The organism is Halomonas sp. AOP13-D3-9, from assembly GCF_052379125.1.
Lineage (GTDB): Bacteria > Pseudomonadota > Gammaproteobacteria > Pseudomonadales > Halomonadaceae > Vreelandella.
This window is the reverse complement of record NZ_JBQSYH010000018.1, coordinates 1-114,491: the sequence shown is the minus strand read 5'-3', so window position 1 is coordinate 114,491 and position 114,491 is coordinate 1. Positions and strand designations below refer to the sequence as shown.

107 protein-coding genes, 1 pseudogene and 2 riboswitches (1 of these 110 running past the window's edge) are annotated in these 114,491 nt (G+C 56.3%); of the genes and pseudogenes, 48 read left to right on the top strand and 60 right to left on the bottom strand.

Going from position 1 to position 114,491, the window contains the following annotated elements:
* The 3 genes in view from ACT3UM_RS19145 to ACT3UM_RS19135 are tightly spaced (at most 20 nt apart) and all read right to left on the bottom strand, a layout consistent with a single transcriptional unit that may run on beyond the window.
* A protein-coding gene (locus ACT3UM_RS19145; protein WP_498901478.1) for a cobyrinic acid a,c-diamide synthase CobB crosses the window boundary here: on the bottom strand, positions 1–235 show its start. The gene continues 1,154 nt to the left of window position 1, outside the view; the window shows 235 of its 1,389 coding nt (coding positions 1–235); its start codon is at positions 233–235; its stop codon lies beyond the left edge, outside the window.
* Positions 235–828, bottom strand: coding sequence for a cob(I)yrinic acid a,c-diamide adenosyltransferase (cobO, locus tag ACT3UM_RS19140; RefSeq protein ID WP_498901476.1), 594 nt, complete (start codon positions 826–828; stop codon positions 235–237). The genes ACT3UM_RS19145 and cobO overlap by 1 nt, the downstream gene beginning before the upstream one ends.
* A 20-nt stretch (positions 829–848) precedes the next feature.
* Positions 849–2,591, bottom strand: a complete 1,743-nt coding sequence (locus tag ACT3UM_RS19135) for an AAA family ATPase (RefSeq protein WP_498901474.1) — start codon at positions 2,589–2,591, stop codon at positions 849–851.
* Positions 2,592–2,926: 335 nt separating this feature from the next.
* A riboswitch (cobalamin riboswitch) is annotated at positions 2,927–3,118 on the top strand.
* 64 nt (positions 3,119–3,182) lie between these two features.
* Between ACT3UM_RS19135 and ACT3UM_RS19130 the strand changes: the two genes are divergently transcribed.
* From ACT3UM_RS19130 to ACT3UM_RS19120, 3 genes are read left to right on the top strand one after another with little or no spacing between them, the layout of a single operon-like run.
* Positions 3,183–4,199 carry an ABC transporter substrate-binding protein gene (locus ACT3UM_RS19130; protein ID WP_498901472.1) on the top strand — a complete coding sequence of 339 codons (1,017 nt, stop codon included), beginning with the start codon at positions 3,183–3,185 and terminating at the stop codon, positions 4,197–4,199.
* Positions 4,196–5,260, top strand: coding sequence for a FecCD family ABC transporter permease (locus ACT3UM_RS19125; RefSeq protein ID WP_498901470.1), 1,065 nt, complete (start codon positions 4,196–4,198; stop codon positions 5,258–5,260). Before ACT3UM_RS19130 ends, ACT3UM_RS19125 begins: the two co-directional genes overlap by 4 nt.
* Positions 5,260–6,024, top strand: coding sequence for an ABC transporter ATP-binding protein (locus ACT3UM_RS19120; protein ID WP_498901467.1), 765 nt, complete (start codon positions 5,260–5,262; stop codon positions 6,022–6,024). The genes ACT3UM_RS19125 and ACT3UM_RS19120 overlap by 1 nt, the downstream gene beginning before the upstream one ends.
* A 34-nt stretch (positions 6,025–6,058) precedes the next feature.
* Here ACT3UM_RS19120 and ACT3UM_RS19115 read toward each other — a convergent pair whose 3' ends face one another.
* A complete protein-coding gene (locus ACT3UM_RS19115) occupies positions 6,059–6,670 on the bottom strand; it encodes a Yip1 family protein (protein ID WP_498901465.1) in 612 nt (203 codons plus the stop codon).
* A gap of 505 nt (positions 6,671–7,175) precedes the next feature.
* Positions 7,176–7,466: a HigA family addiction module antitoxin gene (locus ACT3UM_RS19110; RefSeq protein ID WP_498901463.1), complete on the bottom strand. Its 291-nt coding sequence runs from the start codon at positions 7,464–7,466 to the stop codon at positions 7,176–7,178.
* Between the two features lie 83 nt (positions 7,467–7,549).
* Here ACT3UM_RS19110 and ACT3UM_RS19105 point away from each other — a divergent pair, with 83 nt between their 5' ends.
* Positions 7,550–8,440: an NAD-dependent epimerase/dehydratase family protein gene (locus tag ACT3UM_RS19105; protein WP_498901461.1), complete on the top strand. Its 891-nt coding sequence runs from the start codon at positions 7,550–7,552 to the stop codon at positions 8,438–8,440.
* Between the two features lie 3 nt (positions 8,441–8,443).
* On the opposite strand, the gene ACT3UM_RS19100 is transcribed toward ACT3UM_RS19105, so the two are convergent.
* Genes ACT3UM_RS19100 through ACT3UM_RS19085 form a run of 4 tightly spaced genes read right to left on the bottom strand, consistent with a single transcriptional unit; the run spans position 8,444 to position 12,924 of the window.
* Entirely contained in the window at positions 8,444–9,214 is a 771-nt protein-coding gene (locus ACT3UM_RS19100) for an ABC transporter ATP-binding protein (protein WP_498901459.1), read from the bottom strand.
* Positions 9,214–10,200, bottom strand: coding sequence for a FecCD family ABC transporter permease (locus ACT3UM_RS19095; RefSeq protein ID WP_498901457.1), 987 nt, complete (start codon positions 10,198–10,200; stop codon positions 9,214–9,216). Before ACT3UM_RS19095 ends, ACT3UM_RS19100 begins: the two co-directional genes overlap by 1 nt.
* Positions 10,200–11,123: a cobalamin-binding protein gene (locus ACT3UM_RS19090; protein ID WP_498901455.1), complete on the bottom strand. Its 924-nt coding sequence runs from the start codon at positions 11,121–11,123 to the stop codon at positions 10,200–10,202. The genes ACT3UM_RS19095 and ACT3UM_RS19090 overlap by 1 nt, the downstream gene beginning before the upstream one ends.
* Positions 11,104–12,924, bottom strand: coding sequence for a TonB-dependent receptor domain-containing protein (locus ACT3UM_RS19085; protein ID WP_498901453.1), 1,821 nt, complete (start codon positions 12,922–12,924; stop codon positions 11,104–11,106). The genes ACT3UM_RS19090 and ACT3UM_RS19085 overlap by 20 nt, the downstream gene beginning before the upstream one ends.
* Before the next feature lie 158 nt (positions 12,925–13,082).
* Positions 13,083–13,311: riboswitch (cobalamin riboswitch) on the bottom strand.
* Positions 13,312–13,379: 68 nt separating this feature from the next.
* Here ACT3UM_RS19085 and ACT3UM_RS19080 point away from each other — a divergent pair.
* Together ACT3UM_RS19080 and ACT3UM_RS19075 are read left to right on the top strand one after the other, a co-directional pair.
* Entirely contained in the window at positions 13,380–13,673 is a 294-nt protein-coding gene (locus ACT3UM_RS19080; RefSeq protein ID WP_498901451.1) for a type II toxin-antitoxin system RelE/ParE family toxin, read from the top strand.
* A 2-nt stretch (positions 13,674–13,675) separates the two neighbouring features.
* Positions 13,676–13,972 carry a helix-turn-helix domain-containing protein gene (locus ACT3UM_RS19075; RefSeq protein ID WP_498901449.1) on the top strand — a complete coding sequence of 99 codons (297 nt, stop codon included), beginning with the start codon at positions 13,676–13,678 and terminating at the stop codon, positions 13,970–13,972.
* Positions 13,973–14,015: 43 nt separating this feature from the next.
* Here ACT3UM_RS19075 and ACT3UM_RS19070 read toward each other — a convergent pair whose 3' ends face one another.
* From ACT3UM_RS19070 to cobT, 7 genes are read right to left on the bottom strand one after another with little or no spacing between them, the layout of a single operon-like run.
* A complete protein-coding gene (locus ACT3UM_RS19070; protein WP_498901447.1) occupies positions 14,016–14,441 on the bottom strand; it encodes a bifunctional adenosylcobinamide kinase/adenosylcobinamide-phosphate guanylyltransferase in 426 nt (141 codons plus the stop codon).
* The gene (locus tag ACT3UM_RS19065; protein ID WP_498901445.1) at positions 14,393–15,046 is read right to left on the bottom strand and encodes a histidine phosphatase family protein; all 654 of its coding nucleotides are present in this window, start codon (positions 15,044–15,046) and stop codon (positions 14,393–14,395) included. Before ACT3UM_RS19065 ends, ACT3UM_RS19070 begins: the two co-directional genes overlap by 49 nt.
* Positions 14,983–15,753 carry an adenosylcobinamide-GDP ribazoletransferase gene (cobS, locus tag ACT3UM_RS19060; protein WP_498901444.1) on the bottom strand — a complete coding sequence of 257 codons (771 nt, stop codon included), beginning with the start codon at positions 15,751–15,753 and terminating at the stop codon, positions 14,983–14,985. The genes ACT3UM_RS19065 and cobS overlap by 64 nt, the downstream gene beginning before the upstream one ends.
* Before the next feature lie 11 nt (positions 15,754–15,764).
* A complete protein-coding gene (locus ACT3UM_RS19055; protein WP_498901442.1) occupies positions 15,765–16,316 on the bottom strand; it encodes a bifunctional adenosylcobinamide kinase/adenosylcobinamide-phosphate guanylyltransferase in 552 nt (183 codons plus the stop codon).
* Complete coding sequence (gene cobD / locus ACT3UM_RS19050) at positions 16,300–17,421, bottom strand: threonine-phosphate decarboxylase CobD (RefSeq protein ID WP_498901440.1); 1,122 nt, start codon at positions 17,419–17,421, stop codon at positions 16,300–16,302. The genes ACT3UM_RS19055 and cobD overlap by 17 nt, the downstream gene beginning before the upstream one ends.
* Entirely contained in the window at positions 17,418–18,422 is a 1,005-nt protein-coding gene (gene cbiB / locus ACT3UM_RS19045; RefSeq protein WP_498901438.1) for an adenosylcobinamide-phosphate synthase CbiB, read from the bottom strand. Before cbiB ends, cobD begins: the two co-directional genes overlap by 4 nt.
* Positions 18,419–19,468 (bottom strand): nicotinate-nucleotide--dimethylbenzimidazole phosphoribosyltransferase, encoded by a 1,050-nt coding sequence (gene cobT / locus ACT3UM_RS19040; protein WP_498901436.1) that lies wholly within the window; start codon positions 19,466–19,468, stop codon positions 18,419–18,421. The genes cbiB and cobT overlap by 4 nt, the downstream gene beginning before the upstream one ends.
* Positions 19,469–19,748: 280 nt before the next feature.
* Between cobT and edd the strand changes: the two genes are divergently transcribed.
* The 9 genes from edd to ACT3UM_RS18995 all read left to right on the top strand — a co-directional run bounded on the left by edd (position 19,749) and on the right by ACT3UM_RS18995 (position 29,097).
* Complete coding sequence (gene edd / locus ACT3UM_RS19035; protein ID WP_498901434.1) at positions 19,749–21,638, top strand: phosphogluconate dehydratase; 1,890 nt, start codon at positions 19,749–19,751, stop codon at positions 21,636–21,638.
* Positions 21,638–22,603, top strand: coding sequence for a glucokinase (gene glk, locus ACT3UM_RS19030; RefSeq protein ID WP_498901432.1), 966 nt, complete (start codon positions 21,638–21,640; stop codon positions 22,601–22,603). The genes edd and glk overlap by 1 nt, the downstream gene beginning before the upstream one ends.
* 19 nt (positions 22,604–22,622) lie before the next feature.
* Positions 22,623–23,492, top strand: coding sequence for an aldo/keto reductase (locus ACT3UM_RS19025; RefSeq protein ID WP_498901430.1), 870 nt, complete (start codon positions 22,623–22,625; stop codon positions 23,490–23,492).
* A gap of 63 nt (positions 23,493–23,555) precedes the next feature.
* Positions 23,556–24,503: a carbohydrate kinase family protein gene (locus ACT3UM_RS19020; RefSeq protein WP_498901428.1), complete on the top strand. Its 948-nt coding sequence runs from the start codon at positions 23,556–23,558 to the stop codon at positions 24,501–24,503.
* Positions 24,504–24,686: 183 nt separating this feature from the next.
* A complete protein-coding gene (locus tag ACT3UM_RS19015) occupies positions 24,687–25,406 on the top strand; it encodes a FadR/GntR family transcriptional regulator (RefSeq protein ID WP_386078370.1) in 720 nt (239 codons plus the stop codon).
* A gap of 15 nt (positions 25,407–25,421) precedes the next feature.
* Positions 25,422–26,570: a galactonate dehydratase gene (gene dgoD, locus ACT3UM_RS19010; RefSeq protein ID WP_498901426.1), complete on the top strand. Its 1,149-nt coding sequence runs from the start codon at positions 25,422–25,424 to the stop codon at positions 26,568–26,570.
* A gap of 18 nt (positions 26,571–26,588) precedes the next feature.
* Positions 26,589–27,557: a 2-dehydro-3-deoxygalactonokinase gene (locus ACT3UM_RS19005; protein ID WP_498901424.1), complete on the top strand. Its 969-nt coding sequence runs from the start codon at positions 26,589–26,591 to the stop codon at positions 27,555–27,557.
* Positions 27,558–27,564: 7 nt separating this feature from the next.
* On the top strand, positions 27,565–28,185 hold the full coding sequence (locus ACT3UM_RS19000) for a 2-dehydro-3-deoxy-6-phosphogalactonate aldolase (protein WP_498901422.1): 621 nt from the start codon (positions 27,565–27,567) through the stop codon (positions 28,183–28,185).
* A 15-nt stretch (positions 28,186–28,200) separates the two neighbouring features.
* On the top strand, positions 28,201–29,097 hold the full coding sequence (locus ACT3UM_RS18995) for an SMP-30/gluconolactonase/LRE family protein (protein ID WP_498901420.1): 897 nt from the start codon (positions 28,201–28,203) through the stop codon (positions 29,095–29,097).
* Between the two features lie 99 nt (positions 29,098–29,196).
* On the opposite strand, the gene ACT3UM_RS18990 is transcribed toward ACT3UM_RS18995, so the two are convergent.
* The 5 genes from ACT3UM_RS18990 to ACT3UM_RS18970 form a co-directional block, all read right to left on the bottom strand.
* Positions 29,197–30,792, bottom strand: coding sequence for a solute:sodium symporter family transporter (locus ACT3UM_RS18990; protein ID WP_386078380.1), 1,596 nt, complete (start codon positions 30,790–30,792; stop codon positions 29,197–29,199).
* Positions 30,793–31,042: 250 nt separating this feature from the next.
* Positions 31,043–31,705 (bottom strand): bifunctional 4-hydroxy-2-oxoglutarate aldolase/2-dehydro-3-deoxy-phosphogluconate aldolase, encoded by a 663-nt coding sequence (locus ACT3UM_RS18985; protein WP_498901418.1) that lies wholly within the window; start codon positions 31,703–31,705, stop codon positions 31,043–31,045.
* Between the two features lie 45 nt (positions 31,706–31,750).
* A complete protein-coding gene (gene pgl / locus ACT3UM_RS18980) occupies positions 31,751–32,416 on the bottom strand; it encodes a 6-phosphogluconolactonase (RefSeq protein ID WP_498901416.1) in 666 nt (221 codons plus the stop codon).
* Between the two features lies 1 nt (position 32,417).
* Positions 32,418–33,923 (bottom strand): glucose-6-phosphate dehydrogenase, encoded by a 1,506-nt coding sequence (gene zwf, locus ACT3UM_RS18975; RefSeq protein ID WP_498901414.1) that lies wholly within the window; start codon positions 33,921–33,923, stop codon positions 32,418–32,420.
* 304 nt (positions 33,924–34,227) lie between these two features.
* Positions 34,228–34,575 (bottom strand): hypothetical protein, encoded by a 348-nt coding sequence (locus ACT3UM_RS18970; protein ID WP_498901412.1) that lies wholly within the window; start codon positions 34,573–34,575, stop codon positions 34,228–34,230.
* Between the two features lie 180 nt (positions 34,576–34,755).
* On the opposite strand from ACT3UM_RS18970, the gene ACT3UM_RS18965 reads away from it, so the two are divergent.
* The 6 genes from ACT3UM_RS18965 (at position 34,756) to ACT3UM_RS18940 (ending at position 42,409) form a co-directional block, all read left to right on the top strand.
* A complete protein-coding gene (locus ACT3UM_RS18965) occupies positions 34,756–35,409 on the top strand; it encodes a potassium channel family protein (protein ID WP_498901410.1) in 654 nt (217 codons plus the stop codon).
* Positions 35,406–36,776 (top strand): TrkH family potassium uptake protein, encoded by a 1,371-nt coding sequence (locus ACT3UM_RS18960; protein WP_498901408.1) that lies wholly within the window; start codon positions 35,406–35,408, stop codon positions 36,774–36,776. The genes ACT3UM_RS18965 and ACT3UM_RS18960 overlap by 4 nt, the downstream gene beginning before the upstream one ends.
* 246 nt (positions 36,777–37,022) lie before the next feature.
* Positions 37,023–38,210, top strand: a complete 1,188-nt coding sequence (gene malE / locus ACT3UM_RS18955) for a maltose/maltodextrin ABC transporter substrate-binding protein MalE (RefSeq protein ID WP_498901517.1) — start codon at positions 37,023–37,025, stop codon at positions 38,208–38,210.
* Positions 38,211–38,284: 74 nt separating this feature from the next.
* Positions 38,285–39,856: a maltose ABC transporter permease MalF gene (gene malF / locus ACT3UM_RS18950; protein ID WP_498901406.1), complete on the top strand. Its 1,572-nt coding sequence runs from the start codon at positions 38,285–38,287 to the stop codon at positions 39,854–39,856.
* A gap of 10 nt (positions 39,857–39,866) precedes the next feature.
* The gene (gene malG / locus ACT3UM_RS18945) at positions 39,867–40,757 is read left to right on the top strand and encodes a maltose ABC transporter permease MalG (RefSeq protein ID WP_498901404.1); all 891 of its coding nucleotides are present in this window, start codon (positions 39,867–39,869) and stop codon (positions 40,755–40,757) included.
* A gap of 164 nt (positions 40,758–40,921) precedes the next feature.
* Positions 40,922–42,409 (top strand): TrkH family potassium uptake protein, encoded by a 1,488-nt coding sequence (locus ACT3UM_RS18940; RefSeq protein WP_498901402.1) that lies wholly within the window; start codon positions 40,922–40,924, stop codon positions 42,407–42,409.
* A gap of 46 nt (positions 42,410–42,455) precedes the next feature.
* Here ACT3UM_RS18940 and ACT3UM_RS18935 read toward each other — a convergent pair whose 3' ends face one another.
* From ACT3UM_RS18935 to kdpF, 6 genes are read right to left on the bottom strand one after another with little or no spacing between them, the layout of a single operon-like run.
* Positions 42,456–43,181 (bottom strand): response regulator, encoded by a 726-nt coding sequence (locus tag ACT3UM_RS18935; protein WP_498901400.1) that lies wholly within the window; start codon positions 43,179–43,181, stop codon positions 42,456–42,458.
* Positions 43,171–45,855 carry an ATP-binding protein gene (locus ACT3UM_RS18930; protein WP_498901398.1) on the bottom strand — a complete coding sequence of 895 codons (2,685 nt, stop codon included), beginning with the start codon at positions 45,853–45,855 and terminating at the stop codon, positions 43,171–43,173. Before ACT3UM_RS18930 ends, ACT3UM_RS18935 begins: the two co-directional genes overlap by 11 nt.
* Positions 45,856–45,859: 4 nt before the next feature.
* Positions 45,860–46,525: a potassium-transporting ATPase subunit KdpC gene (gene kdpC, locus ACT3UM_RS18925; protein WP_498901396.1), complete on the bottom strand. Its 666-nt coding sequence runs from the start codon at positions 46,523–46,525 to the stop codon at positions 45,860–45,862.
* Positions 46,526–46,535: 10 nt separating this feature from the next.
* Positions 46,536–48,572, bottom strand: coding sequence for a potassium-transporting ATPase subunit KdpB (kdpB, locus tag ACT3UM_RS18920; RefSeq protein ID WP_498901394.1), 2,037 nt, complete (start codon positions 48,570–48,572; stop codon positions 46,536–46,538).
* A gap of 10 nt (positions 48,573–48,582) precedes the next feature.
* Entirely contained in the window at positions 48,583–50,274 is a 1,692-nt protein-coding gene (kdpA, locus tag ACT3UM_RS18915; RefSeq protein ID WP_498901392.1) for a potassium-transporting ATPase subunit KdpA, read from the bottom strand.
* A 9-nt stretch (positions 50,275–50,283) separates the two neighbouring features.
* Positions 50,284–50,364, bottom strand: a complete 81-nt coding sequence (gene kdpF / locus ACT3UM_RS18910) for a K(+)-transporting ATPase subunit F (protein ID WP_081742537.1) — start codon at positions 50,362–50,364, stop codon at positions 50,284–50,286.
* 205 nt (positions 50,365–50,569) lie between these two features.
* Here kdpF and trkA point away from each other — a divergent pair, with 205 nt between their 5' ends.
* On the top strand, positions 50,570–51,943 hold the full coding sequence (trkA, locus tag ACT3UM_RS18905; RefSeq protein WP_039859189.1) for a Trk system potassium transporter TrkA: 1,374 nt from the start codon (positions 50,570–50,572) through the stop codon (positions 51,941–51,943).
* Between the two features lie 29 nt (positions 51,944–51,972).
* Here trkA and ACT3UM_RS18900 read toward each other — a convergent pair whose 3' ends face one another.
* From ACT3UM_RS18900 to ACT3UM_RS18870, 7 genes are all read right to left on the bottom strand, one after another.
* Positions 51,973–52,725: an anti-sigma factor gene (locus ACT3UM_RS18900; protein WP_498901390.1), complete on the bottom strand. Its 753-nt coding sequence runs from the start codon at positions 52,723–52,725 to the stop codon at positions 51,973–51,975.
* Complete coding sequence (locus ACT3UM_RS18895) at positions 52,722–53,285, bottom strand: sigma-70 family RNA polymerase sigma factor (protein ID WP_386078410.1); 564 nt, start codon at positions 53,283–53,285, stop codon at positions 52,722–52,724. Before ACT3UM_RS18895 ends, ACT3UM_RS18900 begins: the two co-directional genes overlap by 4 nt.
* Positions 53,286–53,394: 109 nt before the next feature.
* A complete protein-coding gene (locus ACT3UM_RS18890) occupies positions 53,395–53,919 on the bottom strand; it encodes a DUF3455 domain-containing protein (protein ID WP_498901387.1) in 525 nt (174 codons plus the stop codon).
* 115 nt (positions 53,920–54,034) lie between these two features.
* The gene (gene ugpC / locus ACT3UM_RS18885; protein ID WP_498901386.1) at positions 54,035–55,150 is read right to left on the bottom strand and encodes a sn-glycerol-3-phosphate ABC transporter ATP-binding protein UgpC; all 1,116 of its coding nucleotides are present in this window, start codon (positions 55,148–55,150) and stop codon (positions 54,035–54,037) included.
* Positions 55,138–56,829 carry an alpha-glucosidase gene (locus ACT3UM_RS18880; RefSeq protein WP_498901384.1) on the bottom strand — a complete coding sequence of 564 codons (1,692 nt, stop codon included), beginning with the start codon at positions 56,827–56,829 and terminating at the stop codon, positions 55,138–55,140. The genes ugpC and ACT3UM_RS18880 overlap by 13 nt, the downstream gene beginning before the upstream one ends.
* Positions 56,830–56,967: 138 nt before the next feature.
* Positions 56,968–59,673, bottom strand: a complete 2,706-nt coding sequence (gene malT / locus ACT3UM_RS18875) for an HTH-type transcriptional regulator MalT (RefSeq protein WP_498901382.1) — start codon at positions 59,671–59,673, stop codon at positions 56,968–56,970.
* A 142-nt stretch (positions 59,674–59,815) separates the two neighbouring features.
* Positions 59,816–61,324, bottom strand: coding sequence for a carbohydrate porin (locus ACT3UM_RS18870; protein WP_498901380.1), 1,509 nt, complete (start codon positions 61,322–61,324; stop codon positions 59,816–59,818).
* Between the two features lie 430 nt (positions 61,325–61,754).
* Here ACT3UM_RS18870 and ACT3UM_RS18865 point away from each other — a divergent pair, with 430 nt between their 5' ends.
* The 6 genes from ACT3UM_RS18865 (at position 61,755) to ACT3UM_RS18840 (ending at position 68,916) form a co-directional block, all read left to right on the top strand.
* Complete coding sequence (locus ACT3UM_RS18865; RefSeq protein ID WP_498901378.1) at positions 61,755–63,026, top strand: ABC transporter substrate-binding protein; 1,272 nt, start codon at positions 61,755–61,757, stop codon at positions 63,024–63,026.
* A 15-nt stretch (positions 63,027–63,041) separates the two neighbouring features.
* A complete protein-coding gene (locus ACT3UM_RS18860) occupies positions 63,042–64,025 on the top strand; it encodes a carbohydrate ABC transporter permease (RefSeq protein WP_498901376.1) in 984 nt (327 codons plus the stop codon).
* Positions 64,025–64,867 carry a carbohydrate ABC transporter permease gene (locus ACT3UM_RS18855; protein WP_498901374.1) on the top strand — a complete coding sequence of 281 codons (843 nt, stop codon included), beginning with the start codon at positions 64,025–64,027 and terminating at the stop codon, positions 64,865–64,867. The genes ACT3UM_RS18860 and ACT3UM_RS18855 overlap by 1 nt, the downstream gene beginning before the upstream one ends.
* A 30-nt stretch (positions 64,868–64,897) precedes the next feature.
* Positions 64,898–66,523 carry an alpha-glucosidase gene (locus ACT3UM_RS18850; protein WP_498901516.1) on the top strand — a complete coding sequence of 542 codons (1,626 nt, stop codon included), beginning with the start codon at positions 64,898–64,900 and terminating at the stop codon, positions 66,521–66,523.
* A gap of 70 nt (positions 66,524–66,593) precedes the next feature.
* Complete coding sequence (locus ACT3UM_RS18845) at positions 66,594–67,700, top strand: ABC transporter ATP-binding protein (protein ID WP_498901372.1); 1,107 nt, start codon at positions 66,594–66,596, stop codon at positions 67,698–67,700.
* A 166-nt stretch (positions 67,701–67,866) separates the two neighbouring features.
* A complete protein-coding gene (locus tag ACT3UM_RS18840) occupies positions 67,867–68,916 on the top strand; it encodes a LacI family DNA-binding transcriptional regulator (RefSeq protein ID WP_498901370.1) in 1,050 nt (349 codons plus the stop codon).
* Between the two features lie 18 nt (positions 68,917–68,934).
* Here ACT3UM_RS18840 and gap read toward each other — a convergent pair whose 3' ends face one another.
* Entirely contained in the window at positions 68,935–69,939 is a 1,005-nt protein-coding gene (gene gap, locus ACT3UM_RS18835; protein WP_498901368.1) for a type I glyceraldehyde-3-phosphate dehydrogenase, read from the bottom strand.
* A 261-nt stretch (positions 69,940–70,200) separates the two neighbouring features.
* Between gap and pyk the strand changes: the two genes are divergently transcribed.
* Together pyk and ACT3UM_RS18825 are read left to right on the top strand one after the other, a co-directional pair.
* Positions 70,201–71,673 carry a pyruvate kinase gene (pyk, locus tag ACT3UM_RS18830; protein ID WP_498901514.1) on the top strand — a complete coding sequence of 491 codons (1,473 nt, stop codon included), beginning with the start codon at positions 70,201–70,203 and terminating at the stop codon, positions 71,671–71,673.
* An 87-nt stretch (positions 71,674–71,760) separates the two neighbouring features.
* A complete protein-coding gene (locus tag ACT3UM_RS18825) occupies positions 71,761–72,237 on the top strand; it encodes a methylglyoxal synthase (RefSeq protein ID WP_498901366.1) in 477 nt (158 codons plus the stop codon).
* A 51-nt stretch (positions 72,238–72,288) separates the two neighbouring features.
* Here ACT3UM_RS18825 and cra read toward each other — a convergent pair whose 3' ends face one another.
* A complete protein-coding gene (gene cra, locus ACT3UM_RS18820) occupies positions 72,289–73,266 on the bottom strand; it encodes a catabolite repressor/activator (RefSeq protein WP_498901364.1) in 978 nt (325 codons plus the stop codon).
* Positions 73,267–73,450: 184 nt separating this feature from the next.
* Here cra and ptsP point away from each other — a divergent pair, with 184 nt between their 5' ends.
* The 4 genes from ptsP (at position 73,451) to pgi (ending at position 80,885) form a co-directional block, all read left to right on the top strand.
* Positions 73,451–76,321 (top strand): phosphoenolpyruvate--protein phosphotransferase, encoded by a 2,871-nt coding sequence (gene ptsP, locus ACT3UM_RS18815; protein WP_498901362.1) that lies wholly within the window; start codon positions 73,451–73,453, stop codon positions 76,319–76,321.
* The gene (gene pfkB / locus ACT3UM_RS18810) at positions 76,321–77,292 is read left to right on the top strand and encodes a 1-phosphofructokinase (protein WP_498901360.1); all 972 of its coding nucleotides are present in this window, start codon (positions 76,321–76,323) and stop codon (positions 77,290–77,292) included. Before ptsP ends, pfkB begins: the two co-directional genes overlap by 1 nt.
* Positions 77,289–79,019 carry a PTS fructose-like transporter subunit IIB gene (locus tag ACT3UM_RS18805; RefSeq protein WP_498901358.1) on the top strand — a complete coding sequence of 577 codons (1,731 nt, stop codon included), beginning with the start codon at positions 77,289–77,291 and terminating at the stop codon, positions 79,017–79,019. Before pfkB ends, ACT3UM_RS18805 begins: the two co-directional genes overlap by 4 nt.
* 198 nt (positions 79,020–79,217) lie before the next feature.
* Entirely contained in the window at positions 79,218–80,885 is a 1,668-nt protein-coding gene (pgi, locus tag ACT3UM_RS18800; protein ID WP_498901356.1) for a glucose-6-phosphate isomerase, read from the top strand.
* Positions 80,886–81,010: 125 nt separating this feature from the next.
* Here the strand turns inward: pgi and ACT3UM_RS18795 are convergent, their stop codons facing one another.
* The 8 genes from ACT3UM_RS18795 to ACT3UM_RS18760 all read right to left on the bottom strand — a co-directional run bounded on the left by ACT3UM_RS18795 (position 81,011) and on the right by ACT3UM_RS18760 (position 86,166).
* Positions 81,011–81,478 (bottom strand): OsmC family protein, encoded by a 468-nt coding sequence (locus tag ACT3UM_RS18795; protein WP_498901354.1) that lies wholly within the window; start codon positions 81,476–81,478, stop codon positions 81,011–81,013.
* Between the two features lie 87 nt (positions 81,479–81,565).
* Complete coding sequence (locus ACT3UM_RS18790; RefSeq protein ID WP_498901352.1) at positions 81,566–82,066, bottom strand: DinB family protein; 501 nt, start codon at positions 82,064–82,066, stop codon at positions 81,566–81,568.
* A 162-nt stretch (positions 82,067–82,228) separates the two neighbouring features.
* Entirely contained in the window at positions 82,229–82,942 is a 714-nt protein-coding gene (locus ACT3UM_RS18785) for a Fic family protein (protein ID WP_498901350.1), read from the bottom strand.
* Positions 82,943–83,177: 235 nt separating this feature from the next.
* Positions 83,178–83,648, bottom strand: a complete 471-nt coding sequence (locus tag ACT3UM_RS18780) for a GNAT family N-acetyltransferase (protein WP_498901348.1) — start codon at positions 83,646–83,648, stop codon at positions 83,178–83,180.
* A 119-nt stretch (positions 83,649–83,767) separates the two neighbouring features.
* Positions 83,768–84,223, bottom strand: coding sequence for a hypothetical protein (locus ACT3UM_RS18775; RefSeq protein WP_498901346.1), 456 nt, complete (start codon positions 84,221–84,223; stop codon positions 83,768–83,770).
* 14 nt (positions 84,224–84,237) lie between these two features.
* Entirely contained in the window at positions 84,238–84,759 is a 522-nt protein-coding gene (gene dhiA / locus ACT3UM_RS18770) for a type II toxin-antitoxin system antitoxin DhiA (RefSeq protein ID WP_498901344.1), read from the bottom strand.
* Positions 84,760–84,825: 66 nt separating this feature from the next.
* Positions 84,826–85,365, bottom strand: coding sequence for a DinB family protein (locus ACT3UM_RS18765; protein WP_498901342.1), 540 nt, complete (start codon positions 85,363–85,365; stop codon positions 84,826–84,828).
* A 69-nt stretch (positions 85,366–85,434) separates the two neighbouring features.
* Complete coding sequence (locus ACT3UM_RS18760; RefSeq protein WP_498901340.1) at positions 85,435–86,166, bottom strand: SDR family oxidoreductase; 732 nt, start codon at positions 86,164–86,166, stop codon at positions 85,435–85,437.
* Positions 86,167–86,335: 169 nt separating this feature from the next.
* On the opposite strand from ACT3UM_RS18760, the gene ACT3UM_RS18755 reads away from it, so the two are divergent.
* The 3 genes from ACT3UM_RS18755 (at position 86,336) to ACT3UM_RS18745 (ending at position 89,586) form a co-directional block, all read left to right on the top strand.
* Complete coding sequence (locus ACT3UM_RS18755) at positions 86,336–87,406, top strand: PA0069 family radical SAM protein (RefSeq protein WP_498901338.1); 1,071 nt, start codon at positions 86,336–86,338, stop codon at positions 87,404–87,406.
* Positions 87,407–87,949: 543 nt separating this feature from the next.
* A complete protein-coding gene (locus ACT3UM_RS18750; RefSeq protein WP_498901336.1) occupies positions 87,950–88,858 on the top strand; it encodes a DUF4351 domain-containing protein in 909 nt (302 codons plus the stop codon).
* A gap of 428 nt (positions 88,859–89,286) precedes the next feature.
* Positions 89,287–89,586: a winged helix-turn-helix domain-containing protein gene (locus tag ACT3UM_RS18745; protein ID WP_498901334.1), complete on the top strand. Its 300-nt coding sequence runs from the start codon at positions 89,287–89,289 to the stop codon at positions 89,584–89,586.
* On the opposite strand, the gene ACT3UM_RS18740 is transcribed toward ACT3UM_RS18745, so the two are convergent.
* Genes ACT3UM_RS18740 through coxB form a run of 4 tightly spaced genes read right to left on the bottom strand, consistent with a single transcriptional unit; the run spans position 89,583 to position 95,731 of the window.
* Positions 89,583–91,769 (bottom strand): heavy metal translocating P-type ATPase, encoded by a 2,187-nt coding sequence (locus ACT3UM_RS18740; protein WP_498901332.1) that lies wholly within the window; start codon positions 91,767–91,769, stop codon positions 89,583–89,585. The two genes, ACT3UM_RS18745 and ACT3UM_RS18740, sit on opposite strands and share 4 nt — an antisense overlap.
* Positions 91,770–91,774: 5 nt before the next feature.
* Positions 91,775–92,137 (bottom strand): hypothetical protein, encoded by a 363-nt coding sequence (locus ACT3UM_RS18735; protein WP_498901330.1) that lies wholly within the window; start codon positions 92,135–92,137, stop codon positions 91,775–91,777.
* 4 nt (positions 92,138–92,141) lie between these two features.
* A complete protein-coding gene (gene ctaD / locus ACT3UM_RS18730) occupies positions 92,142–94,682 on the bottom strand; it encodes a cytochrome c oxidase subunit I (protein ID WP_498901328.1) in 2,541 nt (846 codons plus the stop codon).
* On the bottom strand, positions 94,679–95,731 hold the full coding sequence (gene coxB / locus ACT3UM_RS18725) for a cytochrome c oxidase subunit II (protein ID WP_498901509.1): 1,053 nt from the start codon (positions 95,729–95,731) through the stop codon (positions 94,679–94,681). The genes ctaD and coxB overlap by 4 nt, the downstream gene beginning before the upstream one ends.
* A 27-nt stretch (positions 95,732–95,758) precedes the next feature.
* Here coxB and ACT3UM_RS18720 point away from each other — a divergent pair, with 27 nt between their 5' ends.
* Positions 95,759–96,220, top strand: coding sequence for a DUF2231 domain-containing protein (locus ACT3UM_RS18720; RefSeq protein WP_498901326.1), 462 nt, complete (start codon positions 95,759–95,761; stop codon positions 96,218–96,220).
* A 25-nt stretch (positions 96,221–96,245) separates the two neighbouring features.
* On the opposite strand, the gene ACT3UM_RS18715 is transcribed toward ACT3UM_RS18720, so the two are convergent.
* The 8 genes from ACT3UM_RS18715 to ACT3UM_RS18680 form a co-directional block, all read right to left on the bottom strand.
* On the bottom strand, positions 96,246–96,671 hold the full coding sequence (locus ACT3UM_RS18715) for a CopD family protein (RefSeq protein ID WP_498901324.1): 426 nt from the start codon (positions 96,669–96,671) through the stop codon (positions 96,246–96,248).
* Between the two features lie 79 nt (positions 96,672–96,750).
* Positions 96,751–97,611 carry a DUF2797 domain-containing protein gene (locus ACT3UM_RS18710; RefSeq protein ID WP_498901322.1) on the bottom strand — a complete coding sequence of 287 codons (861 nt, stop codon included), beginning with the start codon at positions 97,609–97,611 and terminating at the stop codon, positions 96,751–96,753.
* Positions 97,595–97,879 carry a YeaC family protein gene (locus ACT3UM_RS18705; protein WP_064233250.1) on the bottom strand — a complete coding sequence of 95 codons (285 nt, stop codon included), beginning with the start codon at positions 97,877–97,879 and terminating at the stop codon, positions 97,595–97,597. Before ACT3UM_RS18705 ends, ACT3UM_RS18710 begins: the two co-directional genes overlap by 17 nt.
* Positions 97,880–97,889: 10 nt before the next feature.
* Entirely contained in the window at positions 97,890–98,741 is an 852-nt protein-coding gene (locus ACT3UM_RS18700; protein WP_498901320.1) for a rhomboid family intramembrane serine protease, read from the bottom strand.
* Positions 98,742–98,995: 254 nt separating this feature from the next.
* Positions 98,996–99,982: a metallophosphoesterase gene (locus tag ACT3UM_RS18695; RefSeq protein ID WP_035580228.1), complete on the bottom strand. Its 987-nt coding sequence runs from the start codon at positions 99,980–99,982 to the stop codon at positions 98,996–98,998.
* A 2-nt stretch (positions 99,983–99,984) separates the two neighbouring features.
* On the bottom strand, positions 99,985–100,929 hold the full coding sequence (locus tag ACT3UM_RS18690) for an NAD(+) kinase (protein ID WP_498901317.1): 945 nt from the start codon (positions 100,927–100,929) through the stop codon (positions 99,985–99,987).
* Positions 100,930–100,992: 63 nt separating this feature from the next.
* Positions 100,993–101,862 carry a carboxylate/amino acid/amine transporter gene (locus ACT3UM_RS18685; RefSeq protein ID WP_498901315.1) on the bottom strand — a complete coding sequence of 290 codons (870 nt, stop codon included), beginning with the start codon at positions 101,860–101,862 and terminating at the stop codon, positions 100,993–100,995.
* Positions 101,863–101,950: 88 nt separating this feature from the next.
* Positions 101,951–102,493: a YqaE/Pmp3 family membrane protein gene (locus ACT3UM_RS18680; RefSeq protein ID WP_498901313.1), complete on the bottom strand. Its 543-nt coding sequence runs from the start codon at positions 102,491–102,493 to the stop codon at positions 101,951–101,953.
* Between the two features lie 232 nt (positions 102,494–102,725).
* Between ACT3UM_RS18680 and ACT3UM_RS18675 the strand changes: the two genes are divergently transcribed.
* The 8 genes and pseudogenes from ACT3UM_RS18675 to ACT3UM_RS18640 all read left to right on the top strand — a co-directional run bounded on the left by ACT3UM_RS18675 (position 102,726) and on the right by ACT3UM_RS18640 (position 111,151).
* The gene (locus tag ACT3UM_RS18675; protein ID WP_035583471.1) at positions 102,726–103,133 is read left to right on the top strand and encodes a CBS domain-containing protein; all 408 of its coding nucleotides are present in this window, start codon (positions 102,726–102,728) and stop codon (positions 103,131–103,133) included.
* A gap of 266 nt (positions 103,134–103,399) precedes the next feature.
* Complete coding sequence (locus tag ACT3UM_RS18670) at positions 103,400–103,759, top strand: hypothetical protein (protein ID WP_498901311.1); 360 nt, start codon at positions 103,400–103,402, stop codon at positions 103,757–103,759.
* Between the two features lie 24 nt (positions 103,760–103,783).
* Entirely contained in the window at positions 103,784–104,617 is an 834-nt protein-coding gene (locus ACT3UM_RS18665) for a helix-turn-helix domain-containing protein (RefSeq protein ID WP_498901309.1), read from the top strand.
* A 129-nt stretch (positions 104,618–104,746) separates the two neighbouring features.
* Positions 104,747–104,839 (top strand): annotated as a pseudogene (locus ACT3UM_RS18660) (1-pyrroline-5-carboxylate dehydrogenase); the annotation flags it as partial.
* Between the two features lie 248 nt (positions 104,840–105,087).
* A complete protein-coding gene (putP, locus tag ACT3UM_RS18655; protein ID WP_498901307.1) occupies positions 105,088–106,581 on the top strand; it encodes a sodium/proline symporter PutP in 1,494 nt (497 codons plus the stop codon).
* A gap of 144 nt (positions 106,582–106,725) precedes the next feature.
* Entirely contained in the window at positions 106,726–110,382 is a 3,657-nt protein-coding gene (gene putA / locus ACT3UM_RS18650) for a bifunctional proline dehydrogenase/L-glutamate gamma-semialdehyde dehydrogenase PutA (RefSeq protein WP_498901305.1), read from the top strand.
* Positions 110,383–110,609: 227 nt separating this feature from the next.
* Complete coding sequence (locus ACT3UM_RS18645; protein WP_240719352.1) at positions 110,610–110,852, top strand: type II toxin-antitoxin system ParD family antitoxin; 243 nt, start codon at positions 110,610–110,612, stop codon at positions 110,850–110,852.
* Complete coding sequence (locus tag ACT3UM_RS18640; RefSeq protein WP_498901303.1) at positions 110,852–111,151, top strand: type II toxin-antitoxin system RelE/ParE family toxin; 300 nt, start codon at positions 110,852–110,854, stop codon at positions 111,149–111,151. Before ACT3UM_RS18645 ends, ACT3UM_RS18640 begins: the two co-directional genes overlap by 1 nt.
* Before the next feature lie 917 nt (positions 111,152–112,068).
* Here the strand turns inward: ACT3UM_RS18640 and ACT3UM_RS18635 are convergent.
* The 4 genes from ACT3UM_RS18635 to ACT3UM_RS18620 form a co-directional block, all read right to left on the bottom strand.
* Entirely contained in the window at positions 112,069–112,590 is a 522-nt protein-coding gene (locus ACT3UM_RS18635; RefSeq protein WP_498901301.1) for a PDDEXK-like family protein, read from the bottom strand.
* A 51-nt stretch (positions 112,591–112,641) separates the two neighbouring features.
* Positions 112,642–112,968, bottom strand: coding sequence for a DUF7709 family protein (locus ACT3UM_RS18630; protein WP_498901299.1), 327 nt, complete (start codon positions 112,966–112,968; stop codon positions 112,642–112,644).
* A 61-nt stretch (positions 112,969–113,029) separates the two neighbouring features.
* Positions 113,030–113,539, bottom strand: a complete 510-nt coding sequence (locus ACT3UM_RS18625; RefSeq protein WP_498901297.1) for a GNAT family N-acetyltransferase — start codon at positions 113,537–113,539, stop codon at positions 113,030–113,032.
* A gap of 14 nt (positions 113,540–113,553) precedes the next feature.
* The gene (locus ACT3UM_RS18620; RefSeq protein WP_498901295.1) at positions 113,554–113,940 is read right to left on the bottom strand and encodes a hypothetical protein; all 387 of its coding nucleotides are present in this window, start codon (positions 113,938–113,940) and stop codon (positions 113,554–113,556) included.
* A gap of 107 nt (positions 113,941–114,047) precedes the next feature.
* Here ACT3UM_RS18620 and ACT3UM_RS18615 point away from each other — a divergent pair, with 107 nt between their 5' ends.
* Together ACT3UM_RS18615 and ACT3UM_RS18610 are read left to right on the top strand one after the other, a co-directional pair.
* Positions 114,048–114,293 carry a type II toxin-antitoxin system CcdA family antitoxin gene (locus ACT3UM_RS18615; protein ID WP_498901293.1) on the top strand — a complete coding sequence of 82 codons (246 nt, stop codon included), beginning with the start codon at positions 114,048–114,050 and terminating at the stop codon, positions 114,291–114,293.
* A partial coding sequence (locus ACT3UM_RS18610; protein WP_498901291.1) for a CcdB family protein occupies positions 114,293–114,491 on the top strand: 199 nt, incomplete at its 3' end. The genes ACT3UM_RS18615 and ACT3UM_RS18610, both read left to right, overlap by 1 nt.

Genomic DNA, 114,491 nt, shown 5'->3' with positions numbered 1-114,491 from the left:
GCTGGCGGCAGTAGGCCTCACCTGCCATCCATAGATCCAACTGGTCTACCGGCTGGCCAGAGGCCTGGGCGAGTATTTGCGGGTCTAGATAATCCGGGCCGGTTTTAAATACCCGCACCACTTTGCCCTGATTGCGCAGCAGCCGCGCCAGCCCCGCCGTCACGGTGGTTTTGCCCTGGCCTGAGGCTGGGGCGGCGATAAACAGTGCGGGGCAAGTCGTCGTTGGGGTGCTCATTAGTATTCGATCCCCAGCTGTGCTTTGACACCGCCGCGAAAGGCGTGGCGTTCGTCCTGAACAGTGCTGATAGTATCAGCGATTTCCTGGAGCGGCGTTGCCATGGTGCGCCCGGTAATAATCACGTTTTGATGGGCGGGGCGGCGCTTAAGCGCTTCTACCACTGGTTCGGGGTCGAGATAGCCGTACTTGAACATATAGCTCATCTCATCCAACACGATCAGGTGGTAATCAGGGTTTTCCAGCAACCCTTTGGCGACTAGCCAGGCGGCCTGGGCGGCTTCGATATCCCGCTCCCGGTCTTGGGTTTCCCAGGTAAAGCCGTGGCCCATAATGTGCCAATCGAGTTTGGGATGATCACGGAAGAACAGGTACTCGCCGGTTTCGCGACGGCCCTTAATAAACTGAATCACCGCGCACTGCTGTCCGTGTCCCAGCGAGCGCGCCATGGTGCCAAAGGCGGAGCTACTTTTGCCCTTGCCGTTGCCTTTGAGCAGAATCAATACGCCGCGCTCTTCGGTGGCGCGGCTAATGCGCTCATCGATCACCTCTTTTTTGCGCTGCATACGGTTTAGATGGCTAGCGTCGCTCATGGGGTTTCCCCGTTAGTCGTTCAAAGAGGGTTTACAAAAGATGGCTTTATAAAAGAAGGCTTTGCAAAACCAGCGGGGCAATAGCGTGCGCCCAGCTGTTGAGCAATGCGTGCCCCCTGACCGCGTTTGACCTTGGAGTGTTCGGTATCGATTAACAAACACTCGCCCAGCGGGGCGAGATCGTCAACGGATTCTCGGGTGCGGCCATCGGTAATCAGGTAGGTGCGCACCTGCAGTCCGGGCTCCCGCTGCTGCCACTGGCGAATCAGGCGTTTGGCTTCAATAATCGCTTCCCGCAGCGGGGTTCCTCCGCCGCCCTTGGCGTTATCAAGAGTGCCCCGAGCTTTTTTGGGCGCACGGCGGCGGGAGAGTATCGACACCACCCCGCCATTACCAAACCCCAGCACTGCCACCTGCTCCCGCGCGGCGTAGGCCTGGGTCACCAGCGATTCAACCAATCCTTTCGCCTGACCCAACAGGCGCTGGCCCAGGGTCGAGCCGGAGGTATCCAGCAGCACCAAGTGCGCCGTCGCCTGCCCCGCCCGGGCCTTGCGCATTTTTAACTGCTGCCAGGGCCACTGGCCGCGATTGGCGATAATGGTCGCAAAGCCGTTCAGCCGCGAAGTCGTCTCTTGGGAACGCCCACGGCCCAGCACACCGCCTTTGCCCGCGCTGGAAGCGGTATCGGCACGCTTACCCCGCTGAGCAAACTCATCGCTATCGGGCAGTTTCAGTGCTGGCTGGCTAATCGACGCTTGAACCATGGGGGGCATAGCACCCCACTGGCCCTGTTCACCCTGCTGACTGGACGACCCGACGCTGGGCGTATTGGCTGACGACGAACCACCCTCGCCTTGGGAAGGCGTTTGCTTAGGCGGCGATGAAGGCGGGTGCTGCTCAGGGGGCTGGGTACGCCGATGCGCCAGCACCCAGGGCTCAACGGTGTCAATATCCTGCTGCTCCACGCTAGCCCCGCCACGCCAGGCGGCATGAGACTGGGCAGCGCGGTGCCAGGTAACGTCGGCGCGCAGGCCTTCAACCCCGGCGGCTTCACAGCGGTTGGCAATGGTTCGATACACCCAGGGGTCGGTGGTGATCTCCTTGAGCAAACGCTGGGCTTTAGCAATCCGCTCGGTCAGGGCGGCCTGGGCAGACTCAAAGTGTTGCAGCGTTCCAGCAGGATCGCGGTCAAAAGCCTCCCGCTGCTGCACGATGGCAATGCGCTCGTCGATGCTTATGGCACCTTCCTGCTCAAGGCAGAGACCGAAGCGGTCAAGCAGTTGAGGGCGCAGCTCGCCTTCGTCGGGGTTCATGGTGCCGATCAGGCTAAAGCGCGCCGGGTGGGAGTGGCTAATGCCATCGCGCTCAACGATATTGGTGCCGCTGGCGGCCACGTCCAGCAGCAGATCAACCAGGGTATCTGGCAGCAGATTGACCTCATCCACATAGAGCACCCCACCGTCGGCTTTCGCCAGCAGCCCGGCATGAAAGGTGGCTTCGCCATCGGCCAGCACCTTCTGCAGATCCAGACTGCCAACCAGCCTGTCTTCGCTGGCACCCAGCGGCAGAGTGACAAAAGGGGCACGCTGCCCGTCGCTATCGCCAGGCAGAATGGCGGCTAGCGCCCGGGCTAAAGTCGACTTGGCGCTGCCTCTTGGCCCGCTAATCAGCACCCCGCCGATGCGCGGATTAATGGCGTTAAGGAGCAGCGCGGTTTTTAGCGCCTCCTGGCCAACCACCGCCGCAAAGGGAAACTCACTCACCGGCACCTCCCGTGCTGGCCAAGCCCACTAACCGATCACTATTAGCCAACTGATCTGGGGAGCGCGGGACTTGAATATGATTCATAGTAACTAGCTGAGTGATAATAAAACCATTCATAAAGAAGTGGGAATTTAAAAGGTCTTCAGTATAGAGGAAGGCATGGCGGCGAAGCCAATCTGTTGCAAGCGGTTAACTTTGCGAGGGCGTATATCAGCTGACGCTACGAATGCCGCTGGATTTTTACACGCCTTCAAAATACAATGTTATAACATAACTATTATGACGGAGTTTCATAAGATCCTTAGGCTTTGTGTTGTTCGCTCTCCCCCTGCCACCTAGAATGGCCAGTGTCGGTGTTCCCCACGGAACTTAATAGAGAATCCGCCGCGGCTTGCCGCGAAACGGAACTGCCCCCGCAACTGTAGGCGGCGAGCGATGCTCTTTGATGCCACTGGACACAGCGTCTGGGAAGGCGAGCTAGCCATGACCCGTCAGTCAGGAGAACTGCCGATATATTACTTACCTCGAGCGAAGTGGCTCGGTCGGTATTTTCTGGCCGAATGCTAAGCTCATCATGCACGGGAGTGTACATGATGTTGAGATTGACCACGGCCATCGCCGCGAGCGCTGTTGGCCTTGTACAAGCGGCTGACGCCTCCACCGACTACCCGCTTACGCTAACCAACTGCGGCGTAGAGATCAGCGTGGCGTCGCCCCCGGAGCGAACGGTGACGGTAGGCCAGTCAGCCACGGAGATCCTCTATTCGCTGGGGCTCACTGATCGAGTGAATGGCACCTCGGTTTGGTTTAATCCAGTTCTGCCCCAGTTTGCTGAAGCCAATGAAGCGATCGAGCGGATCGCCGATGACGACCCAAGCTTTGAGGCCGTGGTCAATAAGCGACCTGACCTGGTGGCGGTACAGTATGAGTGGCACGTAGGCCCCACCGGCAGTGTCGCCACCCGTGAGCAGTTTCATGAACTGGGTATTAATACCTATATTATGCCCGCCGACTGCGATACCAAGGATAACTCTACCGGCGGCGATGGCACCCGCACGGCCGCTTTCTCTACGGATTCGATCTATAAGGGAATCACCGAACTAGCACAGATTTATGATGTGCAAGACGCTGGCGAGGCCCTTGTAGCCGATCTGATCGACCGCGAAGAGCGTGCTATTGCCCTGGCGAGCAGCCTTGATTTGCCGGAAGATCTGTCAGCCGCATTCTGGTTCTCCTCGACAGACCTGGGGGTTAGTCCCTTCGTTGCGGGTCAGCTCGGAGCACCGGGCTATATGATGGATAAGCTCGGTATTCATAATGTGATCGAGTCTAATGAGGAGTGGCCGACGGTGGGCTGGGAGAGCATCGCCAGGGCTGACCCCGATGTGCTCGTGATCGCCAGCATGGATCGCCGCCGCTTTCCCGCCGACGACATTGAAGCCAAGCGTGAGTTTCTGCGCAGTGACCCGGTCACCCGTGAAATGACGGCGGTTAAAAATAATCGAATCGTCGAAATGGATGCCCATGCCATGAGCGCCACGATGCGCAGTATCTACGGCCTTGAGTCGCTGGCTGAAGCGCTATCCAACATGTCGTTTAACGAATGAGCATAGCGATAGCGCGGCTAACGACGGCGGGCTTTGGACTACGCTGGCTATGGATAACGCCGCTTGTGCTGGTGGCAGCGCTGATTGCAGGCACCGCCATCGGCGAGACACCGATTCCCGTTGATACCATTCTCAAAGTGCTCGCCAATCAGCTACTGGGCGCGGATTATGCGGTTGACCGGATCGATGCAGGCATTATCTGGAACTACCGGCTTAGCCGCGCCGTGGTCGCTGCCTGTTGTGGTACTAGCCTGGCGCTGGCGGGTGTCGTGCTTCAGGCGCTGCTGCGTAACCCCTTGGCCGACCCCTATTTGATGGGCATTTCCGCTGGGGCTTCTACCGGTGCGGTGGCCGTGGCCGTCGCTGGCATTGGCGCAGGGGCGCTTTCGCTCTCCCTGGGTGCCTTTGTGGGCGCCCTCCTTGCCTTTGGTATCGTGGTGATGCTCGCCCATGCGGCTAACAGCGGCGTCGGTGGTGGCCGCGGCGTTCAGGCAGCGGGAGCGATTATTCTGGCAGGCATTGCGGGATCACAGCTATTCAATGCGCTGACCGCTTTTATCATTACCAAGTCGGCGAGCGCCGAGCAGGCCCGGGGCATTATGTTTTGGCTGATGGGTAACCTTTCTGGCGTGCGCTGGGCCGATGTCACCTTGGCGGTGCCTGCCGCGCTGTTTGGGCTACTGGTTTGCCTCTGGCACCGACGCTCCCTGGATGCGTTTACCTTCGGTGCCGACAGCGCCGCCTCAATGGGCATCGCGGTGCGCCCGGTGCGTGGCATGCTGATTATCGCCATGGCGCTGGTCACAGCGGTAATGGTCTCTATCGTGGGAGCGATTGGCTTTGTTGGGCTGGTGATTCCCCATGCCATGCGTTTTATCGTCGGTAGCCGTCATACCCGGCTGGTACCGGCAACCGCCTTGGCGGGTGCGGTATTTTTGATCGGCTCAGATATTCTTTCCCGAGTGCTGGTGCCCGGTCAGGTACTCCCCATCGGGGTGATTACTTCGCTGATTGGCGCACCTGCCTTTGCGCTCATTCTCGTGCGCGGCAAGAGGTCTTAATGCGTTTATCTGCTGAACAGCTCGCTTGGTCAGTGCATGGCACGCCACTGCTTAGCGACGTCAATCTAACTGTCGAACCCGGCCAAACCTTTGGTTTGGTGGGGCCGAACGGCTCGGGAAAAACTTCGCTACTTCGCCTGTTGGCAGGCTTGAACAAACCCAAAGCAGGACAGGTGCTAATGGGTAGCCAGCCTCTACACGCGTTGAAGCAGCGGGCGATTGCACAGTCTATTGCCCTAGTCGAGCAGCAGGCCGACACCACGGATAGAATTAGCGTGCGTGACGTAGTGGCGCTGGGCCGGACGCCCTTTCTTACCGCGTTGCGCCCCTGGTCAGCTGAAGATGATGCCATCGTGGTTCAGGCGCTGGTGGATGTCGATATGGTGCATATGGCGGATCGGCTTTGGCACACGCTCTCAGGCGGCGAGCGCCAGCGGGTGCATATTGCCCGTGCCCTGGCTCAAAAGCCTAAAATCCTGCTCCTCGATGAACCCACCAACCACCTGGATATTCGCCATCAGCTATCGATTCTTGAATTGGTCAGGCAGTTGCCGATCACGGTGATAATCTCGCTGCACGACCTTAACCAGGCCATGGAGTGTGACCGCATCGGCGTGATGGATGGCGGCCGTTTGATCGACAGCGGCCACCCTCACGACGTACTCACCGCCAACAGACTACAGCAGACCTTTGGGGTGCATGCCCACGTAATCGATGACCCCGTCGATGGCAAACAGATCATGCGGTTTCGTAGCGCAATTTAGTTATCGCCTGTACCAAGTGCGCCAGGGCGACCCTTCATCGAAAGAGATGCCAAACCACGCTGTGATCCGTGCCCATACTCCACAGCAGTACAATCACAACAAGCAGTGCCTCCAGTACCAAAACACCAACCCCCAGCGTCGTTGTTGACAGGATAAACCCACGCTCATGGCTGATGCCTAAAAAACTGGGGGTTCCCTTATAAAGTAGATAGGCGCTGTAGAGCAGCCCGATCACCATACCCAGCATACAGAACCAGAAAGCCGGATAGAGGGCAAAAACACCACACAGGAACATTGGTGTCGCAATGTAACCCGCGAAAATAAGGCAATCGCGGCGGCTGGGACGCGTGTCTATACGACGGGCTAACCAATGGATCAAAGTGCCCACAACGGCCACAGCCATTAGGATCAACGCATAAAAAGCCACCCCTAATGCAAGACCATTGGCAAGAGAGACCTTATACGTTTCAGAGCCACCATAGGTCCAGCCGACCTGGGTAGTGCCTATCAGCGCACAGACGACAGGAATAGCAGCGAGTAACAGGACATGATGAGCATAGAGATGGCTGACAGACTCATGCTCGCCGCTAATCTGTTGCCACTCCCGTTCAGGATGGTGGAGAAGCCCCCAAACATGATGGATCATAACGACCTCCCGGTTTTGTAGATGCACTATTGTTAGGGTCAGGCTGTTAATGTCAGACGATAATTGATCGGATCAACAAAGAGCCGAATCAAGTTTAGTGTAGAACACAAACATTATTTTAGGAGAGGCTTTTATCTTTTGTTGGTGAGAAATACGCCCAAAGAACGCCACAGCGACGCTCGATAGTGTCGAAGGCTAAAGCTGTCACCGTAAAATCTGGAGAAGTGACAGCCGCTACTGTTTCTGCCAATCAACCGCTAGCTCGCCCCCTTTTGCCCAGTTCTCATGACTGGTTTCAGCAAAGAAAATTTGCACCGCTTCAGGCGATATCTCATAAGCTTGCAAAACGCTTCGGTAATTTTATGGGCCAGTTCACGCTTCATTTCGACTGAACGCGGCGACTGCTGGATAGTCACGATGGGCATATTGGTATCTCCCTGGGTCTGGTGTGGCACTTTAACTCATTGATCTATTTTGTTTGGGGAAAAACTTTCCAAAGCTAGCGTTACGCCAGGTCTGCGAAACGCTCAATAACCGGCTGGGTGCGATGTTCGGCCTGCCACAGTTCGTAATCGCTCTGCACCGCCAGCCAAGCACGCGCACGACCAATGCCTGCCCGCTCCAGGCGAACGGCCAAGTCAGGGCTAATCGGTGCCCGTCCATGCAGAATCCGTGAAAGTGTTTCCCGCGCCACACCCAAGCGGCGCGCCATTTCCGTCACACTAATGCCCAGCGCCGGCAACACATCTTCGCGCAGCGTCTCACCGGGGTGCGGGGGGTTGTACATGTGAGTCATATGCCACCTCCTAGTAGGGCCCAGCGAGATGAGTCATTCTTTGCTAAGGTTCGGTAATTCATTATAACAATCGGAGAATTCTTATGCGTATTTTGTTCACCGGTGGTAGCGGTAAAGCAGGCCGTCATGCGACCGCTTATCTTCGCGACCAAGGTCACCGAGTCACTAATCTGGATTGGGTAGTCTCTGATGTACCCGGTATTACGACCCTGAAAACCGACCTGACCGACGCAGGCCAAGTGTTTAATGCCTGCCAGGCCTACGCCGATTTTGACGAGCTGGAACCGGGCACCGGCGTGCCGCGTTACGATGCGATTGTCCACTTTGCGGCGATCCCCGCCATTCTGCATCGACCAGACAACGAGACGTACCGCATCAATACGCTCAGTACCTACAATATTCTCGATGCTGCCACCAAACTGGGCATTCCCAAGGTCATCTTCGCCTCCAGCGAGACCACTTATGGCGTTTGCTTCGCTGATGGCGAAAAGAAGCCGGACTACCTCCCCATCGATGAAGATCACCCCACCGTGCCTCAAGACAGCTACGCCATGAGCAAAGTAGTCAACGAGGTAACGGCGCGCTCTTTCCAGGCACGCTCGGGCATCGACATCTACGGCCTGCGCATCAATAACGTTATTGAGCCCCACGAGTACCGCCAGAATTTTCCCGCCTATATGGAAGACCCCGCCCTACGCCGCCGCAATATCTTCGCCTACATCGACGCCCGGGATCTGGGCCAGATGGTAGATTGCTGCTTGAAAACAGACGGCCTGGGCTACCAGGTATTCAACGTCGCCAATGACGATCTTTCGGTGGGCCTGACCAACGCCCAAGTCATTGAGCGCTTCTACGCTGGGGTGCCGATCAAGCGCGAGATGGGCGAATTTGAGACTTTCTACAGTAATGAAAAAGCGCGCCGTCTGGTCGGCTTCGCGCCGCGCCACTCCTGGCGGGATGAGCTGGAGTACTAGGTATCACTCATTTATCGGTACAAACACCGGCGCCCCATCCACCTCTACCACCGCTAGCCGCTGGCGGTAGAGGCTTTCCAACGCACTGGGCACCAGCATGCTATCTCGCGTGCCCCAGCACGCCTCGCCAGTTGGGTAGAGCAGCAAAATATGGTCGCACCAGCGGGCGGCGAGATTAAGGTCGTGCAGGCACATTATCACCGCTCTGCCTTCTGCGGCCTGCTCTGCCATTAGCGTCATGACAGCACTCTGGTGATGAAGATCGAGATGGTTGGTGGGTTCGTCCGCCAGCCACACGTTGGGCGCCTGGGTCAGTACAGTAGCAATCGCCACCCGCTGGCGCTCGCCGCCGGAAAGCGTGCTGACCAAACGATCATGCAGGTGCGCCACATCCAGGCGCTCAAGAGCGGCTTTCGCGCGGGCGTAGTCATCGGCACCTTCCATCTGCCACGGCGAGAGATAGGGATGACGGCCAATTAGCGCGGTTTCCAACACGGTCGCGGGAAAGCCATCCTGGCGATCTTGAAACACCAATCCCAAACACTGGGCGATCTGGCGGCGGCGCAGTTGACCAAGCACTGAGCCGTTGAGTTGAACACTGCCTGAACGTGGGGCATGCAACCCTGCCAAGGTATGCAACAGCGTGGTTTTACCCGCCCCGTTAGGGCCTAAAACGCCCCAAACTTGGCCTGGCTCCACGGTTAAATCAAGCGGCGTACCGTCTTCGCGGCCGGGCACGTCGATGATGAGGTCTCGGGTAGCCAGTACGCCCATCAGCGGCTCCGGTAGAGCAGAAACAGGAAGGTGGGTACGCCCAACAGCGCAGTGATCACGCCAACGGGAAGCTGTTCCGGAGCGATCATGGTGCGCGCTAGGGTATCGGCCAGCACCAACAGCGTGCCACCCGCCAACGCACAGGCGGGTAGTATCAGCCGCTGATCGTTACCTAACAGCAGCCGCAGCATGTGGGGCACCACTAAACCGACAAAGCCAATGCTGCCGGCGGTAGTGACTGCCGCTGCGGTGAGTAGGCTGGCGGCAATGTAAATACACCACTCCAGCGGCCTGACCGCCACGCCCAGCGCTGCAGCTTGTTGCGGGCCACGGGCCAGCACATTCAGGCTACGCCCAAGCGGAATCAGTACCACGCAGGTAGCCAACAACAATAGCAGCGGAGGCCAAGGGGTACGCGCGTAGGAGAGGTCGCCCATTAGCCAATAGAGCATGCCCGGCAAACGCTCGGCGGGGCTCAACGCCAACATCAAGGTAATCACTGCCCCCCACCCGGCTGCTACCACCACGCCCGTTAGCAGCAAGCGCGAAGGCGTCCAACTACCGCTGCCGTGAGCCAAACCGAAGACTAAAAACGTCGACAATAGCGCGCCACCAAACGCCGAACTTGAAATCGCCAGCCCGCCTAACCCACCCAGCATGGCTGCCAGTGCGCCAATCGAGGCGCCACCAGAGAGGCCAAGTACATACGGATCCGCAAGGGGATTGCGTAGTAAGACTTGCATTAACGCCCCGGCTACTGCCAACAAACCACCGACGGCAAACGCCGAGAGCGCCCTGGGTAGGCGTAACTCCATCACCATCGTCCGCGCCAGGGCGTCACCTTCGCCCTGCCCCATATGACTAAGCGCCACGTCCCAAATTTGCGCTGGTGGAATCTGTGCGCTGCCAACGCCAAGGGCAATCAGTAGCGAAGCCATTGCTGCTAGCAATAACACGCCAAGCGGACGCCCTAGCCGCGCTAGCATTAGCGACGCTCGCGTTTTTGGCGGGCGATGTCGAGCTTCTCACAGAGTATTTGCGTGCCCTCCATCAGGCGCGGCGTCGGCCGTTGGATCAGCGATGGCGGTACAAAGAAGAGGTTATCTTCTTTCACCGCCGTCAGGTTGGGGTACTGCTCCCAGTGGGTTAGCCAGTGGCGATTCTCCTCGCCCATGCCCCCTGCCACAATCGCCTCAGGATTCGCCGCCAGCACGGCTTCGTCGTCGATGCGTGGCACCAGCCGCGCCAGCTCGCCAAACACATTCTCTCCACCACACATCTCGACCACTTGGCCGATCAGGTGCTGGTCATTGACGCTCATTAGCGGCTCATCCCAGACCTGATAGAACGTGGCCACCGGCTCGCGATCACCATAGCGCGCGTCAATTTCACCCATGGTCTTCCGGAAATTGTCTGCCACCGACTGCCCGGCCGCTTCTGTACCCGCCAGCCGTGCCAAACGCTCAATGGCACTGGCCACGCCCTCTACATCCCGGGGCTCGATATAGAACACCGGCATACCCAAGGCTTCGAGGGTTTCAAGCTGTTCAGCGGGGTTGCCCGTCACCCAACCAATGACTATATCGGGCGCAAGCCCTACCAGCGCCTCTAGATCGATTCGGGTATGGCTTCCCACCGACGTTATCTGTTTGGCTTCCGGCGGGTAATCGCTGTAAGCAACGACGGCGACCACTTGATCTCCTGCGCCAGCCGCGTAGGTCAGTTCAGTCGCACCGGGCGAGAGCGTGGCTATGCGCTGAGCAGCATTATGCAGGCACACTTCACGGCCACGATCATCGACGACGCAGCGCGAGTGATCGTGGGCATGCGAAATAGCCGCTGTTAATAACAACGCGAGGCCCAAGGCCCCGCGCGCAGCACCATGTTTACTATTGGCCAAAGTGAACACTTAAGAACCCTGCTCGGCCAGCGTTAATATAGTCACGGCTAGTTGAATACTCTTTATCAAAGGCATTTTCTAGCGTAACACGAGCCGTCCAGAGCGGCGCAAACTGCCATCCCGCACGCAGGTTAACCAGCCCATAGCCACCTAAACGCTGAGTATTGGCGACGTTATCGTAGCGGTGATTCTGCGCGATTAACGAGCCCCCCAGCGACCAATCACCAAGCTCCCGGTCGGCATCCAGACGCACACTTTGAGTGGCCCGACGGGCTAATCGATTACCGGTATCGCGGTCCTCCGGATCCAGATAGGTAAAGGCAGCTTGCAGTGTCCAATCATTCACGTCCACACCACTGGCAAACTCCGCCCCACGAATACGCGCGCTGTTGATGTTCTGCGGCGCCCATAAACCACTCGACGTTGGCGCCCAGGCAATCATGTCGTCGTAGTCGTTTTGAAAGGCGGCCAAGTCCCAGAACCACTGGCTGTATTGGCCTCGAACACCCACCTCGACGGTTTCAGACTTTTCTGGATTGAGATCAGGGTTACCGGAATCCGGCCAATAGAGGTCATTAAAGCTTGGCGCTTTAAACGCAGTGCCTACGCTGGCGCGCAGCGTATGGTAATCATCCAGATCGTAGCCCAGCGCCAGGCTGCCAGTGACTTCATCGCCATAGGCTTCGTTGTCGTCGTAACGCAGGCTTGCCTGAATGGCAAACGGCGAGAAGTCGAGCAGCCCTTGGGTAAACACGGCGGTGTTATCCCGGCTGGTGACGTCAAAGTCGTTGGTGCTTGAAACGCGGTCTTCGCTGATTTCAGCGCCAGCAATTAACTCATGGGCCCCAAACTGAAGGTTGTTCTGCCAGCGGGCGGTTTGGGTGCGGGTATCAATGACGGAGGCGCCGAAATTATCAATCGTATCTAGCTCATCGCGAGCTTCGCTAAGGGTTAGGCGGCTCTGCCAGGTATCGGTGACCGGCACCTCGGCGTAAACGCCTGCCACCTGCTGGACGAAGTCATTCTCACCACCGTCGTATTCGTTGTTACCGCGAGCACGCAGTGCCAGTACGCCAACTTCAGCGCCACTCTCAAAAGTATGCGCCACGCGGGCAAGCGCCGATGTATTGTCGTGGCCTTTGTCTTCACCGCCGCGACGAATGGGTTGGCCATCAGTATTGAAATGGCTAGCGGCGAAGCTGTAGCGCGTGCCTCCCTCGCGGCCAGAAATACCTGCGCTTAATCGCTGGGTATTAAAGGAGCCACCACCGACTGAAATGCTAGGGTGCGGGCCCTCTTCGTCGCCATCCGGGGTAAACAGTTGAATGACACCACCGACGGCATCCGCACCGTAAAGGCTACCGCGGGGGCCGCGCACGATTTCTGCACGGTCAAACATGCGTGGGTCTAGATACTGAAAAGCGGCGCCTCCTGCCGTGGCAGATCGCAGCCGAATACCATCGATCATCAGAACGGAAGCATCGCTGGGCGCACCGCGTAGATAAACGCTGCTGTTTTTACCAAAACTGCCGTTGCTGGTGACATCAACGCCCGGCTGGCCGCGCAGCAGATCGCTGAGGCTGGTGGGGTCTTGGCGGCGAAAAGTGGCTGTATCCAGCACGCTAATCGATGAAAGGCTTTCGTTGGCAGTGCGCGGCGCTAACGTCGCGGTAACCACGACAGGATCAAGCGTGGCTAGCTCAGTCGTCGCAGCGGCATATTGGGCCTGGGCTGAAAAGGAGATGGCGAGCGGTAACGCAGCCATACTCAACGCCGCCCGTTGGGCGGTAGTGTGGAAACGGTGATTCATGGTGGGATCCCTTGCGCGTCGTGCTCACCCGCACAACGTGTTTTTGTGACCAAGCGCAGGGCACAACAAGGGAGTCACGGTCGCACCGAATGATCGTATTGCGCCACCGTTCATCGCCCTGGGAACGCCCACCGCGTCTCGGCATGTATCGGTTCAGGTTGAACCGTTACTCTCGGGCCGGTCTCCGGGCTGACGAGCGAAAGGCAGCATCTAACAATGCGCCTTTCCGAACGACCACCTTCCCGTGCATAAGCACAGTGGCGTCTTAGCCGTTCTTATCTCAATCACCGTTGCGGGGGCAGCGTTGGAATCGCGCAAAGCGTTCACCAACTTCCCGTTTCACTAGCGGCGTTATCCACCGCCAGCACCTGAGAGTGGGCGTAAGCTAGCAACTTGTTGGGGGATGGTCAATTTTGTTGTTGCAGAGCTTGTAGTCTATAAACTACATTAACAGGATGGCTGACATAAAGCAGACAGACACTTTCAAGAAATGGGAAAGCAAACTCAAAGACACCCGTGCTAAAGCCACTATTGCTGCGCGCATATTTCGCTTAGCCAATGGCCTTCCTGGCGATGTCCAGCCAGTGGGGCAAGGAGTCTCTGAACTACGTATTCACTTCGGCCCTGGCTATCGGGTCTACTTTTGTCAGCGCGGCGATGAATTTATTTTACTGCTATGTGGCGGTAATAAGAGCACTCAGAAGAAAGATATAAATACGGCTCATCGCCTTGCTAAAGCGTGGAGGTAGATATGAACGAACAACTTTACGAATACGATCCAGCTGCAGCGCTGGATAATGAAGAAGCCATTGCGATATTTCTTGCAGATGCTTTTGAGAGTGGTGATGCCAACTACATTGCAAAAGCTGTTGGCGTAGCCGCCCGTGCGAAAGGCATGTCTCAACTTGCGACTGAAACGGGCTTGTCACGCGAACAGCTTTACCGCTCTTTTGGCGAATCAGGTAACCCAACGCTAAAGACCATGTTAGCGGTCACCCGAGCGTTAGGGGTAGATATTACGGCTCGCCCCCACAAACCAGCCGCTTAGTCTCCTATTCTCTGAGTGCTTTTTTCAGCGACTGACTCGCCAACTACTTAACGGCTATCACCAGCCCATGGCGCACATACCAAACCTGATCAGCCTGGGCGGTGGCATCTTGGCTGAACCAACCATTTAGATCACGCAGGCGACGCTGCTCGGCCTGCATGGGCACAATGCCGCGGCCGACTTCGGTAGCGATGATAATTAACGCCGCGTTTAGCTCGTCAGCCCGCTGGCTGAGCTGTGTCATATCGCCCTGCCACTGCTCGCGCAGGGAGTCGTTTTCCGCGTTTGCTAATGCAGCTTCGAGCCACTCGAATACGCCGGTTATCACCAACGGTGCATCCGCAACCAGCGCTTGCTGACACTCAGCCAGCCGCTGAGGCGGCGTGAGTCGATGCCATACAGCGCCGGGAAAGCGGTCAGCTACAGCGTCGCGTTTGCCAGCGCAGGCACCGCCGATGAACAGCTGCATTGCCATTCCCCTTTGCCGTGTTCGTTTGTTGTATAAATAAGCTGGCAGCGCCTGCCTTGGGCCTGAATGACCGTACCGTCCCAGAAGTGAATGGTTTCAAAGCGGCGGCGTAGCTCACGAATCACGCCGCCGTGGGTGACGGCTAGAATTTTTTTGTGACCACCCTTTTGGGCATTGATTGCCATACTATCCAGCCAAGCGTCTAAGCGTTCCCGCAGTTGGGCGGCCGATTCACCGCCGGGAATTTGCAGCTCGCCCACGCTATCAATCCACGCGCGGTAATGGGGTAAGTGTTTGAGCTCGTCGTAAACCTTGCCTTCATATTCACCAAAATCGAGCTCGCGCAGGCGCGGCTCCAGCATTACCGGCACCCCCTCTTTCGCGGCCTGGGCCCATTCAAGCGTTTGCTGGCAGCGCTGCAGATCGCTTGAGTAGATCGCATCAAAGCGTTCATCGGCCAGCGCTTTGCGTAGCGCTAATAAACCTGCTTCAGCTTCAGGCAACAGCAGCGGTATATCTTGCTGGCCCTGATAACGACGTTCTAAATTCCAAGCGGTGATACCGTGGCGAACTGCCACCAGCTCCACACTAAGATCAGTAACCAAAGCTCTCCTCCTTCGATGGTGGCGCCTACCATATCGCCGTTAATGCCGTTAAACAGTCGCACCATAAACCCGCGTGAAAGCGCCACAAAGACAGCCGCCAAGAGCCCCATCAGCACCAGCGCAGGGGCGAACAGCGCGACAACCGCCAGCGGCACCAGCGCCAGTGCCACATCCTGGCCGCTAAGCGACTGCTGCCAGCTCCAAGCCAGGCCCTTCGGCTGGGCGCAGGGGGTCAGAACCAGCAAGGCAACGCCCGCCCAGCGCCCTAGCGCGGGTACCATCAGCAGCCACCAGAGCGGCGCTTGATAAGTGAGCAATGCCCATAGCAGCACGCCCTTCCAGGCGAGTAGAAACACCAGCGCCAAGATACCAAAGCTGCCGATTTGCGGATCTTTCATAACTTCCCAGCGGCGCGCCAGCGGCTGATTACTGCCCAGCGCATCGGCGATATCCATAACGCCATCCAAATGCAGCCCACCGGAAAGCGCCACCCACACGCTTAATATCGCCAGCGTTTTGATCGGCGTGGGGACGTTGTGCATCGCAAACGCTAGCAGCACCAGCACGCTGCCGATCAACAGGCCCACCAAAGGGTAGGCGCGCACCGCCCAGCGGCGGGTATCGGGCGTCCAGGGGACGGCTATTGGGACTGGGATCCGGGTCAGAAACTGCAGCGCCAGCAGGAGACCGAACAGAGCATTTTTCACAGCACCCTCTTTCACAGCAGCTTCCCGTGGTTTTTCCATTCTATGGCGCAGCCTGCGAGCACCTCTAGCACCGAGTCCGCCTCCGCCGCTAGCCAGCGGTGAGCGCGCTGAAGAAACGCCAGGTAGCGCCAGGTTTGCGTATCAGTGGGCGGCAGCGCTTCGTTAATATCGTTAGAGACAATTACTAGATAAATGCTGCGCGTGCGAGCATCCGATAACATCCTTGCCAGCAGCGCCAGGCCCCCGTCGTCGCTAAGCTCACTGCCATACAGCACTTGGCTGGCCCATAGCGTTAAGCAGTCCAGCAAAACCGCGCTGCCATCGGGCACCTCGGCCAGCGCTTGATCTATATCCACAGTCGCTTCTAGCGTTACCCATCGAGCGGCTTGTCCGTGACTGTTCCTAGCTTGCTGGTGTCGTACCACTCGTTCCGCCATCTCTGCGTCGTATACGGCTGCGGTCGCTAAGTAGTAACAGGGTGAGCTACCCGCTGCGTCCACTACCCGCTGTTCGGCAATATCACTTTTGCCGGAGCGTGCACCGCCGCTAACGAAGACAATCATGCAGTACCTTTTTCAGCACATTAACTAGCCGCCGGTTGGCAGGTTCGTCGCGCAGCGCCACTCTCAGCCATTCGCCATTAAGCCCGGCAAAATTGTGGCTATGACGCACTAAAATGCCCCGGCGCAGCAGCTGCTCAAATAGCACATCCGTGGTGATTTTCTGTGCAGTACTGGGGCGGATAAGAAAAAAACACGCATGGCTGGGCACAACGTCCAACCCCAACTCGGTAAGCGCTTGCACCACCCGCGGCCGCTCGCTGGCCAACCACCGCTGGGTGCGCCTGGCAAAGGCATCATCTTTCAGTAGCGGCGCCACCAGCTCAGTCGCCAAGTGATTAACACTCCAGGCTGGCTGGCAAGTCTCTGCGGCCTTGATCGTTGCCGCCTCCGCCAGCATATAGCCCAGCCGCAGCCCTGGAAGGGTATAAAACTTGGTCATGGAGTGCAGCAGCGTCAGGTGCGAATAGCGCGCCAACAGCGGTGCCAACGTGGCTTGCTGGGGCGCCTCGCCTACCATGTCGATAAAGGCCTCATCGACGACCACATGGCAGCCAATGGCTGCGGTGTGATCCAGCAAGGCTTCCATTGCCGACATATCAATTAGCGTAGCGGTAGGATTATTGGGGCGGCATAAAAACAGCACCTCAATGCCGTTAAGTCCTGCCAACAGCGAATCAATATCCAGCGCAAAGTGTGGCGCGGGCAGTGCGATCTCAGTGATGGAGAGCCGATGAGCACGACAGGCGCGAGCATACTCGCCAAAACTTGGGGTAATAATCGCCGTCCGCTTGCCTGCATGCACCGCGGCAGCCAGGAAAATCGCCTCGGCGCCGCCGTTGGTCAGCAGCACCTGCTCGGGCTGGAGTTGGTGGTGGGCGGCGATGGCCTGACGCGCAGTTGAATAGTCCGGCGCGGGGTAGCGTTCAAGACCTGTCAGTTGCTTAGTCAGCCAATCGCTCACCCAGGCCGGAGGCCCCAAAGGATTGAGGTTGGCGCTGAAATCTTCCAGACGGTGATCGGCGGGCAAACCGAAGTGCGCTAATAGCGCCTCGGCTTGGCCGCCATGCGCGGGCCATGGAGAGCTAGGCCACCTGCATTGACTCATAGTAGCCCCTTAAAAATGAATGACAATCCCGCTATCACCACCACTGACAGCACCATAAACAGTATCCAGGCACCGTGCATTAAACGCACCGTGGCCGTGATATGCGTGACCTGCAACACTTCAAGCGGCTCGCCTAGGGTAGCGCGCTGCGATACCACACCTTGATAGACATTGGTGCCCCCTAACTGAACGCCGAGCAGTCTTGCCACCATGGCCTCCGGCCAGCCAGCATTGGGACTTGGATGACGCGGCGCATCGCGGCAAGTACTGCTCAGTGCGCCTTTCCAGCGCAGGTTCAAAACGCCTGAAACATCCAGTAGCAAGCCAGCGAGCCACAAGCATAACGCGGTTACGCGTGCGGGTATCCAATTGGCCACGTCGTCCAGCTTGGCGGAAGCAAAGCCAAAGTCGGCATAGCGTTGGTTTTTGTAGCCTACCATCGAATCCAGGGTATTCACCGCCTTGTACGCCAGCGCTAGCGGTGCCCCGCCAATCAGGGCAAAAAATAGCGGCGCGGTAATGCCGTCAACGGTGTTTTCCGCCACGGTTTCCACCGTGCCCCGGGTAATCTCCGCCTCACCCAAGGTTTGCGTATCGCGGCCAACAATCATCCCCAGCGCCTTGCGGGCGGCGGGCAAATCGCCTTGGGCCAGCGGTTTGATCACGGCACGGGCCGCATCGCCCAAGCCTTTGATAGCAAGCGTAGTTGAGAGCAGCCAAAGCTCGGCAATCAGCGCCAGGCCAGGGTGCAGCGCTGCTAGCAATATCAACAACAGCCAGCTAATACTCCATACGCCGCCAACGACAAAAATGGTTAGCATAAAGCCACTAACCCGGCGCTGCTGTGCGGTGCCGCGATTCCATAGCCGCTCAAAAGCACTGATAAAGCGTCCGATCAGTACCACTGGGTGAGGCAACGAGCGCGGGTCGCCAACCACTAAATCAATCACAATGGCCAGAACAATCAGAGCAATTCCGCCAAGTGTGGCGCCTGGGATCATGATTTCGCCTTATCGCTAACACCGGCATCGGCGAAGGTGGCCATTTCACGCATCATCGCGGTGGCCGCTTGCAGCAATGGATAGGCCAGCGCGGCACCACTCCCCTCGCCCAGCCGCATGCCCATATCGAGCAGTGGCTTGGCCCCTAACGCCTGTAAGGCGATGTCGTGACCAGGCTCCTGGGAACGGTGGCCGAAAATCAGGTAGCCGCGTACAGCGGGGCAAAGACGGCAAGCAGTCAGCGCCGCCACGGTGGCAATAAAGCCATCCACAATCGCAGGCAGCCGATGCGCCGATGCGGCAAGATAAGCCCCGGTCATCGCCGCAATTTCCAGGCCACCTAACTTGGCAAGCACTTCCAATGGCACCTGTGGGTTGGCTTGCCGAGCATTAATGGCACGCTCAATCACTGCGACTTTATGCGCCTGCTGCTGTGGGTTAATGCCGGTGCCTGCGCCCACCACGCTTGCCAGTGGCTCCCCCGTCAGTACTGCCAGCATTGCACTGCTGGCGGTGGTATTGGCAATGCCCATTTCGCCCACGATAAGGCATTTTGCCCCGGCACTTTTGGCGCGCTCAACGGCCGCCACGCCTACGTCAATCGCGGCTAAGGCTTGCTCAAACTGCATCGCATCCTCTACCACCATATTGGCAGTGCCATGGCGTACATTGGCAGAGGTGACACCCTGCATGGTTAAGGGGGCCGCGACACCCACATCCACGATCTCGACTTGAGCCCCTATTTGCCGGGCAAACACATTAATCGCCGCCCCGCCGTTGGCAAAGTTAGCCACCATCTGGGCGGTCACTTCTTGGGGAAAGGCGGAGACCCCCTCGGCGGCAACGCCATGATCGGCAGCAAACACGACCACCGCTGGCGGCGTGACGCGGGGCTTGAGCTCACCAGTGATGGCACTCAGCTGTATCGCCAACTCTTCCAGGCCACCCAAGCTCCCGGGCGGCTTGGTCAGCGTGTCCAAATAGCGACGCGTCTCTTCACCGGCATTGAGATCAACGGACTGAATCTGGTCAACAATGGCGTGCATGCAGGCTCCGGCTCACTAAGGGTCATCAAACATTCAAAGGCAAGGCGCAAAATGGTAGCAAAAGCCTGGGTGCTATACTTGCTATTTCCTCAACAGGTCTTCCACCCTGTCAGGGCTTATGGCTTTCTTGAGGTTGTGAGCGTGGCGCCATCGCCACCCTACATTCGGGTAATAAAACTACAAATATGGTTTTTATTGCCGTAAAGTCTCTTAAATCGACACCAAAAAATGTAAAATAACTACAATCTTTACCCACCGTCTCTATCATGCAGAGGTCCCTATGCCGAGCTCAACACCTGCTACGTTAAATCCCACCGTTGCTGAGGTTACCCAGCGCATTCGTGAGCGTTCTGCTGAGCGTCGCGCCCTCTACGAGCGGCGCATGGCGGATCAGCACAAGCGTGGCGTGCACCGTGCTGAGCTAAGCTGCGGTAATCTGGCCCACGGGTTCGCCGCCTGTAACCCGCGTGATAAGAACGAACTCAAGCTGATGAACAGCGCCAATCTGGGCATTATCTCGTCCTACAACGATATGCTCTCGGCGCACCAGCCGTTTGAAACATTCCCGGAAACGATTAAAGCCGCTGCCAGTGCCATGGGCTCCACCGCCCAGTTTGCCGGTGGCGTGCCCGCCATGTGCGACGGTGTGACTCAAGGTCAGCCAGGGATGGAGCTATCGCTGTTTTCTCGCGATGTGATTGCCATGTCCGCGGCCGTTGGCCTATCGCACAATATGTTTGATGCTGCCCTTTATCTGGGTGTATGCGACAAGATAATTCCAGGCTTATTCATCGCTGCCGCACGCTTTGGACATCTGCCCGCCATGTTTGTCCCCGCGGGCCCAATGCCCAGCGGTCTGCCTAACAAAGAGAAGGCGCGCGTCCGCCAACTCTACGCAGAAGGTAAAGTGGGCCGCGCCGAGCTGCTTGAAGCCGAGTCTGACTCCTACCACAGCCCTGGCACCTGCACCTTTTACGGTACCGCCAACTCCAACCAGCTAATGATGGAGGTAATGGGTCTACACCTGCCCGGCACCTCGTTTGTAAACCCCGGCACCGAGATGCGCGAAGCACTGACCCGCTACGCTACCGAGCAGGCCATCCGTAACACCGAGCCCGGCGGCGACTATCGCCCGTTCTTTAAACAGATTGATGAGCGCGCGATTGTTAACGCCGTGGTGGGCTTGCTGGCTTCCGGTGGTTCAACTAACCACACCATGCACCTGATCGCCATGGCCGCTGCTGCGGGCATTACCCTGAACTGGGATGACTTCACCGACCTTTCGGCGGTTACTCCCAGCCTGATGCAGGTTTACCCTAACGGCCAGGCGGATATCAACCACTTCCAGGCGGCGGGCGGCATGAGCTACCTGTTCCGCGAGCTGCTGGGCGCAGGCTTGTTACACGGCGATATCCCCACTGTTTTCGGCACCGACCTGACGGCCTACACCCAGGAGCCGTTCCTGGACGATGGCAAAATCGTCTGGCATGAAGGCCCTGAAAAAAGCCTTGATGAAGACGTTCTTCGCCCTGTCGCTAAGCCCTTCGCGGCAACGGGTGGTTTAACAGTGATGAAAGGCAACCTGGGACGCGGTGTGATTAAAATCTCCGCCGTCGCCGAAGAGCATCGCATTGTTGAAGCGCCGGTTAAAATCTTCGAAGATCAAAATGAAATGAAAGCGGCTTTTGAGTCTGGCGATTTAGACCGCGATGTCATCGTGGTTGTACGCTTCCAGGGGCCTAAAGCTAACGGCATGCCGGAACTACACAAACTAACGCCGTTCCTGGGCGTGCTGCAGGATCGTGGCTATAAAGTGGCGCTGGTCACTGATGGCCGCATGTCGGGCGCATCGGGCAAGGTACCGGCTTCTATCCACATGAGTCCGGAAGCCCTGGATGGTGGCCCGCTGGCTAAGCTTCGTGATGGCGATATTGTCCGCCTGGACGCCAACGCAGGTACGCTGGAAGCCAAGGTTGACCCCGCCACTTGGGCAGGGCGTGACTTGGCGATCGGTAATCTGGATCACTACCATGTGGGCTTAGGTCGTGAGCTATTTGGCGGCTTCCGCCACTTGGCCATGCGCGGCGAAGAGGGGGCAGGCGTGTTTGGTGGTTTTGAAGCCGATGACCTTGCCCGTCAGCAGGGGCAGATCTCACAAGAGGATGCCTGATGCGACCGGCACTTATCGGCGATATCGGGGGAACCAACGCCCGCTTGGCGTTGGTTTCTCCCGGTGAAGTAACTCCTCACGATATTTTGAATTTGCCCTGCGCCGATTACCCCGGCGTGGTGGAAGCGGTTCAAGACTACTTGACCCGTGTCGGCGCGACAGGTGAAAACGCCCCTCAAGAAGCCTGCTTGGCCTTTGCCTGCCCCGTTCATAACGAGCGGGTCAAAATGACCAATAACCACTGGGACTTTTTAAAAAGCGACGTCCTGCAAGCGCTGAAGCTGTCGCTATTTAAAGTCATCAATGACTTTACCGCTCAGGCGTTGGGTGTCCCCCATGTGGCTGAAAGTGATTTAGTGGAGATCCAGCCCGGTCAAACCCAAGCACACTCGACCCGCTTGGTGATCGGCCCTGGTACCGGGCTGGGCGTTGCCGGGGTATTTCCCGGGCAGCACGCCTGGATACCGCTACCCACTGAAGGCGGCCACGTCACTTTCGCGCCCACGGATAGCACCGAGCGGGCGCTGCTGGATGTATTTCTGCAGCGTCACAAGCGGGTGAGCGTAGAGCGTATTTTGTGCGGCCAGGGGTTATTGGAACTTTACCAGGCACACTGCAGCCTTGAGGGAATTGAACCTCGCCTAACCAGCCCGGCAGAGGTGACCACCGCGGCCAACGAGGGCGATAGCCTCGCCACCGCGGCCCTGCTGCGCTTTCTCAAAATCCTCGGCGATGTATGTGGAGACACCACCTTAACCATGGGCGCTAGGGGTGGGGTTTATCTATGTGGCGGTATTCTGCCGCGCCTGCTGGAGTGGCTGCCGAAAAGCGAGCTGCGTACGGCGTTTACCAATAAAGGCCGCATGGGTGCCTATAACGCTGACATCCCCGTGTGGGTGGTGACCGCGCCCTGGACGGGGCTGCTGGGCGCCGCAGAAGCGCTGCATAACGAAGAAGTTTTCTAATAACACTCAGGAACCTGCTATGCCCGCCGCCGCCTTTGATGTGCCGTTTATACTCGGCATGATGCGCTTGCACGAAGCGCCTGCCATGCACGCCCCTAAACAGTTAGCCGACTGGATCGAAGCACGCCTGGAACAGGGCCTAAACTGGTTTGACCATGCCGACATCTACGGCAGCGGCCAAGGTGAAACGCTGTTTGGCGCCGCGCTACACGCACGCCCTGCCCTGGCTCAGCGGGTTCATATCGTCACCAAAGCGAGCATCGCTAACGATAACCCCGCGCCCGGTTCGGGTAAGGTAAAGCACTACAACGCTAGCCCGGATTATCTGCGTAGCGCCATCGACGCCTCGCTTGGGCGTTTAAACGTCGAACGTCTCGACCACTTTCTGATTCACCGCCCCGACCTGCTAATGAACGCTGAAGCCACCGGCCGCGCGCTGGACGACGCCATTGAAGCAGGCAAAATTGGCGCCGCGGGAATTTCCAACCACCTGCCTAGCCAGTGGCGCCGTTTGCAAGCAGCCATGCATCATCGATTAAGCGCCAACCAGATCGAGCTCTCAATCGCCCATACCACGCCGCTGTTTAACGGTAGCTTTGATGATCTATGCGCCGACGGCCACTCGCCCATGGCGTGGTCGCCGCTGGCAGGTGGGCAATTGATGCAGGGCACCGTGGGCAACTGTTTGGATAAGTGGGCAACTACGCTTGATAGCTCGCCCAACGCCTTAGCGCTGGCTTGGCTGCGCAGCCTGCCCAACTCGCCGATACCGGTGATTGGCAGCGTTAAACCTGAGCGAATTAGCGACATGCTGAATGCCCCCGCAACGCTACCCCGGGAAGCGTGGTATGAGCTGCTTGAAGCCGCGCGCGGTCATTGCGTGGCATAAAACTGTTCCGTGCAACACCGCTCGTTTTAAAACAAAGACACTAATCACAATAAGGAGCCACAGATGACACCAGTTATCGCCTTTGGGGAAGCACTGGTTGATATGCTCTCCAGTCGTTTGGGTGCCGCCACTGATGCCCAGGAAACCTTTACGCCCTACGCCGGTGGCGCCCCTGCTAACGTGGCGGTCGCCTGCGCCCGCCTGGGTGTGCCTAGCCAGTTTTTAGGCATGGTAGGCAACGATACCTTTGGGCATTTTTTGGTGCGTGAGCTTAATAGCCACGGTGTAGACACCAGCGGCATTGTGTACACCCAACAATCCCGTACGGCGCTAGCGTTCGTTTCCCGGGATGCCTTGGGCGAGCGAACCTTTGATTTTTATCGTCCACCCGCTGCCGATCTGCTTTACCGCCTTGAGCATTTACCCCAGGGCGTATTTGAGAACCCTGCCATTTTGCACCTGTGCAGTAACAGCCTGACCGACCCCGAGATCGCCGACGTTACCCTGGCAATGGCCACCATGGCCAAGCGCGCAGGCTGCCTAGTCAGCGTTGATGCCAACCTGCGCCATAATCTTTGGCCCGGCGGTGAAGCAGACGCCAGCTTGGTCACGCAGCTGCTAGACGGCGCCGAATTGCTCAAGCTCTCCCAGGAAGAGCTCGACTACCTGCGTGCTGATCACCCTGCAGAGTCGTGGCTTTCTGAACGCTTAGCGGCTGGGGTGAAGGTTATCTTGATTACCGACGGCCCCAACGATGTGGTGCTAAAAGGTATCGGCATCGACCAGCGAATTGCGCCCCCTAAAGTTGAAGCAGTCGATACCACCGCCGGCGGCGACGCCTTTATTGGCGGCCTTCTGGCCGAGCTCTCGGCCCACGGCATCAATGAAAACTGGCAGAGCGATGCCGACTTTTTACACCGCGCAGTGGATACCGCCTGCCGCTGCGGCGCCCATGCCGTTACTCGGCCAGGCGCTTACGCCGCACTGCCAACACGAGCGGATATTAGCTAAATAAGACGCCCTATAAGCTATTAACATAAGGCACGCCTGACCCAGGCGTGCCTTTTTTTGTACCTGATTTGGAGTGACTAGACGTCAAATTCAGCTCGGACTTTTGTCTAAAGCAGTTCGCTTGTGGAAATGTCAGACATTTACTAGACTAGCGGTCATCGAACACACAACAAGAGACAGCCGATGACGCTGGATGCTCTACCGCCCCACCAGGGTGGCGCTGAACAGTTAGCGCGTTTACTCGCCCAGGCACTGCTGGCAGGCCACTGGCAGCCCGGCGATGTTTTTCCCCGCGAGCTGGATATCGGCAAACACTTTGCCGTTAGCCGTAACCAGGTGCGTAACGCCCTTACCAGCCTCACCGCTGCGGGGTTGTTAGAGCGCACCGCGGGGCGCGGCACGCTGGTACGCGAAATCGGCGACTGGCACCTGCTCGACCCGCTGATGAGCGAATGGATGACCGGTTTGGTCAACCTTGACCCGCAGCTGGTCAGGGCTATTTACGCCTTTCGCTACTCTGCCGAACCCGTAGTGGCAGGTCTGGCGGCGCAGGCAGCCCAGGCTGAAGACATAGAGCGCCTAGAGATCGCCTTTGCAGGCATGGCGAGCAGCGCAGGCAGTGTTGAAGCCCGTGCTGAGCATGCCGAGTACGACGTCGCCTTTCACGATGCCACTTACCGGGCTAGCCACAATTTAGTCTGGCGCCAAATGGGGCATTTACTGCGCCCTTCGATCATGGCGCTGATACACCGTTCGCAACACCGCACCGATACGCTAGACGACAGCCTTGCACGCCACCGTCAGGTGCTTGACGCCATACGCAACAGCGATGCCAGCGGCGCAGAGAGTGCCGCGAAAGAAGTACTGCGCCGCACCGCCATTGATCTTGGCATCGTCAATTAATAAGGATCTGATCTCATGAAAATCACCAAACTCAAGACCTGGCAAGTTCCCCCGCGCTGGCTGTTTCTCAAGATTGAAACCGACGAAGGCTGCTACGGCTGGGGTGAACCGGTAATTGAAGGCCGTGCGGCAACCGTTGAAGCCGCGGTGCACGAGCTTTCCGACTACTTGATTGGCCAAGACCCCCACCGCATCGAACACCTCTGGAACATGATGTACCGCGCAGGTTTTTATCGTGGTGGCCCTATTTTGATGAGCGCCATTGCCGGTATTGACCAGGCGCTGTGGGATCTTAAAGGTCGCGATCTGGGTGTGCCCGTCCACCAGCTGTTAGGTGGCGCCGTGCGCGACAAAATGCGCATGTACGCCTGGACCGGCGGTGACCGCCCCAGCGATGTGGGCGCGGGTGCCAAAGCGTTGGTCGAAAAAGGCTTCACAGCCTTCAAAATGAACGGCACCCCCGAGATGCAGATCGTCGACTCACACCGCAAGGTCGATGAAGCCGTGGCCCGGGTAGCGGAAGCCCGCGATGCGGTGGGCCCAGACGTGGGTATCGGCATCGACTTCCATGGCCGCGTGCACCGCCCCATGGCCAAAGCGCTGCTACGCGAGCTAGAGCCCTTCCACCCCATGTTTGTGGAAGAGCCGGTTGCCCCCGAGCACCTGCCCTGCCTAAAAGATATTGCTGGTGGTCTAGGCTACCCGCTGGCCACCGGTGAGCGACTGCATACTCGCTTTCAGTTCCGCGATCTGCTGGCCGACGGTATGATCGATATTATCCAGCCGGATATTTCCCACTGCGGCGGCATCAGCGAAGGCCTCAAAATTGCCGCGCTGGCCTCCGCCTACGATGTTGCCCTGGCGCCCCACTGCCCGCTCGGCCCGTTGACCTTAGCCGCTTCGCTACAGCTGGATGCGGTTAGCCACAACGCCTTTATCCAAGAACAGAGCATGGGTATTCACTACAACCAGGGTAACGATGTACTCGACTACCTGGTCGATAAATCAGCCCTGGCGATTGAAGATGGCTTCTGTGCCATTCCCCAAGGGCCTGGGCTTGGCGTGGAGATCAACGAAGAGTTCGTTGAGGAGCGCGCCAAGGTGGGCCACCGCTGGCGCAACCCGGTCTGGGCTCATGAAGATGGCTCTATTGCGGAGTGGTAAGCCATGGGATCAACCGAGATGAGTGAAACAGCTGACATTGCAGACCAATTAACCTGGATTGCCGTTGATTGGGGCTCCAGCAACCTGCGCGCTTGGGGCCTCAATCAACACGACCAAGTAATTGCCCAAGCCAGTAGCGACAAGGGGATGCTGTCGCTCAAAGCCGATGAGTATGAAGCCGAACTGCTACGGCTGGTGGGCGGCTGGCTGCCCACCTCTGGCCAGACTGATGTGCTGGTGTGCGGTATGGCGGGCGCCCGGCAGGGCTGGCGGGAAGCCGCCTATTTACCTGTACCCACGCGGCTTGATCAACTTAGCCAGGGCGCAGTAACGCCAACGCTTACCGGCGACCAGCTACGTGTTTACCTGCTGCCTGGTTTAAGCCAAACCCGCGGTACCGCAACTCACTTTGATGTGATGCGCGGTGAAGAGACCCAGTTGGCAGGGCTAGTCGCTGATTCGCCAGATTTTACTGGCCTCGCCTGCCTGCCCGGCACTCACGCCAAATGGGCAATCCTGGAGGCGGGCGCAGTGAGTGGATTTTCGACCTACCTGACCGGCGAGCTTTACCAGCTATTGGCCAACCAATCGGTCTTGAGCCACTCAATCGGCAGCGATGAGCTTCAAGACCCCGCTTGCCGCGAGACGTTTATGTCAGCAGTTAGCGAGATCTACGCGGCGCCCGAAACCTTTAGTAGCCGACTGTTCGGCCTGCGAGCGCAGGATTTGCTCGATGGTCGGCTACCTGCGGGCGACACGCGTGGCGCCTTACTGGCGGCCAGGCTCTCTGGACTCGCCATTGGCCTTGAGCTCGCTGGCGCCTGCCGTGAGTGCCCCAACGATAAGCCGATCATGCTGATTGGTAACCAAGCCCTGAGTCAGCGCTATACGCTGGCGCTCAATGCGATCGGCTATAAGACCCAGCATGTGAATGGTGACACCGCCGTCTTAGCAGGCCTGCGCCTCGCCCATCACGCGTTAAAATAATTTAAGTATGGAGAAATTGGCTATGTCGCTGCCCCTGATTGGTATTTTACGCGGTGTAACACCTGATGAGGCCGTAGATGTTGCGCAAGCGGTGCTGGCCGCGGGTATCATCCAGATTGAAGTACCGCTTAACTCACCCAACCCGCTGGAGAGTATTCGCCGCTTGGTCGACGCATTTGGCGAGCGCGCTGTCATTGGTGCGGGTACGGTGCTCACTTCGGATCAGGTGCGTGCAGTTCACGCTGCTGGTGGGCGCTTAATCGTTTCTCCCAACTGTCGACCTGCGGTCATTGAAGAGACGCATAGACTCGGTATGGCGAGCTGGCCGGGGATTGTGACACCTTCTGAGGCCTTCGATGCACTCGATGCAGGCGCCACCGGACTTAAACTCTTCCCCGCGGTGCAGGTAGGATTAGAGGGTATGCAGGCAGTGCGCTCAGTACTTCCCACAGGCACCCTTTTGTATGCGGTTGGCGGCGTTGGGGTCGATAACTTCGCCGCTTGGCGCGCAGCAGGTGTCGATGGTGCAGGGCTGGGCAGCGCTTTATACAAACCCGGCCAAAGCGCTTCCCAGGTAGGTCAACAGGCACAAGCCCTCGTCGATGCTTGGTTGGCAGGAGAACAATAAGGAGATCCAATAACAATGAATACAGGTATGCATGTTGCAACGTGGCAGGCAGAGTTGGCGGTCGATTGCCGCTGCACTCTAGGTGAAGGCCCACAGTGGGACGCCCAAAATCAGCGCCTTTATTGGTGCGATATTCTTGAAAAGCAGTTGCACTGGCTCTCCCCTACCAGCGGCGAGAGCGGCCACTTTCAGTTTGATCATCGGGTGTCACTGGCTGCGCCCCTTGAAGAGGGTGGCCTGCTGTTAGTCGGCGAAGACCGCCTAAGCCGCTTCGACCCAGGCAGCGGCAAGGTCGAAAAGCTGTGTGATTTCGAGGCCGACAACCCCATCACCCGCAGCAATGACGCCCGAGTTGATCGCCACGGCAGCCTGTGGCTTTCCAGCATGGGTAAAAGCGCTGAAAGAAACGCTGGCAGCCTTTACCGCCTGCACCGCGGCGAGCTGTCGCGGCTGCGCTCAGGGCTGACCATTCCCAATGCTATCTGCTTTGCTGAAAATGGCGAGTTTGCCTGGTTTACCGATACGGTGACAGGGGTGGTGATGCGCTGGGCGCTGGATAGCGACGGCTGGCCCCAGGGCGAGCCGCAGCCCTGGGCGGACTTTTTCTCAAGCCAGGGCAACCCCGACGGTGCAGTCATGGATAGCGAAGGCTGCCTATGGCTAGCGCTGTGGGGAGCTGGGCAAGTGGTGCGTTTGGATCATGACGGCGAAATAATAGGCCGCGTCGAGCTGCCGGTCAGCCAACCCTCCTGCCCGGCGTTTGCAGGCCCTGATCTGAAAACGCTATATATCACCACCGCACAAGAGGGATTTAGCGCGGAGCAGCTAGCCCAAGAACCCACAGCCGGCTCGCTGTATAGAGTCGAAACCGGCATCACAGGATTGGCTGAACTGCCGCTGCGCCTGGCATAACTCTCCTATAAACCTCCCAGCAAAAGGCCCCGTTAGCAGTTACTAGCGGGGCCTTCTTTTTACGCTGTTGTGGCTTCACCGATCAGCGACAAGGTGGAATCAGCCAGCGAAGCTTATATACATCACAATCACTAACACGACCAATACAATACCGGCCGGTACTGCGCCTTTCCAGGGCGTTAGATCCACATCGCCACTGTGCTCCTGAATCCAATCGGTTTCACGTGGGCGCAGCTTGCCGATAATCAGCATCACGACGACCAACAGCACAAACACCATCGCCACAAAGTGGAACTCGTGCATAACTTGCGGCAGCAGGGTGAAGGGTGGCACAAAGTAACCAGCGGCAATCAGCAAGCAGCCGCCCACCAGGGCGATTTTGGCCGCCATAGGCGGAACACGTTTGGTTAGCAGCCCGACCAGCACCACTGCTAGAATCGGAATAAAGTAGATCGCGTTCATCTTCTGCAGGTAACCAAACAGGCTCTCCTGGCCAGCAAGTAGCGGCGCAATAATCATGGTAAGGATGGCCATGATCCAGCCGAAGACCTTACCCGATTTCACCACCTGCTCTTCCGTCGCCTCTTTGTTCAGCACACCTTTATAGATGCCCAGGCTGAAAATCGTCGTGGTACTGTTCAGCGCGGAGTTAAACGACGAAAGAATCGCACCGACCATCACCGCGGCGAAAAACCCGGTTAGATACGGCGGCAGTACGTTAAACACCAAGTGACCGTAGGCTTCGTCAGCACGCACGCCCTGATCGGCATAAAGGTGGTAAGCAATGATGCCCGGCAGCACCAGATACAGCGGGCCCAGCAGTTTAAACAGACCGGTCAGCAGAACACCCTTCTGGCCTTCAGCCAGATTTTTCGCCGCAAAGGTGCGCTGAATAATCTGCTGGTTGGTGCTCCAATAAAATAGATTAATCAGGAAAACGCCGGTAAACAGGGTAAAGAACGGCACCTGCTGTTCAGCGCCGCCGATTGAATTGAGCTTATCCGGGTCGCTCTCTTTGAGGATGCTCCAACCTTCCATAATGCCGCTGCCGTCACTCACGGCCTGCAGGCCGAAATAGACGATCACGAAACCACCGATCAACAAACCAACGCCGTTAAGCGTATCCGAAACGGCCACCGTACGAAGCCCACCAAACAGTGCATACACCGCACCGATGATGCCGACGATCCATACCGTTAGCCACAGCAGCGTTGTCGAGGACTCGATGCCGGTGAGTCCCTGAAGGTCGAGCATCCCCTGCAGGCCGATGGCGCCGGAATAGAGAATAATCGGCAGCAGGATCACCGCGTAAGCGATCAGGAAGATGATATTGGTGATTAGCTGGGTGGTCTTATCGAAGCGTATCTCGAGTAGCTGCGGCAGCGTGGCAATACCACTTTTCAAAAACCGCGGCAGGAAGAAGAGTGCCAACGCCACCAGTGCGATAACCGCCACCACTTCCCAGGCCATCACACTTAAACCATCAGCAAAAGCAGCCCCGTTCAACCCTACCATCTGCTCGGTAGAGAGGTTGGTCATTAATAGAGAGCCAGCAATCAGCGGGAAGGTAAGCGTACGTCCTGCTAGAAAGTAGCCGCTGGTGCTTGAGTGGTCATCTCGGCGGGTGATTCGCCAAGTGATAAAGGCGACAAGCCCTGTAAAAAACAGGAAAGACGCCAGGGTCAAAGCGTGCATTTTGACTCACCTCATGATCATTGTAAGTGGCACGCACGTTACTGTATGCGCGTAGAGCGAAATGTCAGACAAATCGTTTCGCCATTTTAGTTGAGCTGAATATAGCCCGTTATACGTCTTTGGTCGTACGCAGGCGGCTACGATACGCGAATGGCATAATTTCGCTATAAAAAAACCCTAGCGATGGTTAAAAACCATAACTAGGGCCAGCATTTAGGTAACCTGCGACAGGTTACTTATGAATGCCTACTTAGTGATGAAAGCGCTCAGCTGATTGAAGGGCCAGTTCGCGAATGCCGTCCCAATCTTCAGCATCGACCATTGCTTTGGGCGTCAACCAGGAGCCGCCTACACACATCACGTTCGGCAGTGACAGGTAGGAGTCTGCGTTGTCCACGGTAATACCACCGGTGGGGCAGAAACGCGCTTCTGGAATCGGTGCGCCAAACGCTTTGATCGCTTTGGCGCCGCCGCTGGATTCCGCGGGGAAGAACTTAAACCGACGGTAGCCGTACTGCCAGCCGGTCATCAGCTCAGAAATGGTCGATACGCCTGGCAGCATCGGCACGGGGCTTTCTACGCCATAGCGGTAAAGCGCGTCAGTGGCGCCCGGTGTCACCACAAAATCAGCGCCGACCTGCTCGGCTTGGCGATATTGCGCGGGAGTGAGCACGGTACCCACACCAATACTGGCACCCGGCAGCGCTTCTTTCATTCGCTTGATGGCGTCCAGTGCGCAATCGGTACGCAGGGTCACTTCCAGCACGGTTAAGCCGCCTTCTACCAGGGCGCGGCCTAGCGGTACCGCATCTTCCAAGCGCTCAATGGTGATGACCGGAATCACTTCGGCTTTTAAGCAGATGCTATCAAGCTCTGCGGTACGGGTAGAGGGTAACTGTTTGTCGATAGTCATTAGTGAGTCTCCAAGCAACTTATTATTGGCTAAGCCAGCAAACGATCAAGGCGCCCAATAAATGGCCAATGGGCAGGTTAAAAAAGCACGAATAGGCAACTGACGAACATCGTCGCCGCTTAATGCCTTGGCCAATACGGCGCGTTTATCGTCACCGGTAATATGCAGAATATGTCGCCGCGCCTGATGCAGGCGGTCGGCCGAAAAGGTAATCCGTGGCTGCGGCTGACTAGGCGTTCTTACCGCCACTAACAACTCTTCCGTGGCGAGCGCCAGAGTCAGTTCAGGGCTATCGGGAAACAGTGACGCGGTGTGGCCGTCTCCCCCCATACCCAAAATCACCACGCTGGCAGGCCATGCCAGTGATTCCACTTGCTTGGCTACTTCATCTACGCCCTCTTCGGGGGTTGCCGCACCGCAAGTTAACGGTATAAAAGTAGCCGCTTCAGCGTCGCCCTGAAGGAGATGCTCACGCACCAACTTAGCGTTGCTATCACTGCTCTGCTCATCGACCCAGCGCTCGTCGGCAAGCGTTACGTCAATGCGCTCCCAGGGTAGCGGTTTGGCCGCCAGCGCCTTAAAGAAAGGCACCGGGGTGGAACCGCCTGAAACCACCAGCAGGACGCGCTCTTGATGGTTTAAGTCGTCGTGCAGCGCCTGAAAAACGGCTTCGGCAAGCTGCTCTGCCAACTGTTGGCGTGCTTGGCTCATATTAATAATCCTCGTACCAGCTGCGGCCGTCTTGGGTAATCATGGCGATGGAGGCAACGGGGCCCCAAGAGCCTGCTGGGTAACGGCGCGGCGGGGTGTCGCGTTTTTTCCAGCCATCAATGAGCTGGTCGCACCAACGCCAAGCGTGTTCGATTTCATCCCGGCGGACAAACAGATACTGCTGGCCTTTCATGACTTCGAGCAGCAGACGCTCATAGGCATCAGGTATCCGCGATTTGGGAAAGGCATTGTTGAAGTCCAAGTGCAGCGGGCCGGGGCGCAGGCGCATGCCTTTATCCAAGCCGCTATCTTTGGTCAGCACTTGCAGGGCGATCCCCTCTTCCGGCTGCAGGCGAATAATCAGCTTATTCGAGGCGATGCCGCGTTGATCCGGGTCGAAGATATAGTGCGGCTGCTGGCGAAAGTGGATCACGATCTGTGAGAGCTTATCCGGCATGCGCTTGCCGGTGCGCAAGTAAAACGGTACGCCTGCCCAGCGCCAGTTAGCCACTTCGGTTTTCATGGCCACAAAGGTTTCGGTTTGGCTCTGGGTGTTGGCGCCCTCTTCTTCTAAATACCCCGGCACCGACTGACCATCGCTAGTACCGGCGATATATTGGCCGCGCACCACATCCCGACCAAGCGCTTCACCCACAAACGGCTTGAGCGCTTTAAGCACCTTCACCTTCTCATCGCGAATGGCATCGGCATCCAGATTGGAGGGCGGATCCATGGCGATTAAGCACAGTAGCTGCAGCAAGTGGTTTTGCACCATGTCCCGCAGTTGACCCGCTTGGTCGAAATAACCCCATCGCCCTTCGATACCCACTTTTTCGGCAACGGTAATTTCCACATGGGAGATATTGTTCTGGTTCCACTGGGTACCAAACAACGGGTTGGCAAAACGCAGCGCAATCAGGTTCTGTACGGTCTCTTTACCTAAATAGTGGTCAATACGGTAAATCCGCGATTCGGGGAACACTTGACCGATGGCATCGTTAATTTCAATGGATGAGTGCAGGTCGTAGCCGATGGGTTTCTCCACCACTACGCGGGCCTCATCGTCCAGGCTTTTACTGGCCTGCAGATGACGGCAGATATCGCCATAAATAGAAGCACCAACGGAGAGGTAGACCACCATTGGGCGCGGAGAGCCTTTGCGCCACTGACGAATAGCGTCGTAACCCTCAACGCTTGAAAAATCGAGTTTTAAGTAATCCAAGCGGGCGAGAAAGCGCTCGAGACTCTGCTTATCCTGCTCGCTGCTTTTCAGCCGTTTTTGCAGGGCGTCGTTGACCATTTTGCGAAATGACGCAACGTCGTGCTCATGACGGGCCAGCCCCATAATGCGCGTGCTTTCAGGCATCAAGCCTTCGCGATCAAGATGGTATAAGGCAGGAAATAGCTTGCGCATGGCAAGATCACCCAGCGCCCCAAACAGCGCTAAATCAATAGCGTGATTCGGATCGCCCAGCGGTGCACCTTGGGAAGCAGTGGACTGGCTCATCGTCGCTCCTATTTATAATTAGGCATCTAATGTAGTTAGATTACCTAAAATCTACCGTAAAGGGGGCATTATACGCAATAATTCGTGTAATTTTACTACAAAATAGCATCTGCCGCTTCTCTTTCGATGCGTTTACGGCTGTGATTGGTCAAGGAATTTCCACTCTCACTCTACGCCCTTGATATACGCCGCTGCTACGCCCACTAAGGCGAAGGCGAGCTAGATGAGCCAATAATGAAGTATGCTTTAATTCATCAGGCAGTGCATAAAGCATCAGCTTGGGCTGATGCCAAAGGAAGAGGCATCACATTGGATTTATGTTTTTATGAATTATTTTTGCCAAGGAGAAACCAATAGCGGCGCCTGTTAATTTCGCATAGGTGGCAATACCAGAATAGATCAGCTCGGTTTGAGTGTAAATTTCCGCATAATCTGCACACATAGCAGACAATGTTGCCAAAGCTGCAACTACGAATCCCCACTTAACACCATGCCCCCATGCAATCAAAATGACTGGTATAAGATACGGAAATATGGATATAACAGGATTTTCCGCCTGATAATTATATACCGCCAGACCCCATAGCCAAGTGAGTAACACGAAAATACGAAAATACGAATTGGGATTTGTTTGAAATAACCCCACAGCCATATTGCCCCATTAAAAGAGTATTTATTTATAATTTAACCATACGCAGGTACATGCGACTCAATTGAAGCAATTTTTTTACGCAATTTTTACGTCTGCTAACGTAGGATTACACAGCTATTGTGCAATAGAGCTACAGCATATAAATTTACGTAATTCAAAGCTGTGGAGCCGCGCTTTATCATGATTGAAAAACAGCAATTTATCGTCATTGGTCTGGGCATATTCGGCGCGACTATTGCCCGTGAGCTAACTCAGCTTGGTCATGAGGTTTTGGGGATCGACGCTGATGAGCTGCGTGTCAATCGCTTAGCCGATGAGATCACTCACGCAGTCATTGCTGACGTAACAGATGAAAACGCGCTTATAGAGCTAAATGCGGGCAGTTATGACGCAGCGGTGGTAGCGATAGGCAGAAACGTTGAGGCAGCGATGTTGGCAACGCTTCAGCTGCAAGAATTAGGTGTGACAAAGGTATGGACGAAAGCACTGACAAATCAACACCACAGAGTCCTTGAACGGCTTGGTGCAACACGTATTATTGCACCTGAATATGAAATGGGTGTACGAATCTCTCAGGAATTGAATTACCCAATGGTTCATGATTACTTAAACCTGGGGAAGGACTATGTTGTCGTAGAATTCCATACAACAGAGGACTTAATTGGAAAAACCATTGGAAAAATCATCGAAGATGTTGATGTAGCGGCTTTAGTGATCAAAAGAAATACAGAAGTGCATGCACACCCTGGCCTCGATTGGGAAATACGCAGAGGTGATCGCTTAGTACTTGGCGGCTGGCTTGATGAATTAAGAAAACTCGTTAAAAACTTATGAAAGCAAGCTTACAAGACCAGACCCCTCACCAAACGATCGTCAAAGGGCCAAAGCGTAAACGTAGCATTAAGCCCCCTTGGCTATTGCTTGAGTCTTTTCTCATATTAATTTTCATTGGAACATGCCTGCTAAAACTGCCATTTGCCACCGTCGCTCCAGTTTCTTGGATGGAGGCCGCATTTACTGCCACCTCCGCCGTGACGGTAACGGGCCTTGTGGTTGTCGATACAGGCAGTCAGTACACGACCTTCGGTCAGCTCGTCATCCTATGCCTGATTCAATTAGGCGGACTAGGGTTGATGACCTTTGCAGTACTGACCGCTCTAGCGCTTGGTTTTAAGTTACGCCTAAAGCAACAGCTGGTGGCACAAGAAGCTTTCAATGAAGTATCCCTTCAAACGGCCAGAAAAGCGGGGAGTTCTATTGCGCTATTCGCCATTGCCAGTGAAGCCATTGGAATTATTGTACTTAGCTACTTTTTTATTCCCGAACTCGGCTGGGGTGACGGGCTGTATAATGCGCTTTTTTATACCATTTCCGCATTTAATAACGCGGGCTTTGCGCTATCTCCAGATAGCTTATCAGATTACGTTTCTCAACCCGGCATCACGCTATCTGTCACAGTACTTTTTGTTACTGGAGGACTTGGTTATATCGTCATTATGGAATTATTGGAAAAGCGTTCATGGCCTCGGCTTTCGGTATACGTAAAAATTATCTTAACCACTACTTTATTTCTCAATTTGTTCGCTACTGCGGCGGTTTTGATTTTGGAATTTAACAACCCCAACACGCTAGGCCTGCTAGAAGGCTTTTGGAGCAAGCTACTGGCCGCGTGGTTTCAAGGTGTTACTCCTCGAACGGCTGGATTCAACACGCTCGAAATTGGTGCTCTAACAGCAGGCACTAGTGTTCTAATGCTTCTGCTTATGTTTATTGGCGGCGCACCTAACTCAACTGCTAGCGGCATTAAGATTTCTACTTTTTTCATTTTAATCACAGCGACAAAATCTTTTCTTCAAGGAAATTTAAACGTAAACTTCTTTGGTCGCTCACTAAGTCGAGAAACATTACTAAAAGCGTTAGCTACCGCGACTATCGGCATGGCAACCATTTTCATAGCTGTTTTTATGCTGACGATTTTTGTAAAAGACGACTTCTTAGATATAGCGTTCGAGGTTGTCTCTGCTTTTGGCACCGTAGGATTATCGCGTGGCACTACAAGTGAGCTGGGTACCGCGGGCCAGCTAATTATCATGGCCGTAATGCTGATTGGCCGCCTTGGCCCCCTAACGCTAGGTTATACGCTGACTGTACGTCACAAATCGCATGTCAAATATGCGACAACTGAATTTCCAGTTGGCTAATTATGCATGGCGTATGTTTTGCATTTGGCTTGAGCGAGGACACGCTCATGCCCTCAAAAGCGCATTTGGTAGAGCCTGTAACAGGTTTTTAGCCCCCTACTTCTATTTAATGTTTCTACGCCCCTGATATACGCCATCACTACGCCCCTTAAGGATGAGGTAGCTGCCGACTGAATTGGCGAGGCTAAGCCTGTTCAGGTGGCAACGCCACCATCCTTTATAACAAAAATTGAGGCTTTTTAAATGATGGCAAGACATCGGCCCAGATTTACGCCTTTAATCACCGCCACCCTGCTTGCAGGAGCAACTTTGCCAGCCTTCGCGTTCGAAGATGACCGCTTAACCATCTGGATGGGCGACAACAAGGGCCAGGAAGGCATTCAGCTGCTGGCCGATCAGTTTCTTGAAGAGACGGGCATCGAAGTTGAGGTGGTCTTTCCGGATAACCTGACAGACCGTTTTCAACAGGCGGCAGGTAGTGGCCAAGGGCCGGATATCGTGATCTGGGCACACGACCGGATTGGCGAGTGGGCACAAAGCGGCCTATTAAAACAGGTAGCGCCTAGTGACAGCTTCCGTGAGTCTTTTTATGACTTCTCTTGGGAAGCTGCCCTGTGGAATGGCGAAACCTATGGCTACCCCATTTCAGTGGAATCACTCGGGCTCATTTATAACAAAGCCCTGGTGGACACCCCGCCGGAGAGCTTTGCCGAGCTAATGCAGCTGGACGAGACGCTTTCTCAACAGGGTAAAAAAGCCATCCTGTTCGACTACAGCGAGCCCTACTACGGCTGGACGCTGCTAGCCGCTAATGGTGGCTACCCGTTTAAACAAACTGACGCAGGCTACGACGTTACCGATATTGGCGTTAACAACGAAGGCGCCGTACAGGGTGCTGAGTTGCTGGTCGAGCTGATCGAAAGCGACGTGGTGCCGCGGGGAACCGACTACAGCATCATGGATAATCGTTTTAACAAGGGCGAAGTGGCGACTATGATTAGCGGCCCCTGGGCCTGGCCGAACCTTGAGCGCAGCGGCATTGATTACGGCGTCGCCCTGCTTCCCAAGGTCGGCGACGAACGTGCCAAGCCCATGTTTGGCGTTATGACGGCAATGATCAACTCAGCGTCGCCCAATGACTTTCTGGCCGTCGAGTTTCTGGAAAACTACCTGCTCAGCGAGGAGGGTATGCGCATCTTCAACAGCGATGGGTCGCTGGGGGCCGTGGCCCACATCGACTATCAGGCCGAGCTTGCCGACAACCCCAACATCGCGGCTACCCTCGAGAACGCTGAAGTCGGTATGCCGATGCCGAACATTCCTGAAATGGGCGCCTTCTGGGCAGCCATGGAACCCGCGTTGCAAAACATCGGCAGCGTGCGTCAGTCCCCCCAGGAAGCACTGGATGCCGCCGCGCGGCGTATGCGCCAGTAGCCACTCGCCTTTCCTTCACTGCCCTGCCATGGCACACCGCTGGCAAGGCCGGGCAGTTTCGCAGGACATCTTTAATGTTTACCACGAATGCTTCGCGGGGTTTGCCCCGCCACCGCTCCCGCCATGTGGCCGAACGCTATTCCCGCTGGGCAATGCGCAGCGTGATCGGGCTGATGGTACTGGCCCTGCTTTGGCTGGTGATGGCTTTTTATCTGCACGGCCAATGGGTATTTGCGCTGCTATTTTTAGTGCTTGGCACGTCGCTGGGCGTGGTATTCAGTCGACGTTCGCTGATGAGCCACCGGTATATTTTCCCGGCAGTGGCCGGGCTTGGCGTTTTCGTTATTTTCCCGCTGGTGTATACCGTCGGCATTAGCTTCAGTAACTACAGCTCGGACAACCTGCTCAGCCAGGAGCGCGTGCGCGCTCAGCTCACCGCCCAAAGCTACCAAGCAGAGGGCGCAGCCTTTTCCTATTCGCTTTACCAGCAGGACGAGTTGGTGCGCCTCTACCTGGAAAGCGACGCTCCTGCGGGCGACAACGACCGGCTACTATCCGCCGCGATCAACCTAACTAACAGCGAAGTCCGTCGCGCTCCAACCCAAGCCGTAGACGGCCCGCCCGAAGGTGAGCCGCTTCCCATTCGCGCAGCTATCCAGGCCCGCGACGCCCTCCAGGCGCTGCGCCTGCAAACGCCCGGGGGCACCGAGCTACGCATGGCGGGCCTGCGCCAGTTCGCGCCAATGATCGACCGCTATGAGATTCGTGACAACGGCAGCCTTTATGATCAGCAGGAGGGTCAGGTGCTGACGCCGGATAACGATATTGGCTTTTTCGTCACCGAGAACGGCGAACGCATCACCCCTGGGTGGCCGGTGAACGTGGGCTTCACCAACTACAGCAAGATCTTCACCGACCCGGATATACGCGGGCCGTTTATGCAGATATTTGTCTGGACCTTCGTATTTGCCGGGCTCACCGTACTGTTCACGTTGGCCGTGGGGTTCGTCCTCGCCTCGCTGCTGCAGTGGGATCAGCTCAAGGGCAAGGCGGTCTATCGGACACTGCTGATACTGCCCTACGCGGTTCCAGCGTTTATTTCGATTCTGATTTTCAAAGGCATGTTCAATCAGCATTTTGGTGAGGTGAACATGATTCTGGAGGCACTGTTCGGCATTTCGCCGGAGTGGTTTACCGACCCCTGGATAGCCCGAGCCATGCTGCTGATCGTCAATACCTGGCTGGGTTACCCCTACATGCTGTTGCTGTGCATGGGGCTGATTCAGTCGATCCCCGGCGATCTGTACGAGGCCTCGGCGGTAGACGGCGGCGGGCCGATCACTAACCTGATGAAGATCACCCTGCCGCTGATCATCAAACCACTCACGCCGCTGTTAATCGCCGCCTTTGCATTCAACTTCAATAACTTCGTACTGATTGCGCTGCTCACCGGGGGCAGCCCGGACATTCTGGGTGCCAGCACGCCCGCGGGCACCACCGACCTGCTGGTGAGCTATACCTACCGCATCGCCTTCCAGGATGCCGGCCAGAACTTCGGTCTGGCGGCAGCCATTGCCACGCTGATCTTCCTGCTGGTGGTGGGCATGTCGGTGGTGAATTTGCGGCTTTCCAAGGTTAAAGTTTAGGAGGTTTACGATGGCGATAGTCCAACCCCGCTCCATTCGCGCACGGCGATGGGGCGCCCATATGGCGCTGATCGGCTTTGTTTCACTGATCGTGTTTCCGCTGCTGTTGGTAATTTCAATCTCGTTTCGTGAGGGAAACTTTGCCTCGGGGAGCTTGATCCCCGAGCGCTTCTCGTTGGAGCACTGGTCACTGGCGTTGGGTATTCCCTGGGAGCGCCCGGACGGTAGCATCGTCCAGCCCCCCTTTCCGGTACTGCTGTGGCTGTGGAATTCCATCAAAGTAGCAGTCGTGTCATCGGTATTAATTCTTATGTTAGCAACCACCAGCGCCTACGCCTTTGCCCGTATGCGCTTTAAGGGCAAGGAGCCGCTGTTGAAAGGCATGCTGATTTTCCAGATGTTCCCCGCCGTGCTCTCGCTGGTGGCGCTCTACGCGCTGTTCGACCGGCTGGGTCAGTTCGTCGGCTGGCTGGGGATCAACACCCATGGCGCGCTGATTGTCGCCTCGCTCGGCGCAGTGGCGCTGCACATCTGGACGATCAAGGGCTACTTCGAATCCATCGACGGGTCGCTCGAAGAAGCCGCCATGGTGGACGGGGCAAGCACCTGGCAGGCGTTTCGCTACATCCTGTTGCCGCTGTCGGTGCCGATTCTGATGGTGGTGTTCATCCTGGCCTTTGTGATGAGCATCATGGAGTACCCCATGGCGTCGGTGCTGCTAGTGGATGAGCATAAGCTCACCCTGGCGGTGGGCGCCCAGCAGTATCTGGCCGACCATAATCAGCGCTGGGGCGACTTCGCCGCTGCTGCCGTGCTCTCGGGGCTGCCAATCACTGTGGCCTTCCTGATCTGCCAGCGTTGGATTATTGGCGGGTTAACCGCCGGGGGCGTTAAAGGTTAATTTTATACCCGGTGACAACAAAGCTACTCTCGCTTGGACGACCGGCTCCTTGGGGGCCGTTTTTTTTAGCCTAGCATCATTTTTTTAGGAGAATTTTACAGACTTTTAGTAATTGCCATGGTGAGATACCACGCTGAACACTAGGGCAAATTAAGAGCGGCAATATGACCATTTTTCCCAGCGGCCTGTACTACCGAGACGCTTACCGTAACTGGGCGCAAATATTTAAAATCATGGCGGTATTGTGGTTAGTGCTTGCCATGTTCATGGCGATTCCCTGGATCGTATTGCTGGTAGAGCATGACCCAGACGCCCCTGCTTTTGGCGTGTCTATTCTGATTGTTCTTAGTGCTACCCTGGCCACTTGGCTACTCACGCGCAAGGTGTCGCTAGAGCTAAAGCCCTGGCAAATGTTTGTGCTCACAGCGGCCAGCTGGGCAAGCATCACTGGCTTTGCGAGCCTACCGCTGATTCTAGGCGCCCCCCAGCTCAGCGTGACTAACGCCGTCTTTGAGTCTGTCTCCGCCATTACCACCACCGGTTCGACGGTGATGGTAGGAATTGAGCACTTATCCGACGGATTAAAGCTGTGGCGTGGCTTAATGCAGTGGATGGGCGGCATTGGTATTATTGTGATGGGCATAGCTATTCTACCGTTTCTGAAAGTAGGCGGTATGCGGCTATTTCATACCGAGTCTTCCGACTGGTCGGATAAAGTCATGCCCCGCACCGGCGGTATTGCCAAAGCAACGCTGAGCGTTTATGTAGCCCTGACGCTTGCGGCCATGGCAAGTTACTGGGCGGGGGGCATGCTACCGCTTGATGCCGTTGTGCACGGCATGACGTCCCTGGCTACCGGTGGTTTTGCCAACTCGGATGCTTCCTTTGGGGCCTACGCCGAGCAGCCATGGCTACTGTGGATGGGTAGCTTTTTTATGCTAAGTGGGGCCCTGCCGTTTGTTTTATATATCCGCTTTATTCGCACATCGCGCACCGCCCTGTGGAAAGACCAGCAGGTACGCGGACTTTTAAAGCTGTTACTGGCTGCGATAGTGGTGCTTAGCGGGTGGCGGGTGCTGCAAGGCGATGATTGGTTTGTTTCCCTTACCCACGTCACTTTCAACGTGATTTCAGTGGTCACCACCACTGGCTACGCCTCTGATGACTACACGCTATGGGGCGCGTTACCAGTAACCGCTTTTTTCTACCTCACTTTTGTGGGCGGCTGTAGTGGCTCTACCAGTGGAGGTATGAAGATCTTCCGCTTTCAAATTGCCATGCTAATGCTGCTCAACCAATTGCGTTATCTTATTCATGCCAACGGCGTATTTACTACCCGCTATAATCACCAGCCGGTTACCAGCGATATCTCCAGAAGCGTGGTGGCTTTCTCGTTCTTCTTCTTTATTACTATTGCGGCCCTGGCCCTGAGCCTTTCAGCACTTGGGCTGGATTTAGTGACGGCCCTCTCTGGTGCTGCCACTGCGGTGGCCAACGTCGGCCCCGGCCTTGGCGATATTATTGGCCCGGCAGGTAACTTTACATCGCTACCAGAAGCGGCCAAATGGCTGCTGTGTATCGGTATGTTGATGGGCCGCCTGGAAATTTTGACGGTGGTTGTGCTGATGACGCCGATGTTCTGGCGCCGTTAGTATTTTCAGATCACTATTGCTTTTCAGATAGCTACTTTTCAGATCACTAAGAAGTTGCAGGTCGCTGCGCTGGCTCTACCAACAGCCGATAGCCGACCCCGGCTTCTGTTTGTAGCAGTACGGGTGTTTGGGGGTCATCGCCGAGCTTTTGGCGCAGGCGGCTGACCACAATACGCAGGTAATGGGTGTCGTCTACATGGGTCGGCCCCCATACTTCTTTAAGCAGTTGGGTCTGGGTGACTACGCGCCCGGCATAGCGGCAAAGACGGGACAGCACGGCGAACTCTTTGCGGGTCAAATGCACACGTAACTCGTGCAGAGAAACCTGCCTTAACTTAAGATCGATCACCAGCCCCTGGCTAACATAGTAGCTAGCGGCCACCTCTCCCCTAGCTTGCTGCGACTGACGCTGGACAGCTCTGATGCGGGCAAGCAGCTCTTGGATGCCGAAGGGTTTGGTAACGTAATCATTGGCGCCGTTATCCAGCGATAAGACTTTCTCCTCCTCCCGATCCCGCACGGATACTACAATTACCGGCACAGCGCTGTGCTCACGAATCCCCTGCAGCACCTCGTGGCCATCCATATCGGGTAGGCCAAGATCAAGCAGCACCACGTCTGGCGATTGGGTATATACCGCTGCCAAGGCCTGCTCACCGTTCTCTGCCTCCAGCACACCGTAGCCTTGGGAGGTTAGGCTGATACGCAGAAAACGGCGAATTTGCTGTTCGTCGTCAACAATCAGAATGCGCCCGTTACCCTCATTCTTCATCCATCCTCCTCATATCTGCACCTAACAGTGGCAGCGTAATGACAATAGCGGTGCCTCGGCCATTTTCGCCTGTGTCAGCGTTGATCGTGCCGCCGTGGGCACCAATCATGCCACGACAAATGGCCAAACCGAGGCCACTGCCATGGGCGCTGCGATCACCGTCGCCGCCGCTGTAAAACATATCAAATACCTGCTCGCGCAGCTCGGGGGAAATCCCTGGGCCTTGGTCTTCAATGGTGATTACCAATGTGGCTGGATCACCTTCATTAAGGTGGGCCTTAATCAGTAGCTCGCCACCGGGTGGCGAGAAGCGCTGGGCGTTATCCAGCACGTTAACCAGCGCCTGCTCCACCAGCGCGGGATGAACGTACAACAGCGGCAGCGTAGTAGGCCACTGTTTCCGTACCACGACGTGTTTTAGCGATTGCCCCAGTCGCTTCAGCGCTGAGTTGATGACGTCGTCAAACGACACCCAGTCACGCTCTATTTTCAGCGTGCCGTGCCCCAGCCGCGTCATATCGAGCAGGTTTTGAATATAGCGGTTGAGCCGCTCGCTCTCGGATAATATGCCGTCTAGCAGCTCGCGCTGATCGCCTTCACTGAGCTGGGGTTTTAGCTCAATCAGTGAGCTTGTGGCGCCAATGATAGATGACAGCGGCGTGCGCAAGTCATGAGAAACCGACGAGAGTAACGCGGAACGTAAGCGCTCGTTCTCTTCGGACACACGTGTTGTATTCAATTCGGCCACTAATCGTGTGCGCTCCAGGGCCATACTGAGTTGGCGCACCAGGGTGTCAATTAGCGACTCACGCTCATGGTGGAGTGCCTTTGGACTGGCCGACAGTTTGAGTGCCAGCATCCCTATTTTTTCTCCCTGCACCGCGAGCGGAAGTAAGCGCCACGCCTGCTGGCTCAACGTTTGCGTGCCCTGACCGCTCGGCTTTTGGTGCTGCCAACTCCATACCGCTGCCTGCTTGGCGGTCATATCCAAACGCTCGGAATCCGGTAGCGCGTAGACCACTTGCACCTCACTAGCGCTTTCCGCCGTTTCAATAAAGATAACGGGGACTTCAAAACACTGCACCAGCGTATCGACACCCACTTTGGCGGCGCTGGCACTGTCGGTGGCGGTAGAAAGCTGCTCGGCGTAGCGCAGCAGAAGCTGGGTCTGGTCGCGGCTGGCCCGCAGTGCGACTAAGCGCTGGCGTCCACGACCCGCCAGTTGCCCCACCACTAGCGCTACCAAAAAGAAGAACACCACCGTCAACAGTTGCCCCCGTTCCACCATGGCAAAGGTCAAACGCGGCTCGGTAAAGAAGAAGTTAAACACCAAAAAGCCCACCACGGCACTGAACATGGCCATAGCGGTGCCCGCCCAGATAGCGCTGAACAGCACGGCGGCTAAAAACACCAGTGACAGATTGGCAAGCTCCAGCCAAGGTTCTAGCAGGTGGGCGATTCCCAGTGAGGCCATCACCGCCAAGCTGGTGGCAAGTAACTGGGGTGGGCGCACTCTCCAGCTAGGCTGCCGCTTACGCCTACCTTGCTTCATGCTCCCCTGAGCCACTACCACGATATCAAAGACATCGGTATGCGCGATCAAGCGTTGGGCAAGCGGCCGCGACCAGGGCCACCAGCGGCGCTTGCCGTCGCGGCCCACCATAATTGTGGTGGCATTAATCGAGCGGGCGTAGTTGATCACTTCACCTAGCTGGCTATGCCCCTGCAAGCGAAGTGAATCGCCTCCCAGGCGGGCCACCAGGCTAAATATTTTCTCAACCGTTAGCTGCTGCTCGGGCGAGGCGACTCCTTTATCTACATAGACCGCCCGCCATACGGCCAGTCGCCTCTCGGCCATTCGGTGGGCTGCGCGCACGAGGGACACATCGTCTTCACTCCCGTTAACGACCACCAGCAGGTGTGGCCTTACCGGCCAAGGGCCTGCCCTACCGCTGGCATCCATAGCCACTTTTACATCGGCATCCACCCGCTCGGCCATGGTTTGAATCGCCAGCTCGCGCAGCGCATTGAGGTTCGACTCATTAAAATAGCCCTCCATGGCGGCGCGTGCCTGTTCCGGGATATATACCTTGCCGCGTCTTAAGCGTTCGAGCAGCTCCTCGGGGGTTAAGTCCACCAGCGATACATCCCGGGCGCGCTCTAGCAGAGCATCGGGAACGGTTTCGCGCATGCGAATGCCGGTAATCCGAGCCACATCGTCGTTGAGGCTTTCCAAATGTTGGACGTTCACCGTTGTCCAGACATCGATCCCCGCATCCAGCAACTCCTCGATATCCTGATAACGCCGTGGATGTCGGCTGCCGGGGATATTGCGATGGGCCAACTCGTCTACCAGCAGAATAGCGGGCTTCCGCTCTAGAGCCGCATCGATATCGAATTCATAAAACGTTCGGCCATGGTGCTGTAAAGGCGCTAGTGGAATACGTGACAGCCCATCACAGAGAGCTTCGGTGTCGGCGCGCCCGTGGGACTCCACAACGCCAATTACGATATCATCGCCCTCTTCTGCCCGCTCCCGGGCCGTGCGTAGCATGGTGTAAGTTTTGCCTACGCCGGGGGCGGCTCCCAAAAATACACGCAAACAGCCGCGCGCCTCTCGGCGCGCGGCTTTTAGCAATGCATTAGGATCGGGTCGCTGATCCGCTGAATACATTTAGCTACTCCATAGGGGTAACGGACGACGTGGTGGTGGCGACGGGAAAACGCTCATCCAAACTCACATTCAATCGCAAAACGTTGACCACTGGCGACCCCAGCCAGCCCGTGTTTTCAAGCGCTTGGTCGATCAGCTCAGTGACGCTAGCTTCGTCGATTTCACGCGCCTGCGCTACCCTTGCGACCTGTAATTCAGCGGCGGGTAACGAGATATGCGGGTCAACCCCGGAGCCCGACGCGGTGATCAGATCAACCGGGATTTGATCGACGCTGACGCCTTCCCGCTGAGCAATTGCCTGGGCATCGGCCTGGGCACGCTCACGAAGCGCTTCGTTGCTAGGTGCCAGATTAGAGCCCGAAACCCCGCCCGCATCATTACCCGCCGCTGACGGGCGACCGATAAAGTATTCATCGCTGACAAAGGTTTGCGACACCAGGCTTGAACCCACTACCCGACCATCGGCGTCGCGAACCAAGCTGCCTTGCGCCTGCTCAGGAAACAACCAGCCACCGACCGTTGTCGTCACTAAGGGGTACACCAGCCCAAGCAGAACGGCCATCACCATCATAAAGCGCAGCGCATTGCCCCAAGTAGCTTTTGCCTCAAACGTTGGTGCCTGCTGCGCTTCGTCATTAATCGCCGTGGGATCTTTAATACCTATATTCATGACGCTTCTCCTAGATAAACAGCGCAATCAGCATGTCGAACAGCTTGATGGCAGGAAACGGTAGTAGCAGACCACCAAGACCGTAGATCAGCAGATTGCGGCGCAATAGTACCGTCGCCGAAGCGGCCTTTACGGACACGCCACGCAGCGCAAAGGGAATCAATGCAGGGATAATCAGCGCATTGAACAGCACGGCTGCCAGCACCGCCGTAGTGGGTGAATGCAGGTTCATTACATCCAGCACGCCCAGCGCCGGGAAACTTGCCGCAAATAGTGCCGGTAGAATCACGAAGTACTTAGCAACATCGTTCGCCAAAGAGAACGTGGTCAGTGCGCCTCGTGTCACCAGCAGTTGCTTACCAATTTCCACCGCGCTGATTAGCTTGCCGGGATCGGAGTCCAGATCGACCATATTGGCCGCTTCGCGGGCGGCTTGGGTGCCGGAATTCATGGCCAGACCAAGATCGGCCTGGGCCAACGCCGGAGCGTCATTGGTACCGTCACCCACCATGGCCACCAGACGGCCACTGGCCTGCTCTTCGCGAATCAGCGCCAGCTTACGCTCAGGCGTGGCCTCAGCAATGTAGTCGTCGACCCCAGCCGTGGCGGCTATGGCCGAAGCGGTAATCGGGTTGTCACCGGTGATCATCACCGTTTTGATACCCATGGCACGCAGCTCGGCAAACTTCTCCGCGATGCCGCTTTTGATCACGTCAGACAGTGCTACCACGCCCAAGACTTGCTTATCTTCCGCCACCGCAATGGGGGTGGCACCATCCCGGGATATACGCTCAATGACCTGGTTATAGTCGCTTGGGATATCACCGCCCTGCGCCCTTACCCACTCGGCGATGGCATTAGGGGCACCTTTACGTATTTTTTTACCGCTGGTTAGATCAACCCCTGAAAGCCGGGTTTCAGCGCTGAAGGCTTCAAAGGTAGCGCCATCGGCTTCTTCACTGAGCTGCACATCCACCCCCTGCTCGGTGGCGAGCGCCACAATCGAGCGGCCTTCCGGCGTGGGGTCTTCCAGGGAGGTCAGGAACGCCGCGTCGCGTACCTTGCCCCGCGACACCTGCTGACAGGGTGCGAACTCCGTCGCGCGGCGGTCGCCCAGGGTAATGGTGCCGGTTTTATCCAGCAACAGCGTGTCGATGCTGCCAGCAATCTCCACCGCCTTGCCTGACTTGGCGACCAGGTTGGCCCGCATGGCGCGCTCCATACCGGCAATACCAATGGCCGGTAAAAGACCACCAATGGTGGTGGGAATCAAGCACACCAGTAGCGCTACCAGCATGACCGTCGAGGTTTCTACCCCAACGAAAGCGGCCATGGGCACCAGCGTCACCACCACGATCAGGAACACCAGTGTCAGCATCGCCAGCAGCACCGAAAGCGCCAGCTCGGAAGGCGTTTTCTGACGGCTGGCGCCCTCTACCAAGGCAATCATGCGATCCAGCAAGGACTCACCGGGGTTGGCGCTGACTTCAATAATCAGCTGATCCGAGAGCACTTTGGTGCCCGCGCTGACGCCACTGTTATCAGTACCCGCTTCACGGAGCACCGGCGCGGACTCACCGGTCACCGCCGACTCGTTGATAGATGCCGCACCTTCGACGATATCGCCATCTGCCGGAATCAGCTCACCCGCCACCACCTTCACTCGGTCGCCTTTACGCAGTGAGTCGGCGGTCACGGCACTGGTGGTGCCGTCAGCGTTTAGCTTAGCCGCCTTGAGCTCCCCTTTGGTTTTGCGCAGCGCGCCAGCATGGGCCTTACCCCGGGACTCCGCCAGTGACTCCGCACCGGTGGCAAACAGCACGGTGGCGAGCAGCAGTAGCGCAATGGTGAGCGCAAAGCCGCCGTTCTCGCCCTGTGCAAAGGCAATGGGCGTTAGCCCAAAACACACCACCGTACCAATGGCGACCACTGCCATAACCGGATTGCGCGCCAGTAGATGGGGCGCAAGCCCTTTTACCGCGCCGGCGACGACCTGGCCAATGGGCAGCGAACGACGCGGCTGTTTAGCAAGCTCTGTATGTGACATCTCTTTTCTCCTAGAAGCCTTGCACGACGGATTCTGCAATCGGGCCAAGCACTAACGCCGGTAAGAAGCCAAGCAGGTTGACGATCACAATCACCCCTGCGGTTAAGCCCATAAAGGCGGGGCTATCCATGGGGAGGGTTCCGCGCCCCGCCGGTGCCGTGCGCTTAGCGGCCAACCAACCGGCAACGGCTAACGGCACCAGCATGGGTAAGAAGCGGCCAATCAACAGGGCGACCACGCAGGCGATATTCCACCATGGAGTGTCATCACCCAGCCCTTCAAAACCAGAGCCGTTATTGGCAAACGCGGAAGTAAATTCGTAAAGCACTTGGGATAAGCCATGGAACCCTGGGTTTGAGTTGGCGGCAGCGCTTGGCATCGCCACGGTCAGCGCACTCAACCCCAGGATGACCAGCGGCTGAGCCAGAATCGCCAGTGAAATCCAGCGCATCTCGCGGGTTTCTAACGGTTTGCCAAAAAGCTCGGGCGACCTACCTACCATCAGTGAGCCAACAAAGGCCGCCAACATCAGGTAGAGGAAGAAGCCAATTAGCCCGACGCCCACGCCACCAAACGTCACGTTCACAAACATATCCATCAGCAGCATCATGCCACCCATGGGATTGAAGCTATCGTGCATGGCGTTAACCGAGCCGTTGGAGGTTTGCGTCGTCCAACTGCCCCACAGAGCGGAAAGGTCAGTGCCAAAACGCAGCTCCTTGCCTTCTAAATTGGCCCCCGGCTGGGAGAGTTCGATCAAAGCAGCATTGGGCATGCGTTCTGAATAGACCACCACAGAGGTGGAGATCAGTGAGAACGCGATCATCACGGCGCCAATGCCCATCATTAGTCGGCGTCGGCCACTGATCAGAGCAATCGCAATAAGCAGCGCCACGGGGATAATCGTCAGTGAAGCGGTTTCGATAACGTTCGCCACCGGCGTGGGGTTCTCCAACGGCACGCTTGAGTTGGGCCCGTACCAGCCACCCCCGTTGGTACCCAACTGCTTGATCGCCACCATGGACGCCACTGGGCCTAGGGGAATCGACTGCACTTCTTCCACCTGGGGATCCAGCATCTCTACCTGGTGGGCGGCCTGATAGCTGGCCGGTACGCCCTGCCATGTGAGCAACAGCGCGACTACCGCTGCCAGTGGCAACATAACGCGCACCAGGGTGCGGGTAAGGTCGTGGTAGTAGTTGCCAACGCCTTTTAACACCTTGGCAGGTTTAGCGACTAACAAAGTGCGGGCAATGGCGACCAACACTGCGAGCCCCGTGGCGGGGGTTAAGAACTGCAGCGTGACAATGGCGAAGGTTTGGCTTAAATGCGAAAGCTGCGCCTGGCCAGAGTAGTGCTGCTGGTTAGTGTTGGTAGCAAAGGACACCGCTGTATGCAGCGCCGTGTCCCAAGGCATGCCGGGGATGCCGTCCGGGTTGAGTGGCAGTAGGCCCTGACACATAAACACTAGCCATGCCAGCAGTATCAAGCCCACATGCAGCTTCAAGATGGCTAACGCGTACACTTGCCACGTCATGGCGTGTTGACTGTTAACACCCGCCAAGCGGTAGATTGGCTTTTCGATCACACCAAATAGCGTGTCGAGACGGTTCGGCTGGGTACCTAGCGCATGGGCAATGTAGATACCTAGTGGTACGCTAAGCAGAGCCACGAGGGCGTAAATAGCGATCATATCGTTCATGGTGATCTCCTAAAAACGCTCGGGGCAGATAAGCGCATAAAATAGATACGCCGCTGTGCCGGTCGCGATAATGAGCAATGCAATATTCATGAAAGTGCCTCCTGTGATTGGCACCTTGAGCTTAGAGATTGCAGGCGTAAAAATTCGATGGCGTTTAAGGCGTTAGCCGTCAAAAAGACGTAAAAAAGCCCTTTTCGTCGGCCAAAAGTAGATCTGACGCTCCCTACCCTCGACAGCTTCCCCTCGGATAGGTGAGTATCTGCATTCACATGTCGCCGGAGTTACCTGACAACTAATGAAAATTATTATTCTCGGCGCCGGCCAGGTCGGCGGCACACTGGCAGAGCACCTCGCCCGCGAGGAGAACGACATCACCGTCGTTGATACTGACGCTAAAAAACTGCGTGAGCTGCATACCAAAATCGATATCCGCACCGTTACCGGGGCGGGCTCCTACCCCATTGTGCTGCGTCAGGCGGGCTGCGAAGACGCCGATATGTTGATCGCCGTGACCAACAGCGACGAGATCAACATGATCGCCTGCCAGGTTGCCCATACGCTGTTTCGCACGCCGACCAAAATTGCCCGGGTGCGCGCCACGGCGTACCTGACCCGTAAAGGCCTTTTTGCCCACGAAGCCATCCCCATCGATGTACTCATCAGCCCTGAGCAGGTGGTCACCGACCACGTGCGCCGCCTGATCGAGCACCCCGGCGCCCTACAGGTGCTGGAGTTTGCCGGTGGGCTGGTACAACTGGTGGCGGTGAAAGCGTTCTACGGAGGCCCGCTGGTGGGTCAGGATTTGGCTTTTCTGCGCCGCCATATGCCCAACGTGGATACCCGCGTAGCCGCCATTTACCGCCGTAACCGACCGATCATCCCCCGCGGCGATACGGTCATCGAAGCCGACGATGAGGTCTTCTTCCTCGCTGCCCGCCGGGATATTCGTGCGGTGATGAGCGAGCTGCGACGAGTCGAACGGGACTTTCGCCGGGTAGTGATCGCCGGGGGCGGCAATATCGGCGAGCGCCTGGCGGAGCATTTGGAGCATAGCCACCAGGTCAAAATCATCGAACACAGCCTGGAGCGCTGCACCACGCTTTCTGAGCGTCTGGATCGCACCGTGGTGCTCCATGGCAGCGCCACCAGCAAGCGTTTGTTGGAAGAGGAGAACATCGAAGAGTGCGATATCTTCTGCGCGCTGACCAACGACGACGAGGTCAATATCATGTCGTCGCTACTGGCTAAGCGCTTGGGGGCGAAGAAGGTGCTGACGCTGATTAACAACGCTGCTTACGTTGACCTTGTTCAGGGCGGCGAGATCGATATTGCCATCTCACCCCAGCAAGCCACCATTGGCAGCCTGCTCACCCACGTGCGCCGGGGCGACATCGTTAACGTTCACTCGCTGCGTCGCGGCGCCGCCGAGGCCATTGAAGCCATCGCCCACGGCGATAAGCAGTCGTCTAAAGTGGTGGGCCGCACTATTCGTGAGATCGACCTGCCCGATGGCACCACCATTGGTGCGATTGTGCGCGGCAAAGAGGTCATCATCGCGCATGGCGATGTGATGGTTGAGAGCGGTGACCATGTAATTCTATTCGTGATCGACAAGCGCCGCATTCGCGACGTGGAGCGCCTGTTCCAGGTCGGTTTAACGTTCTTTTAAAGACACGTTTAACAAGCGCTTTTGAGAGGCTAAATCTCGACCGCGCGGCCAATAAACTCAATGGGGCCCGTAGGCAAGCCGGTAGCCGAACCGGTTTCGTCTTCCAACGTGAGCTCAAACAGCTGGTTATTTTCCAGCGGCGGCAATTGGTCTAAGCGCATCCGAATCGGCTGGCCTGGCTCCACTAAACCGAGCGATACAGGCGCTTGCCATTCGTCCGCTTTAGTCCAGAACTCTAGCGCTTTACCTTCAGGCACTTCGAAGGTACCCAATGGGATCAACTCGATTTCCTGCCGCGATGAAGCCTGCACCACCCAACCCGCTGACTGCGTTTGCGGCGCCAGCAGCACCACCATGTACTCGGGCGTCGTTGAAATAGTCGGCTCGGTGACTTCATTAGCCAGCATCACCCCCAGCACTAACGCCGCCGCTAAGCCAAACCCGGCAGCGCCACGCCAAAGCGGCAAGCTGTGTAGCATGCGGCGGGGTCTTGGCGGCATGACGGAGGCAGGTCGAGCACGCTTACCAAGCGCTTCCCGTGACGCCAGGCTGCGTTCAATTCGCGGCCATAAGTAATCGGAGGGCGTTGCCGGATCAGTGATAGCGGTATAGGGCAAGAAACGCTCTTCCCAGGCCATCACGGCTTTTTCCAACTCGGGTTCATTAGGTAACCGCGCCTCCAGTGCTTTGCGCTGCTCTAGCGACAGCGTGCCCAGCACGTATTCACCTGCCAAGGCATGGTCATCGTCGTGTTCTGGTTCGTGCTGACTGGGGCGAGTCATGTCATACACTCCCGTAGGCGCAGCAAACTGCGTTTGATCCAGGCTTTAACGGTGCCTAGCGGCGCCCCTGTATGCGCTGAAATTTGCGCGTGACTAAGACCATCCACATAGGCGTGAAGTACACAGTTACGCCGCTCTGGTTCAAGTTGTTCTAAACAGCTATCCATCCGCTGGCCGGTCTGCCAATCGAAGGCTTCACCGACAACAGAGGCATGCTGGAAATGTTCCGCATCGTCGAGTTCAGTCAGGTCGTGACTATCAAAAGTGATTTCACGGTCACGATAACGGATGGCGTTCAGTGCCAAATGACGCGCCACGCTAAATATCCACGCTCGCGCAGATCCCTTGGCGGGATCAAAACTATCGGCGCGCTGCCAAATATTAAGACAGGCATCGTGGACAATATCCTCGGCCATACCGCGATCTTTAACGATTCTTACCACAACACCTAATAGCCGGGCACCCTCGTGAACATAGAGCTGGTGCAAGGCGTCATGCTCGCCACGGGCACAGTTGGCTAATGCCGCAGCATGATCAAATTCTGAAGAGTCGTCAGTCAAACCCTAGCTCCCTGGTGACGGCGCCGACGCCAGTCGTCTTTTTCACAGACAGCATAGCCGCTGGGGGCTCGACAAACGAGCCCCCAGCGGAATTAGCGCTCTCGTCGACTTATTCGGCCGTCCAGAAGATGTAGTCCGCCTGGTAGGTAACAACCGCCGTGGCACCGTCGTGATCCATATCGCAGGCCACATCGGGAGCAACGCCACCCTGGGTGTTCAAGCGCTGAATGTAGCTAACGCCGGTCATTGCGCCTTCGCCTTCAGCGGGGTTGGCTTCAACAAGCTGGAGCGGAATATTGCCATTACCATTGGCAGCCGTAGCTAGCTGGGTACCAGTAATTTTTGAACCATCCAGCGCTTCCCAGGTAGCGGGCGGGCCGTAATAACTGCCAACCTGGCTGCCGTCGCTACCATTAAGCGCAGCGTGCGGGCCTTTAAAAACCCAAGCCATGGTGTCTTCGTCGTTCATTTCACACATATAAGTGATCGCGCCAACGCCGACAGTTTCGAGCGCAATCTTGTTACCGTCCGGTACCTGGACGTCCGCAGGCGTCATATCTGCCAGCGCGACGTGACTGAAGGATGCGATCAGAGTGGCGGCCAGAGTAGCCCGCGTTAGATGATTAATGGTCATTTTCAGTCTCCTAAAGGTTTATTATCAGCTGCCTTAAATAGCGGCTGTATAGGGAATACCCGCGAGGAGACGTTTTGGATGCACTCTTTTAAAAAAATTTTAAAAAATTAAAAAATCATTGGCTAACCCCATCTATCGTGACTTGACGCGGGCAGGCATTGCCCTGCTGGTCGAACAGATGACAGTGCTGGCCCGCGATGCCCAAACGAGAGACTTGCCCCTCTTCTAAACGGGCAAGGCCATCCAAGCGCTGGGTCAAGGGAGCGGCAATATCCGCCACCTGCCAGTGGGCCAGGGTTTCATAGCCTAATTTTTCGGCCACCATCAGGGTCGCGCTAAGCGTCGTATCGGCCTGCTCGGGGGCGACGAAATCTTCGGCCCGCAGCCCTAGCGTGGCGTTTTCCCCCGCCTGAAGCTGCTGGCCATTGACTGCCACCGCCAGCGTTTCACCGCTGTGCAAACGCACCACCGTTTGGCGCTCGCCGGGGTCGACCACCACCACTGGCAGCGTATTAATCCGCGGTGAGCCGATAAACTCAGCCACCTCTAAGGTTTGGGGAAAGTGATACAGCGACAGCGGCGCACCCACCTGGGCAATACGACCCTTGGATAGCAACACAATGCGGTCGGCCAGGGTCATCGCCTCCACTTGGTCATGGGTCACGTAGATCATGGTGGCGTTCAAGCGCTTATGCAGCGCGGCGATCTGCACCCGCATATCCACCCGCAGCGCGGCATCCAGGTTAGAGAGCGGTTCATCAAATAGAAACACCGCCGGTTCTTTTACCAGGGTGCGGCCAATGGCTACCCGCTGGCGCTGACCGCCGGAGAGGTCTTTGGGCTTTCGCTCCAGGAGCTGGGTGAGGTGCAACATCTCAGCTGCGTGCTGGACGCGGCGGCGGATCTCCGCCTTGTCAGTCCGCGCCAGCTTCAGGCCAAACGCCATGTTCTCGGCCACGCTCATATGTGGGTAGAGCGCGTAAGATTGGAACACCATACCGATGTCCCGCTCCTGGGGCGGAATCTCGTTGATCCGCTGGCCATCCAGCTGCATATCCCCTTCGCTGATATCCTCCAGGCCCGCAATCATGCGCAACAGGGTGGATTTACCGCAGCCGGAAGGCCCGACAAACACCACAAACTCGCCGTCTTCGATGGTGAGATCGATATCCCGGGAGATTTCCACGCCGTCAAAGGATTTACCGATGCCGCTGAGGGTTAAACGTCCCATGGCGCGTCCTCCTGGGGTTGCGGGCAACGGGCAATCGCCATTCCGTAGGGAGGTAGCGTCAGCACGCCCTCCTGCCACTCACCGTTAAGCCACGTGGGAGCACCGGCGAGAGCTTCAGCCCCCTCAGGTACTGCACGGGTAACCGTTTGGCCACTAAAATTGAGTGCAATCAGTAAGCGCGTTTGTTGATAGGTGCGCTCCAGGCAAAGCACCTCATCACGAACCGGGTGGTAGAGCACACCACCTTTTACCAGCGCAGGCTGTGTACGGCGGAAGGCTAAAAACTCACGGTAGGCATTGAGCAGTGAATCGACATCCTGATCTTGTTGATCTACCGCCAGGCTCACGTGTGACTCAGGCACCGGCAGCCAGGGCGTGGCGCTGCTGAAGCCTGCATGGCGAGCATCCGCCTGCCATGGATGCGGGGTGCGGCAGCCATCGCGACCTTTATAGGCCGGCCAGAAGGTAATACCGGCGGGATCAACCAACTGTTCAAAGGTCAGCTCCGCTTCGGGCAGGCCGAGCTCTTCACCCTGGTAAAGGCATACGCTACCCCGCTGGCTGAGCAAAAACACCATATACAGGCGCAGCTTATCCAACTGCCCTTCCGCCTGCCAGCGGGTCGCCAACCGTGTGACATCGTGATTGCCCAGCGCCCAGCAGGGCCAGCCATCGCCAATACGCGCTTCCATTTCGGTCAGCGTTTCATGCAGATAACTGGGGTCGGCTTTATCGGTCAGCAGGTTAAACGAGTAGCACATATGCAGCCGCTTGCCGCCCTGGGAGTACTCCGCCATCACGCCCAGCGCGTCGTCATCACCTACTTCGCCCACGCTGGTGGTGCCGGGGTACTCATCCAACAGAGCGCGCAGCCGCTCCAGAAACACCAGGTTCTCCGGTTGGGTTTTGTCGTACTGGTGGAGCTGGTAGCCGTAGGGGTTGTCGGGGCGAACGCCTAGAAAGCTTTCGGTCATCTCCCGGCGCGGCGGGTTATCCTTTAGCTCGCCGTGGGTGCAGAAGTTCACCGCATCCAGCCGGAAGCCATCCACGCCTCGCTCTAGCCAGAAGCGCACTTCCTCCAGCATGGCCTCCACCACCGCAGGCGAGCGGAAATTAAGATCCGGCTGGCTAGCCAGGAAGTTATGCAGGTAATACTGGCAGCGACGGGTATCCCACTGCCAGGCGCTGCCGCCAAATACCGACTGCCAGTTAGTGGGCGGCGCGCCGTCGGGTTTGGGGTCGGCCCATACGTACCAGTCGGCCTTGGGGTTATCGCGGCTCTGGCGGCTCTCTTCAAACCAGGCGTGCTGGTCGGAGGTGTGGGACATCACCTGATCGATCGTTACCTTCAGTCCCCTGGCATGGGCTCCCTCCACCAAACGGTCGAAATCATCCAAGATGCCAAACATCGGATCAACATCGCGGTAGTTGCTGATGTCGTAGCCGAAGTCTTTCATTGGTGAGGTGAAGAACGGCGACAGCCAGATAGCGTCGACGTTAAGCGAGGCGATGTAGTCGAGCTTATCGATCACGCCTTTCAAATCGCCAATCCCTTTGCCAGTGCTATCGCCATTACTATCCATAAAGCTACGTGGATAAATTTGGTAAATCACGGCGCCGCGCCACCAGTCAGCACCTTGGCTGCCAACGTAGTGGGATGTGGAGGGAGTCTGTATCATTGTTTTGTCCTTGCTATCGTTTTGTTCTTGCCATCGTTTCTGCTGATTAGTTGGCATGATGCAGGGTTGCTCACAAGATAAAATCCTCCCCCCAGGGCAACTCTGGGCGTAGGCGTTAGGAGTAGCCAGCCTGTTTCCTTATTCCCCCTGAATATGCGCTAGCAACTGCCCGGCCAGGGCAATCGCTTCGTCGCGCCGTCGAATGTTCTGCTTTTGGTAGAGGCTGCGAATATGGGTTTTGATGGTGGTAGGCGCCACCGAAAGCTGCTCGGCGATCTGCTCATTGGAAAGCCCAGCGTGAATCAGCCCCAGGATTTGCCACTCCCGACGAGTCAGTGGCGAAGTACGGATTAGCTCGGGCACATCCGGCCTTGCGACGATATCGGCAATCACCGTTTCATCCAGCATTAAGCGTCGGGCACTGCCGAAGTCCTTTTGACGACCAGCAAGCGTTAACAGTCGCTCTGCCCTTGCCAGCTCTAAAGGAGCCAGCGTGCCGCTGGCGGTTAATCTGGCCAGCAGTTCTCCAAGCGGTTTACCCAGGCGTAAAAAGCTGCCGACTAACGCGGTGCGAGAAGCTAAGCTAAGCGCCTGCTGCATATGCTGGCTGGCTTGCGCAAACTGACCTTGATGCCAGGCAACCGCCGCCAGGCAGAGTTGGTTGCGGTTGGCATCAGTCACCAGCCCCAAGCGCTGGGTATGCGCTTCAAGGGCTTCCAATAGCGTGTGGGCTTCGTCGTAGCCGCCCAACAGCGTAAGCGCCCGGGCGTGGTTCCGCACGTTACACTGGGAAAAGTGGTTGGTGGCACTATCGATAAGCAGTGCCGGCGCTTCCTGACGCCAGCGCTCTACGGCATCCATATCTTGGGTCGAGTGCCACCAGGCCAGCAGCGTAGCGTGGGCGTTCGCGACCCAGTCGATGTGGTACTCCCCTTCGGCAAGAATTTTACGCAGCCGCCGAATATGGTCAGCGCACTGGGCCTGGTCGCCGCGGCTTTGAGCAACCTTTGCCAGTTGAATATGGCACTGCAGCGTCCAGCGCTCGCCCTGGCTATCCAGCACGGCAATCCCCTTTAGGGCAGCCTGCTCGGCCTCATCCAGGCGGTGCCACTCCCACAGCACCTGGCTGCGAATCCGGTAAAGAAATTCTGCCACCGGTAAATGCTCAAGCTCAGCTCGCTCCAAGTGGGCAAAGGCTCGCTCTTGAATATCGTAGGCAGCCTGTAGGCGCCCTTGGGCAACCAGCACTTCGGATTGATGACAAAACGACCACAGCAGCAGCTGGTGATCTTCACGCTGGCGGGACTGGCGCTCTACCTCGCGAACTCGCTGCAGCGACTCGTCTAAATACCCCTGCACAAATCGCGCCTCGCTCAATATGGCGGTGGCGGTGAGCGGCGTTGAGGCTAAATAGCGGGCGGGCACGGCCAGCGCCTGTTCCGCTAGCGGTGCGGCACGCTCGGCATTGCCCTGGTTAATCGCCAGCTGCGCTCGCAGGGTGGCGAATTCAGCGCTAAGCCGTTGCCACTCTGGTGTATTTAGTTGCGCTTCGATCCAGCCAATCACCCGGGCAGTAATATCAAACTGAAACTGAGCATGAGAGACCCAGCCATGCAGCAGTGCAAGCTCTGGGCTGGTGGTTAGCCGCGGTTCACCAAGCAGAGCAAAGCCCTTGGCCAACAGTGCGTAGGCACCACTTGCCAATAGGGCTGGCCCTTCTGCGGTCAGTAGACTGGCCACGTCATCCGGGGCTTCGGCGAGAATTGCCTGACGCAGCGCCATCACCGGGTCGTTGAGCGCTAGCCACGCTTGACTGGCACGCTGGTGGAGCGTGCGCTGGGTGGCAAGGCTTAGCTCGTGACGACGGTGGCGAAGATACTCACCAAACAAGCGCTGAAAACGGTACCACTGGGCGTGAGGGTCGGTCCGCTCAATAAACAGCCCCGCCTGCTCAAAGGCCTCCAACCGCTGGGTTAAACGTTCACCTTCTAATAGCCGCGCCATTAATTCAGGAGAAAAACGCTCCAGCACCCCCAGTTGCAACATTAACTCACGCTCCTCCAGAGGCAAGGCAGCGGAGAGCAGTTCATCAAACCAGGCGACAAAATCAGGGTGAGCGCCACTTAATCGATCAACCAGAGCATCAAACCCGGCCCGGGTGGTGGTGCGCTCCACTAACCAGTTCAGCGCCATGACCCATCCGCCACTTCTGCGCAGCGCACGCTCAAGGCTTACTCGCGTGGGTGGAAAGCTGAGCTGCTCTGCGCACAGGGTTTGCGCCTCTTCGCTATCAAAGGCAAGCACGCTGAGGTCGATCTCTTCAATCTCGCCGCGTAACCGTAAGCTGGCTAGCCCAAGAGCGGGACGCGAGCGACTCGCCAGGGTTAAGGTTAGCCAGGGCGGCTGGTGGCGCAGCCAGTGGGCCAGCCCGGCTAAGATATCGGGATGCGTCAGGTGTTCGAACTCATCCACCACCAAACGGCACGGGGTTCGCTGCTCGGGCAACTCGCCAAGCCAACGCTCTAACTGCCCAACGCAATCGGCCTCTTCGGCCACAAGTGACAGCGGCGATTTTTCATCCAGCAGCGCATTGAGTGCTGCCTGCCAATAGGCTAAAAATCGCGCGGGCTGATTATCTCGCTGATCCAAGCGTAGCCAAGCGGCTTCCTGCTCCAGCGCCGATAGCCGCTCGGCCAGCAGCGTGGTTTTGCCATAGCCAGCAGGGGCCTGCACCATCAGTAAACGAACATGCTCATTTAAACCGAAATGATCATTTAGGCGCGGCCGGGCTACCACGCTAAGCGGCAGTAACGGCGCTTTTAGTTTCTCTTGTAGAAGTGACATAGGCTCTCCCCTGGGCAGACCTGCTAACCGTTCACCAATGCGATTAAAACCAGTGCGATTAAAGCGCTACAAAAAAGCCCGCGACGGATCGCGGGCAAAGTGCATTGGAGAAGAAACAGTTACATCAAGCAACTCGCATCGTTTAGAACCACACTTCGGTCTGAACGCCGAAGGTCCACTGGCCGCCGGTAAAGCCTTCGTTGCCCAGTGAGCTGGCACCGTAGTTGTTGAGGTCGTCATCCCAATCGCTAAAGGTAGTGAATAGACGGATCTCGGGACGCTGCCAGAAACCACCGACTTCAGGCTTGAAGGTGGGGGCAATAGTGAACTTGCTGAAGCCACCATCCACGGCGTTACGACCGCTATAACCCTGGGGATCGAGATCCATCCACTGATAGCCAGCTTCGTACTGCATTTCGAAGTTCTGCGTTAGCTCGTTGGCCAAGCGAACGTTAAGCCCTGCCCAGTTGTACTTATCGCCCTGGACATAACGGTCTTCGCTGGTTTCAGCCAGAATAGCGGGTGCAACGCGCCACTGCGGGGCAATATAAGTAGTGCCGTAGAGCGCTAGACGCGTGGCGGTGGCGTCATCGGTTAGATCACCCCGTGAACCAATGCTTTTGGTCTCGGCGCCTAACCCCTGACCATGCAACACGGCCGCTTTGAAATTGCCTTCGCCCAGGCCGAAGAAGCTGTCGCCATGATAAGCAATCATGGTGTGGAAACCAGTATCGGCAGCGGTTTGGCCGACATCAATATCGCGCTCGTCGTTGTCCGCAGCAGACATACCGTTGACCATCCACTGCCAGTTACCAAAGTAGTTGTTGGAGGTCAGGATTAGGTTATCGGTATCGCCTTCAAGTCCGGGGTTTTCACGGTCAACGATCGGATAGTCAGAAAAACTACGGCCATAAATCGAGAGGTTAGACTTCCAGTTGTCTGCCAACTGCATGTCGTAGATACCGCCACCGGTACCGGCCAGGAACACCACATCACTGTCGAGCCAATGAATGTCGAAGTTATCACGGTCAAAGCGCTTACCGGCCCAGATAGAGGCGTTTTCAAATGCACCGGTAAAACTGGGAAGATCACTAAATTCAGCAAACACCTGGCGCACGTTGAGATCGGACTCGCCGCCGGTCCAGTCATTGCTGGAGGTCGTGCCATCAGCAATCATGGTGCGGTAAAGCGCTTTGGCACCGTTATCAAACTGCATGCGGTAATTGAAAATTGCTTCGGCGTAGGTGTCCGGCTCATTACCTAAACGCCCCACGGCGCCACCCTCTCCACCCGCGGGGGTCAGGTAAGGGCCAGCATTTTCGCTTTTACCATCTTCGCCAATCAACAAACCTGAACGCGCATAAACGTTAAACGAGAAGCCCTCTTCGCCATCGGCGTAACGCTCCACCCGGGCCAGACGCTCTTCGATCTCCGCGTCACTCTCTGTCGCCACGGCGGTCGATTGTGATTGCTCGGCGATCTCAGCACGGCGCTCGGCGGCATCAGCGCGCTGTTCCGCCGCTTCAATGCGGGCTTCCAGTTCGGCAAAGCGCTGCTCCATGGTCATTTGTGCAGAAGCAACACCGCTCATCCCTAAGCTGGCGGCGGCAATCGCAATCGCTAACGGCGTTTTGAATGTCATTTTATGCATTGTTTTGAGTACCCTATTGTTATTGGTAAGCGGCTATTTTTTTACGCAGCTATCTTTAAGAGCTTGTGTCTAAATCGATTAAGATCGAGTCGATAACACTTCCCTTGCACAGTTCGCCCAGCGGGGGTAGCGGCGGTCATTAAACGCCACAGTGCTTAAGGAAAGATAGCCAAAACTTAATCGATTAAGTCTCTTATTGCCAACGGCTAGTTGCTAATTAGCGACTAATGTCTAAGGAACGATTTTATTTAGTGAAAACTGAACAATCTTGTTAGACAAAAGTCGCTATTGAACTTTTCTAGCCCAAGCGGCTAACTGAGCGGCATAATCTTAATCGATTAAGAAACGATTAAGGTAGCGGTTGGTTAGCTGTTCAACGCTGATTTTCATGCAACACCATCCACAACAATAAACGCCGAGGTACGCCGTTATGAAAAAGACTTTAATCACTACTGCCATCGCTATAGCCAGTACGCTGAGCACAACAAGCCAGGCCCAGGCTGAAGAACTCACTATTTCCTGTGGCGCGGTAGGCGCGGAGTTAACGCTTTGCCAAGAAGGCGTACGCGCCTGGGAAGAGAAAACCGGCCATAGCGTCGACGTCGTTTCTACACCCAACTCCTCCACCGAGCGACTTTCGCTTTATCAGCAGATCCTGTCGGCTAACTCCAGCGATATCGATGTGATGCAGATCGACGTGGTGTGGCCCGGCCTGCTCGCCAACCACCTGCTGGATTTACGTGAGGTGCTTGGCGATGACGCCGCCGCTGGGCACTTTGAGACCATCGTCACCAACAACACCATCGATGATCGGTTAGTCGCCATGCCGTGGTTCACCGATGCGGGCGTACTCTACTACCGCGAAGACTTGCTGGAAAAATATGGCCATGAAGTGCCAAAAACCTGGCAAGAACTCACCGAAATTGCCCGTGAGATTAAAGAGGCCGAGCGTGCTGAGGGCAAAGACGGTATGCAGGGCTATGTTTTCCAGGGTCGCGCCTATGAAGGTTTGACTGTTAACGCCCTTGAGTGGGTAGCCAGCTTTGGCGGCGGCAACGTCGTGGAAACTGATGGCGAAATTAGCATTAACAACGAACACGCTGCCGAGGCACTTGATCTTGCCGCTTCCTGGATTGGCGATATCTCGCCCAACGGCGTGCTCAATTACACCGAAGAGGAAGCGCGCGGTGTCTTTCAGAGCGGCGGCGCGGTGTTTATGCGCAACTGGCCCTACGCCTGGTCGCTGGCCCAAAGCGAAGACAGTGACGTTCGCGGCAAAGTGGGGGTAACCCAACTGCCCGCGGGTGGTGAAAACGGCCAAAGTGCCGCGGGCCTGGGTGGCTGGAACTTAGCCGTATCGCGCTACAGCGAGCACCCGGAACTCGCCGCTGAGCTGGTGGCCTTTTTGACCGGTGAAGAGGAGCAGAAGCGCCGCGCCATTCAAGCCTCTTACAACCCCACTATCGACGCTCTCTACCAGGACGACGAAGTACTCGAAGCGGTGCCCTTCTTTGGCACGCTTTACGAAACTTTCGTTAACGCTGTTGCACGGCCCTCTGCTCCCACCGGCGATGCCTATGGTCGGGTGAGTAACGCCTTCTTCAGCACCACCCACGATGTGCTTTCCGGCACTAAAGATGGCACTCAAGCGGTCGCTGACCTTGAAGACGAACTGGCTCGCCTGAAGCGTCGCAACTGGTAACCCTGGAGCCCCTCCATGTCGACCTCCATCAAGCATGATGACGCGCCCGCCGGGGCGCGTTCTTTCACTACCAAACAGCGCCGAGGCACCAAGGTTCGCCGTCAGCGGGTGAAAGCCGCCTGGCTTTTTTTAGCCCCAATGCTGATTGCGCTAACGCTGGTGGCGGGCTGGCCGCTAGTGCGCACCTTTTTTCTCAGCTTCACCGATGCGTCACTGTCAGATTTAGGCGCCGCCAACCTGATTGGCTTTGAGAACTATCTCGTCTATGACGATGGCCGCTGGTATGGAGTACTGGCCGACTCGGTGTGGTGGCAATCGGTATGGAACACCGTCTACTTCTCGGTGGTGTCGGTATCCCTGGAAGTGGTATTCGGGGTGATTGTGGCGCTGATTTTGAACGCAGAGTTTAAGGGTCGCGTCATTGTGCGCGCTGCGGTGCTGATTCCCTGGGCAATCCCCACCATCGTTTCTGCGCAAATGTGGGCATGGATGCTCAACGACCAGTTCGGCATCATCAACCATATGCTGATGGGCCTGGGCGTGATTGACGCCCCCATCGCCTGGACCGCTAACGCCACCTACTCCATGTGGGCGGTGATTATGGTCGATGTGTGGAAAACCATCCCCTTCGTGGCGTTGCTGGTGCTTGCTGCCCTGCAAATGCTGCCCAAGGATTGCTACGAGGCCGCCGAAGTTGATGGCATCCACCCACTGCGGGTGTTCTTCAAAGTCACGCTACCGCTGATTACCCCGGCGCTCATGGTGGCGGTGATTTTCCGCTTGCTGGATGCACTGCGCGTTTTCGATGTGATTTACGTACTGACCTCTAATTCCACCAGCACCATGTCGATGTCGGTATACGCCCGCCAACAGCTGGTCGAGTTTCAGGATGTCGGTTACGGCAGCGCCGCTTCTACCCTGCTGTTCTTGATCATTGCCCTGGCTACCGTGGCTTACCTCTACGTTGGGCGTAAACAAATCCAATTGGGAGGCGACTAATGAATACGCGTAAGTTGGCCAAAATAGCCAAGCGCATCGGATTTTGGGCGCTGATTGTGCTGATCATGGTGTATGCCGTTTTTCCCTTCTACTACGCGGTGGTCACCTCGTTAAAACCGTCGAGCGACCTGTTCCGGGTTGAGCTATGGCCTTCGAACTGGAACTTCGATAACTACATCAGCATCTTCACCCAGACCAGCTTTCTGCGCGCCATTTTCAACTCAATCATCGTCGCGTTTAGCGTGGTGTTCATTGCCCTGCTACTCGGCATTACCGCTTCATACGCCTTGGGCCGCGTGCGCTTTCGCGGGCGCTCTACGGTGCTGCTGGTGATTCTCGGCGTTTCGATGTTTCCCCAGGTGGCGGTGCTTTCCGGGCTGTTTGAGGTGATTCGTGCGCTCAACCTTTACAACAACCCCGCCGGGCTGATTTTAAGCTACACCATCTTCACCCTGCCCTTCACCGTGTGGGTGCTGACCACCTTTATGAAGCAGCTACCCATGGAGCTGGAAGAGGCCGCCATTATGGACGGCGCCACACCCTGGGTGACCATTACCAAGGTATTTCTGCCGCTCATGTGGCCCGCCATGGCAACCACGGGACTGCTGGCATTTATCGCCGCTTGGAACGAGTTTCTGTTTGCCCTCACCTTCACACTCACCGACACCCAGCGCACGGTGCCCGTCGCCATCGCGCTGCTGTCAGGCGGCAGCGCCTACGAACTGCCCTGGGGGCCGATTATGGCCGCTTCTGTGGTGGTCACGGTGCCCCTGGTCGTATTAGTGATTATCTTCCAGCGCCGCATTGTGTCAGGGCTTACCGCAGGCGCCGTTAAAGGCTAAGGATTTTTTATGTCAACGATGGATTCTAAGATGCAAGACAACACTCTTTGGTGGCGCGGCGGCGTTATCTACCAAATCTACCCGCGCAGCTTTATGGATAGCCGCGGCGACGGTATTGGCGATCTTAACGGCATTACTGAAAAACTCGATTACGTGGCATCACTAAACGTGGACGGTATCTGGCTATCGCCGTTTTTCACCTCGCCAATGCTCGATTTTGGCTACGACATTAGCGACTACTGCGACGTCGACCCCATGTTCGGCACCCTGGCGGACTTTAAAGCGCTGCTGGAAAAAGCCCACTCGCTTGGCCTTAAGGTGATGATCGACCAGGTGATTAGCCACACCTCGGATCAACACGCCTGGTTCCAGGAGAGTCGCCAAAACCGCAGCAACCCCAAGGCCGACTGGTTTGTATGGGCCGACCCCAAGCAGGACGGCACGCCACCCAACAACTGGCTATCGATTTTCGGCGGCCCGGCCTGGACGTTCGATTCCCGTCGCCAGCAGTACTATATGCATAACTTTTTGACCAGCCAGCCGGACATCAACTTCCACAACCCGGAAGCACGTCAGGCGCAGCTGGATAATATGCGCTTCTGGCTGGAGTTGGGCGTGGATGGTTTCCGCTTGGATACCGTGAACTTCTACTTCCACGACGCCGAGCTGCGCGACAACCCGCCGGTACCCAAGGGCGAAGCTAAAACCCTGGGCGCACCGGATAGCAATCCCTACACTTGGCAGCGCCACGTCTATGACCTGAGCCGCCCCGAAAACCTCGACTTTTTGAAAGATCTGCGGGCGCTGATGGATGAGTACCCCGGCACCACCACCGTGGGCGAAATTGGCGACGATAACCCGCTGGAGCGCATGGCCGAGTACACCGCCGGTGGCGACAAGCTGCATATGGCCTACACCTTCGACCTGCTCAACACGCCCCACTCGGCGCGCTATATCCATGAAGTGCTGGAACGCTTTCAGCGCCTGGCGGGCGACGCCTGGCCCTGCTGGGCAACTTCCAACCACGATGTAGTTCGCAGCGCCACCCGCTGGGGTGCAGGTGAAGATCCTAACGCCTACCCTAAAGTGGCGCTGGCCATGCTCTGCTCGCTACGCGGTAGCGTCTGCCTCTACCAAGGCGAAGAGCTGGGTCTGCCGGAAGCTGACGTACCGTTTGAGCGCATTCAAGACCCTTACGGCAAGGTACTGTGGCCGGAGTTCAAAGGCCGCGACGGCTGCCGCACGCCGATGCCCTGGAGCGACAGCGAACATGGCGGGTTCTCCAGCGTTGAGCCCTGGCTTCCCATGGAGGCCAGTCACCGCGACCTGGCGGTCAGCCGCCAACAGGATGATGCCAACTCCACCTTGAACGCGCTGCGCACCATGCTGGCCTTCCGTCGCCAGCACCCGGCGCTGTTCGACGGCAACTTAACGCTGGTCGATGTAGGCGAAACGCTGCTCGGCTTTACCCGTCAAAAAGATGATGAAAAGCTGCTGTGTGTTTTCAATCTCACTGCTGACACGCAGACGGTTAGCCTGCCGTTAGCGATAGAAAGCGATTTGCAGGGCCACGGTTTTGCCTCCCAACGCGACGGTGACAGCCTGACGCTACCGGGATATCAAGCGGCCTTTATGCAAGTCGCTCATAACAGCTAATCGCCCAAAACCGTACAACAACATGCCGACCCAACATAAGCAGTGCACGAAGGTCGGCAAGGAGTCACCCATGGCAAGTGTTACGCTTAGCAAAATCAACAAAGTGTTTGGCAGCGATCATATTATTAACAATGTGGACCTACATATTGGCGACGGCGAATTTGTGGTTTTCGTTGGCCCCTCCGGCTGCGGCAAGTCGACCCTTTTGCGCCTGATCGCCGGTTTGGAATCGATTAGCGATGGCGACCTGAGCATGGATGACACCGTGGTCAATGACTTGCCACCGCGGGAACGCGGTGTGGGCATGGTGTTTCAATCCTATGCGCTCTACCCGCATATGACCGTTTACGACAATATGGCGTTTGGCCTGAAACTGGCCAAGACCGCCAAAGAGACCGTGCATGAGCGGGTAATGAGCACAGCAAAGATTTTGCAGCTTGAAGAGCTGCTGCACCGTAAGCCCAAAGCCCTTTCCGGGGGCCAACGCCAGCGGGTGGCCATGGGCCGTGCCATGGCCCGGGAGCCGCGTATTCTGCTGTTTGACGAGCCGCTCTCCAACCTGGATGCCTCACTGCGTGTGCAGATGCGTAACGAGATCGCCCGGCTGCATAACCGTCTCGGTTCCACCATGATTTACGTGACCCACGACCAGGTGGAAGCCATGACCCTGGCCGACAAAATCGTGGTACTCAATGGTGGCCACATCGAGCAGGTCGGCAGCCCCCACGAGTTGTACCAGCGCCCGGCAACGAAATTTGTAGCGGGCTTTATTGGCTCACCCACCATGAACTTTATGCCTGCTGAGCTACTCGCAGGCGACGCCAACGGCTGTCGCGTACGGGCCGTGGGGATTGGCGAGCTCGCTCTGCCCCAGAATGCTCAGCAGCAACGTAGCGGCGAAGCGTTGACCCTTGGCATTCGCCCAGAGCACCTATGCTTAGCGGCGCCCACCGATGACAACTGCTTCGATATCGTCAATGTCGAGTATTTGGGCAACGAGGTTTACGTTTACCTTGAGCCCAAACAGGGCGACACGTTGCTGATCCATCGCAGCGAAGCGCCCAGCCAGTGGCAGGAAGGCCAGCAGGTGTCGCTGGCAGCGGATTGGGAAAAAGTACACTTGTTTGATGAGAGCGGTGCAGCACTGATGCTACCCACTCAAAGAGCCGCGGCTTAAGCACGGGAGTCTACCAAGATACCCTCATTAACGACCCTCTGTGTGTGTCTAACCCTCCCTTCGCTTATCATGGGGAGTTGGTAGCACACAGCGGGTCGATTTTATTATGCACACCCTTTGAATAGCTAAGTTTTCAATTATTAAAAAAGCCTGTAAAGGAAGTACCGTGACTGATCAGCGCCGAATGACACTCAAGGATCTTGCGCAGGAACTCAATGTCTCCACTGCGACAATTTCCAATGCCTTTAACCGGCCGGATCAGCTTTCGCCAGCCCTGCGCGAACGGATCCTTAAACAGGCCAAGCGGCTGGGGTACAGCGGCCCTGATGCCAAAGCGCGCAGCTTGCGCACCGGCCGCTCGCGGATCATTGCGGTGATTCTTGCCGAAAGCCTTACCTACAGCTTGAACGACGCCGTGGCCAGCGAATTTCTATCAGGGGTTGCCGAAGTACTCGACGCCCACGGCCATACGCTACTGCTCTTGCCGGGCCGCGGCCACGCCTCCCAACCGCCGGGCTCGGCCAATATCGCCGATGGCTTTATCGTTTACGGGCTAATGCCCAACAATAAACTGCTAGATGAACTGCCTGCCCAGCGTAGCTTGGTGTCCGTTGATTTTGATATTGAAGGCTGCCCGACGGTGCATATCGACGACACCGCTGCCAGCTATAAAATCGCTCAGCATGCGCTGACGCATTTGCCCAAGCGCCCGGCGATTATCAACCTGCGCTTAACCAAAGAGGTTTGCAACGGCCGTGTGACGTCTGAACACACCCTGCTGCCCAACACCAGCACAATCAGCCGCGCCCGTTTGGAAGGCTTTCATAGCGCATTGAGTGAACGAGGAGTGGATACGGAGCAGGTGCCGCTGTGGAATATCGAGGAGAATACCTTTGAGGTCTGCTCGCCAGTCATTGCCGAGATTCTCGACCAGCCCATAGAACAGCGGCCGGATCTGCTGCTGTGCATGTCTGACCGCATTGCGCTCACGGCGCTAACGCTCGCCGAACAGCGCGGCATTCGAGTACCGGAAGAGCTGCGCATTACCGGCTTTGATGGTATTGCCGAAGGGCAATACCGTGCACCGCGTTTAACCACGGTGCGCCAGGACAGCGTGGGCAAAGGACGGGTCGCCGCGCAGATGATTCTTGGCCGCATTCCCCTCGCCCAGCAGCTGCTGCAAACGGAGCTGCTGCTGGGCGATACCTGCCCTTAGCCCTTAAAAAGGAGGGAATTACTTAGCCGTCGCCTGCATGGCAAGCGCAGTATCCAGCATACGGTTAGAGAAGCCCCACTCGTTGTCGTACCAGGCCATGACTTTAACCAGACGGCCATTCACGCGGGTGTGGTTGGCATCGAAGGTCGATGAATTAGCATCGTGATTAAAATCAATAGAGACCAGCGGCTCAGCGTTGACGGCCAAAACCGGTGAATTCGCGGCGGCTTTTTCAACGATGGCGTTGATCTCTTCTTTGCTGGTATCGCGCCCGGCGTTGAAGGTGAGATCCACCAGCGAGACGTTGATCAGCGGCACGCGAACGGCCAAACCGTCAAACTTGCCCGCCAGCTCTGGCAGCACCAGGCCCACCGCTGCGGCAGCGCCGGTTTTGGTCGGGATCATCGAGTGCGTCGCGCTACGTGCCCGGTAGGGGTCAGAGTGGTAAACATCCGACAGGTTCTGATCGTTGGTGTAAGCGTGCACCGTGGTCATCAAACCGTTCTCAATACCGACGGCATCGTTTAACGCTTTAGCCACCGGCGCTAAGCAGTTGGTGGTGCAGGATGCGTTAGACACCACCGTATGCTCTGCGGTCAGCACCTGGTCATTCACGCCATACACGATGGTGGCATCGGCGTCGGGGCTCGGGGCGGAAATCAGCACGCGCTTGGCGCCCGCTTCGATATGCTTAGCCGCCGCCTCACGCTTGGTAAACAGCCCGGTGCACTCCATCACAAGATCAATATTCATTGATGACCACGGCAGTTTTGCTGGGTCGCGCTCTGAAGAGATGGCGATACGATCACCATCTACCGTGATGCTCTCAGCGTCGTGTTCTACCTTAAAAGGAAAGTGGCCATGCACGGTGTCGTGACGAAGCAGGTGGGAATTTAGCGAAGGATCGCCTAGATCGTTAATGGCGACCACCTGAATGCGGTCACGGTAGCTGTTTTCGTAAAGGGCGCGCAGCACATTGCGGCCAATACGGCCAAATCCGTTAATCGCAACTCTTATTGTCATGATAGCTCCTCAATTGACCAATAATAATGAGAGGTACTTTTAGTAAAAAAATTACTAAAAATACGTATTTAAGCGTCATGAGGCCGATAAATAGCGTGTTAACCGCCCCAAAAGGCTAGAAAATATCCAATATGTAGTAAAATTACTATATAAACGCTATCGTAGTCCAATACTAAATTACCAACAATACCCTTGCCTAAGGAGAGCGCCCTCGTGACAAATGCTACCTCGAACACAGCAGCCCAGGCGTCTACTGCCCCCATTTCGCACACCCCGACAAACTTACATACCCCGTTACGGCGCACCAAAATCGTTGCCACCCTCGGGCCCGCCAGCGATCGCCCCGGCGTGCTGGAGGCGATGCTCAAAGCCGGTGTGGATGTGGTGCGGCTTAACTTCTCCCACGGCTCGGCAGATGACCACCGTCGCCGCTTAGGCGAAGTGCGCGAAATCGCCGAGCGGCTTGGTCGTAGTGTTGCTGCTCTGGGCGACCTTCAGGGGCCGAAAATTCGTATCGCGCGCTTTGCTGAAGGCGCCGTCAAGCTTGATGTCGGCCAGCCATTTGTCCTGGACATGGCGCTGGATGCCAACAGCGGTACTGCAGAACGCGTCGGCTGCGACTATCAAACCCTCCCCGATGATGTCGTGGAAGGCGACCGCCTACTGCTCGACGATGGCCGTTTGGTTTTGGATGTCACTCGTGTAATTGGACAGGAAGTCCACACCCGGGTTCACGTGGGTGGCAAGCTCTCCAACAATAAAGGCATCAACAAACAGGGCGGCGGTCTATCCGCGCCTGCCCTCACTGAGAAAGATAAGGCCGACCTGAAAACTGCTATCGAGATCGGCGTTGACTATTTGGCAGTTTCCTTCCCACGCAGCGCCGCGGATATGCAGGAAGCCCGCGAGCTGCTTGGCGAAGCCGGTCAAGAAATTGGCTTAGTGGCTAAGCTCGAACGCGCCGAAGCGGTTGCCGACGACGCCACGCTGGATGGCATTATCGAAGCCTCGGAGGCGGTCATGGTGGCGAGGGGCGACCTGGGCGTGGAGATTGGCGACGCCGCGCTAATCGGCACTCAGAAGCGCATTATCAAACATGCGCGCACACTTAATCGTGCGGTGATTACCGCCACCCAGATGATGGAATCAATGATTGAGTCGCCGCTACCCACCCGCGCCGAAGTCTTCGACGTGGCCAACGCGGTGCTCGACGCCACCGACGCGGTGATGCTGTCAGCGGAGACCGCGGCGGGTGATTATCCGGTGGAAACCATCGAAGCTATGAACCGCGTATGCCTGGGCGCCGAGCGTGAACGTCTCGCTCAGGAGTCAGGCCACCGTATTCATGAAGGCTTCGAAAGGATCGATGAAACCATTGCGCTATCGGCAATGTACGCAGCCAACCACTTATCCGGCGTTAGCGCCATCGCCTGTATGACAGCAAGCGGCTATACACCCTTAATTGCATCACGCATTCGTTCCGGACTGCCTATCGTCGGCCTTGCCCATAACCCTATCGCCCAACGGCGGATGGCGCTCTATCGAGGCGTTGTCTCGATACCTTTCGACACCACCGACATGGATCCAACCAACCTCAATCAAGAGGCCTTGAAACGCCTGCAGGCGCAGGGATTTATTCACCCTGGCGAACATGTCATTTTGACACGTGGCGACCATATGAATGCCCATGGGGGCACCAATACGATGAAAATCCTTGCCCTGGAAAGCGAGTAGTCGGCTAACCTCGGTAGCAAGGCTTAATAAGAAAAAGCCATTCGGCACACGGCCGTAAGGCAAGAGAACCATGAGGGAAGTGACCAAATGAGTGACGCACAACCGCCCCGCCAAGCCATCCGTACGCTGCAAGCGCGCAAGCGCATTGCGCTGATTGCCCATGATGGTAAAAAAACTGAGATGCTGGCGTGGGCAACCCGCTGGAAAGATACGCTGAGCCAGCACGAACTGATTGGCACGGGCACCACGTCTGAGCGGCTTATGACCGCGCTAGGGTTAGAAGTCGAGGGTCTAATGAGCGGGCCTCTGGGCGGTGACCAACAGATTGGCGCACGGATTGCGGAGCAGCGGCTGGATGTGCTGATCTTCTTTTGGGATCCCTTCTCGCCTCAGCCCCACGACCCGGATGTCAAAGCGCTGCTGCGGTTAGCGGCGCTGTGGAATGTACCCGTTGCCTGCAATGCGGCGAGCGCCGACTTCCTGCTTTCCTCGCCCTACTTAAGCGAGAGCTACGACATGTCGATACCGGACGCTGCCGCCTGGGCCCAAGCCAGAACGGTCTAGACCACGATGCACCAGGTCTTGTCGCTTGGGTTTGTAGCCTGGGCTTGGTGTTTATCGGGTGTGCAGATGACGCGCCACTACTTGCTGGCCGCACTCGTAGTGTCCGCTCATGGCAGTGAGTGCGCAGCTCAACGTTAACTCGGCGATACGGTCGTAATCCTGTAGCGCCGAGTTCACTGGCTGAGGAAGAAAATCCAGCAGCCGGTGGTCGCCAAAGGTCGCCAAACGAATATTGTTCGGTAAGCCGCCACGTTCCAAGAACACATCAAACACCCCTTCAAGCAGTGTGTACGACGCGGTCACCAGCGCGTCGGCACCGCCCTGCTTATCCAGTAACTCAGCTGCCAAACGTGCCCCCTCGCTGCGCTCATAGTGCGATCCGGTGAGATACAGCGGCTCTATAGCAGTGCCTTTAAGCGCCGCCTGAAAGCCCGCCCGCCGCTCGCGACTCACCGACAGATCCGGCATCGCCTCCAACCACGCAACGCGCTTGGTTGCTTCGCCGATCACCGAGCGCGTCAACGTCTCCGCCGCCTCCTGGTCGTTACTCACGACGCTGGCAAAACGCGCCGGATTAAGGCCACGGTCCATACCCACTACGCACCAGCCCTCGTCTACCAGATCGGCATAAAAAGTGTCGTCGCTAGGCAGGCAACTGGCGGTGATCAAGACTTCGCAGCGCTGGGCACGCAGCGCCAAGGCGAGGGTTCGTTCGCTCTCTGCACAGTCATCCGAGCTTACGATCAACAGTTGGTACCCTTGCTCCCGGGCGCCTCGCTCAAGGCGCTTGGCGAGCCGGGCGTAACTGATGTTCTCCAGATCCGGCACGATAAGCCCCAGCAAACGGCTAGCGCCCCGGCGCAGCGCTGCCGCCTGGGGGTCAATGTGGTAGCGGTGTTGGCGCACCACCGCCATCACCTTATCGATGGTCGCTGCGCTAATGCGCCGCTGCTCGGCCTGGCCATTAATCACGTAACTAGCGGTCGTGCGCGAGACGCCGGCTAGCCGGGCAATATCGGCAAGTGTCATGCGGTTTCCCCTTGGTGTGATCGGGCAGTTTATCAGCAAGTTAGCGCCTACCAGACCAAAGTCTAAAAGCACAAACCTTGTGTCATTCAGTGAATCGATTCAGCATAGCCAACTATACACAGGTGAGACAATTCATCTAGCTCACTTCGATGCGCTACGACTATGGTTCTACACGGAGACACCTATGTTGACACTCGGCCCCAATGACATCTTGCTAGGCCGCAACGCTGACAGCTGGCAAACCGCGCTGGACAGTGCCGCTGAGGCGCTGGTAGACGCCGGATTGGTTGAGGCCGAGTACCGCGACGGCCTACACGCCCGCGAGGCGCAATCATCCACGTTTCTAGGCAACGCTATTGCGATCCCCCACGGTACGCCGGAAAGCCGTCAGTATGTAAAGCAAACGGGCGTGCGCGTGCTGCAGTTTCCCAACGGGGTCGAATGGCACGACGGCCAGCGTGTACACGTACTGGTCACGATTGCTGCCCAAAACGATGAACACTTGGATATTCTGCGCCAGTTGACCCACGTACTCGACAAAGAGGGCGTTTCCGAGCAGCTGGCCAATGCCACCTCCGCGGCCGATGTCGCGCGCCTGCTTTCCAAACCGGCACTTGAGTCCCGCCTGGACGCCGACACCCTGTGCGTCAATTTTCCCGCCCGCGACCCACAAGAACTCGCCTTGGCGGCGGCTGCCCGTTTACGCCAAAGTGGCTGTGTCGATAACGCCTTCATTACCGCCGTCGCCGCAGCACAGCCGACCTGGTTAGGCAAAGGCATTTGGCTGGCCAGCAGCGCCCTGGGGGTTAACCAGCCTGCGCTGGGGGTCGCCACGCCAGCGGAACAAAGCCTGGAAAGTGCGGGCCATCCGGTGCATGCGTTATTCTGCCTGGCCGCCCATGGCGAAGCCCATCGACCACTGCTAGAGCAACTCATGGCGGTGTTAGAGAACGGCGAAAGCCAAAGCTTAGTGGGCAAAACCAGCGCGCAACTGCTGGCCACCCTGGCGGGCGAGACCGCCAGCACCCAGACCCGCCGCGTGCGGGTGCTTAACCCTCACGGCCTTCACGCACGCCCCGCCAAACAACTGGTGCAAATTGCCCGCGCTCAGGCTATGCCGATTCAAGCACGCCTGGAAGAGGGCAGCGCCACCCCAGTTTCCGCCGCCAGCCTGACCAAAGTGATCGGTCTGGGCGCCCGGCGTGGCCAGTGGCTGGTACTTTCAGCCGAAGGCGAGCAGGCGAGCGCAGCACTAGCGGCCGTCGCTGAGGCGGTTGAATCGGGCCTGGGGGAGAAAGTGTCGCCCTTTGACGGCGGCTTTGACAGCACGCCGCAAGCGAGCACTCCCCAACCGGATACCGAACCCCTCGCTGCCGATACTCCCCATGCGGGCGTGGCCGCGTCACCCGGCCTGGCCATTGCGCCCGTGTTTGTGATTCGCCCGATGCAGTTCGACTACGCCGAGCACGCCAGCGACGCTGAACACGAAATCAGTCGTTTAAACAGCGCGTTAAAAGAGGGCGCCGCCCAACTGGAAACCCTGGTGCGTAAGGCCCCCGGTGGCGAAGTCGCTGATATTCTCTCGATGCACGAAGAGATGCTCGACGACCCCGAACTCCACCACGCGGCCGTTGATGCCATTCGTGACGGCCGCTCGGCGGAAGCGGGCTGGTGGGAGGCGATTGAAACCGCTGCCCACGCCCAGGAGATGCTTGCCGACCGCCTGCTGGCCGAACGCGCCGCCGATTTGCGCGACGTCGGCCGCCGAGTGCTGGGCGTGCTGTGCGATGTGACGCTTCCCGAACCGCCAGATCACCCCTACATTCTGATCATGGACGATATCGGCCCTTCCGATGTCGCCCGCTTAGACACGACGCGTGTGCGCGGTTTGCTCACCGTACGCGGCGGTGCCACGGCACACAGCGCTATTCTAGCCCGCGCCTTGGGTATCCCCGCTGTTGTGGGCGCAGGGCAAGCAGTGATGGCGCTCAACAACGCCAGCATGATGATTTTGGACGGTGAGCGCGGCCGAGTCACATCGCAGCCTTCCGAAGAGCGCCTGCAGCGCGCCGAGCAGCAGTTGCTCGACCTCCAGCAGCGCGAAGCCGATGCTTGGGAAAGCCGCTTTGAGGTCGCCCAAACCCGCGACGGGCACCGTGTCGAAGTCGCCGCTAACCTGGGCAACACCGCCCACGCGGCCGATGCAGTAGAGCGTGGTGCCGAGGCCGTGGGTCTACTGCGTACCGAATTCCTGTTTATGGCCCACGCCAGCGCTCCGGATTTAGCCACCCAGGTTAGCGAATACCGCCAGGCAATTGATGCCCTTGAGGGTCGCCCGCTGGTCGCCCGCACGTTAGATGTCGGCGGTGACAAACCGCTGCCCTACTGGCCGGTGCCCCAGGAAGACAATCCCTTCCTGGGCCTGCGCGGCATTCGCCTGGCGCTGACCCAACCGGAAGTACTCGAAACCCAGCTGCGCGCGCTCCTAATGGCAGGAAAGGATCAACCACTGCGCATTATGCTGCCGATGGTCAAAGACATTGCCGAGTTCCGCGCAGTTAAAGTCATCTACGATCGCCTACTCCAAGAGATCCCGACTTCCCAGCGCGCGACCGATGTGCAGCTTGGAGTGATGATTGAAATACCCTCTAGTGCACTGCTGGCGCCCAGCCTTGCCGCTGAAGTGGACTTCTTCTCGGTAGGTACCAACGACCTAACCCAGTACACCCTGGCCATCGACCGCGGCCACCCGGAGCTTTCGGCCCAGGCCGATGGTTTGCACCCAGCAGTGCTGCGTTTGATTCAGATGACCGTAGCGGCTGCCCACAGCCAAGGCAAATGGGTCGGCGTGTGCGGCGAGCTGGCCTCAGACGCTGTGGCCATTCCGGTGCTGGTCGGCCTTGGTGTGGACGAACTTTCTGTTAGCGCTCGGCAAATCCCATTGGTCAAGGCCCGCCTGCGCGAGTTTGATTTTGCGGATGCCCAGGCCAGTGCTCAATTGGCGCTTTCCCAAGCGACCAGCGATGAAGTGCGCGATGCACTGGAGGCGCGCTAATGGCACGCGTGCTGTGTATTACCCTCAACCCAGCGCTGGATTTGGCGTTTAACCTTGATGCGCTGGTGTTGGGCAGCGTCAATCGCCCCACCAGCGCGCAGCTAGAAGCCGCGGGCAAAGGTGTTAACGTTGCCCGGGTGCTGGTAGGGCTAGGCCACGACGTTACCGTCAGCGGTTTTTTAGGTGCCGATAACGACGCCCCCTTCCAATTGGCCTTTGCCAAATACCCCTTAACCGATGCCTTTGTGCGCGTGCCGGGTGAAACGCGCATTAATGCCAAAATTGCGGAACAGAGCGGCCGTGTTACCGACATTAACGGCCCCGGTATGCCGATAGATGCCGAGCATTGGCAGGCGTTGATCGACACCCTGAATGCCAAGCTGGCCAGTGCCACGCCCCCGCATGCTGTCGTAGTGGCGGGCAGCTTGCCCCCAGGGCTCTCGCTGGAAGATTTCAGCGAACTGTTAAGCCACTTAAACGCCAGCGGCGTGCCGCTGTGGGTGGACACCAGCGGCCCAGCACTCAACGCCGCGATAGCGACCCACCCTGCAGGGGTGAAGCCCAATGAAAGCGAACTGGCCGAATGGTCGGGCGAAGACATGACGTCTTCCAATGCACGTTTGAATGCTGCCAAGCGCTTGCATGAAAGCGGCATCGCCAATGCATTGATTTCAGCGGGCGCCGAAGGAGTGCTATGGGTCAGCGCCCAGGGCGCCTGGCACGCGACACCGCCCAGGGTGACCGCGACCAATACCGTTTGCGCTGGCGATACGTTTGTCGCTGGCATCCTCCACGGCCTGCTGAGTGGCCATGCCCCCGAGCACACCCTTCGCTTCGCCACGGCGCTGTCTGCCGAAGCAGTGCGCCACGTGGGCGTGGGCAATCCCCATGCAGCCGATTTCGATTCACTCCAACAACACACCCGGATACGGCGTCTTGATGACACCATCACCGAGGGAGCCACGCTATGAATATTATTCTGATTACCGCCTGCCCCAGCGGCATGGCGACCACCTTCCTCGCGGCTAAGCGCCTGGAACAAGCCGCCCAGCGCCAAGGTTGGACGGTGCACGTGGAAATGCACGGCGAAGTCGCCCCGCTGCAAGCCGCGACCGCCGAACAGGTTGCCAACGCCGACTTAATCGTAGTCGCCGCCGGCCATGTACCGGCCCCAGAGCGTTTTGAAGGCAAGCGCCTATTCCAAGCACCGATTGCCAGCGCCCTCCCCGACCCCAGCGATTTTCTGGCCCAGGCTAAGCGTGAAGCGCCGATTTATAGCGCCCCTGCAGCCTCTGCATCTACCGCTCCAACCAGCGCCGGTGGTAAGAAAATCGTCGCCGTCACCGCCTGCCCCACTGGCGTGGCCCACACCTTTATGGCTGCCGAAGCGCTAGCGGAAGCAGGCAAAGCCATGGGCCACGCCATTCGCGTGGAAACCCAAGGCTCGGTAGGCGCCCAAGATCAGCTGACGGAAGAAGAGATCGCCGACGCCGATGTGGTCGTGCTGGCCTGCGATATCGACGTTGACCCGACGCGGTTCGCAGGCAAGCGCATCTACCGCACCTCGACCGGCAACGCGCTGAAAAAGCCCCGGCCTACCCTTGAAGCCGCGCTCAGCGAGGCCGCTATAGAGAGTGGCAGCAACAATGCGGGTGGCGCTAATAAGAGCGTCAAAGAGAAAGGCGTTTATAAGCACCTGCTCACCGGCGTTTCCTTTATGCTGCCGATGGTGGTGGCGGGCGGCCTGCTGATTGCGCTCTCCTTTGTGTTCGGCATTGAAGCCTTTGAGCAGGAAGGCACCCTGGCCGCCGCGCTGATGCAGATCGGTGGCGGCACCGCCTTCGCCCTGATGATTCCCGTACTGGCCGGCTACATCGCCTACTCCATCGCCGACCGCCCCGGTATCGCGCCGGGTATGATTGGCGGCATGCTAGCAGCCAATATCGGCTCCGGCTTTATCGGCGGTATTTTGGCGGGTTTCCTGGCGGGCTATGTGGCCCTGGCGGTGACACGCTACGTCAAACTGCCCTCCAGCGTTGAGTCACTCAAACCGATTCTGATTATTCCGCTGGTCGCTAGCTTGGTCACCGGCCTGACCATGATCTACGTGATTGGCGAACCGGTCGCGGCGCTGCTGAATGCCCTGACCAGCTTCCTGGAATCCATGGGCTCCACCAACGCGGTGCTATTAGGTATTCTGCTGGGCGCGATGATGTGTTTCGATCTGGGCGGCCCGGTCAACAAAGCCGCGTACACCTTTGGCGTGGGCCTGCTGGCCTCTGAAACCTACGGCCCCATGGCGGCGATTATGGCGGCGGGGATGGTACCTGCCATTGGTATGGGGATTGCCAGCTTTGTAGCGCGCAACAAGTTCTCTGCACCGGAGCGCGAAGCAGGTAAGGCGTCGTTTGTACTTGGCCTCTGCTTTATCAGTGAAGGCGCGATTCCCTTTGCGGCCAAAGACCCGCTACGGGTGATTCCGGCCTGTATCGCGGGCGGGGCGCTAACAGGCGCGCTCTCTATGCTGGTAGGTGCTAAATTGATGGCGCCCCATGGTGGCATCTTCGTACTGTTGATTCCCAACGCCATCACCCCAGCGCTGCTCTATCTTGGCGCTATTGTGGCAGGCTCACTGGTAACAGGGTTAGGTTATGCGTTTATCAAACGCGGCGCGGCCCAAGTCGCCGTTGCCACTTAACATCTTTTAGTTAAACGTGAAGGGCAGGCATAGCGCCTGCCCTCACAACTGTCCCTCAAAAAAAGTAGGTAGTTTTACGCAGTTAACCCTTTTCAGATCACAAATACCCTCTACTATTTGCCGTTTTTTATGTAGTATTTTTACATATACTTTTTCGATTCTGATCACCCAATTCATCTATAACAAACGGATCGCCCTATGTTTCAGCTCACTCGCAGTGTTACCTGGCAGGCGCTTGACCGCCTACGCGACAAAACCGCTAATGACCGCATTCGTGACTATTTCACTAATGACCCGCAGCGCTTTGAGAAAATGAGCTTACGGGTGGGCGGCCTGTTTCTTGACTACTCCAAGCACCATGTCTCCGATGAAGTGCTTAACAAGCTGATCGAACTGGCCGACCACTCCGCGCTGGTACAGCGCCGAGCACAGATGTTCTCCGGCGATATTATCAACGTGACGGAGAACCGCCCGGTACTGCACACTGCCCTGCGCCACTTAGGCGATGAGCCGGTGTATGTTGACGGCGAAGACGTGATGCCGGAGATCACCCGTACTCGCGAGCAGATCAAGCTGTTCTCCGAAGCGGTGCGCAGCGGTGAGTGGAAAGGCTACAGCGGCAAACGCATTAAAGACGTGGTCAATATCGGTATTGGCGGCTCGGATCTTGGGCCCAATATGGCCGTGCGAGCACTGCTCAAATATCGCCACCCGGAGTTGCACTTCCACTTCGTCTCCAACGTGGACGGCACCCATATTCAGAAGGTACTTTCGCGCCTCGACCCCGCCACCACGCTGTTTATCGTCTCCACCAAGACCTTCTCTACCCAGGAGACCCTGCTCAACGCCAAAACCGCCCGGCGCTGGTTCCTGGAGAATGCTGGCGAAGATGCCGACGTGGGCGCGCACTTTATTGCCGCCTCCACCAACCGCAAAGCGGCCATGGAGTTCGGTATTCGCGAAGAGAACGTGTTCGAGTTCTGGGCCTGGGTGGGCGGCCGTTACTCCATGTGGTCGTCGATCGGCCTGCCGATCGCGCTTTCGATTGGTTTTGAGGGCTTTATTGAGCTGCTGGAGGGCGCTCACGAGATGGATAACCATTTCATCAACGCGCCCTTCTCCGAGAATATGCCGGTACTGATGGCGCTGATTGGTATTTGGTACATCAACTTTATTGGCGCCGAAACCCAAGCCATCGTGCCCTACGACCAGGCGCTGAACCAACTACCCTCTTTCCTGCAGCAGCTGGATATGGAGTCTAACGGTAAATCGGTGGATATTTTCGGTCACCCGGTGAATTACAAAACCGGCCCGATTGTCTGGGGCCAGACCGGCTCCAACGGCCAGCACGCTTTCTTCCAGTTGCTGCACCAGGGCACGCGCTACGTACCTATCGACTTTATTGCTTCGCTCAAGCCCGAGCCCGGCGTTGAAGACCACCACTTCGCCCTGCTGACCAATATGCTCGCCCAGGCCAACGCCTTTATGGAAGGCAGCCAGGGGGACAGCAAAGAGCTTAGCCAACACGACCCCTACAGCTGCCCCGGCAACCGCCCTTCCAGCACCCTACTGCTGGACGAGCTCACGCCGAAAAACCTGGGCGCACTGATTGCGCTCTACGAGCACAAGGTATTCGTCCAAGGCGTAATCTGGAACATCAACTCGTTTGATCAGTGGGGCGTACAGCTCGGCAAGCGCATCGCCGGTGAAATCAGCGAGCGTATTGACACCAACGCCGCCGACTTCGACGCCTCAACGCAAGGTCTGCTGGAACTGGTGCGTGCTCACTTCCCTAATGGCGGTAGCGGTGAAAAAGAGAGCGCACCGGCCACTGCCGATAAGAAGCCATCACGAAAGAAGCGCTGAACGGATAAATTAATAACTAAAAAACAACGCCTTGGCTTTAGAAAGCCAAGGCGTTTTAGTATTTGGTATATGAATGGCGGCCAATCATTCTATGGACGACACTTATACCCGTCGACCTTGGCTTGTTACACATCAATCTCAGTGACTACTTCGGTTTTAACAGAATTGGCTATGAAGCATTGTTCGTGAGACTGATGGTGTGTTTTTTCCAGATCATCATGCGAAGGTATCCGGTCTCCTGAAAACGTTACTTTTGGCCGTAGAGTTACCTTGGTCATTGAAACTCGCCCCGATGCATCCTTTTCCATTATACCGACAGCATGATCCGTATAACTATCAACAACGTATTTTTTCTTGGCCGCGATTGCCAGGAAGAAGAGCATATGACAACTCGACAAGGCGGCGACAAATGCTTCTTCGGGATCAACGTTTGCTTCAACAGAGTATGGGAGAGGTACTACGTGGGGTGATGAAGATGCTGGAACAGTGACGCCTCCGTCAAACTCCCACACGTGGCCGCGACTATATTTATTATCAACGTAACTTTCATCTACCTTGCGGGCCCATTTAACCGACGCATAATACTCCGACATGCTATCTCCTTTCCTTTGGGTGGATAGTGCTTACGTTCAACATGAGCGACAGGGGCTGGCCTACCAGATTACCGCCCACTCTATGGGTTAGGCCTCTCTGCGTGTAGGTTCGCTGACATGCAAGAACTTGCTGTATAGGTCGCGGGGAGGGGAAACCGAAATTGATTTCAATATCTCGCCGACATTGCCACGGTGATACCCGCCGTGGGTGACGACATGTAGAAGAATTTCTTCTCGGGTCATTCGTCCTGCATCACCGTCGGTGAACCTGAATGCCAAAGCTTCTAACTGAGCTGACTCAGTAAGTTCGGCTACATAGCTCATATACCAGGCATCTGTTGCCTTCACGTCGCCGTGCAATTGGCTGAGCGATGGGGTGTCTTTCGTGTTTGTTGCATCGAACGGGCATGGCTCCCAGCTAAGATGTGAACGAAAAATTCGATCCACGACGTAGATATGGTTGAGCGTGCGAATACAGGCGTGTAACTGCTCGGCCCGATTTGACGGCAATGCTGTCAGAAGCTCGAACAACTCGGTATTGGCCCATGCCTTGTAAGCGAAGAGCGATTGCAGTGTAGAGAGGGACATAGCGCTTCCTTCTGATATTGAGGGCCTAACGAGACCGTAGAAACACCCAATTTCGAGCTTGATCTACCGCTTGCTGTTTTAACTCACTTTGCCAACCCTAGTAGTGCCAATTTTGTCTGGCCTTCACTCATTCACTTTTCAGACTAAAGCTCATAACGCTTATTAGCCGATGGGCAGATCAACCCTAAAATTTTTGATAATAGTCGGCTGTAAGCAGCTACGTAAGAAGGCGTTCATGGGTCGCATATCGTTACTGGTGTAAAAATCCATCATCAGGGTATTGAACTCTTGCTGACGCTTGGCAGGCACATTAATAATCGGGAATCCGTAGGCCAGCAAAATACCATTCATCATAAAGCGGCCAGTGCGTTTGTTAACGTCCCAGAAAAACTGAGCCCTGGCCATTTGTAGAAAAGCAGTGATAGCTTGATCATAGCTATCCTTTTCGCTCTCAACTAGCCGCTGAACTTCTCGCCATTTAGCTTCAAGCTCGTCAGGCGCGGGCGGCTCATAGCCCGAACCTGCGATCGTTACATAACCAGAACGAAACTTGCCCCACTCCAAGGCCTCTTCCTTGCCTGCAATGGCATGGATATCTAGGGCGGTTTGCTTATCAAAGCGGAACTGACCTTCATCGACTAAATGAAATATATATTCCCAAGCTTTTGCCTGGTTAATCGCCATATTTTGATCGCTAACTTTATGGCCGCCAACGGTTATACCATCCAGGATCGTCTGAACCTCCGGCAGGGTCATGGCGACCCCTTCCAGATTCACTGCGTCGTACACCAAAGCAGGCACATCTCGCACCGCCAGCTGTCTAGCCAGGCGAATATTAGGCTTCATATTCCACTGTTTATCATGTGCTGTTGCCATGTAACCATGTCTCGTGTTCTGCAAGTGGGATAAGTATATCGCTATGGAATGCAGTATATATTGTGAGTAAGCTATCTATCTCCAAGAAGAACAAATAGCCTCTGATACTACCCCTTTTTTAACACCTCTCTGCGCGCACATTTCGGCCAGTATCGACTCCGTTAAAATCGTGGCGGTGAGTCTTCTAACCAGGCAGTCCGCACGAACGCACTACCGCTTGGGATAAACCTACTGATCACTGAATGACCCAATACATAATATGTTGAGGCCCCGCGGCCCCACCCAGGTAGTACTCACCTGTCTCATGAAAGCCCGCCTTTTGGTAACAGGTGTGAGCCGCAGGGTTCTTGGCGTTCACCGTCAGGTAGATTCGGGGGTAATTCGCATAGTTTTCTTTTAGGTAGGGAAACAGCGCTTTTACCGCCAACGTTCCAAACCCTCTACCCTGCTGCTTGGCGTCAATGAGAAACGTGCGTAAGCCTATGCTGCCTGCCGTACAAAAATCATAGCTCTCAGCGTAGGCTATATCGATTTTAAAACACCCAATCACTTGGTCATTGTGTTTAATCACATGCAGGTGCGTCGCCTCGTTTTTATCAGCGAGAAACTCCTTAGCGGTGCCCACAAACTTCACCTGATCATCGTGCACTGCGATACTGCGCACCTCGGTGATTTCCGATACATTAAGTTTTTCTAGTTTGATCATTTAGCACTCGTTAATCTGTTTACACTTCGGGCGCTTGCCAGCAGTGCCGCTAAAGCAGTAGCAAGCTAAACCGTCAATAGAGCTAAGGCTGCACCACTGCAATGGAAATTTACCGTCAGCTATGAATCAACACCTGCGTACTTAATCTTCTTATATAGCTTACCCATAGAGTTAGCCCCTACTATCAACCCCACGCTGATGACGATAACAAACAGCGAACCATAGGCAATAATGCCACTCCAGGCCCACTGACTAATTGTTATGCCTAGGTGTTGAACGAATAGATAGACGCCTATCAAAAAGCTACCTGCTCGCACCAAGCCTGCCTCACTAACATTTACGCTTGGCTCTGCAGCAGAGCCACCATGGACTTTATTAGCCAACGTTCGTGCGAAAAACCAGAGTACAACGCCCGCTACCATGGGTATCAGCACCCATGCTATTAACACAGGCAGCCATTCGTTTATTGACGTATCCGAGCCCGAGCTAAACAGCATCGGTGATACTGATAGAAGAGGATTCAACGCAAGGTAAATTGCCAATACACGTATTAGTAGGATGGAGAAAGGTGTCATTTAATTTCCTGGATCTATAGCTGGGTTTCAGAACGTCCGTTGATATTTTCTTTCGCTAATTCGATGACCGCATGCCCCAGTTGAACCAAGGTGGCGAAATTAAGTGTGGTTTGTGGCTTTAAAGAACGATAAGCACTAGTACGGCTTTTGATACCTGCTTTGGCAGTGACCTGGCTATGCCCAAACGGCTCCACGTAGGAACGAATAGCCGCCTGCAAAATGTCGGGGCGCCCTTCCTGCATAGAGTCCCAAGAGGCTTGCTTAATAACGTTTTCCATTTCCTGAACGTTGAAGTTAATAACTGCGGTTCTCTGCACGCCCTTTGTCACCGTACGCAAAGTGGCCGCAGAAAGCTCGTTACCACGCCAGTTGAGCGACCCATCCGCGGTTAGCGAAAACTTTTGGAAGTCTTTAATTGCTGAAAAGGATGCCTTGCTAAAATAGTCTGATAGATCAGCAATGCCATGAAAACCATCGCTAAAAAACAGTTCAAGCTTATATGGCCCAACCAAATCCACATCAATGATTTTTAACATAGGCCACCTAGCGTTAAGCGGTGGTTGTCCAATTGATTCTGCCAGTATAGCCGCATAAGCACACCTTTAGAGTTCATCCGGAATCAGTGCCAGCAGGTCGGTGACACCAACATCCACCCCGGCTTGGGAGAATAAAGTAGATGCCTGGCCGCGGTGGTGGGTTTGGTGATTGAAGAAGTGAACGATCAGGCTTGAGTAGCGCCGTTTTGAGGCCACTCCTTTTGTGTTGTGATAACTCAGCGTGGTACTCAAATCGTCGTCTGTCAGCGCTGCTACCCAGTTAATAATCACGGTATCGAGCCATTGGCGATGCGCTTTCAATCCTTCCAAGTCATCAAAGAGAATCTGGTCAAGACGAGCTGGCGTAGGTAGTGCCTCCATTACCTCAAGCGTTCTTGCGGAAGAGGAGGCGTGTGTTGCAAACCGTTTGAGCCAAATAGTGTCGGCTACCGCGATGTGGTTCAGTGTGCCAAAAATCGAGCCAAAGAAGGCGCCACGCTCTTCTGTCAGTTCAGAGGCGCTCAGCTTACTGGCGGCATCATAGAGTTTAGCGTTCATCCACTGGTTATAAGTGGCTAACTGTTCGAAGTGTTGTTGAAGTGTCATGAGTTAAGACCTTTCCTTGTCAAAAGCAGCATCCGTTTAGAACGTTTGAAATACAGGCGAAGAACGGCGTTACCGCCCACCTGCTACATCAATAAATGACCCCGTTACATAAGAGGCTTCGTCCGAGAGCAGCCAAGCGATGGTATTAGCCACTTCGTCAGCGCTACCGCCACGCAGCATAGGAATTTGGGGAGCTAAACGATCAACCCGCCCTGGCTCTCCACCATCGACATGCATATCAGTGTAGATAAAACCGGGACGAACGGCGTTAACACGAATACCCGAGCCAGCAACTTCGCGAGACACCCCCTTTGTTAAGGTGTCCATAGCGCCTTTCGATGCAGCGTAGTCAACATATTCAAAGGGCGAGCCCGTTTGCGAGGCAAGCGATGAGACATTGACGATGGCGCTACCTGCAGGGAAGCGCCTGGCGGCTTCTCTGGAGCACAGAAAACAGCTAACCACATTGCTATTAAGCACTTGGTTGAAGCGCTCAAGGTCGATATCGACCAGCTTGGATTGAGTAAACAGTATCCCTGCATTATTAACCAAATGCGTCACCTGGCCAAAGCGCTCTTCTGCTGCATCAAACAGGCGGATAACGTCAGCTTCACTGCAAACATCCGCTTGACAGGCAAACGCTTGGCCACCGTTACGTACAATGGTATCAACCACGTTATTCGCGCGATCCCTGTTAGCAAGATAGTTGACGCACACTGCATAGCCTTTTGCGCCTAGCAATTTTGCGGTGGCCGCTCCGATACCTCGGCCTCCCCCTGTCACGATGACCACTTTCGACATAACGTTTCCTCGCTGGCTGTTTAGTCACAAACCCACCTAGCACATTAAACCCACGATAGTTTTTTGGGTAGCGACCTTTTAGCTACTGCAGGTTAATTAGTTGGCTGGCTATTGATTTCTTGCCACCCCACAACTACTGTATATAAAACCATATCAAAAGAGGTGAACCATGACATCTCTTGGAACACCAAGTTCCTATAAGGGCCGCGGGGCAACGTACGACCCGCACAACCGTTTTGCGCCTACCCGCAGCGTGGCGGAAGATGACGGCTGGTGGCGGGAAGAGGCCTCTACGACTATCGCCACCGAAGTACGTGAGGAAGTAAGCAAAAGCGCGCTCTCCTGGAACAAATCGCCGGATTTACCCTTTGATCGCTCGCTGAACCCGTACCGCGGCTGTGAGCACGGCTGCGTTTACTGCTACGCCCGTCCCTCCCACGCCTATTGGGACTTATCACCAGGGCTGGATTTTGAAACCAAATTGATTGCCCGCAGCGGTTTAGTGGAGCGGTTAACTGAAGAGCTTTGTCATCCCAACTATGTGTGCCGCCCGATCAACCTTTCCGGCAACACCGACTGCTACCAACCAATTGAAGCCAAACATCAAACCACCCGGCGTTTGTTGGAACTGCTGCTGGAGTGTCGCCATCCGGTTACGCTGGTGACCAAAAGCACCTTAGTGCTGCGCGATTTAGAGCTTCTGGCGGAAATGGCCGAGCACCGGCTGGTGCGCGTGTTTGTCAGTTTGACCAGCCTGGATGCCGACTTGAAACGCACATTAGAACCTCGGGCGGCATCCCCTCAGGCGCGCTTGCGGGCGATTCGTGAACTGAATACCGCGGGCATTCCCGTGGGTGCTCTGATTTCGCCGGTTATTCCGGGGCTAACCGATCATGAAATCGAAAAACTCTTGGAAGCCGCTAGCCGTGCAGGGGCGCGAACTGCCTCCTGGATGCTGCTACGCTTACCCCATGAAGTGGCACCGCTATTTGAAGCGTGGTTAGAAGCCCACTACCCGGAGCGCGCTGCGAAAGTAATGAGCCTAATGCGCCAGTGCCGTGGCGGTAAGGCATACGACGCCAAGTTTGGTAAGCGCTTTCGCGGGGAAGGGGTATTTGCCGATTTAATAGCGCAACGCTTTGCCCGCGCCAGCCGCCAGTGGAACATGCAGGCTCGCACCGAGCAGGGCTTGAACACCCGGGATTTTCGCCCGCCGCGGGCACAGGGGGAGTTGTTTTAATTGACGGCACTCCGACTAAACACAAGGGCCTGTTGGCGTTTCTTCGTGAACCGAGTTGCCCCACCCGTAGGGCTGGCTGGGCCCGTTTTTTGCCGCGGTGGCGTTAGTCGTCGTTGATTTGGAACCACCCAACGTCTCTCCTCCTGCCTTGCCGCAAATAAAAATGGGCATGACCGTGGGTGAAACGTCAACTGGCCCTTTCTCTACTATGTCATCAATATAGCTGCCGTTGACTTAAAAGCACGAGGATGGCTTGGTGAAAATGCCATCGCAGTCCTGATGGAATCACTCACCTGCCGCTGGGCGCGTGCATCACCGCGTGGCCGATAATAGATAATAGTGGGGTAATGCAGGTCTCGGGAACAGTACGCCACAATGCAGCGGCTGGCACCGACGCAATGACGCCCTTTCTTGCGGGTAGCGGTGTCATCAAACACCCTGTCACGAGGTGTATCTGTCTGCCGATGGGGTAAGACGATCACGCCTGCAGGATCGCAAATATATCAACGCCAATCGATGACACAGCTGAATTAGGAAACTGCTATGAGTCAGCGAAAAAGCCATGACCAGAATTTTAAAAACCTGATTCTGGATTATCCCCATGACGCCTTGGAATTCTTTGCCGCAGAAGAGGCCGAGGGGCTTTCCCCCAGCGTCACGATCACACCGATACGCCAAGAACAGTTAAAAGAGCGCTTGGGTGATCGGTTTCATGAACTAGACGTTCCCTTGCTGGTAGAATGGCCCGATGGTCAACGTGAGGCGCTATTGTTTACGCTGGAAGAAGAAACCGATCCTAGCCGCTTCTCCATCCACCGGTTGGCGCATTACACCCTCCACCTTAGCGAGCTATTCGCCACCCACCGGGTAGTGCCCGTGGTTATTTTTCTCCATGCCAATGAGCGTATCGAACACAGCTTGCACATCCAGAGCGAACGGCATCGCTACTTGACGTTCAACTACCTGCATACTCGACTGAGCAGCTTACCCGCCGCACAATTTCTCAACAGTCAGAACATTGTTGCCCGGCTCAATCTGCCCAATATGCAGTGGGCGAAAAAGGACAAAGTTGAGGTCTATGCGAGCGCCATTAAAGGGCTGCTATCATTAGAGCCTAATGTCGAAAAACAGCTAAAATATATTGACTTCGTTGATATTTACAGCGGGCTCAACGCAGAAGAGCGGCTAACTTACCAACGCCGTTACCCCCAAGAGGAGAGTCAAATGGTCGGTTTATCAGAAAGGCTACGCAATGAAGGCATGCAGCAGGGCATGCAACAAGGCCGTCAGCAAGAGGCTCAGGCCCTGTTGCGTAAGCAGATCAACCTGAAATTCGGTGCACTGCCCACCTGGGCAGACGAGCGTATAAGCGCCGCGACCATTGAAGAACTGGAAACTTGGATGGAAGACATTCTCAGTGCCAGCACGTTAGAAGCGCTTATCGCCCGTTGATAATGGTAAAGGTAATGGCCAGCGGGGTTGTGCCGTGCCGCTCGCGAGCGCTAAACGTTGTCTCTGGCTCTGCATCAACGCGGGTGTAAAAGCCCAATGATGCAGGGCCTTGACGGCCCAAACATCGCTAGGATCAATGCTGGCCGCCTCGGCTCAACGCTCTTGCCAGGCAAAGGCCATCATCAAGCCATAACCATAATAGCCATAGTCCTTGACGCTGGAAACACGGTCTGCATGCCCCAGACGAGGTGCCCGTTTCTCAACCTATCCGTTTCTCAACCTATCACGCAACGCGCTCATGGCGTTTGTGTCCCAGCATAAACACACATTTGTCAGCAAGACGATCACTCCTGCATCTTAGTAACGTCAATTTATGGCACAGTAGGGATTAGGAAGAACATTGTTAATGTCTGCTCTAAGGAAACCGAATGCCCGCTCTTAGCAAAACCAAATCAAGTTTTTACCGACGCTTATATGTCGCCCATTTGATTGGACAAGGCACAGCGAGTGTACCTGCATTAATTGAGGCCACCGGTATGCCCCGGCGCACCGCACAGGATACAATTACTTCTCTCGCCGAGTTGGATATCGAGTGCGTATTTAGCAAAGATGATGGAGAGCGCCACAACATCGGCCGCTACCAGATACGTAATTGGGGCGCGATTGATCCACGCTGGGTGGCTAAAAATGCAGAGCGGCTTAAACAGGCACTTGGCTATTCCATTTAGCCATCTTCATCCGGTTCAGCCCAGGCTAATCGGGCAGCGTTGAGGGTAACCGTCAGTGAGCTGGCCGCCATGGCGAGTACCGCCACTAGCGGGGGTATTGCCATCAGCACCACCAACCCCAGTGCCAAGGTGTTGTAGAGCGCCGAAAAGAACAGGTTCTGAACCATGATGCGCCGCGTACGTTTAGCAATGCTAAGCAGTTTGACGACACCACCTATCCCCGGCGTCATTAGCTGTGCGGCAGCCCCTTCTCGGGCAGCTTCGCTGGCACTCAGTGACGCGATACCCACATCTGCTGCGGCCAGGCTCAAGGTATCGTTTAAGCCATCCCCCACGTAGAGCGTTGGCGATGGTAGCCCCTGCAATAAACGCGCTTTCGCTTCCGGCGAGCGCTGTGCATAGCAAGCTTCACGGGCAAGTCCCACACGCTCGCCTAACCAACTCACCGCGCCCTGCCGGTCACCACTAATCATCGCCACCACATACCCTGACGCTAACAGATGTTTCACGCTAGGCTCGGCGTCGCCCACCGGTTGATCAGTGAGATAGAGCGTGGCTAGCCAACCCGCCTTATCGGCTATCACCACTTGGGAAGCAAAGGCCAGCGTTGCGTCCTCCGCTTGGGCAGGCAGCACGATGCGCTGGCGAGCCAACCAATTGGCACTGCCTACCGTCAGCCATTCGCCGCTACTTAACTGCACGCGGCGCCCCTCCCCAGGCGATTCGTTGACCTCTATGCACTGTTCAGATCGCTGATCGCCTGGGTTACTCGCCCAGCGAGCTAGCGCCTGTGCTAAGGGGTGCTCGCTGCCCGCAACGGCGGCGCTGAGCTTGCGTTGTAACACCTGTTCATCAACACCCTCACGCGCTTGCCAGTGAAGCACTGCGTGGCTACCGGTGGTCAGAGTGCCGGTTTTATCCAGTGCAACCGAGCGAATACGTGCCAGGGTTTCAAGTGCGGCGGGGTCGCGCAGTGCAATCCCTTGCTGCATAGCCTGACCGCTCCCTGCCAGGCTTGCCAGCGGTACTGCAAGCCCGACGGCGCAGGGGCATGCCACGACTAATACGGAAAGCGCGCGCACTAAGGCATCCTCCCACCCCAACCCGAATAACAGTGCAGCGGGCAGTGTCAGTAACGCGAACCCTAGTGCGAGCGGGCTTAGCCAGGCGGCAAAACGGTCAGCGAGCTTCTGCAGTTCACCTTTTTTGGCCTGATAGCGCCGCATTTCATCACACAGCCGATCCAGTCGCCGCTGACCTACCCCAGCGCTGACCTGCATGAAGATAGGCGTGGCACCCAAATAACGGCAGCCCGCGTATATCTTCTGCCCCGCTTGAAAATGTCGCGGCAAGCTTTCCCCAGTCAGTGAGGCGGTGTCGATCCAACCGGGCTCTTCAAGGGTGCCGTCGAGAGCCACCATCGCACCGGGCGCTAGCTCAACGCGAATTCCCGTTTTCACGTCATCTACGGGAAGCGATATCCAGGCTTCCTCTTGCCAAGCCGTGACCTTTACGTCCGGCAGCGTCAGGGCATCCAATGCTTTTAACCCCCGATGGCGGCACAGCGTTTCCACCAACCGCCCAACGAGTAAAAGCACGATCAGCGTCACCGCCGTATCGAAGTAGACCTCTGCTGAACCGCGCCATAGTAGCCATAACGACACCATCACCGCGCCAATAACACCAAGGCTTACCAGTACATCCATACCAGGGCGCTTGGCGAGCAGCGTGCGCCATCCAGCCCGGTAAAATGGCACGCCAGCGAACAGCACAACGGGCAGTGAGAAAGCCCCTGAAACCCAAGCGACTACCTGCTCAACCTGCTCGCTTGGCAGCGCACCGGCGTAGATCAGTAGAGAAGCCAGCATCGTCCACATGCCGAACAACGAGCCGACCATTAGTCTAAGCGTTAAGTAGCGGCTCTCCTCTTCTAAACGCGCATGGGCGTCCGCCACCGGCTCAAGCTCCGTCAGTCGGTAGCCCAGACGCTTAACCTTTGCAGCGAGATTCGAGAGCTGGGTATCGGCAGGCGTGCCGCTGATGCAAAGCGTTGCGCTTGGGTAGTGCACGCTAACCTCACGCACGCCTTCAAGCCGCTTAAGCGAACCCTCCACGGCTAGGGCGCAACTGGTGCACCACATACCGTGGAGGGTATACAGCTTTTCCGCGTTGGCGTCAGTCATGCCACTCACAGACAAGGCGGAATGCCCATAATCGGCATTGCCGCAAACACAACGCCTAAGGTAGAGAAAAGATACAGCCCGGCGGACACCGAAGCATTAAAACGCAGCCGCCCGACCTGGCGCTTGGCCATCCGGCAGCAGCCCATCGTTAATGCCGTCAGTAACGCAACCGCTGCGACACTGACGGCAAGCAGCATAGCGCTCACCAGAGTGAATACGCCCTGCTCGGGGGCAGGCGGTGCGACTGCGCAGGCAACCGCATGCCCACCATAAACCACTATAAACCAGATACACCACAGCGTTAGGCCAATGACGAAATGTAGTGGATGGGTAAGGTGTAGGCGCTGCATTGTAGGCGGTTTCCACATCAGATTAGCTCCCTATTACGCGAGGCAACACGGCAAGCGCGCCCACGAGTATCCAGAAGGTCACTAGGTTATAGCGCCACCATTGGGCAACCACAGCGGGTTCGAAAGGCGCATGAGCACCCACATAGCCATAGCCCACCCGCAGGCCTTGAAGCAGGGCAAGCACGGCGCCTAAACCGCCATGTAGCAGCGCATAGGCTAAGCCAACCATGATGATTGCATCATGGGAGGTCTCGGTCACTGCCAAGTCTGCACTTAACAGCACCCACAGCGTCATTGCTACCTGCACAAATCCAAGGGCACTGATGCCATACATGCCCACTGCCAGCCCCGCATCCCTACCCTGTCGCAAACCGCTAACAAGTTTTTCGAGAATTCCTGCGCCAGCGGTTAGCGCTGCCCCGGCAAGAATCAACCCAAGCAAAGAGAGCGGTGAAGACTCAGGCATCCGCCACTCCGGCGACACCGTCCACAGGTAAAACCAACCAAACAGATACGAGAGAAAGAACGAGCCATTGGCGATTAGCGTGATCGACATGGCCCATAGGCCGGGGCCATCCATGGTACGCGAGTGCAGTGGTGGATCGCCGGGAGCAACTTCTGCATCCGGGGCGGCTTTTGGATGCGCCCCGTTCTCCCACGACCAGCGCAGCAAAAATAGCCCAGCGATAACCACCGCAATGCCCGCCAAGGGATAAAGACGCGTTAGCAAGCTAATACATACAACAGCCAGCGCCATGGCAGCAAACAGCGGCCACCAGGAATTACCCGGAAGGTGAATGATTTCCCGCACTTTGCCCGTTAACGGGTCGGTGCCCCACATCTCCCGCCGACCATGGGTAGCCACCGCCAAGCGATGCTGCCCTTCTGCCATGGTGCGTGGCAGGTCGGGATTATCCCAGAGCGGATGACGCGTCTCGACGCTGGGTAGGCTGACAAAGTTATAGGCGCTGGGCGGCATGCTGTTAGCCCACTCAAGAGTGTCAGCATTCCAGGGGTTATGCTTAGCGGGTTTGCCAAAACGGAAATGCAGCGCAAAATCGAGCAACACCATGGCAATCCCCGCCGACATAATAAAGCTACTCATGGACGAGAGCAGATTGAAAATATCCCAACCCATGCCTGTTTCATAGGAGTAAACCCGCCGCGGCATACCCAGCAGGCCCGTCCAGTGCATGATTAAGAAAGTGCCGTTAAAGCCTAAAAAGGTAAGCCAAAAGCCCCATTTGCCTAATGTTTTAGACGGCATTCTTCCTGAAAACAGCGGCAGCCAGTAGTAAAGCCCGGCAATTAGCGGGAAGAACATACCGCCCACCAGCACATAGTGCATATGCGCTACGACAAAGTGGGTGTCGTGCACCTGCCAGTTAAACGGCACCAGCGCCAGCATCACCCCGGTTAAGCCGCCACACACAAAGATAATCAGGAACCCCATGATCCACAGCATCGGCAGTTTCATCTTGGGCTTACCCAGCCATAGCGTGGCCAGCCACACAAACACCTGAATCGCCGTGGGCACCGCCACCAACATACTGGCGGCGGAGAAGAACGCCTGGGCCAATTGAGGGATGCCCACGGTAAACATGTGGTGAACCCAAAGCCCAAAACTGATAAAGCCTGTCACTGCAATGGCAAACACCACCCAGCCATAGCCAACAATCGGACGGCCAGCAAACACCGGTATCAGCGTGGAGACTATGCCCGCTGCAGGCAGAAAGATGATGTACACCTCGGGATGACCAAACAACCAGAATAGGTGCTGCCAAAGAATCGGGTCGCCGCCGCCGGCCACTTCAAAAAACGGCATCCCCACCGCGCGCTCAAGCTCCAGCAGAATACTGCCCAGAATCAGCGGCGGGAAGCCAACCACGATCATCAGCGCCATGGCGAGGATATACCAGGCAAACAGCGGCATTTTGTGCAACGCCATGCCCTGGGTGCGGGTACGCAGTATTGAAACCACCAGTTCAACCCCAGCAGAGAGCGCAGAGATCTCAACAAAAGTAATACCCAGTAGCCAAAAATCCGAGCCCAATCCTGGGGAGTACTCGCTGCTGCTGAGCGGGGTATACATAAACCAGCCGCTATTCGGCGCCATCTCCAGCACCAAACTAAACGACAAAATAATGCCGCCAAACAGGTAGCACCAGTAGCCCAGCGATGTAAGCCGGGGGCAGACCAAATCCCGGGCACCGATCATCTTGGGAATCATATAAATCGCCAACCCTTCCAGCATGGGGATGGCGAACAGAAACATCATCACCGTGCCATGCATGGTGGTGACCTGGTTATAGATATCCGGCGACATAAAGTCTTGATCGGGGAGCGCCAACTGGGTGCGCACCAGCATGGCCAACAGGCCACCGATCAAGAAGAACACCATTCCAGTGACCATAAACCGTAGGCCGAGCGTGGTGTGGTTAACAATGGTGAGGGCTTTCAAGCCACGCGGGTTACCCCAGATCTCGTGCAAGTCGCTGTGCAGTTGATGGGGGCCTTTGATGTTATCGCCTTCGGGGGTCGCTTCACGGTTGATAGTGGTCATGGGGTGAGCGTCTCCAGCCAAGCACCCAGGCTCTCCAAGGTGGCCGTCTCAATATCATCGTGGGGCGGCATTTTGTTGCCCGGCTTTAAATCTTGATGGTGCTGTAGCCAGCGGGTTACCGCCCCCTCTTCCATGGCCATAATGCCCGCCCCAAGGCTGGTGCGGTTGCCAAGATCGGAGAGATCCGGCCCCTCAACACCCGAGGAGAGTCCCGCTACCCGATGGCAGCTCGCGCAATGGGTCATAAAGGTCTCCCTGGCCGGTTCATGCTGTTGATCGTTTTCCGCTAGCGACGACAATGCGTCCGTTTGACGGTCAGCCAGCCAGGCCTCGTACTCGTCGCGCTCGACAGCTTCTACATAGAGCTGCATTTGGGCATGCTGGGCACCGCAAAACTCGGCGCACTGGGCGCCAAATACCGCCGGTTCATCCGCTTCCAGACGAATTTTATTCACCCGCCCGGGAATCATATCGATCTTTCCACCCAGGCGGGGCACCCAGAAGGCGTGAATCACATCGGCACCGGTGACGTGAAAATCGACCGGTTCTCCCGCCGGCATAATAAGTTGATTAGCGGTCACCACCTCGCCCCCTTCCGCCCCTGGGTAGCGGACTTCCCACCACCATTGATGGCCGATAACTTCGATGACTTCCGGTGGTTCTCCCAACGGTAGCGGCAATAAACGCTGCCCAGTGGGCACCCCGAAGGCCAGTAGCGCGGTAATGCTGGCCACCGGCAGCACAATGCCGCCGCCAATAATCCAGCGGCGAGCTATTGTCCGCTCCTCGGCAGGCGTTCGCGTTACTTCTTTGTGCTTGAAGGTATACAGCCAAAAAGCGGTGACCAGCACCAAAACCACGCTGCCAAACCCCAGCATTACCCACCAGATCATCACCACATCGCGCGCGGCCTGACCGGCCGGGTCTAGAATAGACTTATCCCCCGCGCAGCCGGTTAGCAACAGCCCCGCAAACAGCGCTAGCGTTACGCCAAGTGAGTTGACCCGCTGCGGGGTTAAGCGTTGAATAGTGTGTCTTACACTTTGAATTGCTGTTTCGGCCCACAGGAAGTGACCATGGCAAAACCTCGTCAGCGCTCGATTAAAAGCCGCGCGTCCCTCGCTGGCCACCCGCTTCATCCCGTGATGATTCACTTTCCCGTCGCAGCCCTGATGGCGCTGGTGGCAAGCGATATCGGTTACCTGCTGAGCGGCGACCCCTTTTGGTTGCGCGCTAGCCTGTGGCTGGCAGGCGTCGGCGCGTTTGGCGGCTGGATTGCCAGTACGGCGGGCATTATCGATCTGGTCACCGTGCCGCGCATTCGCCGCCTGATTACCGGCTGGAGCCACGCCATCGTCGCGGTGGTCATGCTCTCGTTGGCGTCGCTGAACTGGCTGCTGCGCTTCAACGACCCGAGTGCGATTTTGCCCTGGGGGCTGGCCGTATCGCTGCTCACCGCCGCGTTGATCGCTTTGGCGGGCTGGCTGGGTGGGCAGTTGGTGTATGAGCACGCCGTGGGGGTCGACGTTGAGGATTAAAGCTAAGCTGTTAAAAGACACGGCGTTAGCTCCAATCCAGTGGCTTAGCTAACACAAGCCCCAGTACACCTATAATGCCCGCCAATGCAACGCATAGCGCCGTCCAGTTGGCGGGCTTTACCCAGCGGTAGTGGCCCATTTCAAGGCGTAGGATTAACCAGCCAAAGCAGCCGTGGGCGGCGACCATGGCTACAACGGCACCCAGTTTCAAAATCAGCCAGCCACCCAACACGCCATGGATGAGAAAAAGCAGCGTGCCCGAGGAGATCGCCACTAGGGCGGCCGGGGTAGCGACTGAGTTATAAAAAAACCGCGGCATGGGCGGTGTGCCCTGGGCGAAGCCCGCGTCTTTGCGCAGTTGCAGTGCCTGGCTGAGTAAGGCAGGCAAATAAAGCAGCGAGCCGCACCAGATCACTAGCGCGGCAATGTGAACCAGTTTAAGCCAGGGCATCGGGGCTTCCTTGCGTTGCATAAGGCGGGATCAGATCACTCCCTAACCTTAGTCAAAACACCCCCATCTGGCTAGCCGACTAGCTCACTTGTATCTCGTAACCTGTGAATTTGCGGAGATTAATCACCCCGCTATCAAGGATCAAATACTGCCCTTTGATGCCTTGCAGCACGCCTTCCACCAGCGGCTGTTTATCAAAATTATGCGAGACCACTTTTTTGGGGAAAACGCTGACAGGGTAGTGAAAATGCTGCGGCACCGCTTCCAGCGTGCGAATCGCCTCCGCGCCATGGGTCTCACGCAGTTGGTTCAAGCCATCAGCTAACTGGTTGAGCAAACGGTCACGCTCGGCGCATAAATCCATGGCCTCGACGTCACCCTTAAGCATGGCCCGCCAGTTGGTGCGGTCGGCCACCTGCTGTTTAAACAGCATTTCGACAAACCCCGACTGCTGACGGGTATCCACTTCAAGAATCGGCAGCGCCTGAATCGCGCCTTGATCCAACCAGCGGGTAGGCATTTGGGTTTTGCGGGTAATGCCGACTTTGAGCCCCGACGAGTTAGCCAAATAGACGATATGCGGCTGGAAGCAGTGCCGCTCGCCCCACTCCGGCTCACGGCAGGTGCCTTGGAAATAGTGGCAGGCTTCCGGCTTCATGATGCAGGTATCGCACTGGGCTAGCCGCTTGAAGCAGGGGTAGCAGTGGCCCTGGGCAAAGCTTTTCTTGGTTGCCCGCCCACAGTGGGTACAGGCAATGGCACCTGTCCAACGCAAGCTAAGCGGCTCACCAATACGCTCGTTTAGCGCAACCCGGTGCTCGCCCGCGCGCAAGTGGTAATCTACCTGTTCGTCTTGGCGGCTGGGCAGCGCTGCCGCCATTTTGCTTAAACAGCCCTGTACTGAAAAGCCCGGTATTGCCGCTTCAATCACGCGTGGCATCCCGTGCCAAACCCGCCATTTCAGGCGTTACGCCAGCACCGCTAGCCGCCGCCCCGCAGGTACGCTGCTCTAGATACCCAACGCGGTTCTCCTCAGGCACGTTGTTCTCCGCCTCAAAACGCATAACGGCTTCCAGGCAGAGTTCGGTCTGCTCCGGCGTTAAGCGGCGACCGTCGGGCCATTTACGCAGCGATACGGCTTGTTTAAGGCTCTCGTAAATCGCTGGGGTCATCTGATTGATCATTTTTTCGAACGTCATTTCGCTCATTGCAGGCCTCTTAACGATTTTTCAAACGGCGGGATGAATAATACCAGCCCGTGACCAGCCCCACGAGTAAACCGCCCAAATGCGCTTCATTAGCGACATTGCCAAAGCCAACGCTGCCCGCCATATCGGTCATGGTGAACACCATCCACCCCAGCATAAATACCACCAACATCTGGGGCACAAAGAAGCCACTTTGGGGAACCCGTCGTGACATCAACCAAACGTGGGCCAGCAAGGCGTAAACGACGCCTGACATGCCACCAAATAGCACGGTACCGGTTGCGTACTGCGCCACATTAGCGCCAATGCCCGCCACAACAAGCAGCAGTAGCATGGTACGGCTGCCCTGTAGGGCCTCGACCTGGCGGCCGAAATACCACACCCACATCAAATTGAAGATTAAATGCATCCAGCCAAAGTGCAGAAAAGCGGGCGATAATAAGCGCCATACTTGGCCTGAGGTCAGCGTTTGGGTCAGATTGCCGAACACCAGCTCGCCCCCCGAAATACCTATCGGCACGATGGTTAAAGTGACGATCAACTGATCACCAAAAACAGCAATCAGTGCAAATATCACCAGGCTAATCACAATCATCAGCGCCGTCACCGGCACTTGTTTTAGCGCAGCCAAGGAGTTGGCCATCGTGCGTGGATGCTGATTAGGCTGCTGGAGCACCAGGGGTTCCCCCTGCTGCCAGCGTTCAACCAAGGCTTTAAGCGCATCTAGTTGGCGCGGGTCGGCGACCCATAGCAGTTGGCCGTCGGCCTCATCGGTAATGCGGTGGCCAATGCGATGGCGCCAAAGCGCCTGGCGCAGTTTGCTCGTATCCGCGTGATCGGGCAGAAGCATCACTGGATGCATAACATCCCTCTAATCAAAGCGCTGACGTCATGCTGACCGCAGCGGGTAGCTATTGAAGATAACGACTGAATGTACCGCACGGCTGCCAACATACAGGCGAAAAAAAACCGGCGGTGGGGACCGCCGGAGAATAAAAGCAAGGGATCATTCAAGGGAACACTTACTCAGATAGCCGACGGCAGGGTTAGTTCAGCCGTTTTGAAAAAAATATGTAATTTTATGTAATTAAAAGAAACATTTCTTAATCGCCGCGGTTAATCAAAGTCGATTTCCCAGGGTTTAGGCAGCGCCCTCTCCTCTTTTGGCACTTTAATCCAGACAAAATGATCAGCATTTAAGACCGACTCACCACTCCAACGATAAGCCACTAAACGCCCATATTTGACGGCGCTATAGTCCAGGCAGGCAATATTATGGGCCGGCAGTGCCGGTATGCCTTCGCACCAATAGTGACCGATAAACAACGGCGGCTGCTCTGGCCCGTAATAGCTAAGTTTCTGTCGTTCTTCGTCTGTCAATTCGCGGGTTTCAAGATCACCGGGCAAGTTATCCGGCTGGAAGACCACATCTCCCCACTGCTTTGGAGCCTCGGCCCAGAAGTGAGCGCGAAAACTTTTCCGCGTAAAGCCATCACCGGAGTGTATTGCAATGCCCGCGGGCAGCGAGACATGCGGGCCTCGGGTGAGGCGATCTAAGATCCGAAACGCCTGAGTGGTGGGGTCGGTGGACTCAATCAGAAACTGGGTGTCCATGCAGCCATCTGGGCGGCGCTGTTTAAGCTCATCAATTAGTGTCTCATCCCAGCAGGCATGCACCACGCGGATACCATCGATTTCTAAACACAGCGGGATGGTTTTAAACCACGCCAGGGTGTCTTCCCACTCATTAGTGAAGTCGCGATACTGCTCTAGGGTGTCTTGAATAATACGATTATGCCGCGGCGTATGCTCGCGCAACCAGCGTTTGTGGCTACCAGCGGGTCCTGGGTGGGTATAGGCCAGGGCGTTATATTCGTGATTGCCCATGACAATATACGCCTCGCCCTGCTCGACCATTCGTCGGGCAATGGTGACCGCCAGACGAATTCTTGGGCCGCGATCAATCAGGTCGCCCAGGAATATCACTTTGCGCCGGGGGTGGCGATACACGCCGTTGCGCTGGTGATAACCCAGTTTTTCCAGCAGCGAGGCAAGCGTAGCGCCGCAGCCGTGAACATCCCCAATAAGGTCGTAGCCCTCCATACTCAATCCCCCAGCCGATTGCTCCAGCCTAATTTGCTGCGCAACACTTCGTAGAAATTATGGCCGATGGGATGCACCAGTTGGACACGCTCAGGCTTGCGGGTAATCACCAACACATCGTTGGGTTTGGCCACCGCCCGGGTCTGTCCATCGCAGCTGATGTGCGGATAGGATTGATTGGTTTCGCCAATATGAATGCGTATTTCGCTGGCGGCATCAACCACAATGGGGCGACTCGACAGCGTATGAGGGAACATCGGCACCAGCGTCACCACATCGAGCTTGGGGTGCATAATCGGCCCGCCGCCAGAAAGTGCATAGGCCGTAGAGCCGGTGGGGGTCGCGACAATCAAGCCATCGCTGCGCTGGCTATACACAAACTGGCCATCAATAAACAGCTCAAACTCAATCATGCGCACCGCTTTGCCGGGGTGCAGGACGACCTCGTTCAAGGCGTCACCATTACCTACCGCTACACCATTACGATAAAGCACGGTATCGAGTAAAAAACGCTGCTCAACCTCGAACTCCCCCGCCAGCACTTCGCTGACGCGGGTTTCCAGCTCATCTGGGGAGATATCGGTAAGAAATCCCAGGCGGCCCCGATTAACGCCTAAAATCAGCGTACCACTGCGACATAGGGCACGTGCGGCACCCAGCAAGCTGCCATCGCCTCCCACTACAATCACCAAGTCGCACAGCTCACCCAACATGCGGCGACTCGCTTCCGGTTGGCCGTGGTGCGGCAAGGCAGTGGCGGTGCGGTCTTCCACCAACACCGAATAATCATGGGCAGTCAGGTAGGTCACCAGACGCTGGAGGGAGTCAACCACTTTGTCGCTCCCCAGCCGACCAATCAGCCCGATCGTTTTAAAGGGCCTGCTTGATTGATCGCTGGAGGGGGATACACTCCCTGGCTTAGCGTCTGCTGATAAGGTGTTGCTCATGGGCCGACTCTCGCTAACGTAAGTCGCCATTATGGAGACACCTCTGCTATCGGGCAAACAGGCTTAGCTAACGGCCACTTGACGGCGCTGACACCACCAGTGGTTGAGCCATAGAGAGGCGGCCATAATAACGGCCCCCAACAGCAAACGTGGAATATCCGCATCGCGGTTCCAGATCACTAAATTGACGATTAAGCCTGCCGGAACGAGGGCATTGTTCATAATCGCCAGCGTGCCAGCATCCACTTTGGTGGCCCCCTGGTTCCAGGCAAAATAGCCGACGCCAGACGCGACCAGCCCCAACCATGCAAGGACGCCCCACTGCAGTGAGGTGGTTGGCAGTGCCGCGCTGTTGCCAAACAGCAAATAGGCGGGCAGAGCCACGACCATCGCGCCAATAAAAAACCAGCCAAACACGTTATGCCAGGCCAGTGTGGGCGGTAGGTCAGCGGCTAGACGACGATAGCCCACCTGACCAAGCGCGAAACAGAGGTTGGCCCCCTGCACCACTAAAAAGCCTGCCCAGAAGCCGCTATCAACGCCGTCGTAGCGTATAACCCCTGCCCCAACTACCGCGAGCAGCGCGGTCACAATATAGATCGGCGTGAAGCGCCCAAACAGCAGATCATCCAGCAGCGCAATATAAATAGGCGTAAAGATGGTGAACAGCAAGACTTCAGGTACCGACAGCAATAAAAAAGATTGGTAGAAGAAGGTATACATCACCCCCAGCTGTATGGCGCCTAAGCCCATCAGCGCCAGCCGCTGTTTACCACGCAACAGGCTGGGGCGTAAAAATGGCAAGAACACCAGCGTAGCAAGCGTTACCCGCAGGAGCACCGCGAAGTAGCTGTCGACCTGGCCCGCTAGATAAACCCCTATCAGCGAAAAGGAGAAGGCCCATAGGGCAGTGACGCCGATCAGATAACCCATCGTAAACCTCAATCTATTATTTAGTTTACGCGGATTATACGCACTTGAAAGTGACTGCCAAGCGGTAAACGCCTTTAAGGGGCGTTAGTTAACGCCGCTGCAACCACCAAACCGCGTACACAACGCCGGGCAGCCATCCCGCTAGCGTGAGTAGTACGGCTAAACCTACACGTTTACCTCCCCCCAAGGTTAAGCCCACCGCCAGCGGTGGCAGGAGTAGCGCCAAAGCATAATAGGCGAGTTTTAACGCGCCAGGCTCCGGTACAGTTTGCTCTGCTTGCGGCCCAGAAGTCGCTTTGGGTGGCTCGACCTGGTAAGCCGCTGGTTTATTGGGCGGCGGTGTGAAGTGCTCCACAGTGCTGGAAGAGGTCTCAGTTGAAGCTTTTGCGGCCCGCTCTTGGGCAAGCCGATGGGCCTCTTTATCAATTTTCTGCTCAAGGGTTTCAGCACCTTCAGCAAGATCATCGTGGTGACGCTCCCAATCTTCCCAATCGTGAGGCGTCCCCGATTTTGGCCGTTGGTGCCCGGAACCCCGCGCACGCTCCCAGGCTTTCTCCTCCAAGGTGTTCGGCCGGTCAGGGTCTCGGTCAAGCCCCACCCCTTTGCGATTTAAGTACTCACGTGCATCCATGGGTGGCTCCTTAATGCGTTAATTTGCCGGTCATTTGAGTGGTTAGAAAATTAACGGCTCAGAAAATTCAGTACTTACAGCGTTGAATAAAGACGACTTGCAGACAAAACACTGCGGATTAAATCACCTACAGTGAAAGAGTCGCTGCTACTTTAGCACCTAGACCAGATCGCTTTGCTTGCGATGCCCTGCTTGCCATAGCGATTACTACGATGAGCAAGGAGTGTCCATGATGAATAGAGCAACACCCAGCATTGTCCGCGACATCATGTCCCGGGATTGCTACCGTGTTTCACCCAACGCCTCGGTCACCACCTTGGCTAAAGGGCTGGCACTGCACCGCCTGCCCGGCGCGCCGGTAGTGGATGATGCCGATCGTTTAATTGGCTTTATTTCAGAACAGGATGTTATGGGCCGTGTGCTGGACAGTATTTACCATGATGACGAAGCCCCGTTGGTAAAAGAGATGATGCGCCACGAAGTGCTCAGCGTCTCCCCCACTAAAAGCATAACCGACCTGGCCCAGGAGATGCTTGGCTCAAAACCTAAAGTCTACCCAGTGGTTGAGCAGCAGCGGCTGGTAGGAATCGTGACACGACGTGATATCCTAATAGCGCTATTAGCTATACGCCGCCATTAGCAGGGTTGTTAAACGTTCTAGGCAAGCTTTTGACAGAAAAATCGTTAGCCAAAAAAAACCGCTACTCAGTGAGTAGCGGAAGCAAGGGATCAAAACAATAGAGCCAGAACAACAACTTTAGCGACTGCTATCGCGATGTTGCCTGTACATACTCAGACACGCGATGAAGAAAAAGTTCGCAAAAAAGTAAAAATTTCGACCCAGGCGGCGTCAAGCGTATAATTTAGAGGCAATTTTTTAATTAATGATGCCTGGGAGCACCGCGAATGGCGCTGTATCTATTGGTGTTTGGGGTGTGCTTACTGGTGATTGGTGCGGTAATGCTGGTGCTAATGACCTCAAGCACCCCCCGCTACCGCACCGAACCCAAGGACTTACTGGCGTTGTTTGATAAGGCGCTCAACAGCCAAGTAAGCGAAACCGAGTGGAATGCGATAATCGGCTACCCCATTCGGCACAACGAGTACTTGGACGACATCAGACGCCGGGCTGCACACTTAATGGAGCAGCACGGAAGACGTTGGATGATTGCTCAGGGCAAACCATTGCTCAGTCAAGAAGGACAAGACGAACTTCAAGCCCTTCGCGATCATTTGTCCGCCCATACGGCCCTCCGCCAGCAGTAGCTGTTGCGGTTAAGGAGACCTACTATGCCCAGCACCATTCGACAAATTCCGTTGGCCAGCGCAACGCACCACCATACCCATGATTTCCACCAGATTGTGATTACGCTGTGTGGCTCATCAGAATTTGAAATTGAAGGCTTAGGTGGACGAGTTAATGCTTTTTCGGGCTGTATCGTGCCCGCTAATCACGAGCACTACTACTCGGGTTACGGCCACAATCGGCAATTAATTTTTGACCTACCCGAAGACGCCCCTGCGCTCACCGGTGAAAATCGCGGACTGGTAGCGCTATTTGATGCGCCACGTTTTTTTGGCCTGGATAACGCGCTGCAACACTATTTAGCGTTTATGCAAAGCGAACTTGCTCAAGGGTTTGATACCTCGACTGACTCCTTTCAGCAAGACCGCTTGGCCGCCACGCTGCTGGGCTCACTGAAGGCGCGATTAGGCACCACCGCCAACAGCAACCAGCAGCGCCTGGATTTGACGCGCATTAACCGCTTTATTCGTCAGCACCTCGCCGAAGACCTGCGCGTCGCCGATTTAGCCCGGCTCGCCTGTTTAAGCGAAGCCCATTTCTCCGACTGCTTCCGCGCCCAAACCGGCCTGTCGCCCTGGCAGTACGTTAAGCGCCAGCGTCTGCATGCGGCCCGCCAACTGGTCCTACAAAGCCGTCTTCCCCTCACCGATATTGCCATTCAAACCGGCTTTGCCAATCAAAGCGCGCTCTCCCATGCATTTCGCCGCAGCTACGGATTGTCGCCGCGCAAACTGCGCCAAGCGGATGTACCACCGGTCGCCATGAGCCCGTCAAATGCTGCTTTAGGGCCGCTAGCAGGCCAGCAAAAACTCTACTAAAGTCGTATAATTGCTGCTCTTGCCGCGAAATTGACACGTTTTGCCGCGGAACCAACATACACTCGAGGTGGCGGCACTCTACATTCAGTTATTGGTTTGGGCGAAACGCCTTGTTACTCATTTGCTCTTTATCTGCAACGCTTTGTGACTGAAAAAACGATTACTAATAACACCGCTGCGTTAGGCGGGAACGCGTCACTGTTGGCGCTAGGCGATGAGTGAGTAGCTCATCAACGACAAACCAAAACTCCTGAACAGGGAACTAACTCATGGTCGAAAATAATAGTGGGATCATTGCTGATAAACGTGCCATCAACTTTTCTGACACTATCTCTAGTAGGCACTCGTTAGGCCTCGTAACGTAATAGCAAACGGAGTTAAAAAAATAATGCGGGCCACTACCGGATTCTGCACGGTAACGGCGCTAACCGGTCGGAGCTAATTCCGTCCTGACGAACTGGAGAAATTACATGGCTATTGGTGTTTGGATCAGTCTCATAGCGTACTTTGCGCTCATGGTTGGCATCGGCATTTATGCGATGCGCAAATCCACCTCTTCCTCTGAAGATTACATGCTGGGTGGTCGTACCCTCAGCCCAAAAGTAGCGGCCCTGTCGGCCGGTGCGTCGGACATGAGCGGCTGGCTGCTGCTGGGCCTGCCTGGGGCAATGTTTGTATCTGGCCTGGGTTCCGCCTGGATCGGTATTGGTTTGCTCGTGGGGGCGTTATTCAACTGGATTCTGGTCGCCCCTCGTCTACGTGAACAGACCGTTCACTACGGCAACGCAATCACCATCCCTGCTTTTCTGGCAAACCGCTTCCCCACCCGCTCCATGTCACTGCGCACAGTGTCTGCCATCGTTATCGTGATCTTTTTCGCAGTCTATACCGCCTCAGGCCTAGTGGCTGGCGGCAAGCTGTTTGAAAGCGCGTTTACTGGCATTTACAACTTCGGCGACATGAGCAACTACGCCATGGGCGTCATGATCACTCTGGGCGTGGTGCTTATTTATACGGTTGTCGGTGGCTTCCTGGCCGTGAGCATGACGGACTTCGTGCAAGGCTGCATCATGATGCTGGCACTGGTGATCATGCCAGCGGTGGTGCTGTTTGGCGAAGGTGGCGGCGGTTTATCGCAGGCCACGCAGACCCTGAATGAAGTCGATCCCACCCTGCTTTCCTGGACGTCGGGGCTGACCTTCATCGGGTGGCTGTCGGCTGTGACCTGGGGCCTGGGTTATTTCGGCCAGCCGCACATCATTGTGCGCTTCATGGCGATCCGTACACTTAAGGATGTGCCCATTGCCCGCAACATTGGCATGGGCTGGATGCTTATCTCGCTGATTGGTGCCGTTTCTTTGGGCATCTTTGGCCGGGCCTATGCGATCCGCAACGGTATTGATGTCCAAGATCCGGAAACGATCTTTATCATCCTGGCAGACCTACTGTTCCATCCGTTGATTACCGGCTTCCTCTATGCGGCGCTGCTTGCAGCGGTTATGAGCACCGTTTCAAGCCAGCTTCTGGTGGCGTCTTCGTCACTAACCGAAGACTTCTATCGCCTGTTCCTGCACAAGAACGCAACGGAAGCGCAGTGTGTCGCCGTAGGCCGTGTCTGTGTAGTACTGGTGGGCATTGTGGCAGCGGTTATTGCCTCTGACGAAAACTCCCAGGTTCTGGGGCTGGTCAGTAACGCTTGGGCAGGCTTCGGCGCCGCGTTTGGCCCGTTGATTATCTTGTCGTTGATGTGGTCACGCACCAACGGCAATGGGGCTATCGCAGGCATGGTGGTAGGCGCGCTCACCGTTATGATCTGGATCTCACTAGGCTGGAACGGCTCCTTTATGGGTGGCCCAGGCATTTATGAGATTATTCCTGGCTTCATCGCGTCCTTCATCGCCATCATCGTCGTCAGCAATGCGACTGACGATGCCGGTGAATATCAGCATATCGAACGCAAGTAAGCGCTCAGCCACATTGAGCGTATCAAGAGGGCTCCCGCGGGAGCCCTCTTTAGGTTAGTTATTTTGTGTTGACTGCAAAAAGTATGACTACACCCTAACCGACGCAGCAACGCCTAAGTGTCGGCTAGCAAGGAGAGACCCTGTATGAACGACCATCTGCATAGCGACGTGAGTGATCTACGCTCACGCATTCGCACCAACTACGACGCCAACGAGGCAGATGTGCTGCACGGGCTGGTCGAGCGTATCAAGCTGTCGGAGGATGACCGCAAGAAGGTCGCCGCCGTGGGCGCCAACTACGTAGCGCGTGTGCGTAAGGAAAGATCGCCTTCAATGATGGAGGCGTTCCTAGCCGAGTACGGGCTCTCGACCACCGAAGGCGTTGGCTTGATGTGTCTGGCAGAAGCGCTGCTGCGTGTGCCCGATGCAGAAACCATCGACGACCTGATCCACGATAAGATTGAGCCCTCCGACTGGGGCGCCCACCTGGGTAAGTCTTCATCGTCGATGGTCAATGCCTCGACCTGGGCACTGCTGCTAACCGGCAAGGTGCTGGAAGAAGACCCCAAGGGCCCAACGCGGGCACTACGCGGCCTGGTTCGCCGTATGGGCGAGCCGGTAGTACGTAAGGCGGTTGGCCAGTCGATGAAGATTCTTGGCCGCCAGTTCGTGCTCGGCCAGACCATCGAAGAGGGCATGAAGAATGCCCGCGAGCTCGAGAAACAGGGCTACACCTACTCCTACGATATGCTGGGCGAAGCGGCGCGGACCGACGAAGATGCCGTCCGCTATCACGAGGCTTATGCCAAGGCGATCACCGCCATCGCCGAGCAGGCCAAAGGTGATGTGCGCGGCAGCCCCGGCATCTCGGTAAAGCTCTCGGCGCTACACCCGCGCTATGAATACACCCACCGCGACACGGTGATGGCAGAGCTATTGCCCCGAGCCAAAGAGTTGGTGCAGCAGGCAGCCAAGGCCAATATCGGTTTCAATATCGACGCCGAAGAGCAGGATCGGTTGGATCTCTCCCTCGACGTGATCGAGGCCCTGATGGCCGACCCCAGCCTAGATGGATGGGACGGCTTCGGGGTGGTCGTGCAGGCTTACGGTCGCCGCGCTGCGCCGATGATCGAGACGCTCTACGAACTCGCCGAGCGCTTTGACCGCAAAATTATGGTACGCCTGGTGAAAGGCGCCTACTGGGATACCGAGATCAAGCTTTCCCAGGAGATGGGCGTCAAGACCTTCCCGGTCTTCACCCGCAAGGTCAACACCGATGTCAGCTACATGGCCTGCGCCCAGATGCTGCTCGACCGGCGCGATCGCATCTATCCGCAGTTCGCCACCCACAATGCCCACACCTGTGCTGCGGTAGTGGAGATGGCGGGCGATGACAAGGACAGCTACGAGTTCCAGCGCCTGCACGGCATGGGCGAATCGCTGCACCACATCGTTAAAGAGTCGGAAGGCACCCACTGCCGCATTTACGCCCCGGTCGGCGCGCACCGCGACCTGCTAGCCTATCTAGTACGCCGCCTGCTGGAGAACGGCGCCAACTCATCGTTCGTCAACCAAGTGGTGGACAGTTCAATTCCGCCAAGCGACGTTTCAAAGGATCCCATTGAAGGCTTTAAGCAGCTCGGCAGCGACGTCTCAAGCCCGTTGATCCGCCAGCCCAGTGAGCTGTTCGAGCCCGAACGCAAAAACTCCAAGGGCTACCGCATCAACGAACCCGCTTCGATTTTGCCGCTGCTCAATGCGCGTGAAAAATTTGCCAACGCCACCTGGACTGCAGGCCCCATGCTGGTGGGCAACCCCGCACCTAAGGGCCCGGCGCGTGATGCCGTCTCCCCCGCTGATGGCACACGAGTGATCGGCAAGGTGCATGAAGCCACCCCGGAAGAGGTCGCCACTGCCCTTGACGCCGCCGAACAAGGTTTTAAAGAGTGGTCTGCACGCCCAGCGGCCGAGCGCGCCGCGGTACTGCGCCGCACCGCCGATCTCTACGAGGAACACATCGCCGAGCTGACCGTAATCACCACCCGCGAAGCGGGCAAGATGATGTTCGATGGCATAGCCGAAGTGCGCGAAGCGGTGGATTTCCTGCGTTATTACGCCAACGAGGGCGAGCGGCTGGAAGCGGAAGAGCCCGGCAGCGCCCGCGGCATCTTCGTCTGCATCAGCCCGTGGAACTTCCCCCTGGCCATCACCACCGGCCAGATCGCTGCCGCCTTGGTAGCTGGCAACGCGGTACTCGCCAAGCCCGCCGAGCAGACGCCCCTGATCGCCGCCCGCGCCGTCGAACTCATGCGCGAAGCCGGTTTGCCGGAAGCGGCGCTACAGTTACTGCCTGGCGACGGCCCAACGGTAGGCGGCCCGCTAACCAGCGACCCACGCATCGCAGGTGTCTGTTTCACCGGTTCCACCCCGGTGGCCCAGATCATCCACAAAGCGCTGGCCGATAACGCTGGGCCTGATGCCGTGCTGATCGCCGAAACCGGTGGTCTCAACTCCATGATCGTGGACTCCACGGCACTGACCGAGCAGGCAGTGCGCGATATCCTGATCTCCTCCTTCCAGTCGGCTGGCCAGCGCTGTTCCGCGCTGCGCATGCTGTATGTCCAGGAAGAGGCGCGAGACCGCTTGCTCAACATGCTCTACGGCGCCATGGACGCACTCACCATTGGCGATCCCTGGAACACCGATACCGACGTCTCGCCGGTGATCGACACCGATGCCCAGACCGAAATCAGCGACTATGTGGCAGCACAAGAGAAAGCAGGCAAAGTGCTGAAGAAGCTGGCCGCACCGGAGACCGGCACCTTTGTCACCCCAGCGGTGATCGACGTTGGCGGCATCGAGGATCTCGAACGTGAAATTTTCGGTCCGGTACTTCACGTCGCCACCTTCAAGGCGCGGGATATCGACAAGGTGGTCGACGACATCAATGGCAAGGGCTACGGGCTGACCTTCGGCCTCCATACCCGCATAGACGACCGCGTGCAGCAGATCGTTGAGCGCATCCATGTCGGCAACGTCTACGTCAACCGTAACCAGATCGGCGCCATCGTTGGCTCACAGCCGTTCGGCGGCGAGGGGCTTTCGGGCACCGGACCCAAGGCCGGTGGCCCGCTCTACGTCAATCGTTTCCGCCGCACTGCGGAGGCTGAACACGTTGAGGCGCCAGAAGGAAAAGCCGTATCACTTAGCGATCTCCAGCCAACTCTTGATGAACTGGATGCGCGCAACTGGGCGGTACGCCCCAATCGCATCGAGGTACTGCGCAAGGCGCTCTCGGGCAAAGGCGGCGTTATCCGCAAGGCGCTCAATGAGACGGCAGCGCTGGATATGACCCCGCAGACACTGCCGGGGCCAACCGGCGAAAGCAACCGCCTGGCGATGTACCCCAAGGGTGTGGTGTTGTGCTTAGGGCCAACCCTGGATATCGCCATTGCGCAAGCAGCCCAGGCCCTAGGCACGGGCTGTGCGGCCATCGTGGTCGCCCCCGGCGCCGAACAGGCCTTGAAGCCATTGATCGATGCCGGAGTACCGGTGGCCGGGCTTGATGGAAACGTCTCGGCTGAGACAGTGAGCGAGGTCAAAGGCATTGCCGCGGTCGCCGCCGCTGGCAACAGCGACTGGACACGTGAACTGCGCATTGCGCTGGCCAAGCGCGACGGCGCCATCATACCGCTCGAAACCCAGACCATCTCGCCGGATCGTTATGTGGTGGAACGCCACCTATGTATCGACACCACCGCAGCGGGTGGCAACGCCAGCCTGCTGGCAACCGCCGAATAGGTCAGTGCCTAGTGTCAGCGCTTAGGAGGTGAGCGGCTAATTGCTGTCGCTCACCCTTCTCCCGCACTAAGCAAACGCTGATCAATTTCTCAGCAATCAATATTAGCCACTACTCGTTAGTGGCTTTTTTATTTGGCAGCCGGTTTTCCTGCTGTCTATGCACCTTGCCTACCAACCAGCCCTATACCATAATCAGGTATATTCTGGTACTAGTGGAGACTTACGGCATGGCTAAAAATACAAGCATCACACTAGGCGACCACTTTGAAAGCTTTGTTACCACTCAAGTACAAAGCGGTCGATACGGCTCTGCGAGCGAGGTTATTCGTTCCGCCCTACGCCTTCTCGAAAACCAGGAAACCAAACTACATACACTCAGACAACTGCTTATCGAGGGTGAGCAAAGCGGTGACGCTGACTATGACCTCAATAGCTTTATCAATGAGCTGGATAGTGAAAAAAGTATCTGATGAAGCCATTCACTCTTACTCTGGCTGCCAAAACGGATTTAAGAGACATTGCTTTGTTTACACAGCGCCGCTGGGGTAAGGAGCAGCGGAACGTTTACTTAACACAATTTGATGACTCATTCTGGTTATTGGCAGAAACCCCTGATATTGGAAAGTCATGTGACGAAGTTCGTCAGAATTACCGAAAATTTCCGCAAGGCAGCCATGTTATTTTTTACCAACAAACGGAAAGCCATAAAATAAGAATAGTACGCATATTACACAAGAGCATGGATGTGAACGCCGCCTTTGATGCATAGCGCCTAAAGTACGCGCGGGATTGGAATAGATGCGAAACCGTAGCGTAAAAGCTCTTGCTATGCTTGGTCTTGTTAGGCCGCCAACTATGTCCGACCGCTATCGAGGAAATCGGTATTCGATCTTGAGACTCGCCCCATTGCCTTTTGGCGGCTGATGTATAAACCGATCATTATCCTTCATTGATGCGCGCATTGCCGCGCAACACATAGGCATGCGATTGTGCGGTTTTGGGTAGCCTCCAACTAGTCGATGCAGCTCACCCGCCTCGATTGAAACTGCCGCTTTGCCTTCTGCTGAAGCATTCTGCAGCAACCCTTCTATTACCGCACTAAAATCAGCTGCGGTCGGGGGACGCTCCTCGGTATGGTTAGCTGGAGGTTGCGTCAGACCCTTTCGCCGTGAACGTATGGCGACACTGGGTTCTCGTGGCTTTCGTCCGTTCCACGGAGGTGCAATATCCAGAATTAGATTTCTCTCCACCGTCTTGTATTCTGAGGTTGGGTGGAACCACACTGTGGTAGATTTACCATCTTTAGCCGCAGCAAGGATATGCGCGTTCAGTTTGCAATTCGTGCTCTGACCATCGCTATGACAGTTTCTTGGAGCAATCTGCCCGTAACCGGTAGCGCTGAATCGGCTCGCTAGACTCCTGCATTCGCCTATGTACCTCAACTCACCGGCTACTTCGATTGCATAGACTCCTTCTGCCCGTGGCGCATGCGGCAAAGAAAATGAACAGAATGGGCCTTCAGCATAGGCGTTGGTTCGTACAGACGAATCGAAATGGTGGGTATACTCTTCTAGCTTACCTGTTGCAGTTCGCCGGAGTTGAAGTGACCCCACCAACCAAAATTCAAGCTCCCCTATGAGCTTACGCTCTGCATCCATTGGAATTGAGTTTCCGCCTAGCGCCGCATCACACGCGTGTCGTGTGCAGGCAGTTAAATGGTGCCCCAAATAAGGCCTCATAGACCTCATCGATAGAACTAAAATTTTTAAACCAACCTTTTGGCAAAACCCTTACATTAGGGCGTTCGGCTTTAAATCCGCCCTGGTCACCCTTGGTATGCTTTGCAACCTTAAGCCCGTCAAGGCTAGGCAATTTCTCGCCCGGAAGAGAGCCAAAGAAGAGGAATGGCCCCAGCTCCAGGGTATCTTCGTTGAAATAAATCCAGATAACACACCCAGAAGGCTTTTCAGAAAGCCTCGTATGAACTTTCTGGTTGGCTGTTTTGCCGCCAACGTATGAAGCTTTAAGCTGTATATGCCTCACGACCCCATTATCTTCCGCTATTAGATCGTAGCCAGCGTTATCAACTTCTGGACTCGCCACCTCTAGCGTGCAGCCAAATTCCTTCCAGGAAAGCTTCAGCAATTCACCAATGAAAAGATGCTCAATGAGTTTTTCTCGAAAAGACGAGTGTTCACTATGGTTCAACGTCTTATCTCCATGTAACGCTTTAATTCCACTCTTGTTGCGTACATTGCTTTAGCCTCTTATTCCCTCCAAGTAGCTTTTTGCAAGCTCACCCACGAAGCGACGACCAGTATTGGAGCCGTTTATCCAATCATCAGGAGCGAATAGCTCAAATAGCCCTACTTTGACCAGTGTCGGCACCGCCAACTCAAGCTCTTTCTCTACTTGCCCGCGCTCGCCTGAGTTGTAAAGCTTAATGTTGTGGAGCATGGTTGCAACCGTGCCTGTCTGTACCTTGCTACCGTCTTTGAGCTGAACAGCAGGAAGAACCTGACCTTCTGAAACAATTTTTTGATTGGCCTCAGCCAACTGGGCTGAATTTTCAATACTATTGCTCATTGCAATTATTCCTCTTTAAAGCAGCTAAAGACAGCCGTTTTAAAAAATTTCAATGGGCTATTTAAACGCACTTGACCATCTTAACATGAGGAACTCCCGTACCCTTGGCTACATAGGAAACTCCTGATGTTTTAAAACCTAATTTTTCATACATTTTAACGGCGTGCAGCCTAGCATTTAGATATATCTTTTGAGCCCCCTTTTCGAGAGCTATATTTGTGAGCTTCGTAAGAACACTAGTACCCAAGCCCTGCCCTTGCATATCGGGGCGAACAACCATCTGAGATATCTTAAATATTCTTGAACTTTCTTCGCTTAATCGACCATATGCGCATAGCGAGCCGTCATGTATCAAAGCGACATGAAGACTATCATTTTCGAGTGCATCAAACAGTACTTCTCGTGGAAGGCCAGAGGCACGAAAAAACAGGTCATACCTTAAATCTAATGCTTCTTTATACAGTTCATCCGTCCCTTTTAGGTGGATAAATTCCACTTTTACCTCCTTACCCATAACGCCGCACACAAAGGTGCCGGCTTGCGGGCGTCCTGCCACCGCTTGCTGTGGCATATTGGTGTGCTTGGTTAGGCATGATCATCCCGTGCGCGATTGCAGACGAAAGCAGCCAAATCAGCCTTGCTTGAACCCGGTACAAGCTCAGTCCACTGGACATTGTCGTACATTTTGATATTTGATTGGTTGCCTTCACCGAAACCTAAGTCCTGATAGCGCCTGTTATCACAGTCGATGCGAGTCACTGAGTACCCATGGCTAGCGGAGCTTACCCGACTATGCACCGTCCGCAGATGCTCCCCATTAGATTCAGTAGTGATGAGATAATAGCTGGCCTTTTCCGAAGTGCTTCTTGGGATTAATTCTCCTTTTTCAGCGGACTGAGAGGATGAATTGTCGGAGCACGCAGCCAACAGTATGACGGCACTAATCAACGTACATATTCTGAACGCCTTCATGAATTCTCCTATTGGGTTGTATAACGCTTTACTCACCGGAAACTGAATGCGCACTCTAGTGCGCATAACCTATAATGATATTGGTCACAACTCTGTGGAGGGAAAAAATGCCAGAACTTTACGACACAGCCGCACCCCGAAAGGCAGCAAATCTGTCTGTGAACAGTGACCTACTCAACAAGAGCCGCGCTCTGAACATTAACCTTTCTGCCACCCTTGAGCGGGCGCTGAAGGAAGAGCTTGCGAAACGGGAGGCCGCTCAATGGGTCGAAGAAAACCGCAGTGCGATCAAGAACTATAACGAATTCGTTGAGCAACATGGATGCTTTGGCGACGAATTCCGGGATTTTTGATGGCACAATTCGACGTTTACCCTAACCCAAGTAAAACCAGCAAAACGCACTATCCTTACCTGATAGACATTCAAAGCGCCCTCCTGACCGACTTGGCAACTCGTATCGTTATCCCTTTGGCGAGGCGCGAGGCGTTAGGCGAACTGGCCATGCGGGGCCTCACGCCAGAGATAACGTTTAACGATCAGGCGTTGCTCT

Excerpts from the sequence above, each read along its gene's own strand:
- ACT3UM_RS18615 (WP_498901293.1), top strand. The coding sequence starts at position 114,048 with ATGCCAGAACTTTACGACACAGCCGCACCCCGAAAGGCAGCAAATCTG.
- ACT3UM_RS18755 (WP_498901338.1), top strand. The coding sequence starts at position 86,336 with ATGACATCTCTTGGAACACCAAGTTCCTATAAGGGCCGCGGGGCAACG.
- ACT3UM_RS18930 (WP_498901398.1), bottom strand. The coding sequence starts at position 45,855 with ATGTATTCAGCGGATCAGCGACCCGATCCTAATGCATTGCTAAAAGCC.
- ACT3UM_RS18985 (WP_498901418.1), bottom strand. The coding sequence starts at position 31,705 with ATGACTATCGACAAACAGTTACCCTCTACCCGTACCGCAGAGCTTGAT.
- ACT3UM_RS18665 (WP_498901309.1), top strand. The coding sequence starts at position 103,784 with ATGCCCAGCACCATTCGACAAATTCCGTTGGCCAGCGCAACGCACCAC.
- ACT3UM_RS18685 (WP_498901315.1), bottom strand. The coding sequence starts at position 101,862 with ATGGGTTATCTGATCGGCGTCACTGCCCTATGGGCCTTCTCCTTTTCG.
- ACT3UM_RS18960 (WP_498901408.1), top strand. The coding sequence starts at position 35,406 with ATGAAAGCAAGCTTACAAGACCAGACCCCTCACCAAACGATCGTCAAA.
- ugpC (WP_498901386.1), bottom strand. The coding sequence starts at position 55,150 with ATGGGACGTTTAACCCTCAGCGGCATCGGTAAATCCTTTGACGGCGTG.
- ACT3UM_RS19100 (WP_498901459.1), bottom strand. The coding sequence starts at position 9,214 with ATGGGCGTACTGGCTACCCGAGACCTCATCATCGACGTGCCCGGCCGC.
- cobO (WP_498901476.1), bottom strand. The coding sequence starts at position 828 with ATGAGCGACGCTAGCCATCTAAACCGTATGCAGCGCAAAAAAGAGGTG.
- ACT3UM_RS19080 (WP_498901451.1), top strand. The coding sequence starts at position 13,380 with ATGGCTGACATAAAGCAGACAGACACTTTCAAGAAATGGGAAAGCAAA.
- kdpB (WP_498901394.1), bottom strand. The coding sequence starts at position 48,572 with ATGTCACATACAGAGCTTGCTAAACAGCCGCGTCGTTCGCTGCCCATT.
- cbiB (WP_498901438.1), bottom strand. The coding sequence starts at position 18,422 with ATGATCCCAGGCGCCACACTTGGCGGAATTGCTCTGATTGTTCTGGCC.
- ACT3UM_RS19115 (WP_498901465.1), bottom strand. The coding sequence starts at position 6,670 with ATGATCCATCATGTTTGGGGGCTTCTCCACCATCCTGAACGGGAGTGG.
- ACT3UM_RS18845 (WP_498901372.1), top strand. The coding sequence starts at position 66,594 with ATGGCAAGTGTTACGCTTAGCAAAATCAACAAAGTGTTTGGCAGCGAT.
- ACT3UM_RS18645 (WP_240719352.1), top strand. The coding sequence starts at position 110,610 with ATGGCTAAAAATACAAGCATCACACTAGGCGACCACTTTGAAAGCTTT.
- ACT3UM_RS19005 (WP_498901424.1), top strand. The coding sequence starts at position 26,589 with ATGAGTGAAACAGCTGACATTGCAGACCAATTAACCTGGATTGCCGTT.
- pfkB (WP_498901360.1), top strand. The coding sequence starts at position 76,321 with ATGGCACGCGTGCTGTGTATTACCCTCAACCCAGCGCTGGATTTGGCG.
- edd (WP_498901434.1), top strand. The coding sequence starts at position 19,749 with ATGCCGAGCTCAACACCTGCTACGTTAAATCCCACCGTTGCTGAGGTT.
- ACT3UM_RS18780 (WP_498901348.1), bottom strand. The coding sequence starts at position 83,648 with ATGATCAAACTAGAAAAACTTAATGTATCGGAAATCACCGAGGTGCGC.
- cobT (WP_498901436.1), bottom strand. The coding sequence starts at position 19,468 with ATGCACGCCATTGTTGACCAGATTCAGTCCGTTGATCTCAATGCCGGT.
- ACT3UM_RS18690 (WP_498901317.1), bottom strand. The coding sequence starts at position 100,929 with ATGAGCAACACCTTATCAGCAGACGCTAAGCCAGGGAGTGTATCCCCC.
- malF (WP_498901406.1), top strand. The coding sequence starts at position 38,285 with ATGTTTACCACGAATGCTTCGCGGGGTTTGCCCCGCCACCGCTCCCGC.
- putA (WP_498901305.1), top strand. The coding sequence starts at position 106,726 with ATGAACGACCATCTGCATAGCGACGTGAGTGATCTACGCTCACGCATT.
- putP (WP_498901307.1), top strand. The coding sequence starts at position 105,088 with ATGGCTATTGGTGTTTGGATCAGTCTCATAGCGTACTTTGCGCTCATG.
- ACT3UM_RS18675 (WP_035583471.1), top strand. The coding sequence starts at position 102,726 with ATGAATAGAGCAACACCCAGCATTGTCCGCGACATCATGTCCCGGGAT.
- ACT3UM_RS19085 (WP_498901453.1), bottom strand. The coding sequence starts at position 12,924 with ATGAATCACCGTTTCCACACTACCGCCCAACGGGCGGCGTTGAGTATG.
- ACT3UM_RS18870 (WP_498901380.1), bottom strand. The coding sequence starts at position 61,324 with ATGCATAAAATGACATTCAAAACGCCGTTAGCGATTGCGATTGCCGCC.
- ACT3UM_RS19125 (WP_498901470.1), top strand. The coding sequence starts at position 4,196 with ATGAGCATAGCGATAGCGCGGCTAACGACGGCGGGCTTTGGACTACGC.
- ACT3UM_RS18670 (WP_498901311.1), top strand. The coding sequence starts at position 103,400 with ATGGCGCTGTATCTATTGGTGTTTGGGGTGTGCTTACTGGTGATTGGT.
- ACT3UM_RS19120 (WP_498901467.1), top strand. The coding sequence starts at position 5,260 with ATGCGTTTATCTGCTGAACAGCTCGCTTGGTCAGTGCATGGCACGCCA.
- ACT3UM_RS18860 (WP_498901376.1), top strand. The coding sequence starts at position 63,042 with ATGTCGACCTCCATCAAGCATGATGACGCGCCCGCCGGGGCGCGTTCT.
- ACT3UM_RS18750 (WP_498901336.1), top strand. The coding sequence starts at position 87,950 with ATGAGTCAGCGAAAAAGCCATGACCAGAATTTTAAAAACCTGATTCTG.
- ACT3UM_RS18940 (WP_498901402.1), top strand. The coding sequence starts at position 40,922 with ATGACCATTTTTCCCAGCGGCCTGTACTACCGAGACGCTTACCGTAAC.
- ACT3UM_RS18790 (WP_498901352.1), bottom strand. The coding sequence starts at position 82,066 with ATGTCCCTCTCTACACTGCAATCGCTCTTCGCTTACAAGGCATGGGCC.
- pgl (WP_498901416.1), bottom strand. The coding sequence starts at position 32,416 with ATGAGCCAAGCACGCCAACAGTTGGCAGAGCAGCTTGCCGAAGCCGTT.
- ACT3UM_RS19000 (WP_498901422.1), top strand. The coding sequence starts at position 27,565 with ATGGAGAAATTGGCTATGTCGCTGCCCCTGATTGGTATTTTACGCGGT.
- ACT3UM_RS18715 (WP_498901324.1), bottom strand. The coding sequence starts at position 96,671 with ATGCCCTGGCTTAAACTGGTTCACATTGCCGCGCTAGTGATCTGGTGC.
- ACT3UM_RS18785 (WP_498901350.1), bottom strand. The coding sequence starts at position 82,942 with ATGGCAACAGCACATGATAAACAGTGGAATATGAAGCCTAATATTCGC.
- ACT3UM_RS19105 (WP_498901461.1), top strand. The coding sequence starts at position 7,550 with ATGCGTATTTTGTTCACCGGTGGTAGCGGTAAAGCAGGCCGTCATGCG.
- ACT3UM_RS18695 (WP_035580228.1), bottom strand. The coding sequence starts at position 99,982 with ATGGAGGGCTACGACCTTATTGGGGATGTTCACGGCTGCGGCGCTACG.
- kdpF (WP_081742537.1), bottom strand. The coding sequence starts at position 50,364 with ATGAATATTGCATTGCTCATTATCGCGACCGGCACAGCGGCGTATCTA.
- ptsP (WP_498901362.1), top strand. The coding sequence starts at position 73,451 with ATGTTGACACTCGGCCCCAATGACATCTTGCTAGGCCGCAACGCTGAC.
- kdpA (WP_498901392.1), bottom strand. The coding sequence starts at position 50,274 with ATGAACGATATGATCGCTATTTACGCCCTCGTGGCTCTGCTTAGCGTA.
- ACT3UM_RS19095 (WP_498901457.1), bottom strand. The coding sequence starts at position 10,200 with ATGCTAGCGCGGCTAGGGCGTCCGCTTGGCGTGTTATTGCTAGCAGCA.
- trkA (WP_039859189.1), top strand. The coding sequence starts at position 50,570 with ATGAAAATTATTATTCTCGGCGCCGGCCAGGTCGGCGGCACACTGGCA.
- ACT3UM_RS18710 (WP_498901322.1), bottom strand. The coding sequence starts at position 97,611 with ATGCCACGCGTGATTGAAGCGGCAATACCGGGCTTTTCAGTACAGGGC.
- dhiA (WP_498901344.1), bottom strand. The coding sequence starts at position 84,759 with ATGTTAAAAATCATTGATGTGGATTTGGTTGGGCCATATAAGCTTGAA.
- ACT3UM_RS18760 (WP_498901340.1), bottom strand. The coding sequence starts at position 86,166 with ATGTCGAAAGTGGTCATCGTGACAGGGGGAGGCCGAGGTATCGGAGCG.
- ctaD (WP_498901328.1), bottom strand. The coding sequence starts at position 94,682 with ATGACCACTATCAACCGTGAAGCGACCCCCGAAGGCGATAACATCAAA.
- ACT3UM_RS18705 (WP_064233250.1), bottom strand. The coding sequence starts at position 97,879 with ATGAGCGAAATGACGTTCGAAAAAATGATCAATCAGATGACCCCAGCG.
- ACT3UM_RS19130 (WP_498901472.1), top strand. The coding sequence starts at position 3,183 with ATGATGTTGAGATTGACCACGGCCATCGCCGCGAGCGCTGTTGGCCTT.
- ACT3UM_RS18850 (WP_498901516.1), top strand. The coding sequence starts at position 64,898 with ATGCAAGACAACACTCTTTGGTGGCGCGGCGGCGTTATCTACCAAATC.
- ACT3UM_RS18620 (WP_498901295.1), bottom strand. The coding sequence starts at position 113,940 with ATGAAGGCGTTCAGAATATGTACGTTGATTAGTGCCGTCATACTGTTG.
- glk (WP_498901432.1), top strand. The coding sequence starts at position 21,638 with ATGCGACCGGCACTTATCGGCGATATCGGGGGAACCAACGCCCGCTTG.
- malE (WP_498901517.1), top strand. The coding sequence starts at position 37,023 with ATGGCAAGACATCGGCCCAGATTTACGCCTTTAATCACCGCCACCCTG.
- ACT3UM_RS19025 (WP_498901430.1), top strand. The coding sequence starts at position 22,623 with ATGCCCGCCGCCGCCTTTGATGTGCCGTTTATACTCGGCATGATGCGC.
- ACT3UM_RS18805 (WP_498901358.1), top strand. The coding sequence starts at position 77,289 with ATGAATATTATTCTGATTACCGCCTGCCCCAGCGGCATGGCGACCACC.
- ACT3UM_RS18765 (WP_498901342.1), bottom strand. The coding sequence starts at position 85,365 with ATGACACTTCAACAACACTTCGAACAGTTAGCCACTTATAACCAGTGG.
- ACT3UM_RS19055 (WP_498901442.1), bottom strand. The coding sequence starts at position 16,316 with ATGATTGTCTTCGTTAGCGGCGGTGCACGCTCCGGCAAAAGTGATATT.
- ACT3UM_RS18795 (WP_498901354.1), bottom strand. The coding sequence starts at position 81,478 with ATGTCGGAGTATTATGCGTCGGTTAAATGGGCCCGCAAGGTAGATGAA.
- ACT3UM_RS18890 (WP_498901387.1), bottom strand. The coding sequence starts at position 53,919 with ATGACCATTAATCATCTAACGCGGGCTACTCTGGCCGCCACTCTGATC.
- ACT3UM_RS19075 (WP_498901449.1), top strand. The coding sequence starts at position 13,676 with ATGAACGAACAACTTTACGAATACGATCCAGCTGCAGCGCTGGATAAT.
- ACT3UM_RS19070 (WP_498901447.1), bottom strand. The coding sequence starts at position 14,441 with ATGCAGCTGTTCATCGGCGGTGCCTGCGCTGGCAAACGCGACGCTGTA.
- ACT3UM_RS18880 (WP_498901384.1), bottom strand. The coding sequence starts at position 56,829 with ATGATACAGACTCCCTCCACATCCCACTACGTTGGCAGCCAAGGTGCT.
- ACT3UM_RS18965 (WP_498901410.1), top strand. The coding sequence starts at position 34,756 with ATGATTGAAAAACAGCAATTTATCGTCATTGGTCTGGGCATATTCGGC.
- cra (WP_498901364.1), bottom strand. The coding sequence starts at position 73,266 with ATGACACTTGCCGATATTGCCCGGCTAGCCGGCGTCTCGCGCACGACC.
- ACT3UM_RS18720 (WP_498901326.1), top strand. The coding sequence starts at position 95,759 with ATGGCAAAACCTCGTCAGCGCTCGATTAAAAGCCGCGCGTCCCTCGCT.
- malT (WP_498901382.1), bottom strand. The coding sequence starts at position 59,673 with ATGTCACTTCTACAAGAGAAACTAAAAGCGCCGTTACTGCCGCTTAGC.
- ACT3UM_RS18970 (WP_498901412.1), bottom strand. The coding sequence starts at position 34,575 with ATGGCTGTGGGGTTATTTCAAACAAATCCCAATTCGTATTTTCGTATT.
- ACT3UM_RS18935 (WP_498901400.1), bottom strand. The coding sequence starts at position 43,181 with ATGAAGAATGAGGGTAACGGGCGCATTCTGATTGTTGACGACGAACAG.
- ACT3UM_RS18775 (WP_498901346.1), bottom strand. The coding sequence starts at position 84,223 with ATGACACCTTTCTCCATCCTACTAATACGTGTATTGGCAATTTACCTT.
- ACT3UM_RS18745 (WP_498901334.1), top strand. The coding sequence starts at position 89,287 with ATGCCCGCTCTTAGCAAAACCAAATCAAGTTTTTACCGACGCTTATAT.
- gap (WP_498901368.1), bottom strand. The coding sequence starts at position 69,939 with ATGACAATAAGAGTTGCGATTAACGGATTTGGCCGTATTGGCCGCAAT.
- ACT3UM_RS18995 (WP_498901420.1), top strand. The coding sequence starts at position 28,201 with ATGAATACAGGTATGCATGTTGCAACGTGGCAGGCAGAGTTGGCGGTC.
- ACT3UM_RS18740 (WP_498901332.1), bottom strand. The coding sequence starts at position 91,769 with ATGACTGACGCCAACGCGGAAAAGCTGTATACCCTCCACGGTATGTGG.
- ACT3UM_RS18640 (WP_498901303.1), top strand. The coding sequence starts at position 110,852 with ATGAAGCCATTCACTCTTACTCTGGCTGCCAAAACGGATTTAAGAGAC.
- ACT3UM_RS19020 (WP_498901428.1), top strand. The coding sequence starts at position 23,556 with ATGACACCAGTTATCGCCTTTGGGGAAGCACTGGTTGATATGCTCTCC.
- ACT3UM_RS19015 (WP_386078370.1), top strand. The coding sequence starts at position 24,687 with ATGACGCTGGATGCTCTACCGCCCCACCAGGGTGGCGCTGAACAGTTA.
- pgi (WP_498901356.1), top strand. The coding sequence starts at position 79,218 with ATGTTTCAGCTCACTCGCAGTGTTACCTGGCAGGCGCTTGACCGCCTA.
- ACT3UM_RS18900 (WP_498901390.1), bottom strand. The coding sequence starts at position 52,725 with ATGACTCGCCCCAGTCAGCACGAACCAGAACACGACGATGACCATGCC.
- malG (WP_498901404.1), top strand. The coding sequence starts at position 39,867 with ATGGCGATAGTCCAACCCCGCTCCATTCGCGCACGGCGATGGGGCGCC.
- ACT3UM_RS18825 (WP_498901366.1), top strand. The coding sequence starts at position 71,761 with ATGAGTGACGCACAACCGCCCCGCCAAGCCATCCGTACGCTGCAAGCG.
- ACT3UM_RS18855 (WP_498901374.1), top strand. The coding sequence starts at position 64,025 with ATGAATACGCGTAAGTTGGCCAAAATAGCCAAGCGCATCGGATTTTGG.
- ACT3UM_RS18625 (WP_498901297.1), bottom strand. The coding sequence starts at position 113,539 with ATGCCACAGCAAGCGGTGGCAGGACGCCCGCAAGCCGGCACCTTTGTG.
- zwf (WP_498901414.1), bottom strand. The coding sequence starts at position 33,923 with ATGAGCCAGTCCACTGCTTCCCAAGGTGCACCGCTGGGCGATCCGAAT.
- ACT3UM_RS18680 (WP_498901313.1), bottom strand. The coding sequence starts at position 102,493 with ATGGATGCACGTGAGTACTTAAATCGCAAAGGGGTGGGGCTTGACCGA.
- kdpC (WP_498901396.1), bottom strand. The coding sequence starts at position 46,525 with ATGAATATAGGTATTAAAGATCCCACGGCGATTAATGACGAAGCGCAG.
- ACT3UM_RS18735 (WP_498901330.1), bottom strand. The coding sequence starts at position 92,137 with ATGTGGAAACCGCCTACAATGCAGCGCCTACACCTTACCCATCCACTA.
- cobD (WP_498901440.1), bottom strand. The coding sequence starts at position 17,421 with ATGAGTCAATGCAGGTGGCCTAGCTCTCCATGGCCCGCGCATGGCGGC.
- ACT3UM_RS18865 (WP_498901378.1), top strand. The coding sequence starts at position 61,755 with ATGAAAAAGACTTTAATCACTACTGCCATCGCTATAGCCAGTACGCTG.
- dgoD (WP_498901426.1), top strand. The coding sequence starts at position 25,422 with ATGAAAATCACCAAACTCAAGACCTGGCAAGTTCCCCCGCGCTGGCTG.
- ACT3UM_RS19110 (WP_498901463.1), bottom strand. The coding sequence starts at position 7,466 with ATGACTCACATGTACAACCCCCCGCACCCCGGTGAGACGCTGCGCGAA.
- ACT3UM_RS18630 (WP_498901299.1), bottom strand. The coding sequence starts at position 112,968 with ATGAGCAATAGTATTGAAAATTCAGCCCAGTTGGCTGAGGCCAATCAA.
- ACT3UM_RS18990 (WP_386078380.1), bottom strand. The coding sequence starts at position 30,792 with ATGCACGCTTTGACCCTGGCGTCTTTCCTGTTTTTTACAGGGCTTGTC.
- ACT3UM_RS18700 (WP_498901320.1), bottom strand. The coding sequence starts at position 98,741 with ATGCATCCAGTGATGCTTCTGCCCGATCACGCGGATACGAGCAAACTG.